General features: G+C 45.9%; 96 protein-coding genes, 2 pseudogenes and 2 other annotated features (2 of these 100 cut by a window edge). Of the genes and pseudogenes, 9 read left to right on the top strand and 89 right to left on the bottom strand.

Features of this window, described 5'->3' with window-relative positions; all coding sequences use genetic code 11:
- From rplU to L6439_RS06935, 4 genes are all read right to left on the bottom strand, one after another.
- Positions 1 to 29, bottom strand: partial view of a 50S ribosomal protein L21 gene (rplU, locus tag L6439_RS06950; protein ID WP_168182034.1) — the start only. The gene continues 283 nt to the left of window position 1, outside the view; 29 of the gene's 312 nt are visible here — the first part of the coding sequence; its start codon is at positions 27 to 29; its stop codon lies beyond the left edge, outside the window.
- Positions 30 to 42: 13 nt separating this feature from the next.
- Positions 43 to 128 (bottom strand) — a sequence feature (ribosomal protein L21 leader region).
- A 73-nt stretch (positions 129 to 201) separates the two neighbouring features.
- On the bottom strand, positions 202 to 1,449 hold the full coding sequence (locus L6439_RS06945; RefSeq protein ID WP_168182037.1) for an Rne/Rng family ribonuclease: 1,248 nt from the start codon (positions 1,447 to 1,449) through the stop codon (positions 202 to 204).
- A 135-nt stretch (positions 1,450 to 1,584) separates the two neighbouring features.
- Positions 1,585 to 2,445, bottom strand: coding sequence for a M50 family metallopeptidase (locus tag L6439_RS06940; RefSeq protein ID WP_213468956.1), 861 nt, complete (start codon positions 2,443 to 2,445; stop codon positions 1,585 to 1,587).
- Positions 2,438 to 3,391, bottom strand: coding sequence for a M23 family metallopeptidase (locus tag L6439_RS06935; RefSeq protein WP_213468955.1), 954 nt, complete (start codon positions 3,389 to 3,391; stop codon positions 2,438 to 2,440). The genes L6439_RS06940 and L6439_RS06935 overlap by 8 nt, the downstream gene beginning before the upstream one ends.
- A 746-nt stretch (positions 3,392 to 4,137) precedes the next feature.
- Here L6439_RS06935 and L6439_RS06930 point away from each other — a divergent pair.
- Positions 4,138 to 5,055 carry a transposase gene (locus tag L6439_RS06930; RefSeq protein WP_213468954.1) on the top strand — a complete coding sequence of 306 codons (918 nt, stop codon included), beginning with the start codon at positions 4,138 to 4,140 and terminating at the stop codon, positions 5,053 to 5,055.
- Positions 5,056 to 5,856: 801 nt separating this feature from the next.
- Here L6439_RS06930 and L6439_RS06925 read toward each other — a convergent pair.
- From L6439_RS06925 to L6439_RS06840, 18 genes and pseudogenes are all read right to left on the bottom strand, one after another.
- Positions 5,857 to 7,008 carry an FtsW/RodA/SpoVE family cell cycle protein gene (locus tag L6439_RS06925; protein ID WP_168182044.1) on the bottom strand — a complete coding sequence of 384 codons (1,152 nt, stop codon included), beginning with the start codon at positions 7,006 to 7,008 and terminating at the stop codon, positions 5,857 to 5,859.
- 6 nt (positions 7,009 to 7,014) lie between these two features.
- Entirely contained in the window at positions 7,015 to 7,809 is a 795-nt protein-coding gene (gene minD, locus L6439_RS06920) for a septum site-determining protein MinD (protein ID WP_168182046.1), read from the bottom strand.
- Between the two features lie 7 nt (positions 7,810 to 7,816).
- Complete coding sequence (minC, locus tag L6439_RS06915; protein WP_168182047.1) at positions 7,817 to 8,473, bottom strand: septum site-determining protein MinC; 657 nt, start codon at positions 8,471 to 8,473, stop codon at positions 7,817 to 7,819.
- 218 nt (positions 8,474 to 8,691) lie between these two features.
- On the bottom strand, positions 8,692 to 9,213 hold the full coding sequence (gene mreD, locus L6439_RS06910; protein ID WP_168182049.1) for a rod shape-determining protein MreD: 522 nt from the start codon (positions 9,211 to 9,213) through the stop codon (positions 8,692 to 8,694).
- Positions 9,213 to 10,112 (bottom strand): rod shape-determining protein MreC, encoded by a 900-nt coding sequence (gene mreC / locus L6439_RS06905; protein WP_172878900.1) that lies wholly within the window; start codon positions 10,110 to 10,112, stop codon positions 9,213 to 9,215. Before mreC ends, mreD begins: the two co-directional genes overlap by 1 nt.
- A gap of 87 nt (positions 10,113 to 10,199) precedes the next feature.
- Positions 10,200 to 11,234 (bottom strand): rod shape-determining protein, encoded by a 1,035-nt coding sequence (locus L6439_RS06900; RefSeq protein ID WP_168182052.1) that lies wholly within the window; start codon positions 11,232 to 11,234, stop codon positions 10,200 to 10,202.
- A gap of 42 nt (positions 11,235 to 11,276) precedes the next feature.
- A complete protein-coding gene (radC, locus tag L6439_RS06895) occupies positions 11,277 to 11,963 on the bottom strand; it encodes a RadC family protein (RefSeq protein ID WP_168182054.1) in 687 nt (228 codons plus the stop codon).
- Positions 11,964 to 12,036: 73 nt separating this feature from the next.
- Positions 12,037 to 12,174: pseudogene (locus L6439_RS06890) on the bottom strand (Maf family protein); the annotation flags it as partial.
- A complete protein-coding gene (locus tag L6439_RS06885; RefSeq protein ID WP_213468953.1) occupies positions 12,132 to 13,967 on the bottom strand; it encodes a recombinase family protein in 1,836 nt (611 codons plus the stop codon). The gene L6439_RS06885 and the pseudogene L6439_RS06890, both read right to left, overlap by 43 nt.
- Before the next feature lie 39 nt (positions 13,968 to 14,006).
- Entirely contained in the window at positions 14,007 to 14,249 is a 243-nt protein-coding gene (locus tag L6439_RS06880; RefSeq protein WP_213468952.1) for a hypothetical protein, read from the bottom strand.
- Positions 14,250 to 14,549: 300 nt separating this feature from the next.
- The gene (locus L6439_RS06875; RefSeq protein WP_213468951.1) at positions 14,550 to 15,092 is read right to left on the bottom strand and encodes a hypothetical protein; all 543 of its coding nucleotides are present in this window, start codon (positions 15,090 to 15,092) and stop codon (positions 14,550 to 14,552) included.
- Positions 15,093 to 15,143: 51 nt separating this feature from the next.
- Positions 15,144 to 16,559: a DNA primase family protein gene (locus L6439_RS06870; RefSeq protein WP_213468950.1), complete on the bottom strand. Its 1,416-nt coding sequence runs from the start codon at positions 16,557 to 16,559 to the stop codon at positions 15,144 to 15,146.
- Between the two features lie 166 nt (positions 16,560 to 16,725).
- Positions 16,726 to 17,436 carry a hypothetical protein gene (locus L6439_RS06865; protein WP_213468949.1) on the bottom strand — a complete coding sequence of 237 codons (711 nt, stop codon included), beginning with the start codon at positions 17,434 to 17,436 and terminating at the stop codon, positions 16,726 to 16,728.
- A 1-nt stretch (position 17,437) separates the two neighbouring features.
- A complete protein-coding gene (locus tag L6439_RS06860; protein ID WP_213468948.1) occupies positions 17,438 to 18,769 on the bottom strand; it encodes a hypothetical protein in 1,332 nt (443 codons plus the stop codon).
- Positions 18,770 to 18,899: 130 nt separating this feature from the next.
- Entirely contained in the window at positions 18,900 to 19,505 is a 606-nt protein-coding gene (locus L6439_RS06855; protein WP_213468947.1) for a hypothetical protein, read from the bottom strand.
- 188 nt (positions 19,506 to 19,693) lie between these two features.
- Complete coding sequence (locus L6439_RS06850) at positions 19,694 to 21,082, bottom strand: stalk domain-containing protein (RefSeq protein ID WP_213468946.1); 1,389 nt, start codon at positions 21,080 to 21,082, stop codon at positions 19,694 to 19,696.
- A gap of 61 nt (positions 21,083 to 21,143) precedes the next feature.
- On the bottom strand, positions 21,144 to 21,674 hold the full coding sequence (locus L6439_RS06845) for a hypothetical protein (RefSeq protein ID WP_213468945.1): 531 nt from the start codon (positions 21,672 to 21,674) through the stop codon (positions 21,144 to 21,146).
- Positions 21,671 to 22,525, bottom strand: a complete 855-nt coding sequence (locus tag L6439_RS06840; protein WP_213468944.1) for an SHOCT domain-containing protein — start codon at positions 22,523 to 22,525, stop codon at positions 21,671 to 21,673. The genes L6439_RS06845 and L6439_RS06840 overlap by 4 nt, the downstream gene beginning before the upstream one ends.
- 207 nt (positions 22,526 to 22,732) lie before the next feature.
- Here L6439_RS06840 and L6439_RS06835 point away from each other — a divergent pair, with 207 nt between their 5' ends.
- The 3 genes from L6439_RS06835 to L6439_RS06825 all read left to right on the top strand — a co-directional run bounded on the left by L6439_RS06835 (position 22,733) and on the right by L6439_RS06825 (position 24,225).
- A complete protein-coding gene (locus L6439_RS06835) occupies positions 22,733 to 22,936 on the top strand; it encodes a helix-turn-helix domain-containing protein (protein WP_213468943.1) in 204 nt (67 codons plus the stop codon).
- A 167-nt stretch (positions 22,937 to 23,103) separates the two neighbouring features.
- Positions 23,104 to 23,790, top strand: coding sequence for a helix-turn-helix domain-containing protein (locus L6439_RS06830; RefSeq protein ID WP_237096772.1), 687 nt, complete (start codon positions 23,104 to 23,106; stop codon positions 23,788 to 23,790).
- A gap of 51 nt (positions 23,791 to 23,841) precedes the next feature.
- Positions 23,842 to 24,225 (top strand): hypothetical protein, encoded by a 384-nt coding sequence (locus L6439_RS06825; protein WP_213468941.1) that lies wholly within the window; start codon positions 23,842 to 23,844, stop codon positions 24,223 to 24,225.
- A 31-nt stretch (positions 24,226 to 24,256) separates the two neighbouring features.
- Here L6439_RS06825 and L6439_RS06820 read toward each other — a convergent pair whose 3' ends face one another.
- The 4 genes from L6439_RS06820 to L6439_RS06805 all read right to left on the bottom strand — a co-directional run bounded on the left by L6439_RS06820 (position 24,257) and on the right by L6439_RS06805 (position 30,485).
- Positions 24,257 to 25,471 carry a restriction endonuclease subunit S gene (locus L6439_RS06820; RefSeq protein ID WP_213468940.1) on the bottom strand — a complete coding sequence of 405 codons (1,215 nt, stop codon included), beginning with the start codon at positions 25,469 to 25,471 and terminating at the stop codon, positions 24,257 to 24,259.
- Positions 25,472 to 27,028 (bottom strand): type I restriction-modification system subunit M, encoded by a 1,557-nt coding sequence (locus tag L6439_RS06815; RefSeq protein WP_213468939.1) that lies wholly within the window; start codon positions 27,026 to 27,028, stop codon positions 25,472 to 25,474.
- Positions 27,025 to 27,621: a restriction endonuclease subunit S gene (locus tag L6439_RS06810; RefSeq protein ID WP_213468938.1), complete on the bottom strand. Its 597-nt coding sequence runs from the start codon at positions 27,619 to 27,621 to the stop codon at positions 27,025 to 27,027. Before L6439_RS06810 ends, L6439_RS06815 begins: the two co-directional genes overlap by 4 nt.
- Before the next feature lie 110 nt (positions 27,622 to 27,731).
- The gene (locus L6439_RS06805; protein WP_213468937.1) at positions 27,732 to 30,485 is read right to left on the bottom strand and encodes a type I restriction endonuclease subunit R; all 2,754 of its coding nucleotides are present in this window, start codon (positions 30,483 to 30,485) and stop codon (positions 27,732 to 27,734) included.
- A gap of 240 nt (positions 30,486 to 30,725) precedes the next feature.
- Between L6439_RS06805 and L6439_RS06800 the strand changes: the two genes are divergently transcribed.
- Positions 30,726 to 32,891, top strand: coding sequence for a hypothetical protein (locus tag L6439_RS06800; protein ID WP_213468936.1), 2,166 nt, complete (start codon positions 30,726 to 30,728; stop codon positions 32,889 to 32,891).
- Positions 32,892 to 33,044: 153 nt separating this feature from the next.
- Here L6439_RS06800 and L6439_RS06795 read toward each other — a convergent pair whose 3' ends face one another.
- Complete coding sequence (locus L6439_RS06795) at positions 33,045 to 33,869, bottom strand: hypothetical protein (RefSeq protein ID WP_213468935.1); 825 nt, start codon at positions 33,867 to 33,869, stop codon at positions 33,045 to 33,047.
- 230 nt (positions 33,870 to 34,099) lie between these two features.
- Between L6439_RS06795 and L6439_RS06790 the strand changes: the two genes are divergently transcribed.
- Positions 34,100 to 34,351 carry a single-stranded DNA-binding protein gene (locus L6439_RS06790; protein ID WP_205571027.1) on the top strand — a complete coding sequence of 84 codons (252 nt, stop codon included), beginning with the start codon at positions 34,100 to 34,102 and terminating at the stop codon, positions 34,349 to 34,351.
- 164 nt (positions 34,352 to 34,515) lie between these two features.
- Here the strand turns inward: L6439_RS06790 and L6439_RS06785 are convergent, their stop codons facing one another.
- From L6439_RS06785 to L6439_RS06560, 46 genes are all read right to left on the bottom strand, one after another.
- Positions 34,516 to 35,772 carry a hypothetical protein gene (locus L6439_RS06785; RefSeq protein ID WP_213468934.1) on the bottom strand — a complete coding sequence of 419 codons (1,257 nt, stop codon included), beginning with the start codon at positions 35,770 to 35,772 and terminating at the stop codon, positions 34,516 to 34,518.
- 70 nt (positions 35,773 to 35,842) lie between these two features.
- On the bottom strand, positions 35,843 to 37,201 hold the full coding sequence (locus L6439_RS06780) for an AbiJ-related protein (protein WP_213468933.1): 1,359 nt from the start codon (positions 37,199 to 37,201) through the stop codon (positions 35,843 to 35,845).
- Positions 37,202 to 37,400: 199 nt separating this feature from the next.
- Complete coding sequence (locus L6439_RS06775; RefSeq protein ID WP_213468932.1) at positions 37,401 to 37,907, bottom strand: hypothetical protein; 507 nt, start codon at positions 37,905 to 37,907, stop codon at positions 37,401 to 37,403.
- A 241-nt stretch (positions 37,908 to 38,148) separates the two neighbouring features.
- On the bottom strand, positions 38,149 to 38,553 hold the full coding sequence (locus L6439_RS06770; protein WP_213468931.1) for a recombinase family protein: 405 nt from the start codon (positions 38,551 to 38,553) through the stop codon (positions 38,149 to 38,151).
- Positions 38,554 to 38,642: 89 nt separating this feature from the next.
- Entirely contained in the window at positions 38,643 to 39,350 is a 708-nt protein-coding gene (locus L6439_RS06765; RefSeq protein WP_213468930.1) for a hypothetical protein, read from the bottom strand.
- 111 nt (positions 39,351 to 39,461) lie between these two features.
- The gene (locus tag L6439_RS06760; protein WP_213468929.1) at positions 39,462 to 40,391 is read right to left on the bottom strand and encodes a WG repeat-containing protein; all 930 of its coding nucleotides are present in this window, start codon (positions 40,389 to 40,391) and stop codon (positions 39,462 to 39,464) included.
- A gap of 215 nt (positions 40,392 to 40,606) precedes the next feature.
- A complete protein-coding gene (locus tag L6439_RS06755) occupies positions 40,607 to 40,744 on the bottom strand; it encodes a hypothetical protein (RefSeq protein WP_213468928.1) in 138 nt (45 codons plus the stop codon).
- 180 nt (positions 40,745 to 40,924) lie between these two features.
- Complete coding sequence (locus tag L6439_RS06750) at positions 40,925 to 41,401, bottom strand: hypothetical protein (protein WP_213468927.1); 477 nt, start codon at positions 41,399 to 41,401, stop codon at positions 40,925 to 40,927.
- 362 nt (positions 41,402 to 41,763) lie between these two features.
- Positions 41,764 to 42,090 (bottom strand): hypothetical protein, encoded by a 327-nt coding sequence (locus tag L6439_RS06745; RefSeq protein WP_213468926.1) that lies wholly within the window; start codon positions 42,088 to 42,090, stop codon positions 41,764 to 41,766.
- On the bottom strand, positions 42,065 to 43,495 hold the full coding sequence (locus L6439_RS06740; RefSeq protein ID WP_213468925.1) for a hypothetical protein: 1,431 nt from the start codon (positions 43,493 to 43,495) through the stop codon (positions 42,065 to 42,067). The genes L6439_RS06745 and L6439_RS06740 overlap by 26 nt, the downstream gene beginning before the upstream one ends.
- 21 nt (positions 43,496 to 43,516) lie before the next feature.
- A complete protein-coding gene (locus tag L6439_RS06735) occupies positions 43,517 to 44,425 on the bottom strand; it encodes a tyrosine-type recombinase/integrase (RefSeq protein ID WP_213468924.1) in 909 nt (302 codons plus the stop codon).
- 1,056 nt (positions 44,426 to 45,481) lie between these two features.
- On the bottom strand, positions 45,482 to 45,892 hold the full coding sequence (locus L6439_RS06730; RefSeq protein ID WP_213468923.1) for a hypothetical protein: 411 nt from the start codon (positions 45,890 to 45,892) through the stop codon (positions 45,482 to 45,484).
- A gap of 153 nt (positions 45,893 to 46,045) precedes the next feature.
- On the bottom strand, positions 46,046 to 46,258 hold the full coding sequence (locus L6439_RS06725; RefSeq protein WP_213468922.1) for a hypothetical protein: 213 nt from the start codon (positions 46,256 to 46,258) through the stop codon (positions 46,046 to 46,048).
- A 651-nt stretch (positions 46,259 to 46,909) separates the two neighbouring features.
- Positions 46,910 to 47,890, bottom strand: coding sequence for a phospholipase D family protein (locus L6439_RS06720; protein ID WP_213468921.1), 981 nt, complete (start codon positions 47,888 to 47,890; stop codon positions 46,910 to 46,912).
- 153 nt (positions 47,891 to 48,043) lie between these two features.
- Entirely contained in the window at positions 48,044 to 48,799 is a 756-nt protein-coding gene (locus L6439_RS06715; RefSeq protein WP_213468920.1) for a hypothetical protein, read from the bottom strand.
- An 85-nt stretch (positions 48,800 to 48,884) separates the two neighbouring features.
- Positions 48,885 to 49,661 (bottom strand): hypothetical protein, encoded by a 777-nt coding sequence (locus L6439_RS06710; protein ID WP_213468919.1) that lies wholly within the window; start codon positions 49,659 to 49,661, stop codon positions 48,885 to 48,887.
- Between the two features lie 26 nt (positions 49,662 to 49,687).
- A complete protein-coding gene (locus L6439_RS06705) occupies positions 49,688 to 50,314 on the bottom strand; it encodes a GNAT family N-acetyltransferase (RefSeq protein ID WP_213468918.1) in 627 nt (208 codons plus the stop codon).
- A gap of 295 nt (positions 50,315 to 50,609) precedes the next feature.
- Positions 50,610 to 51,530, bottom strand: coding sequence for a hypothetical protein (locus tag L6439_RS06700; protein ID WP_213468917.1), 921 nt, complete (start codon positions 51,528 to 51,530; stop codon positions 50,610 to 50,612).
- Positions 51,531 to 51,800: 270 nt separating this feature from the next.
- Positions 51,801 to 55,994 (bottom strand): InlB B-repeat-containing protein, encoded by a 4,194-nt coding sequence (locus tag L6439_RS06695; protein WP_213468916.1) that lies wholly within the window; start codon positions 55,992 to 55,994, stop codon positions 51,801 to 51,803.
- Between the two features lie 238 nt (positions 55,995 to 56,232).
- Complete coding sequence (locus L6439_RS06690) at positions 56,233 to 58,374, bottom strand: stalk domain-containing protein (protein WP_213468915.1); 2,142 nt, start codon at positions 58,372 to 58,374, stop codon at positions 56,233 to 56,235.
- A gap of 180 nt (positions 58,375 to 58,554) precedes the next feature.
- Positions 58,555 to 58,827: a hypothetical protein gene (locus L6439_RS06685; RefSeq protein ID WP_120463222.1), complete on the bottom strand. Its 273-nt coding sequence runs from the start codon at positions 58,825 to 58,827 to the stop codon at positions 58,555 to 58,557.
- A gap of 4 nt (positions 58,828 to 58,831) precedes the next feature.
- Positions 58,832 to 59,344, bottom strand: coding sequence for a gamma-glutamylcyclotransferase family protein (locus L6439_RS06680; protein ID WP_120463223.1), 513 nt, complete (start codon positions 59,342 to 59,344; stop codon positions 58,832 to 58,834).
- A gap of 110 nt (positions 59,345 to 59,454) precedes the next feature.
- Positions 59,455 to 60,426 carry an amidoligase family protein gene (locus tag L6439_RS06675; RefSeq protein WP_213468914.1) on the bottom strand — a complete coding sequence of 324 codons (972 nt, stop codon included), beginning with the start codon at positions 60,424 to 60,426 and terminating at the stop codon, positions 59,455 to 59,457.
- Between the two features lie 621 nt (positions 60,427 to 61,047).
- A complete protein-coding gene (locus L6439_RS06670) occupies positions 61,048 to 61,203 on the bottom strand; it encodes a hypothetical protein (protein WP_213468913.1) in 156 nt (51 codons plus the stop codon).
- A 142-nt stretch (positions 61,204 to 61,345) separates the two neighbouring features.
- Entirely contained in the window at positions 61,346 to 66,475 is a 5,130-nt protein-coding gene (locus tag L6439_RS06665) for a hypothetical protein (protein WP_213468912.1), read from the bottom strand.
- Between the two features lie 31 nt (positions 66,476 to 66,506).
- Complete coding sequence (locus L6439_RS06660) at positions 66,507 to 66,728, bottom strand: hypothetical protein (protein WP_213468911.1); 222 nt, start codon at positions 66,726 to 66,728, stop codon at positions 66,507 to 66,509.
- 234 nt (positions 66,729 to 66,962) lie between these two features.
- The gene (locus L6439_RS06655) at positions 66,963 to 67,808 is read right to left on the bottom strand and encodes a hypothetical protein (RefSeq protein ID WP_213468910.1); all 846 of its coding nucleotides are present in this window, start codon (positions 67,806 to 67,808) and stop codon (positions 66,963 to 66,965) included.
- 178 nt (positions 67,809 to 67,986) lie between these two features.
- On the bottom strand, positions 67,987 to 69,651 hold the full coding sequence (locus L6439_RS06650) for a GLUG motif-containing protein (RefSeq protein WP_213468909.1): 1,665 nt from the start codon (positions 69,649 to 69,651) through the stop codon (positions 67,987 to 67,989).
- Between the two features lie 19 nt (positions 69,652 to 69,670).
- The gene (locus tag L6439_RS06645; protein ID WP_213468908.1) at positions 69,671 to 70,261 is read right to left on the bottom strand and encodes a hypothetical protein; all 591 of its coding nucleotides are present in this window, start codon (positions 70,259 to 70,261) and stop codon (positions 69,671 to 69,673) included.
- Positions 70,262 to 70,347: 86 nt separating this feature from the next.
- Complete coding sequence (locus L6439_RS06640) at positions 70,348 to 70,917, bottom strand: hypothetical protein (protein WP_213468907.1); 570 nt, start codon at positions 70,915 to 70,917, stop codon at positions 70,348 to 70,350.
- A 563-nt stretch (positions 70,918 to 71,480) separates the two neighbouring features.
- Positions 71,481 to 72,170 (bottom strand): hypothetical protein, encoded by a 690-nt coding sequence (locus L6439_RS06635; RefSeq protein ID WP_213468906.1) that lies wholly within the window; start codon positions 72,168 to 72,170, stop codon positions 71,481 to 71,483.
- 4 nt (positions 72,171 to 72,174) lie between these two features.
- The gene (locus L6439_RS06630; RefSeq protein ID WP_213468905.1) at positions 72,175 to 73,005 is read right to left on the bottom strand and encodes a hypothetical protein; all 831 of its coding nucleotides are present in this window, start codon (positions 73,003 to 73,005) and stop codon (positions 72,175 to 72,177) included.
- Positions 73,002 to 73,448, bottom strand: coding sequence for a hypothetical protein (locus tag L6439_RS06625; protein ID WP_213468904.1), 447 nt, complete (start codon positions 73,446 to 73,448; stop codon positions 73,002 to 73,004). The genes L6439_RS06630 and L6439_RS06625 overlap by 4 nt, the downstream gene beginning before the upstream one ends.
- Positions 73,449 to 74,522: 1,074 nt before the next feature.
- Complete coding sequence (locus tag L6439_RS06620; RefSeq protein ID WP_213468903.1) at positions 74,523 to 75,212, bottom strand: HNH endonuclease; 690 nt, start codon at positions 75,210 to 75,212, stop codon at positions 74,523 to 74,525.
- Positions 75,213 to 75,245: 33 nt separating this feature from the next.
- Positions 75,246 to 75,911, bottom strand: a complete 666-nt coding sequence (locus L6439_RS06615; RefSeq protein WP_213468902.1) for a hypothetical protein — start codon at positions 75,909 to 75,911, stop codon at positions 75,246 to 75,248.
- 22 nt (positions 75,912 to 75,933) lie between these two features.
- Positions 75,934 to 76,461 carry a hypothetical protein gene (locus tag L6439_RS06610; RefSeq protein WP_213468901.1) on the bottom strand — a complete coding sequence of 176 codons (528 nt, stop codon included), beginning with the start codon at positions 76,459 to 76,461 and terminating at the stop codon, positions 75,934 to 75,936.
- A 15-nt stretch (positions 76,462 to 76,476) separates the two neighbouring features.
- The gene (locus L6439_RS06605) at positions 76,477 to 76,698 is read right to left on the bottom strand and encodes a DUF5348 domain-containing protein (RefSeq protein ID WP_213468900.1); all 222 of its coding nucleotides are present in this window, start codon (positions 76,696 to 76,698) and stop codon (positions 76,477 to 76,479) included.
- A gap of 60 nt (positions 76,699 to 76,758) precedes the next feature.
- Complete coding sequence (locus L6439_RS06600) at positions 76,759 to 76,941, bottom strand: hypothetical protein (RefSeq protein WP_213468899.1); 183 nt, start codon at positions 76,939 to 76,941, stop codon at positions 76,759 to 76,761.
- An 899-nt stretch (positions 76,942 to 77,840) separates the two neighbouring features.
- Positions 77,841 to 78,737: a DNA adenine methylase gene (locus L6439_RS06595; RefSeq protein ID WP_213468898.1), complete on the bottom strand. Its 897-nt coding sequence runs from the start codon at positions 78,735 to 78,737 to the stop codon at positions 77,841 to 77,843.
- Complete coding sequence (locus L6439_RS06590; protein ID WP_213468897.1) at positions 78,737 to 79,504, bottom strand: hypothetical protein; 768 nt, start codon at positions 79,502 to 79,504, stop codon at positions 78,737 to 78,739. Before L6439_RS06590 ends, L6439_RS06595 begins: the two co-directional genes overlap by 1 nt.
- 310 nt (positions 79,505 to 79,814) lie before the next feature.
- Positions 79,815 to 80,129 (bottom strand): hypothetical protein, encoded by a 315-nt coding sequence (locus L6439_RS06585; protein ID WP_213468896.1) that lies wholly within the window; start codon positions 80,127 to 80,129, stop codon positions 79,815 to 79,817.
- A gap of 125 nt (positions 80,130 to 80,254) precedes the next feature.
- A complete protein-coding gene (locus tag L6439_RS06580; protein WP_213468895.1) occupies positions 80,255 to 85,267 on the bottom strand; it encodes a hypothetical protein in 5,013 nt (1,670 codons plus the stop codon).
- A gap of 178 nt (positions 85,268 to 85,445) precedes the next feature.
- Entirely contained in the window at positions 85,446 to 87,038 is a 1,593-nt protein-coding gene (locus L6439_RS06575) for a copper amine oxidase N-terminal domain-containing protein (protein WP_213468894.1), read from the bottom strand.
- A 169-nt stretch (positions 87,039 to 87,207) separates the two neighbouring features.
- Positions 87,208 to 90,660 (bottom strand): hypothetical protein, encoded by a 3,453-nt coding sequence (locus L6439_RS06570; protein ID WP_213468893.1) that lies wholly within the window; start codon positions 90,658 to 90,660, stop codon positions 87,208 to 87,210.
- Positions 90,661 to 90,897: 237 nt separating this feature from the next.
- Entirely contained in the window at positions 90,898 to 91,338 is a 441-nt protein-coding gene (locus L6439_RS06565; protein ID WP_213468892.1) for a hypothetical protein, read from the bottom strand.
- A 185-nt stretch (positions 91,339 to 91,523) separates the two neighbouring features.
- Positions 91,524 to 92,315 (bottom strand): Maf family protein, encoded by a 792-nt coding sequence (locus L6439_RS06560; protein WP_420540586.1) that lies wholly within the window; start codon positions 92,313 to 92,315, stop codon positions 91,524 to 91,526.
- A 328-nt stretch (positions 92,316 to 92,643) separates the two neighbouring features.
- Between L6439_RS06560 and L6439_RS06555 the strand changes: the two genes are divergently transcribed.
- The gene (locus L6439_RS06555) at positions 92,644 to 93,594 is read left to right on the top strand and encodes an aldo/keto reductase family protein (protein WP_168182055.1); all 951 of its coding nucleotides are present in this window, start codon (positions 92,644 to 92,646) and stop codon (positions 93,592 to 93,594) included.
- Between the two features lie 129 nt (positions 93,595 to 93,723).
- Here the strand turns inward: L6439_RS06555 and L6439_RS06550 are convergent.
- From L6439_RS06550 to L6439_RS06530, 5 genes and pseudogenes are all read right to left on the bottom strand, one after another.
- A pseudogene (locus L6439_RS06550) lies at positions 93,724 to 93,921 on the bottom strand (transposase); the annotation flags it as partial.
- 842 nt (positions 93,922 to 94,763) lie between these two features.
- Positions 94,764 to 96,095 (bottom strand): SPOR domain-containing protein, encoded by a 1,332-nt coding sequence (locus tag L6439_RS06545; RefSeq protein WP_213468890.1) that lies wholly within the window; start codon positions 96,093 to 96,095, stop codon positions 94,764 to 94,766.
- Positions 96,096 to 96,457: 362 nt separating this feature from the next.
- Positions 96,458 to 97,834 (bottom strand): UDP-N-acetylmuramate--L-alanine ligase, encoded by a 1,377-nt coding sequence (gene murC / locus L6439_RS06540; RefSeq protein ID WP_213468889.1) that lies wholly within the window; start codon positions 97,832 to 97,834, stop codon positions 96,458 to 96,460.
- A gap of 6 nt (positions 97,835 to 97,840) precedes the next feature.
- Positions 97,841 to 99,226 carry a bifunctional folylpolyglutamate synthase/dihydrofolate synthase gene (locus L6439_RS06535; protein WP_213468888.1) on the bottom strand — a complete coding sequence of 462 codons (1,386 nt, stop codon included), beginning with the start codon at positions 99,224 to 99,226 and terminating at the stop codon, positions 97,841 to 97,843.
- A gap of 91 nt (positions 99,227 to 99,317) precedes the next feature.
- A complete protein-coding gene (locus tag L6439_RS06530) occupies positions 99,318 to 101,987 on the bottom strand; it encodes a valine--tRNA ligase (protein ID WP_420540575.1) in 2,670 nt (889 codons plus the stop codon).
- Between the two features lie 35 nt (positions 101,988 to 102,022).
- Positions 102,023 to 102,306, bottom strand: a binding site (T-box leader).
- Between the two features lie 158 nt (positions 102,307 to 102,464).
- On the opposite strand from L6439_RS06530, the gene L6439_RS06525 reads away from it, so the two are divergent.
- The gene (locus L6439_RS06525; RefSeq protein ID WP_168182067.1) at positions 102,465 to 102,629 is read left to right on the top strand and encodes a hypothetical protein; all 165 of its coding nucleotides are present in this window, start codon (positions 102,465 to 102,467) and stop codon (positions 102,627 to 102,629) included.
- Between the two features lie 85 nt (positions 102,630 to 102,714).
- On the opposite strand, the gene L6439_RS06520 is transcribed toward L6439_RS06525, so the two are convergent.
- From L6439_RS06520 to hemL, 3 genes are all read right to left on the bottom strand, one after another.
- A complete protein-coding gene (locus tag L6439_RS06520) occupies positions 102,715 to 104,370 on the bottom strand; it encodes a LysM peptidoglycan-binding domain-containing protein (RefSeq protein ID WP_213468886.1) in 1,656 nt (551 codons plus the stop codon).
- Positions 104,371 to 104,513: 143 nt separating this feature from the next.
- Entirely contained in the window at positions 104,514 to 105,401 is an 888-nt protein-coding gene (locus tag L6439_RS06515) for an RluA family pseudouridine synthase (RefSeq protein ID WP_213468885.1), read from the bottom strand.
- A gap of 212 nt (positions 105,402 to 105,613) precedes the next feature.
- Positions 105,614 to 106,915: a glutamate-1-semialdehyde 2,1-aminomutase gene (gene hemL / locus L6439_RS06510; RefSeq protein WP_213468884.1), complete on the bottom strand. Its 1,302-nt coding sequence runs from the start codon at positions 106,913 to 106,915 to the stop codon at positions 105,614 to 105,616.
- An 81-nt stretch (positions 106,916 to 106,996) separates the two neighbouring features.
- Here hemL and L6439_RS06505 point away from each other — a divergent pair, with 81 nt between their 5' ends.
- Positions 106,997 to 107,674 carry a Crp/Fnr family transcriptional regulator gene (locus tag L6439_RS06505; RefSeq protein ID WP_168182074.1) on the top strand — a complete coding sequence of 226 codons (678 nt, stop codon included), beginning with the start codon at positions 106,997 to 106,999 and terminating at the stop codon, positions 107,672 to 107,674.
- Positions 107,675 to 107,760: 86 nt separating this feature from the next.
- Here L6439_RS06505 and hemB read toward each other — a convergent pair whose 3' ends face one another.
- From hemB to L6439_RS06465, 8 genes are all read right to left on the bottom strand, one after another.
- The gene (hemB, locus tag L6439_RS06500; protein WP_168182075.1) at positions 107,761 to 108,765 is read right to left on the bottom strand and encodes a porphobilinogen synthase; all 1,005 of its coding nucleotides are present in this window, start codon (positions 108,763 to 108,765) and stop codon (positions 107,761 to 107,763) included.
- Positions 108,766 to 108,873: 108 nt separating this feature from the next.
- A complete protein-coding gene (gene cobA, locus L6439_RS06495) occupies positions 108,874 to 110,439 on the bottom strand; it encodes a uroporphyrinogen-III C-methyltransferase (RefSeq protein ID WP_213468883.1) in 1,566 nt (521 codons plus the stop codon).
- Positions 110,440 to 110,454: 15 nt separating this feature from the next.
- Positions 110,455 to 111,375: a hydroxymethylbilane synthase gene (hemC, locus tag L6439_RS06490; RefSeq protein ID WP_213468882.1), complete on the bottom strand. Its 921-nt coding sequence runs from the start codon at positions 111,373 to 111,375 to the stop codon at positions 110,455 to 110,457.
- A gap of 60 nt (positions 111,376 to 111,435) precedes the next feature.
- Positions 111,436 to 112,212: a precorrin-2 dehydrogenase/sirohydrochlorin ferrochelatase family protein gene (locus tag L6439_RS06485; protein WP_213468881.1), complete on the bottom strand. Its 777-nt coding sequence runs from the start codon at positions 112,210 to 112,212 to the stop codon at positions 111,436 to 111,438.
- A gap of 15 nt (positions 112,213 to 112,227) precedes the next feature.
- Positions 112,228 to 113,043, bottom strand: a complete 816-nt coding sequence (locus tag L6439_RS06480; RefSeq protein ID WP_168182082.1) for a cytochrome C assembly family protein — start codon at positions 113,041 to 113,043, stop codon at positions 112,228 to 112,230.
- Positions 113,044 to 113,070: 27 nt separating this feature from the next.
- Complete coding sequence (gene hemA, locus L6439_RS06475) at positions 113,071 to 114,456, bottom strand: glutamyl-tRNA reductase (protein WP_213468880.1); 1,386 nt, start codon at positions 114,454 to 114,456, stop codon at positions 113,071 to 113,073.
- A 187-nt stretch (positions 114,457 to 114,643) separates the two neighbouring features.
- Positions 114,644 to 115,183 (bottom strand): S-adenosylmethionine decarboxylase, encoded by a 540-nt coding sequence (locus L6439_RS06470; RefSeq protein ID WP_168182086.1) that lies wholly within the window; start codon positions 115,181 to 115,183, stop codon positions 114,644 to 114,646.
- A gap of 133 nt (positions 115,184 to 115,316) precedes the next feature.
- Positions 115,317 to 115,343, bottom strand: the final stretch of a protein-coding gene (locus tag L6439_RS06465) for a hypothetical protein (RefSeq protein ID WP_237096771.1). It continues 1,335 nt past the right edge of the window; only the last 27 of its 1,362 coding nucleotides appear in the window; the start codon falls outside the window, past its right edge; it ends in the stop codon at positions 115,317 to 115,319.

Genomic DNA, 115,343 nt, shown 5'->3' with positions numbered 1-115,343 from the left:
TTGCCGCCAGTTTCGATAATTGCATACATTGTGTTGCACCTCCTCATGTCTCAGACTCGCCTGAATCAGGTGATGATGCTGCTTCCAGCCTCATGCTTGGAACCTGTCCGGAGCGGTTACAGCATGTGTAAGCAACTTCACTAGACACATACTTATAGATTGTAGCACAATTAATTACAAAATACAACCTTTCGGGTGTCATTAACGGCTGGGAATTTGTGCAGGCTCCCATCCGCTTCCCCCGCAAGAGGAACATGGCTGAAGGAACTGGTTCATCACCTGCTCCCGCACTTTTTTGCGGGTCAGCTCCAGCAGGCCAAGCTTCGTCCAGCCGACGACAAGACATTTCGTCCTGTCTTTCCTCATCATCGCCTCCAGCCGTTCGACCACGTGCTGCCGATGCTCTTCCGTATCCATGTCGATGAAATCGACAATGATGATGCCTCCGATATCCCGCAGACGGATGAGACGCGCGATTTCCTCCGCAGCTTCCATATTCGTAGTATACACGGTCTCTTCGAGATGGCTTGTCCCCGTATATTTCCCCGTGTTCACATCGACAACGGTTAAAGCTTCCGTCTGGTCCCATACCAAATAGCCGCCGCTTTCCAGCCAGGTTTTGCGCTGGAACGCCTTGTCCAGCTGTTCCTGGACATGATAGCGCCGGAACAACGGCTCCGCTTCCCTATACGTATGAATCCGGTTCTCCAAATCAGGGGCCACCGATCGAACGAACGTATGTAACCGCTCGGCTTGGCGGACGTTGTCAATCAGCAGTTGATCGACATCCCGCGAGAAGGCGTCCCGCACCAGCCGCTCCACCATGTTCAGATCATGGTGCAGCAAGGCAGGCGCTTCCGCTTGCGCCGAACGAAGCGTAATTCGCTCCCACAGCTCGCGAAGCGTCTCGATATCGCCTTGCAGCGTCTCTCGCGACTCTCCCTCCGCCACGGTGCGGATAATCATGCCTTCCTCGTTCTCGCGCAGCTCTTCGGCAAGCTGCTTCAGGCGGGTTCGTTCCGCTTCCTGCTCAATCTTCTTGGATACTCCGATATAATCGGCGTTAGGCATATAGACCGAATAGCGGCCTGGCAGCGAGTAATGGGTCGTCACACGGGCGCCCTTGCCTCCCAGCGCCTCCTTCATCACTTGGACAATAAGCTCCTGTCCAACACGAAGCAAGCTGGTTATCGGAGGCTTCTGCTTCGGCTGCTTCTCCAAATGCGGGTGCAAACAATCATCAACATACAGAAATGCGTTCTTCTTCTGACCGATGTCCACAAATGCAGCCTGCATTCCCGGAAGAACATTCACTACGCGGCCCTTGTAAAAGCTTCCGACCGACGTAGTTCCCGTAGCCTGTTCGACTGCATATTCGACGAGCCGACCATGTTCCAACAATGCCATTTGCGTGACTTGTTCCTCGCAGTGAACAATCATTTGTTTCATGGTATCACCTCTGTTACAGCGCGTCATCTTCCATTGTAACATGAAGCGGGAGGCACTGAACATACCAAACCGGTATGCTTTCCGATCAAAATAATAGAAAAACGGAGGCGGCAGCCGGTCCGATGCGCCAGCCGCTCACTTGCGCTGTCCCCCGGGCTCGTCAAAATAGGCATCAATCGCCCGCTGCTCGGGAATGATGTGCTTAATTGCGCCTTCCGGGTCCATGACATAAATAAAATGATACTCGTCCCGGCGAATCAAGCGCAGCAGCCCGGATAGCGGCCAGCCGTTCTCCGCCACGATCGGCCGGCCAAGACAGCCGCTCCGTTCCCATTTGCGAAGCCGGGCGGGACGGGACATCAGGAAGCGCAGAAAACGGTAAGGCACGTTCTTCCACTCCTCCCAATTGGACCACAAGAGGAAGATTCCCAGCACAAGCAGGTTCAGATTCACTTTTCCGCCCGTGAACACCGGAATGAGGCTGTACGCCGCAATCGCAGCGCTGACCGCCATGCTCACTCTGGCCCCGATAAGCAGCGTCTTGTAATAACTGAACCACAGCGATGCGGCCGCTTGCAGCATACGTCCGCCATCGAGGGGCAGCACCGGAAGCAGATTGAACAATCCGATGAACGCATTCGCCCGAATGAAATCGTCCGTCCAGGCGCTCCCCCACCACCCCCACTGCTCGAACAACAGGGCAAGTCCGATCATGATCCCGTTCTGGAGCGGTCCTGCGGCCATGACCAGCCACTCCTGCCAGGCCGGAGCCAGACTTCCGTCTTCCGTCTCCGCCACCCCGCCGAAGGGCAGCAGCTTCACTTCCGAGATCGTCCATCCGAACATGCGCGCCACAGTGACATGACCCATTTCATGCACAATCACGATAACGAACAGAGTCAGCAGCTCCAAAATATATCCCGTCACGGCCGCCATGGCCAACAGGAGGATAAACAAAGGATGCAGTGTATAAACGGTTCCTCCCCATTTAATCAAAAGCGATCACATCCGTCGGATCAATGTATTCCCCGTCCCGCAAGAGAGCGAAATAAAGCGCCGCCGCGCGATCTCCCTCCGGGCTCCCCAACGTGCCCACAGCCTCCCCCTCTTCCAGCCAATCGTTCACTTTCACTTCGCTGGCGGCGAGACCGCCGTATATGCTGACCACGCCCGAAGCATGCTGAACCGTAATCTGGATATCATCCTCAGCCCGGCGGTTTACTTCCGTTACCCTTCCCGTCGCCACGCTCACCACCTCGGCAGAACCCTCGGTTCCGGTCTCGGCAGCAATCCGGATCCCGTTGCGGTTCATATCGAACGGCTGCAGCACCGTCCCTTTGACGGGGGGATGCAGCGACAGTCCCCCTTGAACCGATGCCGTATCATTCCGCTTCCCTTGGAACAGCGGGATAAAAGAGGGCGAGCCGGAGAAGGTTCGTTCATACCAGGCCGCTATTGGGCGCATATCCATTTCCTCGGTCAAGCTCCGTCCGATCCATTGCCGCGCCGGCTCATTCCAATCCGCAGGGAAGCGGAAAATCGCGAACGCAGCCGCGAACAACAGGACGGACAGAACCATTCGCGTGCGAAAAGATCGCCAGAATCCGCCGTTTCGTTCCTGCTCCCATCCGTAGCGTTCATGCCATTGCCGCCGCGACGCCTTCCACATCCGTTCCGGATCGGTCGAATCGGCGAGAAGCTCCAGCTCGCTCAAGCGAAGCGAAGGATGAACCTCCAACTCGTCGCTCTCGGCGGGAATCTCGACCACCTTAGGTCCAGCCGTCTGGGCGGGTCGAGTACTCGGCGGCTCCTGCACCGGGTGATGGACGGGCAGTAAGGACGTTCCGGCATTATGCCGTCGTTCCTCCTCGGATGACCGCTGTTCCTGACTGATGATTTCCCGAATTCGTTCTTGCCGCCGACGGCGAATATCCTCGATCATGGCTCCCTCATCCCTTCCTTGATCTCCTCTTGCATGATATTTGCCTGGATACGTAATGTCCTCTGCTTTTACCGAAAATCAAGTCTTCACCCCTAATCAAACGAATCCTCTATTACCATGTGTATGACAAGCTCTCACCGGTTATGAACAAGCCCATCCTCTGCGGATTGTCCATGCTACTCCCCTTCATTGGAGTGCCGGCGAACACTTTACGCCTTTTTGTTCTTTGGGTTGGACGCAGACACTTGGCTGGCCTCATCTTTTTTAGGTTGTCTGCCGCCGGGCTTCTACACCTTTCGTGCCCGATTCCGTGCATACTCCGTGCATACATGGTGTTCCCGGTCTTTTGCACAGTCTCCCAAGCACTCAGGATTTGTCCTGTGATCCCCCATCGGCAAGCTTATGGTCAGTATCCCAAACGCTCAGGCGTGTCCTCTTCGAAGCACTCAGGGAGTCCTCTTCCAAGCTCTCAGGCTACTTGGTTCTATCCGCTAACCTTTATGTGAATATCCCAAGCATTCAGGACTTGCAGCAGCATCCCCAGTGACCTGCGGTAACACTCCCAAGGGCTCAGGCAAATGATGCCTTCAAATCTATCGCTTTCAATAATTAAATTGACAAATCCTCAATTGGGGAATTTATTTCAATTAAATCCCACCAAAATCGTTTACATGGAAACATATGTTTGGTAAAATTAAACAAGAACATGCGTTTGCATCATTTTAATTTAAGAGGAGGCTGCTGTCATGGATACCTGGAAGAACATTGGCACGTTAGAGGAGTTAATGGAGCATTTCCCTACAGAAGAATCTTGCGTTTCAGCCATATTTGCGTTGAAATGGCCTCACGGCTATCGTTGCCCGAAATGCCGGCATGTTCGCGCGTATTTTATCCGGACACGACGGCTGCCTCTGTATGAATGCCGCGACTGCGGGCATCAGACATCCTTGATCGCGGGCACGATCCTTGAGGGCAGCAGAACTTCCTTGCGGAAATGGATCGTTGCCATTTGGCTTGTCTCCAATCCAAAGGAAGGGATTAATGCGGTCAGACTTCGTTCGATTATCCATGTTACCTACAAGACGGCGTGGGCGATGCTCCATAAGATTCGTACCGCCATGAGCTGTGCCGATGAAGAGGAGCGGCTCGAACATCGTGTGCATGGCTTTATTGCCTTTAATGGCCCTCGTCTTTGTCCGAGTGTTGATCTCGCTCCGCGGGAGCAGCCGATTATTGTGGCGGCCTCGCTGGCTCCGAATGGGGCGGAACATCAGTATAAAATGAAGCAGGTTAACCGGCGTCACATGTCGGGCAAGCTGCTGCTTCCTTGCGGCCGCGACCGCTTTATCGCCGAACATGTCTCTGCTCCCGAATCCATGATATCCATAATCCGCCAGCGCTTTCGAGTCAAGCATAACAGTCCATTATATACAGTGTTCAGACAAGCACAACGATGGCTCTGCGAGACGTTTCGCGGGGTAAGCGGAAAGTATTTGCAGAATTATTTGGATGAATTTTGTTACCGTGAAAATGCCGTCGCTCGCCAAGCCGCTGGCTGGGGGTTCTTGGCCGCGGTATGCTGTGCCGATAACGGGGCCAGGCACCGGTACTTAACGAGATTCGCCGCCTCAAAATCTTACGCCCGTTCTCTTAGAGCTGCCTAAAAGAATCCAGGCAGAACCTGTACTTTTGCCGACTAGAATTAGCACGCACCATTCCCAGGCATTGAATGCAGACGTCCATTGCTTGGTAGAAAGTTTTCACTGAGTCATTAAGTCTCTCTCCGCTGCTCCTAACTTATCTCGCTCTTCGCCCATCATCTTTTTTAACCGATAGTTTACATCCCTATCATTCCTCGACCCATCATCCTGAATTAAGGGGATACTGCGTATGCTGAACCTCGGGGATAGCGAGCATAAGAATCCGAAAAGTCACCTACTCCCTTCGTTGCTCCTGATTCTTTGGGATAGTTCGCTTCATCTTAGGACATCTGTATGTACTTCGTGCTTAGAGGCATCTATATTTACTTCCTGTTTAGAGACATCTTTACTTCCTGCGCTATAGGGATACTGTTAATAAGGCAGCATGCAGTGCTGTGAAGGAACCTGAGCTTCAGGGAGACCATTCATAAAAAGCTTACGAACTTACTTCACTGCCTGAGTTTCGGGGATATCGTTCATAAGAGACAGAAAGGGACACTGTTCATACGAGACTAAAAGGGGCACTGTTCATACGAGACAGAAAGAGATACCGTTCATAAGAGACGGGCAAGGATATTGCCTATTAAGAGGCTGAACGGCAATTGGCCAGTAAGACCGAGGTTGTTCACCTTCTCCCGGGATCCGAACACTAGATGCTCCGTTCTCTTCTGCTCCTGATCAAAAAAGGCCTTACTGTCTACATCCTCCAAGCGGATGCAGACAGTAAAACCTCTCTTTTCCCACCTATTCTATCGACTTCAAGCTTCAATCTTCAATCTGATACTTCTCTTGATATATCCGTATGCTCATCACCAACCCGATGCAAAACATATTCAGCAACAAGGAAGTTCCGCCGTAGCTGATGAAGGGCAGCGTAATCCCCGTCACCGGCATCAGACCGATCATCATGCCGATATTTTCAAGAATCTGAAAGACGAACATGGATACGATGCCGATGATGATATAGGAGCCCCTCAAGTCAAAGCACTGGAAGGCGATGAGAATCATCCTGTATATCAGCAAGAAGTAGAGCAGCAGCAGGATCGATGAGCCTTGGAAGCCGAATTCCTCCCCGATGACGACGAAGATCGCGTCCGAGTACGTGTACGGAATGAAGCTTCTTCGCTTCAATTCCCCCTTCATATACCCGTCTCCGGACAACCCTCCGGAACCGATCGCGATCATGGCGTATTTGGATTGATGATTGGCATCCGACGATGCCAAGGACGGATTAATGAACGTATCGATGCGCGTGAACCAGTGCTGATGCTTGACGACATCGGTAAAAAACGCCTTGGTCTCTTCCCGGAATGTCGTGAAGGCGACATAGACCGACCCGGCCAGCAGAGAGACGGCCAGGAGACCAATCAGCACATGCCGCAGCTTAATCCCCCCGATCCAGAGCATGCCGATGAAAATCACAATATAGATGATGGCGTTGCCCAAATCCGGCTGGACAACGACGAGCGTGAACGGCACCAGCGTGACAAGCGCCACCGGCACCAAGTCTTTGGTGAACGTAAGCGGATCCCCGCCGCGCCGTCCCAGCAGCTGGGCCAAAGCGAAAATAAGCGCAATCTTGGCTATCTCCGCTGGCTGGAACGAGAACGCTCCAATATTGTACCAGCCGATTGCGCCGTTCAGATTGGAGCCGAAAAAGAAGATGCCGACGAGCAACAGGATCGTTACTCCCATCGTAATCGGCCATATTTTCAGCAGAATCCGGTAATCGAACAACGCGGTTGCGAACATGACGACAAAGCCGGCCGCAAAGAAAACAACCGTCTTCATCGCGGTATTGGCAAAGCTCGGATCTCCCCCGTGGGTCGCACTATAAATGACAAGCGGGCTGAAAACCGAAAACACAAGCAAAATTCCAACGATAACCCAATCGATCCGTTTTAGTTTGTTCAGCAATGCTCATCAACCCATCCCAAAAAACTTCTTCATCCGCGTCAGCACGCCCTTCTTCTGATCAAGCGGCATTAACGGGACCGTATCCCCCAGAATCCGCCGGGCGATATTGCGGTAAGCCACCGCGGCCCGGGAATCCGGGTTCATTACAGTCGGCTCCCCTGCATTCGCGGCCCGAATGACGAGCTCATCATCCGGCACGATTCCAAGAAGCTCGATATTCAGGACCTGCAAAATGTCGTCCAGATCGAGCATCTCTCCGCTCTTCACCATGCTGGAGCGGATCCGGTTCACGATCAGCTTCGGGGACCCGACATTCGCATTTTCCAACAAGCCGATAATGCGATCGGCATCGCGGACCGCCGCATTCTCCGGTGTCGTCACGACAATCGCGCGGTCCGCCCCGGCGATGGCGTTTTTGAAGCCCTGTTCGATGCCGGCAGGGCAATCGATAATAATATATTCATAATCCTTTTTCAATTCGAGAATAATATCCTTCACTTGCTCCGGCGAGACCGCATCCTTGTCTTTGGTCTGGGCGGCAGGCAGCATATACAATTCATCGAACCGCTTATCCTTGACAAGCGCTTGATTCAATCGGCAGCGGCCGTCGGCCACGTCGCAAATATCATAGATGATGCGATTTTCCAGCCCCATGACGACATCCAGGTTGCGCAAGCCGATATCGGTATCGACCATGCATACTTTTTTGCCGAGCAGAGCGAGCGCGGTCCCCAAATTCGCCGACGTCGTCGTCTTGCCGACGCCGCCTTTCCCCGAAGTGACGACGATAGCCTCTCCCATAGTTCCTCTACACTCCTTTGAACAAAGTAATGTCCTTGCGGACGCGATGAAGCTGCGAGATTTTGTCAATTTGCATCATGCCGTCATGGATATACGCAAATTCCATATGAGCCTGCGATACCCCCCATTCGTCCGGCGGGCGGCTGATGACATCCGCGATGCGCAGCTGCGTCGGCGCAAATAGCGAAGCGGCAATGACCGAGCCAGTCTCTCCGTCGACGCCGGCATGGGCTGTTCCCCGCAGGGCGCCGAATACGAATATGTCTCCGCTGCTAATGATCATTCCGCCCGGATTGACATCGCCAAGGAACAGCAGATGCCCGTCATGGCGGAGCACCTGCCCCGATCGGACCATTCCGGTCATCGAATGAACGCGGTACCCTTGCGCTTCCTTCTTGACATCGGCATCCGATTCCAGAGAACGGATGAGCAGATTCCCCCGCTGCCTCAAAATGTTGAGCATCTCTGTCTTTTGCTCATCGGCAGCGGTACGGGCTCCTAACTTGACATCGACATACACAAGCGGTCCGTCGAAAAAATGCGGTGTATGGTCAAGCTTGTCGCGCAACTCTTGCAACAAGTCTGTAAATTCGCACTGATCGTCAAGCAGGAACACGAGGCCGTCTTTCATGCCTTTAATCGTTACCAATGGCTTGGCCGTCATGAAATGTCCCTCCCCACGGTTATCTTTTTCGTGACGGATAAGAAAAGTTCCTGCAAAAAAGCCGTGAATCGTAAGAAAAACCTCTGTCGACGCCCCTCGAAGGGGAGCGATCGCCAATCGAGGCCGGGAACAAATTTCCTTTCCCGCCAGGCTACAGCCCCTGAAATGCGCAACAAAACAGCATCAGCCGCCTGGACGAAGTGCCCAAAGACGGCTGCTTAGTCTTGTTCATTTTCAGCGGTTCCCGACTGTAGATCGAACCATTTCCGCATCGGAACATAGATCGCAAGCGCAAACAGCAGCTGTACGAACAGACTCGGAATCAAATAGTCGAAAAGCGCAACTTCATACGTCATTTTGCTCAAATTAAACAGCGAATAGATAGCGAACAGTATCGTCTGGTACAAAAAGCTTCCCATGACCGCCGCCGCCATCATCGGTATGAGCGTGATGTTCCGTCCCGGAAAAAGAAGCCCCGCCAAATAGCCGAGCAGCCCCATGCTGAACGCATGCGGGCCAATCATATGCCCATAGTATACGATATCCTGCAAAAACCCGAACGCGAGTCCCATAATAAGCGCCGTATGACGATGCTGATAGACCCCGTGATAGAGCACTGCGATGAAGATGAACTGCGGAATAATGCGCCCCTGCCACATATCCGGAATGATGAGCGGAAGCAGCGTCCCCTCCAATATGAACAGCACGAACATAAAACCAATCATCCAATTCCGGTTCATCACTTATCCTCTTTCTTCGAGCCGTTCACTTCCGGATCGGGCGTGAAGACGATGAACAGCTCCCGCCAGTCGCGATAGGTGGCCGCCGGTTCGATGGTGGCGGTACGCGTCAGTCCAAGGTCTCCTTGCTGCAGGGAGACGACGGTGCCGATAATCAGCCCTCCCGGGAAGACCCCGCCGAAGCCGGAGGAAATAATCGTATCTCCCACCTTCACCTTGTCGTTCTCTTCTATCCGCGTCATCGTGAAGGTGCCGCTGCTGTGATCATACGATTCAATCATGCCGAAGGAATCGCTTTTGCCAAGCACGGTCGCCGAAATCGGGCGCGAATTCGGGTCCTTCTCATCCAGATTGGTCAGCAACTGAACGGTGGAGGAGAATTCGTACACGCGGCTGATCGTCCCCACTACGCCATCGACAGAGATGACAGGCATCCCTTGCCGGACGCCGTTGATCTCCCCAAGATTGAGATTCAGCGTCTGGTTGAACGGATCGGCTACGTTAATGGAGGATACTTGCGCAATCCGGTACTCATACGGCAGATTGAGCTGCTTCTGGCGCTCGGTGAACTTCAGCTCCTCCATCAGCCGCTCGTTCGTGGCCTGAACTTCGCTGTAATAAGCTTTGTCGCGTATGTAATGGGCCTCCACAATCTTAAGGCGCTCATTCTCTTCATGCAGTTCCTTCAAGGTCGCGATATCATGAAAAAAATTGGCTATATAGGACGCCGGCTTATACACCAGCTGCTGCACGAACGTTACCGTATCGTGCACGATTTTCTCCGGCCAAGACATCTTCAGCCGCCCGCCCAAGGTGAAGCCCATCAATGCGATAAACAAAATAAGTCCGAATAATAGAATGATTAACCGTTTGTTCCCCAACAGCTTAAACAGTCTCAACACCTTCTCATCGTAAAGCGGTACTCGTTCCTCCTCGAAATAGAGCCCGCGCCGAGGGAACGAACCAGCGCGGGGCCAATAGCTTGGTTATCGCTTGGAGCGAAGGCCGGAGCTTCCGCGTCCCTTGAACAAGTGAATATTGTCGAGCGCGCGCCCGGTGCCGATAGCGACGCAATCCAGCGGGTTCTCCGCCACGATGACCGGCATCCCGGTCTCGCGCGCCAGCAGCTTGTCGAGGTTGCGAAGCAGCGCTCCGCCGCCCGTGAGGACAATGCCCCGATCCATAATATCGGCTGCCAGCTCCGGCGGACATTTCTCCAGCGTCACCTTCACCGCCTCCACGATCGAGTTGATCGTATCCAGCAGCGCGTCGGTAATCTCATTCGAAGAAATAGAGAGCGTCTTAGGCAATCCGGTCAGCAGATCGCGTCCCCGGATCTCCATCGTCTCCACCTCGTCCAATTCCATCGCGGAGCCCAAATCCATCTTGAGCTGCTCCGCCGTGCGCTCCCCAATCATCATATTATATTGGCGCTTGATGTATTGAATGATCGCTTCATCCATCTCATCGCCGGCTACCCGGACGGAGCGGCAGGTAACAATCCCGCCAAGCGAGATGACGGCGACTTCCGTCGTACCGCCGCCGATATCGACAACCATGCTTCCCGTCGGCTCCCATACCGGCAGATCGGCCCCGATCGCTGCCGCGAACGGCTCCTCGATCGTGTAGGCGTCTCTGGCGCCCGCTTGCTTCGTCGCGTCTTCCACCGCGCGCTGCTCGACGGCCGTGATGCCCGACGGCACGCAGACCATCACATTCGGATGGCGCGGGAAGAGCGAACGCTGCTTCTGCGCTTGCCGGATGAAATATTTAATCATCGTGGAGGTCGTGTCGAAGTCGGCGATAACGCCGTCCTTCATTGGGCGGATAGCCCGAATATTGCCCGGCGTGCGGCCGATCATCTTCTTGGCGGCTTCACCGACCGCTTCGATCGTCTTCGTATCCGTACGGATAGCGACGACGGACGGCTCGCGTACGACGATTCCTTTGCCACGAATATATACCAATGTATTGGCTGTGCCCAAGTCAATTCCCAAGTCTTTTGTAAAGCCACCTAGCATGTTGTCAATCTCCTTTTTATAGCCTCAATCTCAATCATTATATTACATGAGTCCGCGTTCCTTCAAACTCACATATTGATTATCTCCGATGACCAAATGGTCCAGCAGGTCAATGCCGACAATCTCGCCCGCCTCGACGAGCCGCCTGGTGATGGACGCGTCTTCCGGGCTCGGCGTCGGATCGCCGCTCGGATGATTATGTGCGCAAATGATGGAAGCCGCGCCGTATTTCAAGGCGGCGCGATACACTTCGCGCGGATGAACGAGAGAGGCGTCTAATATGCCGATCGTAATCGTTTGTTGAGCAATAATCCGGTTTTTCGTATTCAAGAAAAGACAAACAAAATGCTCCTGCTGATAGTAACGCATCGATTCCATCAGCCATCCCGCAGCATCCTGCGGCCGCCGGATCGTAATCGCGTCACCGCTGCGTGATCGCGCCATCCGCCTGCCCAGCTCCAAGCCGGCCTTGAGCTGAATCGCCTTCGCCAAGCCGACTCCGCGAGTCTGCGTCAGCTCAGTCACCGACAGATCGGGCAGGTAACGTAAATGACCTGCCCGGTTCAAAATGCGCTGCGCCAGGACGACGGCCGATTCGTCCTTCGTCCCTGTCCGCAGCAAAATCGCCAACAATTCCGCATGGCTTAACGCTTCCGCCCCGTAATGCAGCATGCGCTCTCTCGGGCGCTCGCCATGGGGCAGATCGCGAAGAAGCGGGTGATGTTCCATGTCGCACAACCTCCTGAATATTGGATTGCGGCATTCCTGTCCCAAGCTTCTTGCCTGCCGGACTCCCGGCGTTCTATGGCACTCTGATTCCGAATGGCTCAAGCATTTCGGTCAGGAGCGATAACGGAAGACCTACTACATTGAAATAACAACCTTCGATTCGCTCGACTAGCGTGGCTCCGACGCCTTGTATGCCGTAGGAGCCAGCCTTGTAGTGCACGATGGTTCTTTTAAGCCGACAGTATCATTGACGAGTTCCCCGCCATAAAAGTTTGACGCCAAAGTAGAAACTAATGTTTTGATTACCGCCCCCGCTTTATAAGTAACGGTGGCTTTATAGCCGCCACCGTTACCATCAGGGTCATGATCCCCACCTTCGTACTGTAGCAATTTCTCAATATTGGCTTTCAAGTAAATTGTAGGTTCTCCGTCTTCGTTGACAATTATTTTATCAACTAACAAACTAAGATCCTTACGATCAAACATCTCTTTTCCAATAAGTTCATCAAGAACACTCAAAGCAGTAACTGAACCTTCCTGAAACCTTGAAGATTGCTTTTTAATTTCAGTTAAATCATCAATCTGCCTTTGAATATCTTTGATTAGCACACGCTTCTCCGCTTCAATTTCTGCATATGCTTCTGAGATAATTTCCTCATCTTCGGGGCTTCGAGCAACTTCATTTATCCTCTGCTTCATTGTTACTTTCAGTTCATCAGAAAGTTGCTTTAGACTTGAATTTAGCCTCTGGAGGGACTTATCTAGATTGTCGGTTCTCTTCACCTGATCTTTCAATTTACCATCAAAACCACTAATTGCATCGCTCAGTTTTTCTCTGAGGACAACAAGATGGGCTTTTATTGCAAGCAGCAATGTTCGATCTAAGATGTAATGTGTTGTACAAGCTATTTTACCTACTCTTCTATATGTCCCGCATATGTAGGACTTATGTTTACCTTCCTTATTAAGTGCAACAAAACCGCGTCCGCAATCGGCACAAACAAGAAAGCCAGTGAATAGGTTTACATGCTTATGTCCCGAACCTCTATAATGCATGGTGAGACGTTTTTCAGCGATCTCCTGTGCAAGTTCGAAATCCTCCACACTTACCAGAGGTTCGTGATTATTTGCAAACACATAGTGCTGAGACGGATCGACCCTCAGAATTTTCCCATTGATCTCAGCAAGCTTATATTTACCTTGTCGAAGTACTCCAATGTAAAAGTCATTTCTTACGATTCTTTGAACCATTCGCTGAACCCAAACATGCGTAACATCTTTTTTGTAAACTTTACCTTCAGCTTCTTTGTTTCTTTGGATGACCATTGATGGAGTAGGTACTTCGTTTTCAGTCAGATAAATACAAATTTTTCTGTAGCCGTCACCTTGTAAATACATTTCGAATATCTTCTTAACTACCCAAGCAGTCTCTTCATCAATAATTACTTTCTCTCGGTCAAGCGGATCTCTCTTGTAGCCGTAAGGAACTGCTGACAAATACTTGCCATCAATCATTTTTGTCTTGTTGTTATCTTTTATTTTGGTACTTATATCTTTGACATACCTCTCATTATACCACGTTTTAATTCCAAGTATCGAGTCATCATCAACAAATGAGTCGTAGCTATCACTTATTAGAATTACTCGAACACCTAGCCTTTTCATATCTTCGAGAAACAGCAATGTATAAGCATTATGCCGCCCGATTCGTGATATATCCTTTACCAAAAGTACTACTTGATACCCATTTTCAATTGCAAAATTAATATCTCCTAACATCCGATTAAAATCAGGTCTGTTGAATGAATATCCGCTGTAATTATCATCTTCGTACAAGTTCTTTTCAGGAATTTCTTTTCCAAATACCTCTTTTGCATGATTCGCAATAATCTTCTTTTGGGCAATAATTGTAGCATAGTTCTTTCTATCTTCATCGCGGCTAATACGCGTATAACCAATCAACAAACACTTATCTCCAGAATTTACAACCTTAAAATTAGTCATATTTGATACCCCACTTCTTATATTTTCATTGGATTTGGGTCATTGTACCTTGGTATCGAAAACTGGTTCAACATTGTTTTTGAGTGCGTTTTGAAGCACTACTTTTTCAAGACCAACAAGGACATCATCAGTCCCAGAAACGAATGTGATCAGTTTATAGGACTTGAATTTTCTGGTCTTGAGATCTTCCTTGAGTTCCAAAAATTCCGCCGAATCCTTATCCTGCTCAGTCATCCAGACATACACCAACTTATTTGCATTATCCATCTTCACTTTAATCAAGATAATGCACCTCCAATGACCCGCAACATTGACATTTTGGAATACCAGACCTTGGAGAGGAAGGACTTTGACTTGATAGACTTACTAATGATTACAGACATGTTTAACACTCCGTTTGCACGATATTTGGAGCGGTAACTCCATGCCTGCTTGTTAAGGACTCTTGAAAAATGTTCGTAAGTTTAAGTCAACTCCAATAAGATAACTTGTGATTGCCTATAATTCGAATATGGCTCGAAAGAAAAAAAACCAGTTCCCTAACTATTTCTAGTCAAGGGACTGGGGGTTTTGATAATTACATTAATAGTTGAGTCCAATTGGTATTCCATTCACTATCAACGGACATACTTCTTCAAAATTCTGCTTCTTTATAATGCCATTTTCATCGTGGATTACTTCAAAAGCTAATACCCCATCTATTGCATGGACAACAGAGAACTCTACTAATTCAAAGTTAGATGTAGAAGTAAGGTAAGTTGATATTATATCCCAGTTTGGTTTGCGAAAAATTTGACGTTCAAAAATTTGATAAACAATAAAACCCGCATCCTCAAGTTTTGTAATGGTTTCTAAATCAAAGCTAGAAAGATTCATTGTGAGGTCAGGAAAATACCCACAGATATCAGATTTTAGAATCTTACCCTCTCGAAAATTTTCAATTATCTTCTCATCATAACCGTTAATCTTCATAAGTCCTTTTGCAAGTTCAATCCCATAATTAATCTCATTAGTGCAAGGTTTTGAAGCAATGAGATTTTTGAATTCCAGTAATACTTTATCCGTCACTTCCGATTTCCTGCTTTTTTCCGTACCGAACCGATCAAATAGCAATTCTCTCATCATACTTACTCCTCCATTTTCATAGCGACATTGTAGAGACATATAGATCGGGAATTAATAATTAATCCCAAGCCCCTCGACATAATAATCACCATTGATTTTCTTCTCGCGAACTTTAATGCCTTGCTCGATGAGAACTCTGCTGAACATCTCCCAAAACTTTGTGGAGCCTATGGACTTTACATTGTCCAAGCCATTATTATCTGCCCATCTTGAAAAATCTCGCTTAAAGTCTGATCTTAAGGTCTGTTCACCTCCAGCCCAAAATACCCGCGCTTTGAAATACTCGGGGAGCGGGTTTTGACTGACCTTATAATCCTCTAATGCTTTTTCACACACTTTACTTTCGGTCAAATTAAAGTTGTTATCGATTAAACGAGCCAAGCCTTTCATTGCAAAATTCAGTATGCCTGGTAATTCTGTCAGCAGCTTATCGAGAAGTGACTTGTCCATGTAGCTTACCCCCTCAATAGGGGCTTCGCCTGCTCTCAACTCCCGATAGATTTTGTTGAATGGTATGATTTGAAGTCTTCTAAAATACCCGTTCGTTAAATCGTTGGAATCCATCATACTGTTCAGCAGAACAATCGTCTTAGCGAATAATCGTGTGTTGAAAGAAGCTTTGAATTTCTGCTCGACGTTTACTGCATCTCCACCAGTTAAGATTTTGAAGTTCTGAGTGTTGAATTTCCGATCAAATTCATTCTCAGTCGAAACATTCACCAGTTTTTCCGGCAAGTTTTGCATACCAAAACGACCACCGAGATCTTTCAACGAGACATTTGATACATTTTCTATTCCGATTAAGTAACGAATGATTTCTGATAGTACACTCTTACCATTTGATCCTGATCCAATAAAGAAGAACGCCTTTTGAATCTTTATGTCCGGTATGAAGCAGTAACCCATTATTTCCTGAACAAGCTTAATACGTTCCTCGTCACCTTCAAAGATGTCGAATAGGAATTCTTCAAACTTCGGACACGATGCAGTTTTGTTGTACTCAATCGGTATTTGTATGGTGGATAGAAACCTCGGATCATGATCAACAAAATCCATCGTGTAAAGATTCAACATTCCGTTGGCTAGATTTATAAATCCCTTATCGGGATTCATAGCATCAACATATGGTATTTCTCTTATCAACGCTTTGTAATACTCGCTCTCCCATTTCGGAAGCCAACCAGTAGAATGGGCTTCAAGTACGATGCCTCGGCAAATCGTCAATAAAATATTACGATTCATTTCAATGTAATACCCCTTATTACAATAAGAATAAATCTGCCCATTAAGTTGAACTAAGTGCATTCGGCTTAATACATATGAAACGAAAATATTTACGTTCATTTCTAAATCTTTCTTTCCATAAGTTATTCCCCGTTCCTTAAGAGCCAGCCGCTCATCGAGCTGTTCTACAATTGGTGAAAGACAGGATTTCATGACTTCAAGAGTTTGATATGATGCTGCCATTTTTAAGCACACCTTTCTCGGTTTGATTATCTATCTCTCCGAGACTCTTGAGCACTTTCCTAATTTTCGTCTCAACTCCTACATAATAAAAAAAAATGACCCCTATTATTTAGGATTAATAAAACAGTGTAGAACACCAAAGGTATTCTACACTGTAGTCAGGTTTTTATTTGGATGTTAAATGCAATTCCCTCATGCTTTGTGCTATCCGCTTCTTGCCTTCTTCTCTCTTTTTTAGTAGATGCTCCAGTAATGGACCATACTTATCTGCGTACTTCGGTATTACCTTCCATTCACCTTGAACTTTCTTGTCGATTGGGATGATCTTTTCAGTAATTGGAACAACATCTTCTCTATAACCTGATTTGTTCTTGGGCTTATTTCTCTTAAATTGAATCGATGGTGTGGGTAACTTGGCGTCTCCTTTTTCAAATGCTTTCAAATATAAGGAAACATAGCCACCTCTAGGATCATCATTAGCTTCAAAAAAACCAGCGTACTCATCCCTTAACATCAAGAACATAAACTCGTAATACGTAAGATCAAACTCTTCTTCCTTTTTTATACTCCGACTTCCAATTTGATTCATTGTTATTTCCGTGTGTTTGTCTAAAAGAACATCTATGACAGGAACCTCAATGTCAATATCAGAATAAAGAGAGATACCAACCTTAAAAGGACATGATTTAGACTTCCTATCCTCATTTATGAGGTTACGCTTCGACTTAAATGATTGAAATCCGAGTAAAGCAACAAAATGTAGAGTATGAGACAAGGAACATAAATTCTCTCGTTGACTCTTTGGCATATCAGCTATTATCTGTTCACCGATTTCAATAAATTTTGAATTATATTTTGTTTTCTTACCAGCACCCATTTTACCCCTCCTTCCGACCTAATAATCTAATCGAGTATCCTGGCTTTCTATTTTTTGAATAATAATACTTCTCTAGGAACCTATCTTTGTTATACTCCACATTGTAATCTTCGAACACATGATAGACCGTATCAATTGTTGAGAAGAAGGCTAGTTTGTCTCCTTCATTTGTGGGAATGAACTGATGGCTTCCATCTGTTTCAAATAATTGTTGAAGAAAATTATTTTCATTGTATGTATACCGCTCTACACCAAAATCATTTAGATTGAATTTTACTGTCTTTCCAAAAAAGTAAGTCTCTTGATCGTATCTCATAATTTTATCATCTCGATGACTTATAAGAGTTCGATTCCCTTTTTCCCTTACATACGTAGGTATCTTTTGGGCTACACGCAGTTCTTCGGGAATTGAATTTATGGCATCAATTTCAATTTCCTCTGTCAATCTCGTCTTGACTCTTGGATAGTATGTTAATGAGATAGAGTTTTCATCAAACCTTTCAATTACTGCAGGGTAGCACTCAGAAAGTTTACCCGGATTGGACTCCGTTGCACCTATACGTTCATACAGCAGTACGACATCACCTATCTCGAATTCGCTTGTAAGATATTGAAACTTTTCTGCTTTATTGTAGAATCGGTTCATCCATCCCCGCTGTCTGAATTGCATAACGAAAGCTATCCAATCAAATTGATGCTCTTTAATTTCGGATGGACCATCTGCGGCTTCATTATAGAATTTATCAAGTTGTATTTTATCTGTGCTCGATTCTTCCAGATACCTTATCTCGACTAATCCATCGAGCAAACTATTTCCGAATCGCATAAGGATGTAAAGATCCACATATTCGAAACCATCAGGATAAACTGCCCCATGATCAATTATTAATTTCGGAATAGGTTTGTTGACCTTAGCACTTCTTACCATGATATAAGCAATTAAGCTGATGTATCCTGCAGATTTTTTACTTGAAGCATTCAAGGCTTGATTAGCCATAATATCTGATTGCAGTTCAAACACTACTTCATCATCGGTATCTTTCTTAAAGTAGACTCCCTCAACCGATTTTGTAAAGAAGTTCCTATCGGAGTAAGGTTTCAATGTCCCGATTGGTTTGAACCCCACATCAAGCCCGTTTGTTATCACGAAACTGAAGTGTTCACCGATGAGCAATTCCTCTGATATTGTTACATCGGACAAAACCAATTTCTTTTTCAGCATGGATTGGGCATACTTGTCGAGTTCATAGGCAAGCAGAAGCTCCGAACCTGTATAAATAGTGGTTACTTTCTTGTCTAATGGTAATAAGTCATTTAATCCTATAACGTCCATTTGCAACTCTCCTTTCACACGAAGCAATCATTGGTAGTATTCTCTATATTTTAACCCATTGATCTTTTTGGCTCAATTATAGAAAAACCACCTTCCAATCGGATAGGTGGTTACGACCTGTTTCCAATCTTTACTTAATGAATACGACATACACCTTGTCTGTCGTTAGCGGTTTACTATCTTCATAAATTTCGACCTTCTCCTTAAGATCAGCCTGCAAATTCTTTATTAAGTGCTGCGCGGCGGATAAAGTATGGTCGCCAAAATCATAGATCACTAAAAATTTAAACGCTGCCGCGGGATCAATCGATTTTACTTTTGATTTCCCTTCAAGTAGCCCCCTAATATCTTTTACGATTCCGTTTCTTTGGGCTGAACCAAATTTGTAACCATTATTAATCGGCTTGTTACATTTGATCTCGGCAATAATATTGACCTCTCCAGTAACGATGAGATCGTATCCATTATCATTCGGTCTGGTTTTAAGTACTTGTTGCAAGTAAACTTGATAATTCTCCTTCACATAAGGGAAGCGATCACTAACCCAGTCAATGAAACGGATGGTCGTTTTGTATGTAATAATGTTATGAATATCCTTCAACGTAGTCTTTATATCTTCGAAATCTTCAACTGACATCCGTGAATAGTAATCTTCATTGGAGCCGGTTATTTTATTAGCTATGAACTGATTTAATCGTTCTTTCAACTCGGCTTCTCTATCGTAAGGTAGGCTCATCTTTTACCCCCTGCTAGGAAAATGGTATGTTTATCCACTAATTGTATCTCGAATGGCTCCTTTGGCTCAACAAAAGAAATTAATGCGACTGAAATCCGCTTCCCTCGATGCCCCTAATACAACAAATGTAAAATAAAAAGATGGTGCCTGTTAAAGACACCATCCGAAATGGAACCCCTAGTGATCAATTACTCTTCATCTTTATAATCAATCTTCGTATCGATTCCAACTGTATTTGTTTTGCTATCCCACGTTACGCCAATATTGAACGCTTTTGCGATGTCGCGGAACTTGAAGTAGTTATTACCATCAATTGTGTAGGCAACCAAGTTTACTTCCTTACCATCGATATATAGCGTGGAAGAAGTAGGCTTGGCTTCTTTTGTTGCTGGCTTAGCAGATACTTTAAGCTCTCCGCCCGCTGGAGTGTATGCTTTACCGGAAAGAAGGCTAATTGCATTCTTTGCTCCATCCCACTTCACTTCAAATTGTTTCTCGGTGCCATTTACAACTGAAGCGATGTCGCGAAGTTTAAAGAAGTTGTTGTTATTGATGTTATAGGCTTCAAAGGATACTTCTTTACCGTTGACAATAACCTTGGATGCTGTTGGCTTGGCAGACACAGGTTTGCTCGACTGATTTGTATCGGAATCAATCACTTGGTATCGATTGAACCCTTCATACATAAAGGTAATGTTCTTAAACGAGTCGATCACATTACGATCTTTATCATAAACCTCAATCGACGCAACCAAAACATCGTCTGTAACAACAGATTCAAATGTAATACTAGGCATATATACGGAAACCTTACCGTCTTTAAATTCCTCGTCTACATATTTCATTTGACCACCAAAATAGCTGTCGACACTCACATAAACTGAATGAGCCTTTGGGTTTGTAGTTACTAGATCGAACAAGAATACATTAGAGTCCTTCTCAAATTTCGGGGTCTTTAAGGTGATCGCAGAGACTTCAAAACCACCGATCTCGTCGTCATTTCCCTTAACTTTCTGCAACTTCAAAGAACTGCTTGGGAATTTAATCTTATACCCCGAATTTTCATTAAGAACATTTACTGTCGACATACCTTGTTCGGCTTCACTGTTACCGGATTCGGAGTTAGTCTTAGGATCATTACTTGCAGTTCCTTCGCCTACAATCTGCACCACGAATTCGGCAACCGTATCAGGTGAAAACTCGCTGCCGAAGCGCACGTTCACCCCATAATAGCCCTTCTTGCTGAGACTTACGGTATTCCCTTTTACAGCGATATCTTCGGAAGCTTCTCCCATAATGAAGGACTCACCATCAAGCTTCGCGTCAGGCAGGAAACTGATACTCGGATGCGGGTCTTTTCCGGTAATAGTAAGCGTTACTGGTTTGTCAGATACAAAAACCGTATCTCCAACCCCTGATCCTTCATCAATAAACTGCTTTTTATCAGTTACGTTTGAGATTGAAACATAACCTCCTTGCTTCGTCTCAACTTTCGCTCCACTCTCAGCCATAGCCGTTAGTGAAGTAAACAGGGAAATAACCAAAGACAAGACCAACATCATAGATATCTTCTTCATTTTCCATCACTCCATTTTCATTGTTGTATGCTTATCATGAGCAATTGCTCTAAAAGCCAAGTTATTGTACTGTTCTCTTCGCCTGATACATCGATTGGATAAATAACTGGATATCTGATTTTTCAAAATGGCGTTCGCTAATACAAATCCTCTTCCCTATAAAGGCGATTTCGAACAGCTTGTACCTCTTACACAGGTAAAGAACCAAGGCGATGACAAAGGTTCCTGCCATTATTGAGCCATATAGCTTAATTTGGCTAAATTGCACACCAAATTTCTTCATTCCTCTAGAGATCTGCATCAGGATCGTGATTAATACCCCGACCGTTACAAGATAGTAGAGATTACGTCTCGATCTCTTACGTATATAGCCAGCACCAATGAAATCTTGAAGCGGTATCGATTCGGGTTCGAATATTTTTCTGGAAGTGTCGCCATTTTCATACCGATAATGCTCACCGAAAAAGTGGATGTACTCATTGGTAAGAACTACTACAGGCTTTTGACCCTTGTTCCCGATGTTACCTTTACCTAATACCGCTCTGATCTCCTCGCCATTGCTCAAGCTTAATCCTTTAACGACAGTACTCATTTGTTGCCATTAGATAGGAGATTCTTTTTTGCTTCGTCAAACTCTTCTTGGGTGATAAGCTTCTGCTGCAATAGTTCGGAGTATTTCTTTATCTCGTCAGCAATTCCAAGTTTGGAGATAGTTTCAGTGGGCGCTTGTGGCGCGGCTGCCGCTGCAACCTGAGAAGGTGCTAATTCAACAACATGGTCTTTAGCTCTTCTGAGTTGCTTCTGAAAGTCATCGATCTCCGCTTTATCATACAAATTGATGTTGAACGCAATCATACCCCCTGCGAAGGATATCTCGAACAAATTTTTACGTTTCAATATGTACGCAGTTAATGTGATTGAGAAGCTTAATACTGAAGCGATCAATACAATTGTCAAAATGTTCATAACCGTTGCCTGATCGCTACTTCCCAAACTACTTAGAACACCGATAAGAATGATTGTTAAAACTAATGAAGATAAAGAAGTAATTAACAGTGATGTCGGATTAACCCTGGTGTAGCCTGTTCCAGTCACATCCTTCAGATCAACCATTCGCTCTTCAAATGACTTTTTCAATTTACCAGCTTCTTTGTAGTAACACTTTCCTTTGAAGTAAACCCGCTTGTTACTAATGACGGAAAATCCACTGGCAAGCGAACCCCCTGATAGGAAGTTGATGATGTAGCCATTACCGATTGAAGCAATGTACCTCTCAGTTGGTTCTGCAAATACCTCCCTGAATTTCTTCATTACTTCATCAGATAAAATTGCACCTCGCCCCAACTTCCCCTCAACTGAGACTTTAAAGAATGCAATTAGCGGTGGAACAATAATCACAAGTAAAAAGAATGTGATGATTAATTGTGGTGCTGAACTCGACAAGTGCATCTTCTCCTTTGGTTAGATTTTATTTAACACTGTCTCACTGCCCCTTCTAGACAAGTCCTCATTATTCCTTACCAGAGTAGGCATTTCGACATATATTGATAAGTATAATATAGGAACTATACTTCGCCAACTATAATTAGTTATCAAAGATTCGCGTATTCCCTAACATAAAGGAAACGAATGCAAGGGGCTGTTTCCTTTATGAAATTGAAAGAAGCTAGGGAAAAGAAAAAGCTTAGCCAAGAGAGCGTCAGCCGCGCTGTTAATATATCCTTGAAGCATTATCAGAACATTGAACACGGTCTGACCACTCCGACTGTCAATATTGCATTGCATATCTGTGAAGTGCTGAAGGTTGACCCACGAAAAATAGATGAGTGGAAAGATAGACGACCGCCTGTTTAAAACGGATACCTCTTAGATCATGATAATTAGAACCTACTCCCTAGTCAGTTGACTTTAAGTCACATCGAAACACAACCTCGACAAAATTATCCATCATATCTATAACTTTTGACCTACTATCCCGATATACTTATTAAGAAGAATATGGGAAGGAGGTCTTTTTGTTTGTGGACATACGGAATGAATTTGGGCAAAGAGTCCGTGAATTGAGGGCAAGAAGCGGCATGTCTCAGGAATCGCTTGCATATCGCGCGGGGGTTGATCGTACATATTTAAGTGGTGTCGAACGAGGAGAACGCAATGTGAGCCTTGTTAATATCGAAAAGATCGCCGCGGCGCTTTCTGTATCGGTTGAATACATGTTCTCGAGCGAACGTTTCTCGTCAACCCCCGCATATCAGCCCAATGACTTCACGATACCATTCACAGAGCGGTTTAAGTATCAACTTGATGCTGACAGAAGGGTACTCGCCTTTCAGGTTTATGGGCTACTTACAGGAGATAATGTTGATTTTATGTCCAAGACACTTATGGCGATTTGTAGTGCATTCGGCAAAGGTGAACTGAACGTATTCGTTGATCACAGGGAAATGAAAGCTTCCGACGGTGAACCGGTTGTTTACTCGCCTGCCGTATCTGAGCGGGCGATTGCTTTTCAAAGGAACTTGCTTTTGTATAGCAGTAAAGCTGTGGTCCTCTGTAATTCTGAATTTCAAGTGCATCAATTAAATCGAATTACTCAAGAAAGCGGTATTCCTACAGTCCCTCTTTTCGGTCGGGATAAAGACATGATAGGGAAAGCATACGAGCTGCTCGACATTAACGGGAATGACTTGATACAAGCTAAAGCTTAAAGCCGCCACATAAGATGGCGGCTTTAGAATTTCACAGGATGCATGTGTATAATGATCATAAAACAGGGAGATGTTGAATTGGCTCAGATTTATGATTTTCTTTCTCGTCAACCACTCAGTAAACTCAAGCAACACAACAATGAGCAAAGTGATAAGATTATCGAACAACACGGCAAATACATCGGAGTACTTACCAAACAAAGAACAGAGTCGCTACGGCAAATAATTGATTTACTGGAACTTAAGAAGAATCAGATTGAACAGTTGATGTCTGAGTTTGAGGAATTGCAGTCTGGATACGATGAGATGGTCATTGAAGCAGTTAACTTTCTGGAAGCAAAGAAGAATGGAGTGGATTTCGATCCGGAAACATGGGATTTCTATGTAGATGTTAAGGGGCACTGCTGGGTGGTGAAAAATAGTTCAAAGGTCTAGTCTCCTGTTATGGAATCTAGACCTTTGGTAATCAAACAAACATTTCTTGTAGGAAACCTTTCTTTCTCTCATTTTGTGACAAAAGCTTCTTCTTCTCATGAATGATCTTCTTGTCAAAAAGAGATAAGAACGATGCAATCTTCAATTGTTCTTTATAATCGGGTAACCACACTGTTAGTTTTTTTAAGCTTTCACTATATAAATGTACAACTGATGCTCCTTGAGCTAACTTCGCTAGTTCTTTTCTTTTTATTGAATTTATTTGATAACTTAAGAAAGCACCACTCACACCTTTATATGGGGTGAACACATTCAGGTCTCCACCAAGTAAAACATTTTCAACCAATAATGCACTAGCTTGTGCAATATCAATAGCAGATTCCCCTGAGGATGGTATAAGTACATCATTAGCGTTTCCATACACCTTATTGTCTGAAACTTTCGTTTTGCTATATACTTCATCAATTATTGAAGTATATCTTGTATATAATTCTCCATATAATATACATGCTTCCCCTGTTTCGCTTATATCTGACTTTGATAACGTGCCACCTTTTCTAAACTGCCCAAGTTCTCCAAGTGTTTTCTGTTCCCATTTAGGAAAATCCTGTCCATTCGCATCTTTGAACCGGATCTCCTGAGAAAAAATCTTTTGTATTATGCCTTTCTTGAACAACTCCAGCTGTTCGATCTTCTCCTGCTGCTTCTCGATTTTCTGGTCGAAGAGGATGAGAAAAGAAGATACCTTTTCTTGTTCTTGTAAGGAAGGGAGATGAACTTCCATATTCAAAAAATCAGAGTCTTTAATACTTACACGATCATGTCTTGCTCCACTATCACCATTTAAATAAATGTGTCGATACCAGTTACTTGTCTTAAAAAAGTATGAAAGGAAAGTTTTCGAGATCTCCTCAACTCTAAAACAAAGATATAATGGAGATACAACCCCTGGTTCAGGATATTTATAAATATTGACTGGTCCATACGGTGATTCCTTAGAGATTCTAGGGTTATACACGAAATCTCCATCATCGATTACATAGTAGTTATCAATATTGTCTGCATTAGCAATATCTTTATCGAAATATTCCCGCTGTGAGACAAGACCATATTGAGACGAGTTCGAGATAACGTTTTTTATTTCAAAATTAGTGTTCTTTTTAGTAATCTTCGCTGCAAAATCGTTAAGGGAGTACTTTTTCCAGTCACCTTTGAACTCCTTAAACCTCATCACAGGTCTATTCATTCACAACTCCCCCAACTCATTCAGATACTTTGCAAGCTCAGAATCAATTTTATTAATCTCATCATCAATTTCCTTAAGTCGAGCTTGAACTGCTTGGATATCAATCGCTTCTTCTTCCTCAAAAGTATCCACATAACGAGGAATGTTCAGGTTAAAGTCATTCGATCTGACTTCGTCTAGGCTAGCGGCATATGAATACTTCTCAACAGACTTTCGAGTCGTATAGGTTTCAACGATCTTCTCAACATCTTCATCACGAAGACGATTTTGGTTTTTCCCTTTCTCGAAATCGTTGGAAGCATCGATAAACAGAATGTTATCATTCGCTTCTCGACACTTTTTGAAGACTAGGATACAGGTTGGGATCGTTGTCCCAAAAAAGATGTTTGCTGGCAACCCGATCACTGCATCCAAGTAATTCTTTTCTTCGATCAAGTACTTCCGAATAACCCCTTCTGCCGCACCGCGGAACAATACCCCATGAGGAAGGACAACTGCCATCGTTCCGTTATCATCAAGGTGATGAATCATATGTTGCACAAAAGCAAAATCGGCTTTGGATGTAGGAGCCAGTTTACCATAAGCGCTAAAGCGCTCATCATCGAGAAATTTATTATCTGAACTCCATTTTGCCGAGTACGGAGGATTCGCTACTACTGCTTCGAAACGCATATCAATGTGTCGCGGCTCCTCCAAGCTATCGGCATTCTGGATATCGAAATTATGGTAAGACACATCATGCAAGAGCATGTTCATACGAGCTAAGTTATACGTAGTTGAGGTTTTCTCTTGCCCGTAAAACTTTCGAACTTTTGCTTCCTTTGCAACTCTTAAGAGCAACGACCCCGAACCACAAGTCGGATCATATACATTTCTCAAGTCCTTTTTACCAAGTGTTACTATTTTGGCAATGATTTTGGAAACTTGTGGTGGAGTATAGAACTCGCCAGCCTTCTTACCCGCGTTAGCTGCAAACTGTCCGATCAAATACTCATAAGCGTCGCCCAAAACGTCAATGTCCACATCATCATGTAAGAAGGGGATATCATTAATATTGACCATGACCTTAGCGATCAGCTTAGAACGAGACTTTACATCACGCCCTAGTTTGGAGGAATTCAAATCCATGTCATCAAATAAATTTTGGAAGTCATCCTGACTCGTCGCTCCTAGGGTTGATTCTGTTACTGCGGTGACCGCTTTATGTAGCATTTCAATATCGAATTTGCCTTGCTCTCCTTTACCAATCTCCTCAATCATGCTTGAAAACAGGTAGTCTGGTTCAATGACATAGCCAATTTCCTGAATGAGCTGATCTTTTAAGGCGTCTCGATATGCTTGATCCTTCCAAGCATCTCTGTAAGAAATATTGTCTTCCTGAAGAAGGCTATTAACCCGATCTTCCGTTTTGTCTGACAAATAACGGTAAAAGATCAATCCCAGGATATAGTTTTTAAACTCGTAAGCTTCAAGTTGACCCCGAAGATCATTCGCCATGTCCCAAAGCTTTTTATGTAATTCGCCTTGCTGATAACGCTGTAACTCAGTCGTTGTCATCTGTTTACCTCCTCCTTTAGATACCCCATTAGTATTTGTTTGATAAATTGCTGTTCCCATACGATTCTCTCCTGAAGTAGACGATTTTTTCGATGTAATAATCTGTGGACGCTACCAATCTTCACTTGCTCGTCCATAGGTGGCAAAATAATTTCCAATGTCCTAAGCATTTGAATCGACAAAGCTGCTATACTGGAACCTTGCGTAGCGATCTTCAATTGTTTGCGACAGTCTGGATGATCATTTATAAACCACTCCAGATAGTCAGGATGTAATTCACTTGTAGGCTCGATTATGGCAAAGTTAGAAGGAATCAACTTTCCGACATGCTCCTGCTGCAATGCTACTGCTCGTTGACCAGTCAAACTAATTAAGACCAACCCCTCTTTAGCAAGCGGTATAGACCCTAAACGATCCTGATCTACATGAACATCTTGCTGATTTTCTACCGATGATGTGGGATCAGGACTTAACCACTCGTTCATTTCTTTCATCGTGTAGACCGGAAGCTTTACTGCCTCCAATGAAGGTGTTGTCTGGATACGGGATAAAAATGCCCCTTGCACCACCGATGCACATTGTTCTAAATTCAAACCAGCCCTCCCCTTTTGCTATTTATTAAAATAGCATTAAACCAACAGTTTCAATATAATAAAAAACAGCAGAAAAGGCAAGTCCTTTTCTGCTATTTTTATAAATAGCATTACGAAAATCGTTTGGTATGCTCAGTTATAAACTCAATAATCCGTTGAATCATTGCTCTCTTTTGAAGGAATGGTAACTTAACAGCATCACTTATCTCTTGTTGGTTAACAAGCCCACCGTACTCATATTCCTGCACAAAGCTTTGGATAACTTCAGGCGATAACCCCACTTCACCTGCGAATGCCTTGATTTCCTTCATACGTTCTTCTTGTTCGAAAGCATTGTAGTTATCGTCTACCGAATCTGCATTGGTTAATGTCGGTACTACTTTCCGCAAGAAGTCCTTCAGCAAATTGGCTTTTAGTCTGAGCTGCTCATTGTCAGCCCGATCGATCTCATCAACAATATCTTTTACTGACTTGTCTCGTTGCTCCTGATTATCGAAATCAATGTTTCGGATCAAATTCATAATGTAACTAACATTAATCCGATCGGTATGCATCAACTCGATTAGGAAGTCAACATTCGCCAAGATCGATTCTTTACCCCCGCCGCGCTTAACTTCATCATAGATACGGAGATACTTGCTCTTGTAGTCCTGGTACTCCTGTTCAGAAATACCCAATCGAGACGGGTCGAATTCAAACTCGGTAAAAGTTTGGAGACGAGTCAGATATTTGGTAAGCTCACGGAAGCTAACCACAAACTCCTGTTTTTCTTCCTCTCGCTCCAAGGCATCCACTTCCGCTGGCGTAGTGGCAAGAGTTTTTACTTTCACCAGAGCTGCCCTAAACATTTGAAGGTACTCTTCATAACTCTTCATCAGGACATCATCGACACTGTCCGTTTTCGAGAATAACTTAATTGCCTCGTCCGTATCTTCCTTTAGATTGCGGAAGCACACAATATTCCCATAAGGTTTGGTCGCTTTCTCTGTCCGATTGGTGCGGGAGAAGGCTTGAATCAAATTATGATATTTCAAGAAGCGATCCATGTAGAGGATATTCAAGGTCTTGCTATCGAATCCTGTCAAAAAGATGTTGACTACTAGCAAGATATCGATCTGAGCAGTCTTGACTTTCCGAGAAACATCGGCGAAATACCCTTGGTACTTATCTGTTGAAAAGTTGGTACCAAACATGGCATTGTAATCCTTAATGATACGTTCAAGGCTGTCCCGAGAATGCTCGTCTTGTCCATCACCTTCACTGTCCTCATTCTGACCATAAGTGAAAATGCCGGCAATCTTCAAGTTATGTGACATGGACTTGAAGGTGTCGTAGTACTTAATCAGCATCGGGATGCTGTCCACAGTGAATAGTCCTGTATACCCTTTACTGCGTGACTTCCGATCATGATGGTTTATGATGTTCTCAGCGATCAAACGGATTCGATCATCATGCATCCAGACTTCATCAGTCAGAATTCCTTTTACGCGAGTCTGATCCTTTTCGTTAATCGAAACATCAACCGTTTGGATGTAATCCACCGAAAACCCCAAGACATTGCCATCATGGATCGCATCTTTAATCAGATACGTATGTAGACATTTCTCAAAAATATCGGCGGTTACCCGACCGTCTTGGCTTTTGTTTTCTTCGAACAAAGGTGTTCCAGTAAAACCAAAGTACTGCGCCTCTTTAAAATGATTGTCTACAAGTCTTTTCATCTTACCAAACTGACTGCGATGACACTCATCAATAATGAAGACAACCCGCTCCTGTTGATACGGCTTCATGATCTCCTCATATCGAGGATTCTTTATAGCGTTCGCCATCTTTTGAATTGTAGTAACGATCAACGGCTTCGTTAAGTCCGAAATTTGTGCCACCAATTTTTCAGTATCGTCTGTCATGTCTACTGAATCCGGTTCAAATTTGTTAAACTCCGCCAAGGTCTGACTATCCAAATCCTTACGGTCAACAAGGAAGAATACCTTCTTGATATGCGGCTCATTCGCAAGGATTTGACTCGACTTAAATGAAGTTAATGTTTTACCACTACCAGTAGTGTGCCAGATATAACCGTTGTTTTTAGTTTCCAAAGCACGCTTAATAAGTGCCTCAACTGCATAGACCTGATACGGTCGCATGACCATTAACAGCTTCTCAGTCTCATTCAATACCATGTATCGGGCGATCATCTTAGCCATGCGGCACTTTTCTAGGAAGTTGGACGTGAAATCGCTTAGATTGGTGATACGATTATTTTCTGCATCCGACCAGAAAAAGGTGTGTGAAAACAAGATGTCACCATCGGAGTTTCCAAAATATTTCGTATCAACCCCATTGCTGACAACAAACATCTGCAGATAGCGATATAACCCCCTGAAGGAGTGTTTTCGATACCGTTGAATCTGATTGAACGCCTCTTTAAAATCTAAGCCGCGGCGCTTTAACTCAATTTGTACTACGGGTAATCCGTTAATGAAGATTGTTACATCATAACGGTTTTTATACGTCCCTTCCACTGTTGTCTGATTGGTGACCTGAAAAATGTTCTTACACCAGTCACGGATATTCATCAGCTCAAGATATACCTCTGTTCCGTCATCACGTTGGAACACCTGTTTATCCCTAAGAATTTTTGCGGAGTCAAAAATGCTTTTTCCATCAATCTGAGTTAGGAATCGGCTGAACTCTGCATCTGTTAACGGCTGACCATTTAATTTCTTCTCATTGAACTTATTCAGTTGCTGTTTAAAGTTTCCTAAAAGCGAATCGTAGTCATTTATTGTCACTCGTTCGTAGCCTTGACGAACAAGTTGCTCGATCAGATTTTTCTCAAGCTGGGCTTCCGACTGATAGGACAAATGTAAAACCTCCTTAGGTGTTCTTTACCCCACTCATACACAGGAGTCTTACAATATTCTACAATTCCCAGCCTATATCCTTCTAAAGCCCCAATTAATAATTTCTCTTTCAATGTATTGCTCTCGCTAAAGACACAGCAGGGTCTGATTAAATTCCTCCTTCTCGACATCCCTCATCACAATTCTGGAAATGTGATACAATAGTCTTAGTATTCAATGTTTCTTAGAGGGGGGGTTATTATGTCGGAAAAACACGCAGATAAATTACTTCATGTCCAGAACGGAGCAATACGTCACCTGTTATATTCAAAGGTAGACGAACAGGATTTAATCAATCGTTATCGTGTGGTTGTCAAACGTGAAGTTAAAAGAGAATTGAAAGTGGCTTTGGAGCGACTTGACAAGCAAAAGCTTGTTGAGATTGTGGCTATTTCGCCAGAGATAACAGAATCTGATATCGAAACTTGTTTTGAAGATAACAGATACAGCCGTAGACCAAATTTTCGGCTGTTTATGCTGCGTCCGCATAACCCTCAACTGAGTTCTTCCTCATTCATTGCAGATCAGAAGAATAATACTGGTGTGTCCAAAATGAATGAGTTGCTCAAGCCAATCACTTACCCCAATGACACCATATTTGGGCTACTTGCTATTGACCAAACCGTTGTCAATCACGAAACGGTAGAAATCGCGTTACAGTATCAGGAGAGATATAATTACATCAATCCTGAAACCGAACAGTCCGATTTTATTTACGAATTGAAGTTCGGCTTCTTATGGATCAACTTTGATCAAAGCTTTGTGAGCATTAGTATACCTACTGAGTCATTGGTTGGAACAATATCCAAAACTCTTGAAAGAGCCTTTGATTGCTTTGTTTCACCTGTAAACATCACCAAAAAGATTGTCAACAGTGTGTTTAGCAAAGAGTCAATGAAAAGAACCACTTTGAGCAATCCTGACCCCGAATCAGGTAAGCCAAGCAAAGTTACTTTGGCTGACAGTGATCTTGGTAATAAGGTTGGGCAACTTACTGAATTCGATGGGTACGACTCGCCAAGTTCAGTTTATCAAGAAGCAATCGACGAGGACGGAGACTTCTTCTCAACTCTTGGGGTCAACAATGACAAAGGCAAGATTTATCTTACCCGTCAGCTTAAAGCCTCTGAAATGAGACGTTGGGGGATTTGGCGAATCGGACAGATCATGAATTACATTAACTCCATACAGGAAAATGGCGAAATCGATGATAAGTTCGAATCATTTGGACTTGATGAAGATCCCGATCTTGTTGCCTTCACAACTACAAATGACGAGAAAAAAGTTATTTTGGAAGTCATTAAAGCAGTTGTCACCTGTAAGGTGAAAAAGATCGAGAGCTTTAAGCTCCACGACTTAAATGTTGATAAAATTGTAGGTTCACTGAAGAAGCATACCATTGCCCACTTCTATCCTTACTGCGATAGTTGCGACCATTATGCAGATATCACCTGTAATCACTGCGGAAACACCGACTTGTTAACGGTTTCTGTAAAAAGAGGACAGGCTCCAAAGGTCATATGTTCATTCTGTTACACTGAACTTCAACAGGATAACGTTCGCTGCTTAATGGATCACAAAGTCAGAATAGACTCCTGGTATGATGGAGTCGTAATTAATCCTAAATCAACTTTAGTCGAACTTACCGAAAAGATCATAAACAAGTATTTTCCGGATGAAGGATTTTCGCACGAAGAAGAATCCTTCTATCTTCAAAACAATGTCGTTCAATATTCATCTAGAGTCGCTTCGAAAGTCATGTTCAAAGTGAGAGAACTTCAACAATTTAAGCCCGTCTGGGATCGGAGAATTACCCCTAAACGCCGCGATGAACTTGCTGAAGTGTTGAGTTTACTTACAGAAAAATGTTCTAAACATAGTGTCGATGCCTGTCAAGCCTGTCAGCATGAAAAAAGCGTCCGCTGCATAATGAAACCTTTTGTAACGTTTACTGATCATAAATTACATCCGCATCATGGACAAGAATACGGTGATATCAGCTTTACCATCCAGATGCTTGGTATGGACGATGCCGTATTTGTAGGGATAGCCAAGAGTTATGAGAAGAAACCGATAAAACCAACAGACACGAAAGCTTATGAGATGCTTCAACAGTTTGTTTATAAATGTAAGGACACTACTGTCAATGTTTTAGGAATTGTGGTAGCAGGGGAACTTGAACAGGGTTTTGTAGCCGTGTTGCAGGATCTTGCCGGAAGGTACAAAAAGAAAGTCGTAATGTGGACTTACGAGGAATTGATGTTGGTGGTCGATTTTGCCATCAAGAAATATGATTTATCAATCGCTGAGGTTATTGAAGAACTAAAGGCAGACAAAGTCAAAAGAAAAAGGAAGCCTGCCAGTTAATATTTCGCAAAAATCAACCCTGTCAATTGGACTTCGACAGGGTTGATTATTTGCTATCAACTTAGGATTCATTTTGAAACAAATACTCCACAAGACGAATTTCTTGATACAAAATTCGACCGGTGGCGTTTTAATCCCTTCCTGAAACTAAACCTATAATGCTTCAGACGTAACCTTCTCTGGTTTTTTGCCACCCCTGAATGCAGAGTGACCCTCAAGCTTCGCCAACAATATTTTACGGGTCGTTTTATACTCATCTCCCACCATACCGAGTCGGATCAAGAAAAGTCTGAAGGTAAACTTATCGTTGTCGGTGTCCTTGCCTTTGGGTAATGTATATTTCAACTTCATCGCAGTCTGGTTCAACAGTCCGACAAGCTGTGTATAGGAATGTATCTCTTCAGGACTGCGTTCGGCTTGGAAAAACTTAAAGATGATCGTACTGCTGTCGAAACTGAAGGCTATGCCTGGGCAATATTGTTCACCAATTTCAGATATCACTGTCTTGAAACTTTCCAGTGTATCGACATTAGCTTCATTGATGGCTTTAGCAAAATCATCTTCGATAATATTCGATTCAATACCAAGTGATCTTTTTACAAGTACTTGTTTGCTGTAAAGCAAATTAACCAAATTTCTTAGGGATACCCCTGTATGACCTACCAGCGGTACGACCACTTCAAGTGGGGAGTTTGAGCTTGCCGCGGGCTCGGCTGGATCGCATGATTCAACTTGATCGACTGGTTCAACTGGATCATTTGGTTCGCGTGGTTCGTATTGCATCACAACAACCTGTTCCGTTAGTACGCTGTCGAGATCAACCTCCGTGCCTTTCGAAGTCGTGATCTTGCCCGCTCTGTCAATCGAGTAAATCCCCGCGGCTGTTTCAATCTGGTAAGCGAAACTCGGAACCCCCATGTACTTAGGAGTAACCCCAAAATGGTTGCTTAACGCCTTTATTATTTCTTTTCTGTCCATAACAACCTCCAATTAGAATTTACATTTTCAAAGAGATAGGCGTTACCGCCTTTCATTGAGGTTGTTGTAGTTCTAACTTGGACGGTGATTTAATGCAAGTAAATATTGAACATACCCCAAACAAATACGACTTGACGGATATGGAAAGCAGATGTACTATATAGCTAGTAGCTAGTAGCTAGTAGCTACTAGCTACTATGAATGATCCTGAACAGAAAGGAGAATGTCAAATGAGAATCGATAAAAACACTTCTCTGGAGGACTTGATGAACATTGCCAAAGCAACTGTTCCAAGTCTGGATCAAGGTGAGGAATTCCTTGTCAAAGACCTTTTTCGGGGCTTTGAGTGGAACCGGATCGCTAAGGGCAATCGTACTAAGCTTGGCTCCATGTTCTTAAACTACGCCGAGAACCATGCAAGTAACTCCCTTGAGATATTAGGGAAAACGCCGCAGAATCAGCAGATGTACAGAAAGCTGTAGTTAACTCGTCTCCTGAAAAGAACAGAAGTGATGTGTTCTTTCCACATCACTTCTGTTCTTTTCTTCCTTGCAGTATAAACTTTTAAATTTCCCTGCTTCTTTAGAACTGCACTATAATTTACCTAAGCAGAAAGATACGCTGCTGAATTTTAATGAAGCTCGTATTATAACAATCTGTCTGCAGTAAGAGCATCGAATTCTCTGCATGCGTCGATATACTGCTCCTTGAGTTCAGGTCTTGATGTAAATAAAACACGAATGGCATCCCTTAAATGCCAAGGGTGATGCTCTGACCAAAAAGCCGAATAAAGAGCAGTCACTACATCCTTATCAAATCCGAACTTTTCTAAGTACCAAATGACTGTTCTCTTTTTATGATGATTTGCCCAATCAAATAACGATATTGAGCCTTCCCTAAACGCATAAATTCTAAATAACTCGACGAAGTTATTTTCCAACAAATATTTCAGTTCCTCTTCCTCGGATAGTTCTGCGGGATCGAGAATCGCTTGACACTCGATAAGTCTCTTAACACATTCCTCAACTTGAGCCGCGGGAACTAATTGTTGTCGAAGTAGAGCAGTTACTACACGCGGATTAGTATCCTCACCTGGTGCATACCATAAAGATCGGATTAATTCAGGGTCATTCCTGCAAAACCGAACTATACTTGGTTCATATCTCAACACTGCTCTAAACAACTTCATGTTGGCTTTCATGAATTGAAGTAGTTGAACGACAAAGTTTTCTTGCAATCTGAACATCCGATGCCAGAACACTAGTTTCTGCTCATTATCATAAATTTCAATGGGATAACCACCGTATAAGGCTTCCTTCACTTCATCAAGAAATGATCTGTACTCCCGCTCCGGCATTGCTAATGGAATTTCTTGAAGAATCGGATCAGGATCGGCTTCAACTGGTGTTAAGCTTCTAGTGAAATGTACTTTTATTTTTGCTAGAACCGAGCTTTTACCCCCTTTGACCTTGAATTTCGGCAAGTTAGATTGGATGAAATACCAAAATGACTCTACATGTGGAGCCTTGATTAAGTTAGACTTTGCATGTGCGCAATCATTCCTGCGATTTCTCCAAAAAGCTAATTGTTGTCTTAAATCCTCAGTCAAAGGGAACAGTACAGGTCCTTCTGCTCTCTTTGTTATCTCAAACACTGCCGTATCCCATACTTCATCTTCTCCAAGATCTTGGATGTTTTGCCTCCAAAGTGAATCTGGATATTGATCTGGCTTAGATGAGTTCAGAACGCGATCCTTTAAGATTGTCTGAAAAGATAAGTACGACAGCAACAGACTGGCTCTATACGCAGATGCCTTATAGCAAACAATTGCCTCCTCGAGTAGATCCCGAGCATCAATTGATACGTTTTGACTTACTAACCAATCTTCAATCGGAAGACGCAATTTACCGCAACCCCTTCAATTTATTAATCGTTCGCAATTAGGCATCTGGATTATTTTCCTCTATCGTAAGTTACGAAGGCTTAACCCCATGCTTTTTGAACAGTCCTTCGAAGAACTCTTTAACGATCTTTACTCCCGCTTCCTCGTCCATCAATTCATACCCGCCGAATCGATAGACCTCATACCCGTTGAGTTTTAATTCTCTGTCGGCTTGAACCATCTCGGCGTACTTTTTGGGACTAGATATATCTTCATCAGAATAATGTTGCTTTCCATCTACTTCAAGGACGATACGCTGCTTGTTTGAAAACAGTAGGAGAAAGTCCATACGCTGTCTTGGTAAATACGCTTTTCCTGCTCGCTGTTTTATCGTGTAGGGATCATAATGTAAATAGACTTGAGGTATTAGTGCAGGAAAGTTCTTATCGAACAAATCCTTAAAACATTTAAAGTAACTCTTAAATAGCAGCTTCTCTGGTGGAGAAGCTAATGTTTGAAATAAACGCACATAGAGCTGTTTTTCCGTCTCTAAATTTGGCTCTGATACCCCATTCCTATCAGCCCACCACGATACTAGGTCAGCCCAATACAGACCTGTATTCGGAATAGTACGGTCGTAAACTAAACAGTTCTCTTCATGCTTTACAATTCTAATGTCGTTATTGATCGAGTCACTAATTACAATTTCAGGCTTCTGACCCACCGCGGCGAAGATCAGATTTTTCACATTGCCTTTTACCCCATCAAGCACTTTATCGATACGGTAGACTGGAAACCCTGAAATATTGTCCGCCAGATTAAACTTATATCCGTCATTTCCTAAATGCTTATTGATGAATTCAATATATTCGTCCTGCTCGTCCTGCTGTCGAACCAATGGATGGACGACCTGTTCCAAGAATTTAATAAACATTTCATCAGGCGCTATCATTAGTTCTAAGTACTTCTCATATAAGTAGACTTCATCCCAGTCTGAATTGTTGATCATATGTTGCCATATATCACCTGAAGCGGTCTTAAAGCGGGAATCAGTTGAAGGCATGCTGTCCAAATCCCATATCCGATTCAAGAAGTCGACCAATTCGTATTTACCTGGGATATTGTTTCTGGCATGTAGTTCATCCATGATATTTCGCCTTGTGATCTCACTGATTGTATAAAGTCCCGTAGGATTAAGTCGAAGAACCAACTTTGATAATGAGTTTGCCTTTGAGCCGTAGTCATTTATAATTCGCTTAGCTAAGTCCAAGAGGAATAATTGATCCTTACCTTTGAGCCTTTTTTGGACGTAAACCCTTCTACTGCTAAATGCCTCAGACTCATCTCCGCTTTCCAATCCATACTTATTGCAAACAGTCGGTATGTCGTATGCCTTTTCCTCAAGTAGTACCTGAACTATGGCATCAATGAGTTCGTTAATACTCGCCATCGAATACCCCCTTTTCAAATAAAAACGATCAAGGATTCCTATAGATACCCCATAAGAGCATTTCCCACTCGATATCGAGCGCCTCACCAATGTTGTATTCCAATGCGAAGAAACTGTGATCTTGCTTTTCGCAAAAGCTCTTAACATTAGAGTTACACAATTCCTTAATCCTCGCTGCGCTACCGAATTTATTAAAAGATTAATTAATACGCTTGATCTCCTTGCAATCCTTACTGAAAACACTGTACTTATTAGGGATTCTGCTCAAAGGATTTACACCAATCAAAATATTGTAACAGGGGATCTTCTCTGAATATATAGCCTGTTTATTGATATCCTGTAGTACACCATTTCTTACTCCTGAGTCCCCATAAAACACCTTTTCATAACCACTTTCACCATTCTTTTTCCCTCGTTCAGTACTAGCAATGAACCATGCATGTCGCGCCTTGAATTCAAATAATGCTACAGGATTTGTCTGTTTGTTACGGTATCGAATTATTGCCAAATCACGCCGCTTCTCCCACTCACGCTGGATAAAGTAATCGTTATCGTCTTTAAGGACATTTGCGAAAAGCAGATTGAACTTGTCTCTGATGTTCATTTCGGTTCGGGAGTTGCTGTAAAGGATAGCCAATTCATTTTGGAACCATGTTTGGTTTAAACTTCTTAGCAAATTTTCAATATAGTCTGGTGTAAATAACATTATTGAGCAGCACTCCTAATCCACAATCTCTTGAGAATCTATTCAGCATGACCTATTCTCACGATCTTTCTCTACGGCTGTCCCATGATGCCGGTTCTTTTACCCCATTCGCTGTAATATTTCGACAAATTATCTAATAAACCCTTCCCTTTATGGACGTGTTAAGATGGATCACCAAGAGCTAGGGGCGTCAAAGACGTAAACAAGCCGCCACATTAGTTGGCGGCTTGTCAGTCTTATATCATTTTGAGATCCCCTTACCCCGACTTCCCTTTCGCTTTAACCACTCTTGCCACCAGAAGCTATAATATAATTCGAACACTTTAGAATCATCATCTATTGAAAAGTCCAAGTGATCTAAAAATACGAAGTTGTACTGCATCGCTCCTATAAGTAGATGAAGTGTAAAATTGTCGCGAGACAATTTATACACTGTAGAAACAATTACTGTATCTCCTTTCTTGGCGGTGTTTAGGAGCTTATTGTAGCCCGGTCGATTTTTGCTTAAGCCGCTATATCCATCATCGATGAATACTTCATCAATGAGAATCCCTTTTTCATTGGCATACTTCATGCACTCTTTGACCTGGGCATTGATTGCTTCGGGAGACTGCTTTGCACTTCTAGCATAGATGTAGTTATTCATATTAATTCCTCCATTTGTTTAGGATTGTATGATCGAATGTTTTGGGCTGTTCTTTAGGGGCATCGAAAGAGGATACCCCTGAGATGGGATTAGGACTTGTTGTTGTATACCATGCTTCCGACAAGGCTTGCAAATGTCGATTCGATAGGGTGACCGAACAGTAAGCCCAAAAGGATCAGGTCGTAATCGCTATTTGTTTTCCCGCTTAAATACCCCTGAAGGCAGTCGAGAATCTTTTGCTCACTTAGTGCCCGGATTTTGCTTTGGACAAACTCATTCATGATGAAACCTTTTCGTTCTCCGTAGTGAGCTTCTTCCAACAACTCATATGATCTGATAAAGGCTTCTAAATCGAAGTGCTGCCCAAAAGTGTGATTACCAACGAATCCAAATGAAACTCCATACCTGATTTGTTGCGTCATTGCATATTCTAAAGCCATTCCTTCGAACCAGAACATAGCATCATCTGTTAGTGCTACATATCCAAATGGTTTTTGTCTATCTTCCACAGCTTCTTTAAGTTTGTCGATTCTAACCTGCTCATCTTTGTAGTACCAATCACAACTGAATGCTAAGTTGCGCCAACTATGCATTTTTGACTTGAACGGAATTTCGATCTTTGGGAATTTATAGCTTACAACTCGATGACCCCTGTTTAATTCCATAACCTCAAATGAGTTCTCATTCTCGTTTCTGTAAAAGCCAGTTAGTCCCCTGCCCTTGTTATCCCTGTACTCGCCAATGCCAGATTTCGCCGCGCTGCTGTAGCCCTCAAGCTTAACCAATTTCTTTTCCATACTATTTGCCTCCTAGTTATTATTTGCGTACACTCTCTAGCCTCGGACTCTTGAAAAATATGAAGAAATAAAATGAGATGATGCTCTTGAACACCATCTCCATTGAGGGTTTTACCTGACTTGTTGCTTCTTAGGAGATACTAAGAGGTCGGTATTTTCCCTCACCGACATCATTTCTTTGATCAAATCTACAACTCTCCCCAGTTTAGTACTGTGGAATGGAACAATAATCTCGCCACTTTGGGTGACTGCACCCCAACTGTCATCTTTCTTAAAAACAATTGCACCTTCAACATAAAACTCGAGGACTTCATCGAATTCGAATGGAATTACCGTAGTACCGTCTTGATTGATCGTCCCCCACTTGCCCTCCTTCTTGACTACTACCGTCCCTTCAATAAAACCTTCATAACCGGGAATATAAGATTCAAACACTTCATCGAACTCGAAAGGTATTACCGTCCGACCAGTGGTATCAATGAACCCCCACCTATCATTGCAACCTTTAACTGCGGCTAACCCCTCGGAGAAATAATTGGCTTCTTGATACTGTAATGGGATCGCTTCATTACCATACTGGTCGATGTAACCCAAGAGCTTAGGACAATAAGGGTTATAATGTAAGATAGAACGCTCAGAACCGTTGAAAGGGTCGTCAAGGAAATCAATTGGATCATCTTCTTCCTCATTTTCATGATACGTGTCTAGATAGTCCACCACGGGTTGAGTGTACTTACCAACGATAGCTCTCCCATCAGAGAATGATCCCACAAGATTGTATCCCCTCGAGAAAGGAACTACTTCTTTCCCTTGTTGATCTAAATATGCGTAGACACCGTTCTGATTCTCGACCCTAATCAAACCGTGATCAACCATTTCCAAATTGAGATACTCGCAAGGTATTATTAAATTGTCTTCCTTATCCACTAAGCCATACAGACCATTGCAAGCCAGCCCTTCGTCATTATCGTTGTTTACAACGATTCCCAATCCACCGATGCGATCAACTACTTCTCCGAACTTGGACTCTCGTTTTTCCATGCCATTCTTCCTCCTTGATATTTGTCATTAAAATTTGTTTCTACTCTTATGTCTACGACTCTTGAGCCAACTCCGTAAGTTGTTTTCAACTCACCCAATCAAAGAAGCAGTATGCAAAAAAAAAAAATCACACCTCGGTGAAGTGTGATTACCGTTGAGTCCGTCTATCTAGTCGAGGATGGTGGGATGGAGGGAGATCGGAGAAGTCGTATAGATTATCCTCGGATCTTACCTGTTCTGGATTGCTGTTCTTTCTCTGCTTGATCTTTGTTTGATTCTTTACAGTCGTTGTCTTGTTTATATGTTTTGTTTCTGCCATCATATGCTAAAATTCTTTTCAACTGTAGAATCATTTAAAAATTCTCCAATTAGCGATGAACTATTTCTTAAACTGCTTCGTTACTCATCAATAAGGCAGAAATTTTTGCTACTGAGGTATTAAAAGTCCATTATAGAATCGCCTGGTTACTGATAGGTTCGATTTTCATCAAAAACTCCTAATTTCGTCTCGCAAACAACACATGATACTAAACCTAGCTGATCGCTCTTCTCAATTGCAGTCCAAGCTCCATTGGCACTGGAATGTTCAAAGTCGATAGACTCTCTAAAGCGAATTCTCCCTGTCGTTTTCTTAGGTAATGTCGAATTTTAATAGCGTCCTGTTTAACTGAAGGAATAGTTGGAACTAAGGGTTGTCCTAATGGAGACACCGCAGTATAGTACTTTAGAATTTCATCCAATACGTCAAAGATCATTATCCAGTTGATCTTTACATTCTCTTTAGTCAAATCAAGAACTTCCTTAAAGTCCTTTTTTGTACTCACACAATTATGAAGCATGATACAAAGATACCTGCTGTCCTCATAGAATTTTTGGAACTTTTCCTGATTGTTCAATAGATTCACATCGGGGCGGAACTCACTGTAGTTACCAACAAACGTTCCAGAATGACATCTTTGTTGCTTATCAATAAATAGAGCAATGAGTAAACCATCGGGTCTTCCTATCATTTCCGAGAACCCCTTCCTATAGATATTTCTTCTCAAACGAGAAAATCGGGCAACCATTACAAGTAAAGATTTGCATTATCGTATTCGGCTCAACTACATGTTTACAACACACCTTACCGCATAGTCGCATGAGATTCTGTAACCTTATAAAGTCCCATCCATCCATAAACCTTTTTATGTCATTATCCGTTTTGATTGATAAGACTCTTTCCTTTAATGCAGAAATATCATATGGCTTGATTTCATCATTACTAATTCCAATTTCAAGCAATGACTCCAGCTTAGAAATTACGCTCATGCACTCATCTTTGAACTCCTTTACACTTCGTTCAACCATAGTAACCTTCTCCCTTATTACGGTTTCATTTTCCTTCGTACTGCAGAACGTTGATATCAACAACCCCAAATTCATAAAAACTATCCGAATCAATATCCCCACAATGAAGAAGTACTCGGTACCGACCAGTTCTTGCATCTTCACGAAGCCGGTTCCGTTCAGCTTCGCTGCCATATCTTTCAATGTAGGAATCAATAATGACGATACTGTGCTGATTAGCGAAAGAATGAATTTGGTGGAGCTGGGCGGTGATAACTCGTTCGGCTTCCTCTCGATCCGTGTTTACTACCGATATATAGACCGCCGCGGCGATTACTTCATTGCTTTTATGGAGTTGTCCCAATAAATCCATCCTTGATCACATCCCCTGCCACTGATAAGCCATCTAACATCTTGGTTGCTTCATTATACTTAGCGCGAACGTCGAGCTGCTCGACCAACACTTCATTTGCTCCAATGGTGTCCATAGTCTTCTTACCTATTCCAGCTTCAAGATGATCGTTCCAGCATTCGATCATTGGGCGCGTGTATGTCACATCAGAAATATGCTCCTTCAACCCCTCGAAATGGAATTGAGCATACTCGACAGAATTTTGGGTCAGGTATTTAATGAAGGAAAGGTAGATGATGTCAACAACTCGACAGAATGTAATCCCTATTAATTTTTGTAGTATCATCAGGCTCTTAGGGATGCTTTCCTTATTTACCTCCAGCCTATATTCATCCTCGGATTTCAATATGTGTTTGAACACTATCTCGCGAAACCTCTCTACGTTTTGAACATTACCTTCATCAACACCGTTATCCCTCATTACTTTAATGATGCATTCAAAATCAATCCGCCGCACTACTTTGATAAATTCTGGACTCATATTTAGCAGAAGACGAATACCCCGACAGAAATTCTCAAACGACAGATATTGCGCCCACTCAGCCTTACTGACGATTGAAGCCCCCATAAATATTTGTTGCCCTTTGTCGATTAAGTCGAATTCCCATTTGATAACCGAATTGCTAGCTGGCATATACTTCTCAATTGCGGCAAAATCGTTTTGGGCATCAATCTGCTGAAGTCGCTCAGCACGCTTTACAGCTACTATTTCATTTTTCAACTTTTCGAAATACTGCTGGAGGACACCTGAATCCATACTGTAGAATTGTGGTCGAAGCGAAGTCCCCGACCACCAATCATCTATATGCGGTTCGATGAAATGTTTAATCTGGATACCTTCTTCCTTAATTGCGCCCAGTAATAATTCAGTTGGCTTTTTTGTCCTTTCAAAAAGATGCCACAGGTTTTCCACCTTGCATGGACAGTAAGAAATATGTCGTAGTCTAGGAAAGCGAGTATCGTAACTCGTATTTCCATCGACCAGATCTTTGAGGAAAGTGTCGTAGGAGAGCATCCTCTCGGGATAACCTTCAGTACAAAACACGATTTCCTCAAGCGAAGATAGAACACGCCCCGAGATAATCGAAGAAAGGATCGACTTATATTTCTGTGGTTCCGAAGCTAATAATTCCATGTCCTTCTTACATACTGTTCTTAAATCAACACGTTCAATTAGAGTACGCGAACGCTGGCTTGTTACAAAATGCTGAAAAACTGCCCAATCGAACCCAATGATAAGACGACGGAAATTGTTCGGTGACCATTCATGGATGATCGGCTTAGGCTCATTGGGGGAGAGCCTTTTCCTCTCGATAGTCGCTACGCCTTTATTGATGAACTTTTCAAGTTCCCTAAAACGATACATTGCCTTACCCCCTTAATCTAGCTATCCTTCCTCAATCTCTTCAACAACGCTTCGTAATTCTTGTATTGAAGGTTCTACATATCTTCTTGTCGTCTTGATGTCGGTATGTCCCATCAAAGATGCCGCATACTCAATCCCTCTTATTTCTGTAATTCGTTTACCAAAAGTATGTCGAAGCTGATGAACTGTAAATTCAATCTGTGTTAACTCGGATAACTTTTCGATCATGTGCTGGATAGCTCTAGTCGACATATGAGCGCTCCGTTGAGAATAAAACAAATACCCCGACCTGCCGTCATGGAACGATAGCCACTGCTTAATGTTCTCACTTGTCTTATGATGAAACGGAACTTGCCGATATTTCCCGCCTTTACCGCTTCTTACGATGATTAAGCCAGATTGGAGAATAACATCGGTTATCAACAAGTCGGAAACCTCCTCGACCCGCAACCCGCAATTGACTAAGATTGCAACAACCGCTTTATATAGAGCCTTTCTTTTATCACTGGTACGCTCCAACCTTTCTATGGCGTGGAATATTCGTTTTACTTCTTCCGGTCGGAGCCAGCGTGTCTCATTCTGCCGCGCAATCGGAATCAATTTAATCGCACTGATCGGTTCTGATCTAAACTTAATACCCTCAATCTTTGCAAATAGAAATAGCGACTTGAGCGCAGTCAAGTAATGGTTAATTGTTATAGGAGATAAGTGCTTTCCCGATCTTAGGTCGATCCTGGATTCAAGGAAGGACTTGAAGTCCCGAATTATGGTTTGTGAGACATCTTCAATTTCAGTGACTTCACCCCAAGAAGAATTCAACCATTGAATAAATCGTCTATAGCACATACCATAACCCTTAACGGTATTTTCGGATTTTTCTTCTATTGAAAGATGCTGCAGATAACGAACGACCAAGACATCGATTTTCACAGGCTTTCACCCCCTTGAAGCGTCTTATACGACGAGTTTAGAAAAGGTAATGTACGACGAATTAATAGGATTTTTGAGCCGAAACAGCAACCGATTTTTACGAACTCGTCACATAATGGGTATTGTATGACGAGTTGTGCAGTCCCCCTTTTTGCTCGGAATTAATCATACGGGCGACACATGAATGGAACCATTAGCGCGGCAGACGATTAAAAGAAGGAAATGTGTTCTTTTAAGACGATCCTGATAACTATTGGCACGACCTTGGGAACGAAGAACGAATCGCTTCTTCTTATATAGAAGAAAGACACTTTGGGGAGCTATACCCCTGAAGGGAAATCCTTGGGATTAGGCGACCAAAAAGCAATAGCGTATCCGTTACTTCTATATAGTTAATCTAGATACCGATGCTAAATTTGGACTTGCCCTCGAACATTCCAGCAACTATTTTTACGAGCTATAAAAGAAAGGCAGTATAAAACTCGATGAACGAGTCCTATACTGCCTTTTTCCAACCCATATGATATTTAACACTGATTCTTTTCAAATTCCTCGATTAACTCAAGTAATGAAAGTTCAATATCATCGAGATCGCTTCGCTTAAGTGTGCGAACCGCATGGTTCACATCAATATCCATCAATATATTTTTCTCGTTTATTATCCTTAGACACGTCTCTCGGTACGGTTCCCACCGAAGCCCGTAGAACAAAGCTACTCTTCGCTTCAAGTCCACTGCGATCATCCTTTGCATCGATTCATACAATAGAAATTTGTTTGGTAATATAGCATGATTCGCTGATTATTACCAACATAAAAAGCCGACAGCGCCCAAACCGAAATTTTAATCGCGTTCCTTCTATTGTAATGTAATCGAAGCCGAACCCGAACGAATAACAATAGCAAAAAGCGATAAGCCTTACCCCCAAATAGAATTAAACGCCTTGTAATCGATTTAATTGCGATACCAAAGCCACCCGTACAAGAAAATCGATTTGTGAGCCTCGTAGGGAAGACTTACAATTTTTAATAATAATTTCTACAAGGCTACGTCGAGATCAGGAACTTTGAGCCAAGAAGCCTTTCCAATTATTATGGAAGTGACTCAGCGCACTTTGGACACCCCGAATCGTTTTCGCTCTATTGATATTTTCAATCGTCCTCTCACCTACAAAGACTCGCATCTTATTATCGACTTCAGTTAGGGCACTTCTTAATTGTTCTTCTGAAATGTTTAGCTGAGCCGCTGCAGCTTTAAGGTTACGCTTGTTTGAAATATAGCTTTTTACGCAAAGCTGATATTGACTAGACAAGCGACTTGTAAACTCATTAACCATAAAGAACGCAATAAATCTTAAGGCATTGAACTTTTCCGTAATAAGTGGTCTCAACATCGGATCAGTCTCACTTGAACTCATCAAATCCGAGTAGCGAATATAATTACTCTCAAGTCTCGATAAGAACTTCATTCGATCAAATCCTTTCTTCGGATATATTGTGATTGTAGATCGAACCCCAAATGACGCAACAAAAGGGCATCGACTACTTATATAAGATTGATGTCGTAGCAACTGCCAAATTTGGATAAATATCATGATTGAAAATACACTTACTAGAACAATTTAAGCAGAATAACGAAACCGATTTAATACTTTATTGAAGCCCCTCATGGCTTTACGAATATCCCAAACAGTCCTAGCCCCGTTGATTTTATCAAGTGTGCTTTTACCGATAACCACCATCATCTGTAAATCAACATTGGTTAGAATCTGCCTCAAAGTGTGTTCTTGCAAGTTAAGATCGAGTGCCGATTCAAGAATACTGAATTTGTTCATTTGGAAAATCTCCACGCACCTCTGATTATGAATTGTAGTGTTATCTAAGAAATCTCCGTACAGGAATATGATAATCTGTCGAAGGGCATTGTGCTTCTCACTGAGGATCATCTTCGTTCGTCGATTGATACCTTTTGAATGTAATAATCGCTTGTAATGCTTATAGCTCTTTTCTACGCCCATGAGGAACTTCATGGTTATCATCCTTCCTTACTCCAAGATTTGGAGGACAGTAATGTCCTGTATTTATAGGCTTGATGATTTAGTAACTGCTAAATCAGAATCATCTCCGAGAATAAGAAAAAGCAGTACAGAGCTCGACATGCGAATTCTGTACTGCTTTTCCAACTACTTTACCTACAGTTACTACACTCGATTAAGGTTAGCTTTTCCTTGTAGCTAATATCGTAAATGTCTAGGGCTTCCTCTTTCGACCGAAACAGCTTCCAGTTTCCTGTCCCCTGCTGTTTCTTCCATCCAAGCTCGGTTCTTTGCTTCATTTCCGTGACATACTGACATAAATCATGGTCAAGGTGCACGGTGTACGTTTTGAATGGAAAGTCGATATTTGCCCAGGCTTTCATCTACTCACCTTCTTTGATTTTACACTTCCTTCGATTAATTCTATGGCATGCTTAGCAAATGCATCGGTCAGTTGTATTCTGTCTGACCCACGTTGCAATGCTCTAAGTGTACTTCCGCCAACATGGTTACAGGATAAACATGGTCATACGATGCTACGACACTGGATGTCGTATTATCAAATGTTACCCACGACTCACTGTAATCTGGACATAAATTCTTTGCTTCTAACTCCCATGACCATCTGCTTGTGCTATCCCAAATGTAAGGATTGCTGATCACCTCAAAATAACCTAAGAGCTTCGTTGTGCCAACCCCATAACATATTAAGATGTCTCCGATTCGGACAGGATTAGGTCTTCGAGCAAAATGCATCTTTTCAATATCGCTGTTCAGTTTCCTTGTTGTTGCGAACGGTCGGTCGGAGTAGCCTACTGGTTTTATGAAGTACCGAACATCTAATTTAAGTTCTATTGTTTTCTTCTTAAAGAGATGACCCACTTCAAGATCAATCTTTGTTTTCTGCTGAGCTGTTACATTTTTAGTATAGTTGTCAATCTTTTCGATGATGCCTTGAAGCTCCTCGTGAGTAAGAGCGTGGCTGCTTACATTGCCGATATCGGTAATAACCTTCTTCAACGATTCTTGATCCTCAATTAGTACGCCCCACTCATGATTTTTGTTTAGACCACTATCTGTAAAGTTTGCAGAAGTGATGATACCCCTCACAGGAATTCCATTCTTTCGTGCTATATAAATTTTCCCATGTAACTTATTGTCTACATGAACTCGAAAAGCAACGGAATGGGTAACACAATTAAAAAGAAATGAATGCAAAGAATCTACCTTTTTTAGCAGGTCAGGATCATTGTCCTTTAAAGTAGTTACTAGTACAACTCGCTTCACCTCTGAAGAAGCGATAATCTCATCAAAGAAAACATCAAATGATTCCATCAGAAACGGACTGACAATATGTAGCTCGTCCGTTCCATCTACAAGCCGCTTTAGCTCATCAAAATGTCTGGAATCAATGTTATTCAGAATCCTCATGTATCCTCTTCCTTTATGTTTGATTGTTCTAACCTACCTATGTATATGCCGGGAATCTTTACATTATGACTGTGTTAATCTTGCTCTAAAAATTGATGCCTGATAATAAATAAGCAATATAGATCCCATTAAAGAGTTCTATACTGCCTTTTATTATCCCTTGTCTTCCGAAGATTCCTTCTGAGGTTTGATTTTGAATAATCCATGAAAGATCTGAGCGCTTTTCGTAATGTACTCTTCTAACTTTATCAAAAGCGTTTCCTTGAATTTCGTATCATCTTCTTCTGCAAGCCAGTCAAACCGAAGATCAAAGTGATGATGCACATTCGCGTAATCGTAAAATGCTTTTATAGAAAGGTTATTATACTTAGGCACATCGGCAAGAGTTATACGATTACTTACTGACAAGTTCTTTTGGTAGTCTGCTTTACCTTTATGAAACTTATCTTTCAGATTCGAAGGAAGCTCATCGAAATGGTCATTCATCTTCTTGAGAACATGCTTTTTACTTTCTTCCTTACTTTTATTGAAACTTACCCCTAACTGAGCATAATCATCCCTGTATCTCGAATCAATATCGTAATCCTCAGACATGAAATGTACCTGCATCGCTCGGACATAATCCAATCCAAATTTCTCTATGTTGTACAGGTTAACAAAATCTTCGAGCAATGGTTTCAAGTAATATCTTTTAATTGAATATAAGTCCGATTCAGCTTGCAAGAGAGCATTTAGAATATGGGAAGTACTTTTTAAAACCCCATCATATAACGCGCGGCTAAAGGACAATCTCTTACATTTCATATTCTGTTTGCTGTCTATTTTCTGCTGTATTAACTTTGAATTCACTTCATTTATTACTATTAGTTCACTTACAACTTGCAATAACCGATTCGCTTCATCACTCACAGCTATCACCCTCCACAACAATCCTAACATGATTTGGATTAAGCTTCTACTCCGTTCATAGTTATTGAGAGGGAGGGAAAATAACCTAGAAGAACTCCTTTTCAATTAACTCAGTTACTTCGTTAAACGGAATTACCCATAAGAATCCTGCTTCCTTATTTCCATTTGCCAAAATACCGAGAAGTCTGAACGGATTCGCAATATCATCACGCCTGTAAGAATATGCAAAGGAGCCGCTCATTCCATTGAAAGCGGGCAATTTATGACCGTGTTGACCAAATTCGTTTATTCCATCCGTACTCGCCAATAGCACAATCCTTTTAGATGCATCATCGACCCGTTCAATATAAGTTGTATAAGGAGTCGTTTCCATTTCGACAATGAAATTTTCATGGTTTATATTCGTTTCTTCACCAGTAATACCGTGTAGAAAAACAACATTTGAGATTTTGTCAAAATAACCAAGTGGATCTTCATCAATTAATGTATGGTCTAAAAAACATTTTCTATTTTCTTGTTCCATTAACCTAGCCGATTGGGGATCTATCTCGATTACTGCAATATCGCTGTCTTTATCATCCACATGCTTAATAAGCGTAAGATTCTTCGTTTCAGTTCCATACTGATAGGGGATTACAACATCCGTCAGCCTTTTTTCTTCCGACACTAAACTTAATACATGACTTGCAGTAACCAAAAAATATCTGTCTTTGTATTTAAGAAAGCCCGCTGATCCTAAAGAACCAAGTTCGAATCCTGGAACACCAGTCTTATTGAATACGCGAGTGAGAATCGGTCCCGACCATTCCTTAAACTCTACTGTTTTCTGCAATAGCTCAGCATGCTCTATTATCTCATCCATCCTGTAGTGCTCCTTCTCGTTATAGCTTAATTAATCTCGCCATTTACAAGCTCGTTATTTACCCAAAGAATGGTACCTCGCTTATTCTCATGATCGAGTTGGCAGTCGAAACCGTGTTTTCTGTAGAAATGTTCCGATCTGTCTATGTGATCCCAATCTACAGAGGAAATCCATCCTGTAATAACTTTGATTTGCATTTCATGGACAATCTTCATTAGCCCTTCCATCATGATCGAGCCGTAACCTCTGTTAACCCGTTCTCCTTCAATCTTTATATCCGCGATATCCATATGTTTGTTCTCAACATGTACGTGGACGTTCGAGTCTGGAGCTTTTACCCCATCTTTGGATATGACCTTCACCTTAATATGAATGTTTACATCATCCATACCGTCACCATACATTAAGCGGTAGATCATGACACTTTCCCCGAATCGGTTCTGGGCTACATGGATGACCTTATGTCCATCCTTTTCTAAATCAGTCGTGTGCCACCTGACTTCATACTCAATATCGCCTTTTTTCTTCAACGGGAGCGGTTTGTATTCCCTCTTCAACACAGGGAACGGATCACTGTCTCCAAACAAATCATTAAATATATCAGCAAGCTGCTTTGAGCTATTCTCATCAAGGGGGTCATTTTTCTTCGTCATTTAATCACTCTTTTCTGAATTGCTTTTCATTGATCCTCTAAAAGTAAATATTCTCCACTTCCAGTTCGAACCCCTTCTTTAATTCGACTAGATTCTACATACGAAAGAAGGGATAAGCGACTTTCAGCTTAGTTTTTATAAAACAACCTTCGGAATTTTATAAAGTTGTGTTCGGTATGTGTAACTTACTTGCATCTTTTATAAATCCCAGTCAGTAGAATGTAAAAGAAACGCCCCAAACCCTTTCCCAAATCTAGAGCTTGGGGTGGAGGGATGGGGTGGAATTTATTCTATGCTATGATTTACTGCTTTTTACCTCATTGACAAACTCTAAGATGTCTTTGTATATAGCGATTATCAACTCTTTGACTGTAGTGTAAGACTGCATTGGAATTTCGGTTACTGGTATACTCGGATCAACATAATGTACATAAAAAACTGACACTATTGAGATAAGCACGATACTAACCAATATAATCTTTATTGCTGTTACGATCTTACTGATTATCTCCTTGACCCCATTATGCAAAAACCGATATAAACGGTTTACCGGTTTAGTGCCTTGAGTATGAGTCGCTGTTATCTTGTTTGCATCGATAGGTCTCTGAACTTCAACAATTTTCTCTATGACAGGAATGCTCTTAGCTTGATACTCATCTACAAACTGTTCATTAGGAAACATTATCGTGTCGACATCGGCTTCGATATAAAGCGAGTCTTGTGCTGGAGTAACAGACTTGGGTTCAAGTACTGTTGGATCAATTTGAATAGTATCCATAGCTTTTCGTGCTTCAGCGAAAAGCTTAGCGCTCTTCTCGACAATATTATTAGGTTCAGGCTGACTGGATTCTGAATCTATTGATTCGTCAGAATGAATAATCAGTCCGGATGAGGTTTCCTCCGGCTTTGCCGCGGGAGTGTCAGGTGCATCGGTCTGATGTTCGGAAGTATCGCTTTCCAAAGTCGGTACAGCATCATCGACTTCGGCTGCTTCGGCTAAAGCGGCTTCCTCAGTTAGGGAAGCCATGTCAGGCATCGGCTGGTCAAAATTATGGCTCGGATCGATACTTACCCCGATGCCAGCATTGATCTCGCTTTCGTCAATGGAGAAGAATGAGAAGTGCAGGTCGTCAATTGTATTGGATTGTGGAGTTTGCGTTTCGTCCTTTGTCTTGGTTAAGGTGCTTTTTTCATTCCAAGTGAGCTTCATTTTCATCACCCTTTCCTCTTGTTGTTAATAAGATTTATCCCCTCACAGCTCATGAAACCGTTACTGGTTGAGAACGAGCTATAAAAATGTTGCTTAGATAAATTTGAAAACCCGATTAACAAGCTAATTATCACTGCTTTGTGTTTAACGAACATAAGAACATCGGTCGGACGATGTTAACTCAAAAATTCTCGAAAACCTTCGCGCGGCGGGATAAATACCCCTGAACAGAAGAAAACACCTCGCGCTTAACGAGGTGTTTCTGTATTATTGTACTTAATTTTCTGGAGAAAACACGATGAAGTTTAGATCGTCTGCCAACTCGACTTGCGTAATGGTGTCGCCATATTTAATGTACAAATCAATATTTCTGAAACTATTTGGCTTTCGGAAAACCACTTTGAATGCACTTGCAGCATAACCAGTAAGATCAATGACAGTTTCAGGCTTCGCCTTCACCCTAATCTTTTTGATCAGTAGATTAGCTCCGTTGTAAATAACTACATTCCTTCTTCTGAAGTACGCCAGAAGAATAATGATTAGCGGGGGAGTCGCCACTATCGGAATGATAGGGAACTTCTTGTCAGGCGCTACCGGTTCTGGTTGTTCAATGGCTTCAATAACGAAGTCAACCCGTTGAGTACTCATTGACTCTTTTAATTCGATTGACCGTTTTACTTCTTCTGCTACTTGCACCGATTCAACCGTAACCGAATCTGAGTCTCTGTAGTCTTTGTACGCAACCACGTTTATTCTCGAAATTTCTTTGTCGGTAAATGGATTCTTCAATATAACAGTATGCTTCCCAAGTTCGACATCCTCGAAGCGGTACTCGCCGTTTTCGTTGGTAAAAGTAATTCGTGGATGAGAATGAAGTTCGACTTTAACCCCCTGCATAGGAATACCGTTCGCATCCTTCACAACCCCATATACAACACCGAACTGTTGGTTCGGCTCAGCTTCTTTCAGATACCTGAAGGTAACTGTTAAAGATTCACCATTCTCGCTGATAAATACCGTTTGCTTATCCGATCCGATCAAGGAGTAGCCAGCGATAATGGGAGCTTTGACCTCATTCAAACCAAAGTGCAATGTATCGATTTCCTCAGTTTGGAGAAGCTCCTCGGACTCATGATCTACAGCTTCAACGAGCAAAGTATCCATTTTCTTTTCAACCACTGGAGCAGGCACATTTGTTACTTGGCTTGCCCCTCTCTCTTGTTCAAGATCCCGTTCCTTATCATTCGATTTTGTTTCAGGCTCAGGCTGTGGCTCTACCTTTGGCAATTCCGGCTTCGGTTCTGGTGTCGGTTCAGGTTTCGGCACTGGCTTTGGTTCTGGTGTCGGTTCAGGTTTCGGCACTGGCTTTGGTTCGGGCTTCGGCTCTGGTTTAAGTTCTGGCTTCGGTTCTGGCGTCGGCTTTGGTGTTGGCTCTGGTTTTGGCTCAGGCTTCGGTTCTGGCTTCGGTTCTGGCGTTGGTTTTGGTTCTGGATCAGGGCTAGGTGTCGGCTCGGGACTTGGCTTCGGCTCTGGTTCAGGTGTCGGGATGACAACTTCCTTCCTATAAAAGTAGGTCATCTTTCCGAATGGCTCGGCTGCTGTTAGTACGACATTTTTAACAGCTTCTCCAATTAGCTTATATACCCCGATAAACGCATCAGCTCTATATGAATGATCACCTAACGGCAAATCCGACAGAATTACATCTTCTTTGAGCTTACTGTTCGTTTCCCAATCAACAAATTCAACCGTTATACCACCTTTTGGCTCAGGCGATGGAACGACTGGTTCAAAATAGGCTTGGACGATCTTGTCCTCATCCATCTTAAACAAAAGCGACTCCTTAACTACTTCCTGACCATCCATCACCCATTTAGTGAATTTATGCCCCTTAACAGGATTCATTGATACGGATATTTCATTACCTTCCTTAAACTGTCCGACTGAGCCGCGCACATCTTGGAACACTTCTTTTGTTTCTTCATTCACGACATTGACCTGACCTTCACCCACTACTTCAACGATCAACTTGAATTCCTTTGGCGGTGATGCAACGGGGATGAAGTGCGCTATTGCGATAACATTGCGATCCATATACAAGTTGATACTCTGATCGTCTGACTCAAGCCCATTTACGACCCATTTCTCGAATTTATATCCCGGCGAGGGAATAGCCATCAGGCTGACCGATTCAAACTCAGGATAATTCGTCGTACTCCCTGCTGGATACGGAGTAACTGTTCCCATTCCAACTTGATTAACTGTTAGCGTATACCGTGTAGGCTGTGGTTGGTTTTGCTTGAAGCGAGCTATTGCTGTTTTGTCGCTATCCATTTTCAAACTTACCCCATAACCAAACGGGTCAAAGTAATCTTCGCCATCAATCACCCATTTTTCAAGTTCATATCCTGGTACTGTATTCCGAGCAGAAATGGAAACCCATTCTCCGTCATCGTATTCGTAAGTGCCAGTTGCAGGAAAGGTTGTGCCTTGCCCTTCCATACCGACTGTTAACTTATACTTCACTGATGAAGATGACGATTGATAATAGAAAACGATGACATTGTCCTTGCTTCCGAAGGTGTTGAAAGTGAGCGGGTAAATGCCGTGAGATACCCCCTCGCTATAAATATTGACCTCTGTAGTGCCTTTACCGACAATGTTGAATTCGCCCGCTTTATCGGTAGTGGTCAATATCCCTTCATCCGCGATTGAACTAGTCATATCATCTGGCAGTCCTACATTAGAGATCGATAATCCATTCCTTGAATTAACCAAATGACGCTCTGTACCGATTTTGGACGTGAAAATATGGTCTTTGTTTAGAACATACCTACCTGAATCGCCAATGAGGGAATAACCTTCAAAATTCTTGGCTTTGTACGTGATTGAAGCATTCAAGTCTAATGTCTTATCGTCTGTCGAATATTCCTCAAATGCCAGTAGCTCATCTGTTCCATTGACACGATGCTCGACTCTTAACGTGTCAGCACCTTTAACGAATCGATAATTGTATTGCGGAGTGCTGGCACGGTCATCACCCCTCGATAGACCAGATAACTCTAACCAATCATTGTAGAACTGTTTCCCAGCTGCCTGATCGTCAATATAAAGATAGTTGTAGTCGAACAGCAACTGAGGTTTTGCTACTTTTTCGAAAAGTTTGAACAGCTTCGATAAAGTGGGAATGTTACTATTGGTTAAGAAATTGTAACTGAAATCAACCTTATTTGCATTTAGTGTATCAAGCTTGCTTACATTGTTTAGCCCCTCGATGTTCGAGAGCCGGTTATGGCTGAAATCAAGTACACTTTTCGTAGTCACCGCTGTTTGTGGTTCGATCAACCTTCTTAATCTACTCAAGCCATCAAGATTGGTTAAATTGTTATTGGACACATCCAAGTGACTGAGCCTTTCAAGACCACTTAGTCCATCAATGTTCTCCAACTGATTATTACTGAGATCTAGAAAATTTACCCCATTCAGGAAGCTCAGGGGATCTACTTCGCGGAGTTGATTGCCGCTAAATTGAAACTCCGCATTGTCCGAGAACTTAGGGTCGCTGAGGATACTGTCTTTGAATATCTGCAGACCCTCTAAGCTTGTGATTCCTTTGAAATCATCGGAGCCGAATGAGAAGTGTCCTTTGTTTTGATAGAACCTTTGCATCCGCATCTCAACGTCACGCTTATTGATCGTATCGTTGATCGTCCCGTTCCAGACTGGTGTTGTCCATAGTCCCCAAAGCTCACCCATCCAGTGAGCGAAATAATTGGCTAACTCACTACTTGGGAACAGCTCGCTCACGACAACATCCTCACCTCGATGGAAGCGAGACAGTGCATCTTGTGATCCATAGTCTGTTTCAGTAGTCCAAGGCTCATCAATACTCAAAAAATTGATGTTTCGTTTACGTGCAAAGCTTTCTGCGGTCGAATTGTTATGTCCGATAATTGTAGCTTGGTATGGGATCACAATGTCCCAATCAGACAAACCATTCTTGTCGCCTATTATCGTATTTGGATTCTTAAATGTGACGCTTCTAATCCCATAGCTGTATGCAAACGCATTTACCTCAACTAGCTCAACACTTTCAGGGATAACTACGCTCGTTATACTTTGATTTCCCAGAAATGCTGCTCCGAAAATCCTTGAAACGGGTCTCCCTTCGATTGTCTCTGGGACGACTACATCTCCGCCTGGTCCGATATACTCTCGGATATAGGCATAAGGTTCATTCATCCATTCCGGATTTAACTCGTAAATGAACTGACTCGGATCGGAAGCGTATACTGCATTCGTGACACTGGTTTCGTCGTAAACGGCATCTGTTACGCTCACTTCATTTCCGTAGTCGGTGTCGCTTGGTTGATCATCAGCAAGAGCGCTCATTGGAAATAGCCCGATAAGCAGAGCGATCACCAAGAGAACTGAGATGATCCTTTTTCTTTCCTGTTTACTGTTTGCCACATCCTTCATCTCCTTACTTGTGCTTATTCTTTTTCTCTTGGTCTTATAAATTTGCTCTTGCTGACTGTCTTGAAAATCATCTAATCTCCACAACATTTTGAAATTTTTCTAGTAACTAATTCCCATTCAAATCGTGCTTCGATCAGCATAAAAAAAGCAGTGACCCCTAACTGGGAGATCACTGCACACATAAAGAAAAGAGCCAGATGCTCAATGCATCTGACCCCAATATCGAGAATTATTCTGATTTAATGATTGCAATAAAATTTGTTTGATCCCAACTTACTTCGGCTCCAATAGATTCACTAGCAAATCTTAAAGGTACATAGGTTGATGAGTTATTAATAAACGGTGCTGTCGAAAGTGTAATCGCCTTGCCATTGACATACGCAGTCTTACTGCCGATTGTAAGCTTAACAGTAGTACTTCCTCGAACAATAGTCACTTCTTGCTTATCATTATTCCATTTCACATCGGAGTTGAGCTTTTCGAACACTCCGCGAAGTGGTATGAAGGTGCTGCCGCTAACGATCTTCGCGGGAGGACTCAAACTTACCAAATCTCCATTAATTGTTACACCGACATTGTCCTTGTTAAAGTTACCCGTGATTGCAGAAGTTGAACCGCTCGGTGGTGGGTTAACATCTCCACCTCCAGTAGGAGGGGGAGTTACGTTCCCATTAGAGCCGCTTGCTACAGTTGTGAAAGACCAAGTCTTGTTGAGAGTTTTGCCTGCATACTCGTCCTCATACAACGGCTTGTAATTGACAGATACCGTGTAAGTTTCACTGTTTTTCAAAGGTTGCTTAGTGTAGAAGAACCAATAACCCATGTACCATTCAGAGAAGAAAGGTACACTAGCGCCCTTACTATCTTTGATAGTTGCATCAATATTTTTAGTGTCTAGTACATGGGGCGGATAGAACGAGATAACATAGCCCGATCTTTCAATACCAAACTTTCTTAGCGGGTTAGGGTCTTCATCTGCTCCGACAAACGTTGTAGGTACATTCTTTTGACCATTGTAAGGGTACATCGAAATATCCGTTGTATCCGAACTACGGGTTTTTGATACCATTGCGAATTTCTTTCCCTCAAGTCCCACGCCTACTTCCGATGCGTAAGGATCTAGGAACGGTGTTCTGTGGTACGCCGTATTGACTAGGGTATCAATTGCTGCCTTTACAGTGGAGTTATTAACTGTAAGAACTTCAACTAATCCTTGAGCCAATTGAGAATCCCCACCTACCGCAAGTACTCTGTCCTTGGGCGTTACACCAGTGAAGCCCTTCTTACCCTCAATTTCATCATGGTCATAGGGATTACCAGCATTGAGGTATTTCGCATGGTTTTCAGCCGCTTTCGTAAGGAATGGGTTCAGCTTTACTTCGCTGAGTCCTGCATCCTTGCGGATTTTGTTGATGTAATCTAAGGCTTCTTTTGCTTCTTTTGAGTAACCATCATTTGAATTCGATACTTTATTATCAGAACCACTTTTAGATGAGCTTCCTGCAGTTGTGAAAGACCAAGTTTTGTTGAGTGTTTTTCCTTCATACTCTTCCTCATAGAGAGGTTTATAGTTTACTGACACCGTATATTTTTCGCCATTTTTTAGCGGTTCTTTCGTGTAAAAGAACCAATAACCCATATACCACTCAGAAAAGAACGGTACATTGTTTCCCTTGCTGTCCTTTATAGTTGCGTCGATATTCTTTGAGTCGAGTACATGCGGAGGATAGATTGAAATCACATACCCCGATTTGCTAATACCGAACTTACTCAACGGGTTTGGATTTTCAGCTCCAGTAAACGTTGTTGGTACATTTTTCTGCCCGTCATATGGATAGACAGAAATCTTAGTCGAATTTCCAAAAGATGAGTCCAGCATAACGAAATTCTTACCAACCATGCCAATACCAATCTCAGTAGCGAATGGGTTGAGGAATGGAACCCTATGGTACGCCGTATCGACCATAAGATCGATAGAGCCTTCTACAGTTGTCTCCGAATACGAAATAACCTCACTAGCACCTTTTGCTATATTTGAACCGCCAACAGCAAGAACCCTATCTTTCGGTCCTTCACCAGTAAAGCCTTTCTTGCCCTTTACCTCATCGTGACCTGTTTCTCCATTCGCGTCTAAGTATTTAGCATGGTTCTCTGCGGCTTTTGTAAGGTAAGGATTAAGCTTAACCTCATCCAGACCCGCTTCCTTTCGGATCTTATTCACGTGTACCAGAGCATCTTTAGCTTCTTTGGAATAATTGAAGTCCGCAGAAGTAATTTGAACTGGTTTTTCAGACTGCGCCGCGAGTGCGCCTTGACCCCCTAAAATAATTGAGAATGCAAGTATTACTGCTGTTAACTTTTTCGTTTTCATATTGACCTCCGATCTACAGGATTCGCTAAACTTTAAAAGAAGGAACTGTGTATCTGTCCCTTATTCCCACTCCATTCCATTTAGAAGGCATCATCTTCATTATATAAAGAACCAGAATAATAGTCTGTTGTATTTAAGTCACATCGATCCTACAATTTCAAACTCTCGCTACTTACGTGATTAATACTCATGCGGAAGCATGAATGTATAATACTTCATCTTCCCCTCATCGCCGTATACTGCCCAAACTACTTCTGAAAATAACTTCTTGTTGTCGATAGTGAGTAAATGACCGTCATTCCCATTCGTAACTACCGTTTTCTTCCCAACAGTCTTAAAAGACAGAAACTCTTCTTTGCCATAAAAGTGCTTGATGATTAATGAAATAACCAGTTGCCAATCCCTACAGCCAATCTCTCGAACCCCATGAGTCATTACTATTTGTAGGCTCAAACACTTACCTCCTCCGTCTAGCTGTTCTATAACCTTCATAATAATCCGTGTCCCTATAATCGCTTTTAATAGCTGCAACAGAAAGGGGGCGAACATCAATGTTGTTCTGTTGGTAGCCTTCAAGAATAGTCTCATAGTATATCCGAGTAGGCGCCGATATTGGTCTTGATTCGGCATTCATGATATAAACCATCGCTCCTAGTTCAATTGGAAGATCACTTTCATTAAACACGTCATTTTTTACACTAATCGATTCTAACTTTATCTTAATGATCTCTTTTCTGTAGAGTCCAACTGAAACGCCTTCATAATGATCTAAAGCGATTTCATCCCTTTCGGAGATCATCCACAACACAACAGGTACAAATAGTCCGATATGTTTAGAGATGGTGGCTACGCGTTTAAACACTAGCTCATGATCTTCAATACACCCAATCCCGATGATATACGCATCAGGACAACGCATCTTCATTTGCTTAATGTGCATATTGCTCCCGTAAGCTACATAAGGCTTCATACTCGGTACCTCCAATATCAATAGTTAGTTGGTAAGTTTACCTTGGATTACGATTGGTTGTACAGTGTTCAATAACGGTCAGGATCGCCCAAGAATACCCCGAATGGGGCTTACTGCGCTTCGACATCTGACAAGCCCCGAGCGTCATCATTCGTTGGCGGCTCCCTCCATGCAGAATTACCTTCAAGGTACTTAAGTAGGTGATGACGCATGGTTTTGAACTCATCACCAATACCACCAAGTCTGAGAAGCCATACACGAAATGAATACTTCTCATTCCCGTTGTCAGGCACTGTTACCCGACTGGTTGCTTTCTTTTGGTTAAGGGCTTGAGCCGCGATGAGCAAACTCAACTGGATACTTGCTTTCACTTTGCCGGCATGCAAAGTTCCATTGAATAAACGGAACTCCACTGTATTTAGTCTGCCGCTTAATAACTGGTGCAAATTCAATATCCGGTACCTGGAGTCGTTATATCGATCGTTTCGACGGAAGGGTAAAGCATTGAATCCGTGATACCAAACTTCTGCAAACTCCCCCATCGTCTTCGGCTTCTTTTTATTCAGCTTCTTTATAAACTCATCTGAAAGATCCAAGCAGTATCTGCGCCGATCCTGTCTGCAATCCAATGCCTTGGTCAGCAAAGATTGTTTTGCGTAGATAATATTACAAAGAGTTCTCAAGTTATTTGGGGAGAATCTCTCAGCTCCTACATGTACATGTAATCCGCAACTCTTGTTTACTAATGCGCCGCTTTCCTTCAATTCACGAATTAATCTCTGCAACAAGGGAATATCAGAATACCCTAAAACAGGGGATACAAGTTCACACTGATAATCATCCGATACGATTATTATTTCGGAGTTCTCTTGTCGTACCGCCTGAATGGATGCATCCTTAACGACTTTCCATATCCGTCCGGATCTATCCTTGATTTCATAAGTATCATGACCCCATCCACCAATTTGTGTTGGTCTGCCTGTATCGAAGAAATCCGCAACAACATGAGCTGCCACTGAACGTTTTATCCCTGTAAATTCTAATTCAAAACCGAATGATAAACTTGTGTATTCAACATGCACTCCCTGAGCCTCCTAACCAACCATAATTAACTGGTTAGTTATGTAACTTTTCTCAGGTTTGAAGTTACTTTTTGACGCACTTTTCATAGGTTTTTTGAAAAAATGTTGAGCCTAATTTATCTAAAATCAAAAATAAAGATCACCTTAGTGGCTCTTCGCTATACTGCATGGATAAAGATACGTTTATTAGGTTGATAGAGCGATTTGACATGGAGCCTCTGCGGGCATGAGTACTCGCGAAAGCCGCGAAGCATAAGGACTTCGCGATGCTAACCAGCTTATCATGCCCGCCACTCCATATAAAATCGCAATCTATTTAACCCACCTCGAGTAGCGAAGAGGCACCTTAGTGAAAGGTGATCACTTTGAAAGCTATAGTAAAACCCATGCCCCCAATGCCCTTAAACGAACATCAACGGGAAATGCTGACGAATTTCTGTATCACATTGATTACAAACTATAAAGTTCTTCTCTCCAGTGCCGATGAATTTAGCCTGAATCTGATAATTTACATCAGGCATCACGTTTTCAGGTAAGAAGCTGCCGTGGCAAACTCCACATGATCCGTGTAGTATCATGTAGCATTCCACGCAAAGTGATCCAAGATCATGAGTCATGTGATTAAACAGTACTTCCGCCTTGCGGGAACAGAATGAGCAACACTTCATAAGAATCATCCTCCAATTGGTTTTTGAAACGCAAAAAACCGCAGACTACGCCCATTAAAAGGCTTGTCTGCGGTGCTTCCGCTTCCAAAGAATATTTTGTTAATTCCAATATACCCCATCTGCACACAAAGGACAAGATATACCGTTTCATCGAGTTGAACGATCTAAAATCATCTTTAACTTCGGGAGCGAATATAAAGAGTCACCATAAATCCCTTAGCTGGCTGTTTTTACTACTTCTCGAATTTCTTTTACTGAGTTTGTTTTGGCTTTTCAACCTTGCCAACAGAATCCTTAACTTGCTTCCCTTCTTCCTTCCTATCAGTACTCCCTGCTCTTCGGGATGACAGATCATCAATATAAGTCTCAAACTTACGATCCTTCTCATTAGGTAGTACGGCATTATTCAATTGTCCATCTCTGCCTTTCATCGAAGGGAAACTCTTTTCATTACCATCTAAATGACTCAGGTTAGGCTGACCGTGGTTATACATCATTCCTTTTCCGAATCTTGATCTCAAACCTGAAGGCTTATTACCACTATTCAATTCACCATTATCTGCATTCTCACCTTTTGTACCGATCGCATGACTTAGAGCTCCATCAAATGTCCTGCTCATCGATGAATGCATGTATTGTTTGAATGCAGTCATTGCACCTACTGCAAGCCCTACAGTTGCAAAAACAGTTGAAATCACATGCGACTTCAATGATGAGATGAGTAACTTCGCAATTTTCCAAAGGATGAAGACGTACAAGACGTCAACAGCCACCATTAATAACATGACTATCGAAGGATCGCTAACTCCGAGTGATGGCGTTCTTCCTCCAACATAACCCGTTAACCCTTCACCCATAAATAGTGAGATCACAAATGCAAATCCAACACTCGCTGCTAAGAAGATCAGAGATGGTATAAATAGATTCTTACTAAGTGTTCTTATCAATCTCTCAGGCGGAACCAGCACACTTGATAAGCAGATCGCAAGAGTTAAAAACAGAAGCAACAGCAACACGAATAACTTTGCAACTGGCACAACGATGACAGCCATCAAATCACACAGAATTAAAAGTAATCCTGAGAATATCGACGTCTTTTCAAGAACCCGTGCGTACAGGTCTTGATCGTCCATTAGAGCTTCGCCAGTAGAATTCATCAGGATCAGCCTCATGAAAGCATCGTAATTAAAGTTCTTTAGCTCAAAATTTTGCGGGTACAACGTACTACTTTCTCCAAGTAGCCTATTTTCAGAGAACTCGCGATTAAAGTTGAAGGTCGCCATCATTGCTGCTGCCGTAATAAGAACCTCATTGTCGAAATCATGATAATTCGTCAAATACAATAAGTCTTTATATGTTGAGTTTAATGTGGACTGAATACGCCGCTCCACATCAGTAAGCTGAGAGTAATTATACCCCTTCGCATGCATATCTGCCTCAGAAAAGATCATCGGTCTACCGGCATCATCATATGCACCTGGGTTAGCCGTATCAGCAACGTACACTTTCTTATTGGCAATCGGAACTTGCTTTCCCATTACGTCGAGGGAATAAATCTGGTCGACCCAAGGTGAGTATAGCTTCCAAACAGCTTTTAAGTCTTCTTTACGCTTTGCCTCTTCATTAAATTTTGCCTTCATCGCAGGATCGGAAGGCTCTATTGCGTTTTTGAAGTTAAAGGTATCGACACTCTTCCCGTTCGTAGCCGTCCACCTGTATACGTAGTCATTTCCTTGATACAAATAAGGAATCACGTAAGTAAATAACCCCTCAAGATCGAGGAAATCCCTCATTGAATTATTTACCTTCAGGTCATCACTCGGCGCTCTGAAAACTTCTTTAGAAAGCAATGCTGCTTTGAAATCTCCATTCACATTCGAATATCTACTCTGCAATGCATTGTAGAAGTAATAAAACGGACTTTCAGTTGATAACAGGAAAGCTTCGGAATGCTCATCTGTCGCGGCACGTAATCCTGCATTGGAGTTGATATCATTTCGGAAAATGGCTTTTGAAACATCGGAACTATTCAAAGCCCAATACCTATAGCTCTCCTCCATTTCAGAATTATCGGTGACTGATAGTGTTGCACTTGATTTTATTAACTGATCTTGTTGATCTGAATATTGAACTTTCTTATTGTCGTCCAATAAAGACTTAAATCTGTACTCAGGGAAAACGAAGGATGACTCTTTAGCGTTTAATAATTTGTTGGCAGCCTCATTTCTTGATACTGCTTTTTCTGAAATTTTGGAGTACGAATTTTTGGCTGCTGTAGCTATAGCGTTATATGGTCTATATAAGTAGGTGACCAGTGGATCATTGAAAACATATTCCTCTTGGTTAATAAAACTGCTGAATAACCATCTAAAAATATTCAGATTTTCATTTAACGTTTGAGTTATTTTCCCTTTGTTAAACATATCATCGAAAACATCATCTTTCTTAGGCGACATCCATTTAACCCGAACTCCAACATCTGAGGAATATGCCTCCCTTGCTAACTCCATGTTTTGAGCAATAATATAGTTTTTCTCATCATCCATAAGCTTTACATTACGCATAGAAGACAGTGCTTGCTGATGCTGAGTAATTGCCCAATAATTAAACCTTCCAGAGTATAGCTTATCTCCTGCTGTATTTGATAAATTTACTACACTTGAGATGAAGAACTGAGGAATTATCAGTACGAAAGCCATTACGATGAAGATTAATACCCCTTCTCTAATAGAACGCACATGTGTTATGACCATTATTATCACGATCATCGCAACAAATAAGATCAGTAACAAGTATATTGACATGTAATCGTCCAGTAACCAAGAAGTTATAGGTAACTCCGTTAAACTAGGCGTATTGATGTAACCAACAATTGAAGCATATGATTCGTTTCCGCCTGCGCTCACACTTAAAATATTTCCAATCCACGAACCGGTAATGCTCCTATGGGTGGATATAATCCAACTGTCTTGTGCAGATTTGATCAGCTTATCTCTATACTGATTTGGACCGTCCGAGAGAAGACCATAAATCTTCTTAACGATATCTGTTTGCATTTCCTGCATTGTCTTCTCTTCGGAAGCCACAACCCCCGATCCTCCGATAATTGTAACGAGGTCTAATCCTCCACTCATCGTATTCAATATAATTGTTGGTAATAAGTCATTCTCAAAACGTTTGCTATCCCATTTTTCCTCACCAGTTTTACTGTCTTTACTCTTTTCTATGCCGAGCAGTTGCACCATGTAACCCCAATAGATACCTGGGTAGTTATTGACATCATTCATGATTGCAGTTCGAGTAGTATATTTACCAAGAACGCCGTCAACTTCGGTTCCAGCGTACATGTTGCTCTTTAATTTCTTGGTAAAGGTACTATTCATTCCAAATACTCGATACACCATAGAATTATAGAACAGGGTAGAAATTGCATTTTGTCCGTTTTTCCCGACAACCTTCTTACTCGATCCTTTGACAGTATCATGCCCAACGATTTTGCCGCCATTTCCTGCCTGAAAAAGACCAGCACCATTAAATTCAAAGTAAGAATAATCATCAAATCCGTTATATTGTTTAAAGAAAGCACTCTTTCTTATCGCAATTGAAATATACCCCAGAAAAGAATCATATTCTGTTAAACCAAAGCTAGTTGGAGATATAAGTTTTGGTTGGTACCAGTTTGATCGTACTAGATTATCCTCGACGAGTGTCGATGAGGGCAACAAATTATATACGAAATTATTACTGTCGAATTTCAATAGCTTTAGCGCAGTGTTAATTGTATCAGGATCATCGGTACCAAAATCCCCTGAATCCAAAAAGCTCTTTAACGCTTTAAACTCAGCAGAAGTTGGACTTACTGTTTTATTGGTCGTATTATCTTGAAGCCATTTCACTAAAAAATCTACTTCATCCTGTTCGTCACCTGAACTCTTGCTATCATAGTAATAATGAAGAAAGGCGTTGAAAGGTGACGAGAAGTAAGAGCCTTGATAAAACTGATATTGACCCGATACTTCTTTGGCGAACATCTTCTGCCTCATCAACAAAGCATCGTCATCGGTTTTCCAATCACCTTCACCGCCGCTGGCTCCAGTCGGTACGTTGAAATAGTACATATCGTCTGCTAACTCATCCAATGAAAAAACACTGCCACCGAATAAGTATTTTGACAAAGTATCCTTCTGATCACTGTTGAGTGCTTCTTCATCTACAAAGTATTTCTGTCCATTGGTGAATTTACTTGCATCAATAGTCAGAAAGATAAACGAGTTGTTATTTGAAATTGTACTCGATTCAGCTTGAATAAATTTCTGAACATCCTGATACGGATTAGAGATAACCTTATCACTGTTCATGATCAATGTGTCTGAGTCACCTAAACTTCTAAATGCTGAACCTCCTGATAGCTTTGTCATACTGGAATGCGATTGAATACCAAAGATACTCAGCATATTATTTCTGTTCATCGTGATTTCTTCCTTTGACCCATTTGTAAAATAATCCTTGATATTATAGTAAGGGGTCATGAAAGGCTTTCCGTCTAGAATGTTTTCCGTAATATTAACTATACCGCCCATAACAAAAACGTTTGCAACTGGAAACTTACCCCCATTAGCAGTTTTAGAAAAGACTACTGGATTTAATGCTGCAGGAAGAATCAGTACATACTCTTCTATCGCGACATTATCGTAAGCCCCCCAAATGTTACCTAATCCATCGATATACATGGCGGTTAAAGCCCTAAGTCCTTTCTCCTTATCCAAAATCAACTCTGGCGAATAAGAGAACAGTACTTGGATAGCTGCGTGTGTTGCTTTATCATTCAAGTCCATTACAACATTGTCGCCTGAACCATTCTTCGCATATATTTTTCGATTCGTGTCTACTCCTGCCAGTTTGTTATAAAAATCTTCTCCTGACATTGGAAGTGACCCATCTTGAGGAACGGACTTAAACAAACCGAAGGATGACTTTGAGGATTGAAATACTTCCATGATCGCATTGTATAATTTACTGTTTACGTTGATGATCTGCTTATAGTTATCAGGTGAACCAAAGAACTTATTGCTCACTATCCTTGGAATGGTGTCTTGCTTGTCTGCCGAATCATCGACCATATCACTTAATTTTGTCTTCCCTGGAACAAAGAAATTTGATAAAAATACCCCGTACACCATCAATTCATCTCTGGAAACCCTGTCTACAGCAAGCTCCGTTCTGTCTTTTCTGAAGAAGTCAATCATCGAACGTGCCATAGCATTTGGGGAGTCAGCTGAAGGACTACCGACTGCAGAAGCCGAGTTTAGTGGTGTAGATGCTATTAGAAGAAATACGGCGATAAGCGCTGCTACAAATCGATTTATCCGCTTAGGTTGCAACCTTTCCACCTCCATCCATTTCCCTTTATTTTTATTTTGATTTTGAAGCTCGCTCCTCAGCCCAGTGCTGAACTCGATCCAACCATGCAGTTATTTTCTCTAAGCGATTTAGCCACTTTTCGGCTCGGATCATCTTTTTCTGAAACTTTAAAAACTCCTTGTCATCGAATTCTTCTGAATGCGTATCCGCTTCGACACCTTCACCATGATCAATAACGAACCCATTGACCTGACTGCTCTCAATACCCCTCATTCCCGTCATCTCCTTTTCAGACAATCGTTTTATTTATGTGCTACTTCTGTAATCCTTCTGCAAAATCAGATGTCGAAGTTGTGTTAATCTCAAGGGTCAAAGATAAGTATTTCCGGGTTTTATGTGTTACAGGGTGATAAATGAACCACTGGAGGATTCTTAACTCGACGATTTCGATATTGCTGCTGCTTAGGCAAAAGAAAAATCCCCTCATGTCATGAGAGGATTAATGTGTTATACAACTCCGCTTACTAAACTCAGGAGCCATGCTATAAGTCCGCCAAGCTCTCCGCCGATAAGATAGAGCAGACAGAGCGAAAGGATAATGTAGGTCAGAACCCTTCGTTTAAAGTAAAGCATGTACGCATTTTTATAACTGCCTGTTGACTTTAATGAAGCTTCAACTTCCCTGACAGTAGAAATAGCATCATTGCTAATTCCGAATGGCTTCTTTCGCTCTTTATTATCTGCCTTCAAATCCATTGATTCTCTTGCTACAGGTAGTCCGATGTAAAACAAATCAGCAATCGATGTTGCAATCAGATATATTGTAAGTAAGATCGCCCCTATGCCGAAAACTACTCTAATATAAGGCAAGATCGGGTTGATCCATATCATTGCAGTATACATATCTGCTGAAGCACTCTCCGTAATCAAAGGGATCAATATCATTGAAACTTCATTATTCAGAGCAGACATTGAACCCAATATTACTTGTTGTGTTTGATCCGAGACTGCCGATCCCTGAAGCACCTCAACGAATTCCCTTAGCACTCTTTTCCGCGATTTTTCAGTTGCATCCTGAAAATTGGTATTGTTGAATTTTACCGTTCCGCTCGTACCATCGTAGACCAGAAGCCGAGAATCAGGATGGTCTCCTGTGTTAGCCTCAAAATCAAGGTTAAGACGGCTTCCTGCATTCCCTAATTTGCTCCAAACGTCTTGCATATGCTTCTTATCTCCTGAAGGAATCTCGATAGATTTTATATCTGCATCTGCCGCGGCGACTACTCCAGAAGAACTTAAGCAGATGAATACGGCACAGATAATTAGAAATGAGACTCTTACCTTTAATTTCACTGTATCAACCCCCTGCGGTTTGAACATCGGAACGTGATCTGTACGATCATGTCACTAGTAGCTTATAGTTGTTGTATGGTTTATCTGGTAACAACTCTTGAAATGAAAATGCTATCTGCAAATGGCAATAAAAAAAAATCCCCTCTGGAATTGAGGGGAGCTAACGACTTACTCAATATTAACTTGCTAGTCCAACCCGAGCATACATTGTATAGTCAAGTACTTTTGATTGTTTAAACGCCATACCGTGTTTCCCATCCAAAGCAAATACCTTTGTACCTTGCTGATCGATCCTCACTGTATCAACCACTGAACTCGGTGCTTCTGCAGTTTCTGCTGGCGACCAGTAGGTCTTGCCATCAGTTTTAATTCCAAGAGCAATTTCAGTTTCGGATTTTGAAGTAGGAAGCTTACCCCAATCTGTATACTTATCAGCGTCGACAACCTTAGCTGTCGTTCCTTCTTTGGACTTGAACCCTAAGAATGCGATCTCTATAGGCGAATTTGTCTGATTCTCTATATTGAATGGAGCACTGATAAACGGATCAGTTTCTGAATTAGTCTTGATTGCGAAGCTCAGTGTAGTAGGAACGGTTACCACAATTATCGATGCTGATACGCTTCCAGTAATATCAATATCTCGACCTGATTCAGGTTCTGAATTACCTTCATCCCCACCGCTTCCCATCAATGAAAATGTAGGGAAGCCGTTATTGGTGTTACTCGCTATTAACCATTCAGCCTCTAATGCACCTCGGTTACTATTTAACAATAGTGCAAAATCGGATGATTTCATTTCAACAACTGTCTTTGCAGTTGTCACAACATTGTCGCTACCGACCCCAAGCTTAGGATTTTGAGGAACGTTACTCTCTTTTATGTCGCTGTCTGAGTTCCAGTAGGATGACGTGATCCTTCCATACCCAGGAGTATTAAATCCAGAAAATCCGCCGATTTCACCTTCTCCCGAAAGATTTCCTGCAGCATAAGAGTTAGAAATAAATCCGCCATTTGCTCCTACAAAACCGCCCACTCTGATTCTTCCTGTTACATTTCCAGTCGCATAGGAGTTCCGAATGTCTGAATAATTATATCCCGTCATACCACCGACATTTTCGCTGCCTGATACACTTCCTGTTGCAAATGAATTATAAATTTGACCCCCGCTATTATATCCAACCAAGCCTCCAATAAAACTGTTCCCTGTGACAGTAGCTGTTGAATACGAATCATAAATTCTACCATTATTATCACCGATTAAACCGCCAATTCTGTCAACACCTGACACAATCCCAGTTACGTATGCATTTCTCACTTCTCCAAGAGTACGCCCGACTAGACCTCCTACGTTATCCTTCCCTGAGATGTTCGCATTTTCAATACCCACATTTTTAACAGTAGCTAGGGTACTCAATACCCCGAATAAGCCAACATAATCAGATGAAGACTTATTGATCGTTAAGTTACTAATCTTGTGATTCTTACCATCAAATGTCCCAGAAAACATTTTCGATTGGGTACCGATTGGGGTAGGCTCCCAACCTGATGCATCAATATTCTGAGATAACTCCAAAAACTCATTAGCGAATGAATTACCTGAGTTAACTTGACTAGCGACCCATTCCAAATGAGTTACTGAACTAATCGCATATGGGTCACCTTCTGATCCCGAACCTGAAGGAACCACTGGAGCTGCGTGAGACTTCATCGGTGTAAACGATGTAATTACCATGAAACTGAACATTGACATAACGAGAAGCTTTGCAATGGACTTCATTCTCTTCACCATCCAATTCAAATTTTCAATCAAAGTAAAATGTGACGGGATATAAACTCCCGCCACGATTCGTTAACTCCATATTTTAGTTTTCAGTCAGTGCAACTCTCGTATAGAGCTTGTAATTCAAAGTCTTAGCCGAACCCCATGCGTTACCGTGTTTCGCATCTACCATAATGTCCTCTGTGCTGTTCGGTTCGAGCTTGATTGTTCCGGCTACAGTTGATGGTGTGACTCCATCACTTTCGGCAGGCGACCAAATAGTTGTCCCATTTGATACCCCCTTAATACCGAGGGCGATTTGCGATTCTGTAGCTGCTTTACCTAAGCCCTGCCATTCCTGATCAATATGCATCGATTGATCTACAACCTTAACAGATGTACCTGGCTCAGAAATAATACCCAGAATCTGAAAATCAATTGGAGCATAAGTGCCATTAGTTACCGTTGCAGGAACGGATGTGAAAGGAGCCGGTGAGTTCGGATCGATGGCGAATGCTAAAGCTGTTGGTGTTGTTACCACAATAATAGTAGAATCGGCGGTACCTGATACGTCAATCGTAGATCCGTTCTCGGGATCGATCGTTTGGTCTGCCGCCGAAGCAACAGCTGAACTTAACGGCATCGTCATCAACATTGCACTAACTGTGAACTTCTTGAGCATTGATTTCATCATTGATTCTGCCTCCTGTATTTGTTTTAGGTTCACTTCTAACTTTTTGCTCTTGATTATTCAAGAGGTATCGAACCAAATTGGCATTCCTAGACCCCCTTAGATTTATTAACTGCTTGAATCGCAACCTCAACTACACCAATGATATTGTCCTGATAAACCTCGTTATACCGGACGATCAGCTTGTTTACGTCCTCAGATAGCACCTTGGAAAGCTCTGCACTTTGGATGTATTGCTTTGGTTTTAATAATGGGGAAGTGTAGATGACTTCTCCCGCGTCTACAATTTCGAAGTAGCAGTCCACTGAGTTCTTTTCAGGATTGGCAACCATCAGATTCAGTACATTGCTTCCAGTTTCAAAAGTGGCTTCCGCATTAACTGCAGTAGTAAAAAGTGAAGCATCTTGTTTCTTCTTTAAATACTCTCTAATTTGCTCGTCCGACATATTCGGAAGGTCGCCATCAAGTACTTCACCTACACCTGGTCTTGCAATAGGATCATTGCGTTCCACTGGAGCTACGGGATCAGAAGAACAACTCCGAATAATCATCAATAAAATCGCTATGAGAACAACAACTCCAACGATTAAACTGATCCTCGTTTTCTTCTTTGATTTACTTTGATCTTGATCAGAATTCTGTTCCTTATCATTGCTCACCTTGATCATCCCTTTCATATCTGTATTTGGTTCCCTCCATCATCCTTTGTGTTTCAAGAGCAATCATCAATTACTATTGCAACTATAGATGAAGTGTTCTTTTAGAAACTTCCTTAAAAGATCCCATATGCAGTAAGGAGGGATCTGCATATGGGCAAGGAAAAAGGATGATGAAGGGTTGGAAGTTGACTGTCGAACTAGTAACCAGCCCGCCAATTAACTCCCACTTACAATAAAATTGATCAGCTATCCGCTCCTGAAATTCATTGGAACTCGAAAGTGATTTTCTTATTTTCCATAAAAGAAAAAGTGCATCATACCCCGAAGGGAGATGCACTTGAAGATTTAGCAACTAATGTGTGTTATTGAGTGGGATCAGTTTCATGCTATTGAAACATACTCGCCAGAAGTAAACACAATACAAGAGTGTCGCTTCATTATTATTTGCGGAGTAATCTTCTACTCTTAAATGGATGGATATTCTCGGCACTAAGCAGAAGAACGATCATATAATGAACGCCCTAAAATATATAACTCCGAATAATTACCCTTAGTCAGCTTCATTAAAAAACAAATCTTGACATGTGTTGTTCATGTTCGATGTTCTCTACCTTCATACCACTGAGTATAGCTCGGAAGAAATCAACCGGATCATAAAACAAAGTGGTCATTACTTTACAGGATCTTGTTTTTGCAACTGGAGGAAGCATTTGTTTCACTTCAGCAAAAGCGAGTTCCCATTTATCCGGCTTTACGACCGCTATGAGCAAGCGATTAAAGGGATTTCCACTCTGGAGACAGTATCTTGCTATTGAGGTAATTGATCGTAGCTTGTCTCCTGAAGTGCTATCAGGGGATAGATAAATTGCATATATCCCGATACCTCCAAGGAAGTGTTCTCCTGAAAAGAACTTGAATTCACGCGAACAATCGCAAGTTCCTGGGGAACGGTACGAAGTGTCGAAATATAAGCAGTTTACAGCCGATACCGTACTGATTACCGTGCTATCCGAATAAGCGAATTGATCGACCGTTGACTTCCTCTCCACTATTTCTGCAAAGCTCTCATCAATATATGGACGAAAGGCTGTTATTGAAACAGAATATGCAAGCCTTACCCAGTTCTCATCTCGATATGGAGCTGCCGCTAACTCACTCATTTCATCATATTTCAATTGTTCAAGGTTGGTTTTGAGGAAATGAACAGAAGTATCAGCAGGTAATTTGTATAGCGGAATAGCCTTTAAGTGCATATTCTCACCCCTCCTTAGAAGCCAACTCAAGCCCTGAACCGGCATCATGGAATATGTGTTGTCTCCGTACCTCATCGAGTGCTTTCTCGACTTGATACTTGTTACTTATGGGTTCACCATTGTCCGTCGTACTGAATTCTCCATTAAATAACTTCAAGATAGCTTGGCGTTCAATGGCTACTTTCTCACGGCTATGATGCCCATTCTCAAAATACGACTGAAGAACCTTATCATCGCCTGCTTCCTCAATCAATTTCTTAGAATTATCCGAAATCAGATAGAGAATATGTGCCAATTTCTCCTGATCACACTCTTCAATCGTGTTTTTCATTCCATGTTCTGTTAGAACATTTAAAAAACGAATCTCAGAACTACACTCCTCTAGGGAACTGAACATTCGATACTTGGGTTCGGGCAAATACTTTGCAGCTTCCAGCAAGAAAAACCCCTTTGCTGATTCGTTTAATATCCCTGACCTGAAAATTCTTAATGCCTCCGATACCTTATTTTGAAGTATCATATCGATGGTCTCTTTACCGACAAGTGACTCCAACTGCCGCGAAACCCGTGATACCATAACATCAATTGAATTACGAGATGTTCCGAAGTGGGTCGCTGTTTCCTGATAATCATATTTGGATCGAAGGAAGAAGGAGAATTTTTCCTTTACACTCGGTCTTTTAATGTAATTCATCTGCTTTACAAAGTTCACGATCTCCATCAGAGCATCCAATTTACTTTGTTGGATTTGCGTTGTATGTGAGAAGGGGTCGCTCTCTGGCAGTTTATTTTTAACTGTAATAATTGCATTCTCCAGCTTCTTTGGGAAGATCACATAAACACGCCCTTTCTCTCCTTGGCATTTTGTATAAATTGATTCATTATTGCTACTAACTGCTCTACGGATGTAGCGGAAACTATTGAAGCAATAGTCTGATCACCCACCAAAACTCTGAGTTTATTATCAAAGTAAATGATCTTGGATCGTAATGAGTCAGTCGTTATGCCGTACTTCGCTGCCTGTTTTGAAGAATTTCTGCCTGTGCTTTTGTTTATCCACATCTCGTACCTTAGTTTTGACTTCTCACTTAGATTGCTGAGTTCTCCTAATGATAAAATAATAGTTTGAATGGTCTTATACTTCTGAAACTCTAACTCCCTGTCTGCATCATTGAACTCCTTCGACTTTAGATTTTTCTCGATTGTCGAAACAGCTTCAGTTATCTGCCACCACAACATTTTCTTTGGCTGATCCATTCGATCAAATCCTTTCTTCATGTAATACTTTCGCCTGGTATTCGGCTAAATTGGCGTGAAACGACATAATAAAAGCATCTTTCGTTAATTCCATACCGACTTACTTAAATTAGCCGCATATCGGGCTGACGTAAGTCCTCTGATTTTCTTTTGAAATGAAAAACCCTAGAGCCAGAGAGGAAAATCAGGGCTAAACTGAAAGCACAATCTGAATTTAAGTCAGTTTTGAGAAAGTGAGCTTGTAAGTACTGTAATTTTGCTTCATTTTCAATTCCTGAATGCGATCCTATTTCGTGAGTAAACCGAAATTATCTCAAGATTATTTTTGTTGCTGCACATTGGTTCGGATTAAATCAAATTATGTCAGGAAAGAGTAGAGGGATATTAATTCAACTGACGAGAAATCAACAGTTTTCCGAAGGGTTGGGAGGAATATGGTTCTAAAAGGTCATGATTCAACTCTGGATTATATTTTTATTTCGACCTATCTAATAAACGGATCAGATAGAGACACACTAAAGCCTCGATTAAGAACATAATTTAGGGAACGAGTAGTCTAAACAAATCTTAGAACTGGTATTTGATGTGACAGCATAATAAAAAGACCCAGCTCTTCATATGCGTTTCTGACTCAGTTTTTGAACTGCTCATATCTTTTATAAAATTGTGTTCGGCTGGGTATATCGGCTCGACACTATATAAGGCTTCTGTTCGTTCCTTCTGAATCCACTTCGCCTTGTATAAAATTTCTGTTCGCTGTTCTAATTCCACTTCGCTTATTTATTCAATTTCTGTTCGGTTGGATAACCAAACTTCACTGTTTATGAAAAGTGGATTCGCTCTTCTAAATTAACTCAGTTATTTTCTCAGGAATTCATTTCAAATATCCCGTTCTTAAGCTACTCTTAAAAATCAAAGTTTTAATTAGAACCACGATAAAACCTTCGCGGCGGTGCATGTTAGTCCAGAATTTCCGATAAAGTTCGGTCAATACCCCTGAGAGGATAAAAATAGCGAGATCTCTGGATACGAGTCTCGCTACACTATAGACCATTTTCTTAACATTTAACTACTTCTCCTAATCATTCGTATATCTTAACCACACTGCTCATCTTCCGATTCGCCTAAACACCATTCAGCAAATACAATTTCTCCGTTACGAACTACTAACATTGGACGTTCTCTTAGATATTTTTCGTAATGTGTTTTATTATACGATCTAGTTCCGATCTCTAAGTTATCCAGTCGGCAGTTAGTTGGGTCACCATCAATATGATTAATATCAAATATCCGACCTTTTTGCCCCAGTGCATTGATTGCCATTTCCGATCCGAAACACATTAGAATGACCAATTGATGTATTCTGGGAATAAAATGTCCCCTCTTCCTAGTACCAAGTTTTATGCATTTGTATTTGTTGTTCCCTCCTGCTTTAGAATAGCCATTCAATAAAAAGCTTCTGTCAGTGGGATAAAAAACCCCATCTTTATAAACAACAAGAGATTTCTCTTTCTTAGCAAGTATCAATTTATTTTCCTCATATGTTGCTGAGTAGAGTCGATTGTTGAACCAATATGCTTCCCCGCTCTCCGGATGTACAAGAATTGTATAGTTTTCATATGTTGTCTGGGCAACTCCTGGAAAAACTTCAATTGCTCGGTTATATGCATATACCATCTTTTTCTGGCTCGGTTCCCACGAATGTCTAATTTTGATTTTCCTGCCGAGACATAAACCAGTTGATTTATAAGTTATGCTTCCATTCTCCATGTTAGTTATGATCACTTTTAACCCCTCCTCAACTATGAGTTAATCACATCAAGACAATCCAACAGCATCAGCTGCCTTTTTATTTGTAATGATATACCCTACTAAATCCCTCAGACTGTGTTCTTCCAAGTAGATGATGACTTTCTGAATCATGCTTGGGTTGGTAAACGACTTGAAACACTCTTTATCTTGCGATACAAGCGGCAGTCTGCTAAAATCGTTGAATTCTTCAATCAATCTTCCAAGATAATCAATATCTTTTGATCTTCCTGTTCTTAAAGCAATTTCTATAACCAATCGCAACCACTTCTTCTTATGGTTATAGATCTCGATTTCCACCAAATCAAACACAGCCTTTATTACTTCATAATCTGTATCCAGTGATTCGAGCCATCTATCGTTATCGGAAAAGTCCTTTACTTTAAAAACTGCTTCCGATACCCCGCCTTTACGACCGGCTTCAATTTCATCAACCGTCAGAATCGGAACCTCCTTGCTGCTAATAGCCATTTTTGTATTTTTCTCAACCACATATCCAAATGCGCCTACTTTTATGGGTTGATCCAAATACCCATCAACCGTTTTAACAAAACCTTCGCTTATCCCTAAACTTTCAAAGCGACTGTAATGGGCAACAGGCTTCTTCTTAGATACTACCGATGCTCCAGCATCCCCAATCTGCTCTTCTGTCGGATTCACACTAAAAGTTATCACCTCCAACTCTCTCCTTTCCAAATTAAACCCTTAGTTCAAAAACTTTTTTCAGCTCACGAAATTTATCATAGTTGACGGATAATTTCTTGGCTGCTTCTAAGCCGTTAAATTCCTTATTTCGATATCCCGTATAGACTTCAAGGAAATTTGAAGGATAAGGTTGAACAGGTCTTCCTTGGCGACTTTGTCGTTCCCGCTGTATTTTCTCTTTTTCCTTTATAAACGTTTCTACAAATGAGAGCATCTCGAAACCTTCATCCGAAAGTACACCAGAACTGACTGAGTTCAAAGGTGCTATCTCAGCACCAATATCACGCAAAGTCACCATTAATGAACGTAATTCCGCTACGGTATCTGCCAGTTCACTCAACTTCCGAACAATAACTTTGTCGCCATCCATTAGGTTATCGAACATTACTCCAAGCGAATTACCTAGAGTAACGCCGTATTCGTCAGCCAAATCAATAAATACCTTATCTGCTTGGGCTTGCTGCTCGAACTCTTCGATCTCCTGTTTTCTTTGACAACGGATATAGGCAAGACGTGCCATATTTTTACCCCTCTCTTATACATTAACCATGTACTTAGTTCCTTTTCTTAAATTGAAGTTGATACCTTGAATGACTACATACCATTCATGGTCTAGTTCAAGCCGACATGGAACTTGATCACCACAAATGTAAAGCTCAAAACCTTCACCGCAATGCATCCAGCATTTTTTATCATTGAGAATCACATACCACCGATCTGCATCAGCATCATATTGCATAGGAACTTTGTCTGCCATGAAGTTCACTCCTCTCGTTTCATCGTGTTCTTTTACAGGCTTCACGTTAACTGTTGCAAATTACAAGATTAAAAGCACGGCTAAGATCCCAATTACTGCCGCTTCAATGATTAGTGCATATCCGGCAATGTTTCGATGAGTAATCGGCACTTCTCTATTAAAACCAATCTTCACAAGTTCCAAATTCAGAAGTACAAATGGCAGAAACAAAACAACCCCCAAAACCATCAAAACTGTAAACATCTTCATCATCCTCCCTAATTCCTCTTTTTATTTACTTAAATTTACTTTTTAGTAAATTTAATACTTTTAATTTGTTGTGAGTATAGCGTAGATTTAACGGGTAATCAAGTCATTTTTACCGATTTTTCAAAGAGTTTTTTACCGCCCAAAAGCCCGAAAACCCTTGGTACGACTGGAAAAACGAGAACCCCTACAGAGCGGCAGGGCGACAACCGAGCAGGACGCGCTGAATGCCCCTGTAAGCGACCGAAAGGGCAAAACTAAGGGTAACAGACCTGCCAAGGGAGAGGGCGGCTATAAGAGCCGATTTTGACCGCCGAGCAAAATCCGCCGCTGTAGGGAACATGGCGACCGCTATTGGAATAGACTTACATTCGGAGAAAGTTGGGAGTTACGGAAAAACAGGATCATAGAATATCGATCCGATATGTTGATTAAATCGGAATTTCATCGCCTTCTTCAATCGAACAAAGAATCCCCTCGAAATCCCTTCTTCGTCGTTCTTACTGACAGCTTTCGACACGACTTGCTAGAAACCCGCGCCAGATAAGGGGTGAAGTGTGTTTTAACATATATCTCGCGGTAGTTCGTAAAGTTCTCTGCTCAAAAAAGTGTGTTTATAGAAGGTGTTTGCGACAACATGCTGTCAGTTACAGCTCTCGTAATTCAAAAATTACGCCCAATTTGTTCCTTTAGGCATAGAGAAAAACACTCTCAGCGCAGATTGCCTGGTCGAGAGTGTGGTCGAGAGTGTGGTCGAGAGTGTTTTTCTGATCGTTACTGTATAAGACTGTCGTTATTGCCGTTCTCAAGGGTTATTAAGCCAAATCAAGATAATTCAACAGAATCAGCATATTTCGAGTTATACAGGTTGGAGGGATGGAGGGAGTTCAATCCTTCTACTCGGCATTATGTGTCCATTCAAGAACCCATTCAGGAATTTTGATGTTACTCCAAATATATTCGGCAATCATTTTACCTGTCCCTGAACTCGGGACGTGAACCATTCCAACGAAATACCTGTAAAATCCATTCTGCTCAAGTCGACTATAAACATCATTTTTATACCCACTTACAATAATTTTGTTCTTACATTCAGGTGACGTTATGTTGTCGATCATTAATTCATGATCCTCTTTAGTGAACGGATGGACATAACCATTTGTAGCTTTTGTTTTCTTCCGATTACCCATCTTCCCCTCAACAGCTTCTGTGGTCAGATATGGGGGATCTAGCCACACAAGAAGGTCTTCCCGATGCTTATACTTATGGAACTGTTCTTTATAATCTCCGCAGTAAATCTGAACGTCACCAATGATTTCATCGAAACCTACCAACTTGTCCAGACTAGAAAGAATTAGTTTGGTTCCTACGTTTGCTTTGCAGAAATTCTGCCTATTTGTTGCCCTGCTATGCATGGTAACGATATACGTCAAAGCGCCTGAGATAATTTCATCGGTTTGCTCATCCAGCCTTATTTCACAAGCTGTTGTAAAGCGCTTCTCAGTATCAACATAATCCGCCAGCTCCCAAATTGAATCGATTATTTGATCAGTCTTGTATGGGTCTTGCAAGCATTTGAAAAACGCGACAACCCCTCGATCGATCTCATTAGCCAGTTTGAACTTAATCTGGTCACAATCAAGGTGGAGGAAAAGCCGATTACCACCCATGAAATAATCGGCTGCTCCTGTCAAACCATATTCTTCAATGCAATACTGGAATATCTCAACCATTCGATCAATGATCTGCGATTTTCCGCCAAGGGTCGGGAACGGATCTGGTCTAGTTGCCATTACGCTAGTTCCCCCTTGAATAAAGATGGGTCAATACGAATCATGAAGAATTTTACTTCAACCCCTTTTGACAAGGTGCGTTCAAATGTGAATGCCTCCGACTTCTTTTTCTTTTTGCCTGAATTCGGAATCAGAACCCCAAGAGTATGCAAAGCATCAAGAATTTGATTGTACTCATTGTCATTCCTGACACTGAACAGACTCCTAAAGTCTTCGCGCAAAAACGCAATTGTCAGAACGCCTTCTTTGTCGACAGGGTACTCTACATCAAGGATTGCTCCTTCATGTTCCTCCGAATTAAAGGTGTTGCTGATCTTTGAAGGGAACTTCTCCTGGTTTTCCTGAAAGTGCCGATAAACAAGTCGATAATGCTGCAGGGCATTCAATGACCCCAAATCAAATGGAACATACACATCGATACAGTCCATCAATTTCTGCTTCTTTTCCATGATCATTCCGTCAGCAACATCGACAAAGTGCTTAATGTAACTGCGCTTGATGAGAGCAATTGAACCAAGGCTCTTAATAACCAGATCCGTCTGCTTGATATCCCGCAAGTCTTCGAGTAGATAATAGAACTTCTGACCGTCCAGTTTACAAGTAACTTCCACCACGTTCTTTTCACGACCGGATGCTGACTGCCACCCATAAAATACATCGACGCCCCAAATGAAATCGGCTTCCTTGGCGGCACTCCCTTTGAACTCTTCAATCTTTTCATCAATGCTCTGAACCCCAATTGAAACCGACGAATCTTTCTCATTCATACCGCTTACCTCCAAGTGATTGAATTTTAATCACTTAGAAGCTGTTGACTCTTGAATCATGTGTTGAAGTTAAGTTATGTAAGCCCCTTGTCGTCCCAACTCCATACAAATGCTTGTAAATAATAGTTGTGCGAATCCCATTCAAAGGTTGGAGGGATGGCGGGGAATCAAAGGAACCTTATCCTGCTTGAAACGATTAGTAATAACCTTCTACAGGAACCCCATTAAAATCGAACTAAACAATCGAACGCTTATAAAATAATCGTCCCATAAAAAGAAGGTGCCGATTTTCTCGACACCCTCCACAAAGTTAAAATAGGTTTTCGGATAGCTTCTTGTACTTCTCCACGATCATGTAGACTTCCTGATGTGGACTGTACATCTCCACATGGAGCCGGTCGAATACTTCCCTGATTTCGTAAATTGCCACTTCTACTGGCATGTTCTTCGTAGAAAAGAATTCCTCGATTTCAACAAACATCTGTTCAATCAGCTCCAGCACTGGCTCATCAAAATCCCAAGGCTTCGGATCACTGAAGAACCCTTCATCCTTTTTAACCGTGGGAACGACTGGAACCGCCCACTTGAATCTGGCATACAACGACAACTCGGATAATTTAGCCATAACATCACCTCATTTCAAGAATGGTAGAAAATAAATGTATCTACTATAACTTGAAACGTTGGTGAATTGAACCCCAAATATAAAGAAGGTGCCGATTTCTCGACACCTCCTATTAAGGTGGAGCTTTATTGAACTGTACTGAATGTGTCCATTACAGATGTGTTCCCGACTATGAAGTCAATCGACCGTTTACCGCCAAAGTCGCCCTTGGAACTGTCGAACACCATGCCGACATGACCAACTTTGTAGATCAGCTTCGTATGTCCAGTGAAGCCCTTGCTGAAAAATTGATTCTTGTCGCCAGATACCTCAAGCCCTGGAATCTCCATCGGTATTTTGTCGACATACATATGGCTCGGCAATTCGAAGGTTGTTGTATAGACACGAACAACCAGAGTAGTCGTATCTTCTGCATACCATCCAGAGCCAACTTTCAAATCATTCGAGCCCCTCACTGCATTACCGAGAGTCGCTACGGCTTGCTCAGTAAGCTTATCACCACTGCCGCTCTCGAAGGAATTGAAGATGTTATCGTTACCGAGAATATGCATCCGAGTGAGAGCGTCCTTCAATTCTTGCGGGAGGCTGTCCAAGTTTCGATTGCCATCAACCCCGACCAATTTGCCGCCGCGCACTTCCAAAGTATGTTCCTTGATAGCCTTACTCGACTCAATGACTGTCAGCTTGGCAGATTGACCGCCATACTCCTTATTGTCGATGACCAGTTTACCATTCGCATCGAATGTTACTTGCCACTTACCAGTTGCTTCGTCCTTAGCTGCATACTCGCTCAAGTATGTTTCATTAATGGCATCCGTACTATAAGCCGAGGATGGATTCCAAGCGTTCTTAAGGGCAGAAGAACCGATGTCGAGAGCAAAGGTCTTCAACTCCAATTCGCCCTTCACTTCAAAGTTCGTGGTTATCGCTGACCCCTTATAGATGACCTGCTTACCTCCAGCGTTCAGATTCTTCGCTAAGTCTTTGGCATTCGCATCAGTCGCTGTACTTGCGCCGACTACCTCTGGCTTGACCTCAACATTAACGAATTGCGCTAGATTGTAGCTCACAGGGCGAATTTCTCTCAGCTTATCGCCCGCGGCGAAGGCAACACTTGTGTTTCCTGACGCATCATCATAGGCGTATAGAACCTCTGGGTTCACTTTAAAGGTTTCTTTGCCTTGATTAGCTTGCCAGAACATACCGTTAGCTGAATCGGAAGCATCGGCAATCGCTTTTGGAGCCGAGCTATCTTTCGGAATGTAACGGTTAAAGCGGATGCTTGTTTCATAGTCTGCCGTCAGATACGACGGTGTTGCCGACCCCGACCAAGTATATGGAACATAATAACCACCATACTGCGTTGAAACCCAATTGTATCTCGTCTCGCTGTACGTATAGGAGGAATAAGGGCTTTTTACCCCATATTTAAAATCATGTGACTTCGATACAACTGGCTTATTCTCAGTTACCCCTGTACTTGCAGAAGCGATCCTTCCATCGAACAAACTGAAATTGTTCAACCATGAAGCCAACTTGATGTTGGCTACCGAACTGTTGTCTCGAACAGCTAACAGATCGCCAGCTAAATTGAACGATGCTGCAGGGTTATATACCGAGATGTTCTTAGTTGGTGTATCATTAAACAGTTTCGCTCGGCTTAATGCCCAAGGTGTACTGCTCAAGTCCGGATCGACTAAGCTGAACAATGTGTTTCCAGAAGGACTAAGTTTAGGGTTCGTGAACGTGCTGATCGGTAAAGACAAATTGAACTTCGCTTTGTTGATGCCTTTATCTGAGATGTTATCCCAAAACATCGAAAGTCTCCACTGCGGAACATCATAGTTCGAAGTGATTGGCTCAATTGAATCTTCCTTGGCTTTAACATATAAAGTGAGTTGAGCGTTGGAGTAAGCATCCGAACCTTCATATTTGTTCTCGACAGTAGAAGAAGCTAACGAAGTCGTTCCGCCTAAATACTTATGCAGATCAAGTGGAAGCGGAGTGTCCCATCCAAGCTCGATTTCCCAAAGGTCTGATCCAGACGTCGGAATGGAAACTATCCCCTCTTCTCCAGTTGCTCCTTTCGTAAGCTGACGCTTATTGAGATTTTCTTTGTCCTTCATATCAATTAGTTCAAATTTAGCTCTTTCGTCTGGAAGAATGTCATATGTCTTGCCGCTATGTTCTACAGACATACCCCCTGCGATGAATACATCACTTGCTGACTTCAAATCGCTTAAATACTTCTGGCTTTCTTCTGACCATCCATTGACTGGAACCGTGAACGAATCCTTTGTTGGGTTACCGTTTTTGTCGACTACCGTTACGTTCAACTCAGCTGTAATTGCAGGCTTCTTCGCCGCTTCCCCATCTCCGTAGCCCCAAGGTTGATAACCCCAACCACCGAATCCATTGACCGAAGCGTCCGATGTCATCGGGATTGCCGAACTTACTGGTTTCAACGTTCTGGCGTAGAAGTCTCGGGCATACGTTCTGAACGTATTCGGAAGGTTGCCGTTCTCCTTGTATGGAGATTGGGAACCTTGCTCGGCAGACGTAGCTCCACCTTTCGAGACAGCTTCAAATTCTCGATTTGCTGTTAACCCCTGCAGAACGGAATCCGTCGGACGAGCTTTTTGTCTAGTCCAGAGATACCAATCTGTCGCATCATGCATCGAAATGAAGGCATAGTCACGATCATATGCACTGCGACTATCCTTGACCGAGATGCCGACAACTGTTTGGGCGAAGAAGATCAGTTCTTTCTTGTCGAACTTGTCACGCATCATTTGTTCGAATGCGATGTAGTCCTCGCCTTTCAAGATGCCATTGGTCTTGATTAGATTCAGATACCCCGAGAACATCAGACTGCCAATGACCTGGGCATCGAACTGCTCTCCTGCATCTTGGCTACCGTGACGGAGAATGTAGGCTTCGATCATCCCTTTCAGGGAATCGCCAATCACCTTCACGTTACCTTCACCGGAAAGAGAACGATTCGAGTCGCTTGGAGCGATATTGTATAGCGTATCGGCAATGATTTGCTCGAAGTAGTTGATATTGCTCGATTTGGCTATGGCTTTGTCGGCGTAATCCAAAGTACGCTTCATCAACTCGGCATGGCTCTGACCTTTAGGGCTATCTGGATAGAGTGGGTTGTTTCCGTAAAGAGTCGATACTCCAGTTCCTCGCTCAAAGGTGATTAAGCCTGAGCCAGCTTTACGGAATAAGTTGTCCGAAGTCTTGCTCGGAGCCATGTAGAACAATAGGTCTTCATAATTGAACTTGAACGGATCTTCGAGATCAGCCTTCTTCGAATCAGGATTCAGAACCCCTTTACCATCCGATTTGACCTTGTTCGGGATGAAACCAAACTGCAAAACGGCGATCCGCTCGGAGGTTTGGAACGTTCCTGCCGCAGTTGATGAATTAGCACCGCCCGATGCAGGTGGAGTACCTCCCACGTTTGCATCCGAAGAAGCTGCGTGAACCCCTGAAGGAGCAAAAAGCGGAGCTACCAATGCAACCGCCAGCATAATACTCAATGCCGAAATCTTAGGTGACGAATTTTTACGCTTTCTGTTGTAGAGAACAAAACATCCTGCCGTTACAGTCAATGACAAAATAAAACCAATTACCAAATAGACTAGGTCATCCCCTGTATGGGGTGTGCTTGCCGAACCGCCGAAAACGACTCCTGCACCTAAAACGACTCTAGTGATCGGGGAGTTGGCGTCGATGGCGACTGTCTCTACTTTACCTGTATCGTTATCCTTAATCATAAACGATTCTCCCGGCGTTACCGCGAATGAGATTGGATTAGTGCCTTTGTATTGCTTGTCCGCAACCTTCTCAACGTTGATGACGGAAAAGTTGAATGGTTTGCCGTCCTTACTGATTTCAAGGAAATGTTTCGGCTTAACGATGCCCCCGATGCCCCCTTTACCATCACTCAGGGTAACAAGGGCATCGGAATTGAGCTTGACCTCCGCATACTTGGATGTGATCGATGCCTTGTATTTGCCGTCTGCGATGCCTTCGATCTCCGTAGTGTCCAGATTCGCAGAGAAAGTACTGGATACCCCATTCGGATCGGAAAGAGCAATATCGAATTCTGACCATGCTTTACTCAGGTCTGTATTGGCATCGGTCGTGAAGTTTACCTTCATAGTGCCGCTGGTTACCTGATTTTCAAATATGATCGGGAAAGTCAGGACGCTCTTCTGCGTGTTGGCTATAACTGTAGAAGGAAGCTCGATTTCGGCTTTGCCATTTGAACCGTCCTTGGCGACCTTACCTTCCGATGAAACGAGGAATTTCCAAGTTAGCTTGTTGCTGTCGAGCCATACCATACCACTGTCATCTGACTTGGCGGTTAAGGTTCCCTTGCCCTCTAATAGCTTGATAATGATTGGTAGCTGCTTCAAGGGCGAGCCTGACTCGGATTGGAGCTGTAGTCCAATCTTTTTCGGGTTAGTCTTAAGGGAAGCCTCGATGGGGCTTAGCTTCGTAGCGGTCAGGTCTTGGAAAACCTTCTCGTCATTTACTCCTTCATAGTAAACGAAAGGCTCAATACCGAACTTGTAGTGAGTGTTTACCTTCACGCTGTAGCCATTAATATTAATCTCATCGATGATACCGTCAGCACTTCTTAGGATTAGTGCGAACTGGTCACCAAGCCTGTAGCCTGGGTGATTGAAGATCAGGCTGTACTTGCCGTTACTGAAGTTCTGGCTGTTACCTACTGCACTGCTAATCAATTTGTTTTCTGCTACATTCCAAAGTTCTAAGTTGAACTCGGGGATGTAGGAGCCTTGATCGGACTCGTAATAAACTACAACATGCAGACCGTCTGTTACTGTTCGGGCTGTGTTGTCGGAAGAGACTGTATTTATAGTCTCTTCGGGTTGTGCGGTCTCATTGGGTTGAGTGGTCTGACTGGTTAAATCATTGGGTTCATCTTTGGTCGGGATGGCTTCATTGACTGAATCGCCCCCTTCGGGCTGTGTGCCTCCTTCTGCTTCAATTTCGCTCTGGACAACTTCGTTAGGCTCAACTTCACTCGCAAAGGCTGATGCTGCGAATAGCGAAAGAAGCAGGGCGAGGACTAACATGCTGGAAACTATCCTTCTCATCCTTCATTTCCTCCCTTTTGCTGTTCTGGTTTTGCTCAACTGTTTTGGATGACAGTCTTTTGCTTGTATCTATAAGTTAGATGTCCCGCCAACTCTTGAAATTGGGCTTAGGTCTTGAAAAATCTTCACAAAATTAAAAAGACGATGCCGTGAATGACATCGCCTCATACTGATATTATTATTTACTTATCACTGATCCGAAGGTCGGCTGAGTATGAATACCTCGATCTGGATTCTCTTTCAGGAACTTTGAAATATCTGCACTAGTTCCTGCTTTAGTGAACGTGCCTGATACGATTGAATACCAGATTCCATCAATCTCAACATAAGGATCAGCATGATTTGGACTGGAGCCAATCATCGTGTTATAACCCATTGCGTCAAATACTGCAGAAAATACTTGGCTATCGGAATCACAATCTGTCATTCTTGGGGAACGTGCAAGAGCATCAAAAGCAGATCTTGGAGAACCGTCTTTAGGGTCTGGTACCCCTCGTAACAGGTCATAGGCTATTGAAGCTATTGTGTCAACCTTTACAATCTCCTCTTTACTGACTCCTGCCTTAACTAAATCACCAATTGAATTCTCTGCCGCATACAAACCACGGTTTCGGTCAGATCGATCAGACTTATCGCCTGTCCATCTGGCTCCATCGAGGTATTCATAATAGTACTTTTGATAAACGCCTCCAAAACCAGATTCGTCATAGCCTTTTACCGCATTCTCAACAATTTTCATGACTTGATCGTACTCACTCTGATTTCGACTGGCGTATGTGTGTTTGCCGTGCTTTACAGAAATACCGTCAACTGCCTGTTGCTTACCCGAATCAGATACTTTTGAACTTTCAATATAAGCTGTCATTGTTTTCGAGTCCCATTTAACTTCTCCCCCAAGGGCTTCGCTGACAAAACGAAGGGGAACCATTGTCGAGCCATTGATGGTCTCGCCTTTAGCGGCTAACTGGACTGCTTTCCCATTAACATAAGCTGTTGTTTGTCCAATAGTGAGTTTAATGGTCGTATTTCCTTTAGTTGCTGTAGCTGTTTGAGTTGGCTGATCCCATTTCACATCTGCTTTTAACGCTTCAAACACCCCTCTCAAGGGAACAAGAGTATTTCCATTCTTAACGATTGCTGACTGCGGGAAGTTTTGCTTCACACCATCGATAAAGACTGTTACCTCGTCCTTGGCAGCTGAAGCGATCTTTACCTCATTCTTTTGACCAACTGGCGCTAAATTAACATTATTTCGAGTAGACTTCATCCCAAGTATTTCCTGCATTCGATACAATCGTTCAGGAGCATCACTCTCACGAAGGGTAGGTAATCCATCAGCCCCATGAGCCGTAAACACACTTTCAGTTTCGGTAAGAGCAATTTTCAGATGGCTTCTCAATTCCTCATCGCCCTTGAAAATATTCCCGTCAAATAGCCTGTCCTCGATCAAGGTTAATTGATCCATGATCTTGGTCAATCTCTGTATCGTCCAGCCCTCTTCCTTAATCGCTTTAACCGCCATGTTGAGATTTGCTATTAATGTCGCCTCATCTTCGAAATTGACTTGGACTTGTTGCGCGGCGATGGTTGGAGGGATGGAGGGAGTCGATGCTGCATTAACCGAAACCCCTCCTGAAGCTATACTAGCAAGAAATGCTGCGCTTATTATCATACCTTTGATGACAAAGCTAAAAGACCGTTTTGGCTTACTATGTCTGGTGTATACGGTCGATGAATAAATCATGGTTTCCTCATTTGCATAGGGTGGCATTGGTCGTTCCTCCTTTACGCTTATTATTCCCTTGCATGTAATATAAATTAGCTTGGATAACTTGTCCTGAAATTAAATGAATTTTCAATAGCATAAATTAAACAATCATCCATAAGCTCATGTACCGAGTTGTTAAGTCAATTTTAATCAACAAAGTCAAGTTGCCAGTTCAGCGTCTAGTCCGCTTTGTCCCTTGGCGATATCTTGGGTCCCGAGTTTGCTGTTGCTGTTGCCATTGCCACTGACTTTGCCTTTGTTGTTGAATTGGCATTTTCCCTTGAAGATGTTTTGGCACTTGAGTTTGTTTATGTCCTTGGCGATTTCTTAGTTCCTGATAGGCTTTATAACCTGCCAGACCTGCGAAAACGATCCCCCAAGGACCGAGTAAAGTCGCTGCCAACGTTACCCCCTTAAAGGCTAGTGTCCAACCTACCGCACTTCCCATGACTCTTACCGGCTTTGAATCCCAAACACGTTCCATGTAGGAAGAAGATGCAACATTTACCCCAAGACCGAATGCATTTCTCAACTTTTCCGTTAACGTGAATCCGCCGCGACCACGATTGTCATACTCCCTAGCCGTCTCCTCATCTGCAATTAACTCTCCACCGATATACAGCTCACTGAGATGACGGAAATGATCGAATAGCTTGAACCATGACTTTCTCTGACTCCAACCAATTTCGCGTCTTACACGCCCTTCTGCAAGACGGGCATTATCGATTCGCAGACAAACTAAATTCTTGAACCTAAAGATGTTTTTGAAATGGAATAGCTCTACGACATTCCCCTTCTCAACTTGAACTCTTATTGCATAAGGCATGGATTTCAATACTTCTTGTGAGAACCTCGGTCTAAATGCAACATCGTTGATGATAAGACCATTACCAGTGACTTCAAAGCTTTCAATCCTTTTCAAATCTCCAACCATTTGCTTAATCTGCTTCATAAGCATATCTGACATCATTCTGAATGCAGTCATTGATGAAACAGGATTGAGATTATCTCGATTATCAACTTTGAATACTTCAAATGGATTTACCTCGGGATCAACCTGAGCTTCATAAATTGCTGAAAAAGCATTCTGTTCTCTTGGTGAAACGTATGGCTCTTGGATGACGTGATTTTGATATACAGGTCGAGCATTCTTCAATTGCAGGTGGTCATCGGGTAAGTCTCGTCTTTCGGTTAAGATCGTCCCACTAGAGGTTTTCTCGAGTAGGCGATTCTGCTCAACTACGTTGGTCGGGGTTGGGCTCTTTTTAATAGAATCGGCTTCGTAAACATTCAATGCATCATCAAGTACGTCCGATGCGTCATTGTTATTTCCGCTCAATATACGTTCGGTGTAATATTCAAATTCCTTTTGCGAAATAACCCCGAAATTACGAAGGGTTGCATACACAATGTTATTGGGCTTACCTAATGTAACTTCAAATGCATCAAAATAACCTTCAGCCAAAGCCAACCTTACGATTTTGTCCAATTCTTGCATGCCGCTGAGTGAAGAATTTAAGTCTCTGATTGCGTCCAGACGTTCATCCTTCGAAACAAATAAACTCTTAACCAAATCCGTTTTCCCTTTCGGTCCTGCGTAAAATACCCCTTGGCTTAGGATTGGATTCGGATTATCGAAGTTACCATGCTTCTTCTCATAGCCTTGAACCGCTTGATTCTGAGTGACCCCGAAATACTCATAGCGCTCGTCTGCCATCTTACCGAAGATATTGTAGTTATAATTGCTTCGCTCATCACTTGCGATTAGCGTCTTACTCGGATCTTGACCACCTAATAACCAGTGGAAGCCGCTTGTTCTGGTCAACCTTGCTAAAATTAATCCTTTGTAAACACTCTGCGGAATAGCAGGATCGCCTTTGATGCTTGCATACAAAGAATTCAGCTCATCGACCAAAAAGAAGATGCGCGGAAGCCTTGTGATTCCCTTGTAATTGTGATTGCCTTTATTAAACTCGATAATGTCAGAACAGCCTGTCTCCTTTAGAATGACCTGAATAGTTTGATAAACCACTCTGACAAAAAGGATACCCCCGATATAGGCATTGACCTTAAAAGGAATATTCTCGACTACTCTTTCCCCACGCTTAATATCGACCCACTTCAATTCAGCAGAGTTCAGGACTTCTCCATCAAAACCGTAAAACGGTACTCCTAAGCTGTTAAATACCTTCCTCCAAATCGGAACCCATTCTTCCTTTTGGTCGATGAGAACCACAGAGCCGTTTCCTTCAACCCCCTGCAGGGCAACTGATTGCACCAATAAACTGTCATACATTGCGGTTTTACCTGAACCGGCTCCTCCACCTACAATACCGCTCACATTGTATTTTCCTGTACAGTCAAATCGTTCGGCTTTCAAAGCTCCTGGCATGACACCGACAACGATCTTCTCACCTAAAGACAAATCGTCAAATGAAGTAAAGGCGTTCTGTTCGCCCTGACAAGCTCTAATGTAATCCCGCAATGACCAATTGGCGTTTCGGAATGCCAGTAAGTCCTTGGATAAAACCATCTCGATACAGTCATAGGCTGACGTAACTTTCCTCGTTGAGCCTAAGTTACAGACTCTCGGTTGTTTCATTAATGAACTGGAATAGACGGTTCCCGCTGAAGGATTCATGTTACTGAATAATAACGGGATAGCGTCCAATTCGCTGGACTTTCTCGAGAAATCAAAATTGGTGACTCCTACTGGTAACTTTATCAGAACAGTAAATGAAAGATCGTCTTCTTTGATGAATACTCGGAACATCAAATCTTCGTCCAGAGTGTACGTTGCTGCGTTCCAGATATCGACTCCTTTTGGATTAACACCTTTAGACTCCAAAAGGGATTGATTGACCATGTACACTTTATCCTTGAAGCCAAGACTACTAACTGGTGACTCCGAGTAGAACAGCTTGATTAAGCCAATCAGAGTGTCATGAATACCTGTTTTTCCTGCAACAGAAGTCTTATTATCCTTCGGGAAAAAACCCTTTGATGCAAGCTCTCTGATATAGGTTTGCTTGTCTTGTGTAGGTTTAGCTACTCTTTCAGAAACAACCGATGAGTTTCCTGTTCCAACAGTGTTCAAGACTTTCAATACCTCAAGCAAATCTGAAATGACTTCAAAATCACCCTTCTCTACGGAGCGGTGCTCTACTGCAACTGATCCTACAAAGTCGGTGATCGGAAAGACTTCGTTTTCAAAATAAACCGTAGTGTCACAAACTTGTTGGGTAACTCCTTGAAACTGCTTCGTATCGATTGACTTCGCCTTTACTTTATTCTCGATTGCGTTCCAAACAACTAATGACATTGCTACTGTAAGAAGCTCCAGTAAGTATGGGCGATTCTTTGATTGATCTACATTGTCCACCATCTTAACCAAAGTCGGATATAGCTCACATACCAACGCTTTAAACTTACCGTCTTCGTTGTTGAAAGAAAGGATTATATCGTCGGTCATTCCTTTCTTCGCTGCCAGTGGCAGTAATGTCCTTTCTATAAGATGGTGTCGCAATTGACTCGAACTAAGTCCAGTTAAAGCTGCAAAGTCCTGTGCCATTGCCGCTAGAGCGTTCAAACTTAGCTCGGTAGGCGAGGTATGTTCATAATTCATGTCCATAGGATACTCCTCGATCCATTCTGGTTGGCTCAACATTATCCCTCCGTCCTTTTGGTTTGCATTGTTTATAAATGTCACTACTTAATATGTTTTAGGTTTAATTTCAGATGTTGAAGTATCGAGGATTTTCAAGTACCTAAAAATTCTTTTTGAAGAAATACTCACTCGTAGTACGTTAGGTGCAAAAAATAAAGACAGCTTGAGAATTCAAAGCTGCCTTTATCTTGTATTTCAATTCCGACTTTTCGAGAAATCACCGTATCTCAATATTACTTCTTGCTTACTTTTGTAATGATCCATACCCCATATATCTCTACATATGTAGCCAAATCGACTTGAAGGTGAATACCCAATTTGCTCTGAAAATTCAAGTGTCTTTACAGTTCCGCTATTGATTGACTTACGCCTGACCATATTCATTAAAACGTCAGCGACACAAAGATCAGAAGGTTTTATTTCAGAGAGTTCATCGTCTCGAAAGATAATCTGCTTTTTGCCTATAAGTGAAACTCTCCCGCTCTGTTGTGCCCATTGAAATGTATCAATTATTTCTACATAAGGGTTGAACCAAATCAATAATCCTGTTTCGTTAGGAAAGAAAACAATCCCTTCTTCCTCCATATGTGTATAAAGGATTTCTCCTTGGCTCCAGTATCCCGTAATATTTGCCACAACCCTCATTCCTCCAAGTTACGTCTGGTTACCGTTTTTAATACATTAGCTTGAATGAGGTCGACTTGAAAAGAAAAACCTTAAATAAAAAAGGCAAAGCCCCACACATAGTGTGAAGCCTTGTCTTCGCTCGAGAAATACGAAAAAGGTGCTAAATATTTCGAGCACCTTCTGTCGGGTAAACTTTACTTTTCTTGAAATGGACTGATACCAAACTTCAGCAACATCTGGTACAACAGGTTTAAGGGAAGTCCCATAATACTGAAAAAATCACCCTCAATTTTTTCAATAAAAACAGCGCCCAACCCCTGTGCCCCGTAACTTCCTGCCTTATCGAGTGGCTCACCAGTTTTTACATAAGCTTCGATTTCCGCGTCACTCATAGGTCTAAACGTTACTTTACTGACAGTATGTCCCACAATTACCTCTGGCTGTCCGCTTGGCGACTGAGATAATACACGATACTGACCAATGTCTCCAAGGTGCATTGTGGTGTCGTACGCCCCGGCTTTGTCCATCGGCTCTCCCGTCGCGATATACCGGCGGATTCGCTCCGTGCTGCAGGGCTTCATATGTACGACCGTGGCCCGATGGCTCACGGCTGTCCGCCCGTCGGATACCTGGACGAGGGCGACGCCCGTATATACTTCATGAGATCGTCCCTGAAGCGCCGTCAGCGCCCGCTCCGCATCCGCTTCGTTCACCGGCTTGCCGAGCACCGCGCCGTCAAGCACGACGATCGTATCCGAACCGACGACGATGCCGTCCTTCCCTTCGCTGCGCCGCACGCGGGCCACAGCGTCGGCCTTGCGCAAAGCCAATTGTTCGACGATGCGATCAGGCGGCCATCCGGGAGGCACCGTCTCGTCCGCATCACTGGGTTGGACCGAATAAGGAAGGCCCAGAGCGCGAATCAATTCCTGCCTGCGAGGGGAGGATGAAGCCAAAATCAATTCCGGTTGTCGTTGTGTCTGCATTGCCATGTTCATCCGCTCCTCGCCATTTTTTGACACCATTTTTATTATACGCGGAAGTTGACTTTGAAACAAACGCTTTCCTATTCCATTTGGCGCAAAAAATGGCGGGAGTTTGTGGAAATGTTCCAGAAGCGCGCCGGGGCGGTGCAGAGGCCTGCTTTATCCTTATGTTAGACGTGCGGGGCGCCCCAAAGTTACGGAGGAAAATGTTGAGATAAACGCCAAGCGTTCGCATACTTCGGCTTTCCAAACGCATATGACTTCTTTTACAATGGAATAAGGTCTATCTAAGCATGATCATCATAACGGAGTCTAGGAGGTTGGAAGCATGCAGTATCGCAGATTGGGAGCAAGCGGGCTGAAAGTAAGCGAGATCAGTCTCGGAAGCTGGCTCACCTACGGAGGATACGTCGAACGCCAAAACGCGGTTCAGGCGATACAGAGCGCCTATGAACTGGGCGTGAACTTTTTCGATACCGCCAATGTATACGAGCGCGGCGAGGCGGAGAAGGTCGTCGGCGAGACGCTGAAGGCCTATCCGCGCGAATCCTATGTGCTCGCTACGAAAGTATTCGGCCCCATGGGAGACGGCCCCAATGATCGCGGGCTGTCCCGCAAGCACGTTACGGAGCAATGCCACGCAAGCTTGAAGCGGCTCGGGCATGATTATATCGATTTGTATTACTGCCACCGCTTCGACGATCAGACGCCGATGGAAGAAACGCTGCGCGCTCTGGACGATCTCCTGCGCCAAGGCAAAATTTTGTACGTCGGTGTCAGCATGTGGACGGCGGCGCAGATGGCGGAGGCTCTGGCCATTGCCGATCGCTATTTGCTGGACCGAATCGTCGTCAACCAGCCCGTCTACAATCTGTTCGACCGTCATATCGAGAAAGAAATTATTCCGTTCGGGGAACGGAACGGAATTGGACAAGTCGTCTACTCCCCGTTGGCCCAAGGCTTGCTGACCGGAAAATACAGCTCCGCCTCGGCATTCCCGGAAGACAGCCGCGCCTCCAAGCTGGAAGGGATGCGCAAAGGAATTACGCCAGAGCGGATCGATCAGGTCCGGAAGCTCGCAGAGCTGGCCGGGGAGCTGAATATCACGGTCGGGCAGCTGGCCATCGCCTGGATACTTCGCCAGAGCAACGTATCCAGCGCCCTCGTCGGAGCCAGCCGGCCGGAGCAAGTGAAGGAAAATGTCATGGCTTCCGGCACCGCGCTGACCCAGGACGTGCTGACGCGCATCGAGGAAATTATGGCTCCTCCCGTCAACTGATCTTTTGACGAGCTCGCTGTAGAGAAAAAGAAGCCGGCTGATGCCGGCTTTCAGATTGAAGACAAACTCCCGCTTAAGACTGCAGTCGCGGGAGTTCTTTACGTTTTTTATCCATCCGATCTTTCAGAGCCAGGTCGCCATTTTTTTGAGGTTCATCGCAGCAAAAACAAGCATCGCTTTGCAGTAGACGCTCTCTTTACCCGCGTAAAAGGTCGTTCACCGAATATCATGCTGCTCCTTTAAATCGGCAAGCCCCCGCTCTATTGTTTCTTTTCGCTGCGCATATATCCGTTTCTTTTCTTCTGTATGGCGAAGGTGACCCGCCTCGAGAATATCATCATCCGCTGCACCAAGCGATTGGCTGCGCTGCAAACGCTGATTGAGTATCCTCAGCTCGCTGGATGGATTGAACGCAAAATAGGTAACCAATGACTTTTTTTCACCTGCTTCATCAAAGAGGCAGAAGCTGCGTAAATCCCGCCACTCTAGTCACCTGCTCTACCAATGCTGCAGTACTTCCCGTCGCTATAGTCACCTGTTCCGCCAATGCTGCAGTCTCTCCCGTTGCTCTAGTCACCTACCCCACCAATGCTGCAAAAATGCAGCAATTTCATTGAGACGGGGCTGCGAAAATAAGATTGCTGCAAAAATACAGCAATTACCCTACGGCTAGGCATAAATAGCAATCAAAATGGCCAAATAATGTAATTTTGCAGGATTTTCTCGGATTTTAGCCTCTTGAGGTTAAAAATGCTGCGCCTGTGCAGCATTTTCATACGGGGATAGCTTGCTTCATGCCCGGACGATCAAGCTTCAGGCGCAGACCATCTAGTTTCATGCGTGGACCATCAGTTTCATGCGTTGACCATCTAGCTTCATGCGCGGAACATCAGCTTCATGCGCGGACCATCTAGTTTCATGCACAGACCATCTAGTTTCATGCGTGGACCATCTAGCTTCATGCGCGGAACATCAGCTTCATGCGCGGACCATCTAGTTTCATGCACAGACCAGCTTGCCCTAACCTAACCTGTCCTGCCTCCCCCGGCCCCCGCCCTTCCTAAGAAAAAAAGACTGTCGACAGGTCTTTCTCGACAGTCTGGAAGCCGGCTGATGCCGGCTTTTTGCTTTGGTAAGCCTCTACTTTTGTTCTGCCGCACGCCCCGAGGCTACGCCTTCATCGTCTCCAGCCAGGAGCGTTCCGCAGACAAATACTGCATCACCGCTTGCTGAATGCTCCACAGATGCGAGGTGGACGGCTGTTTGTTATACTCATTGACGGCGCTAATCGCCGTGTTCATCGCCTGCACCAGCTTCGTCCAGGCATCGCCGGATTGCTTCGGCTGGCCCTTCTGCACCTTGCTCATGCGCTGGGTCCACTGCAGATGCTGCTCCCGCAGCCGCTCGGTATCTTCCGCGGCGAAGGCCGCGGCTTCGGTTCCCTCCAGATGGGCAACCGATTGCGCCATGAGCCAGCCGATGACCTTGTCGCTGTCTGCGATGAACTGCTCCACATCGGCGGCGTTCCCCTGGAAGGCAAGCTTCGTCAAGGCTGGCCGGCTCATCTCCCGGACATAGAGATCGATCTGCCGGTTCTTCAGCAGTTGGCTCAAGCTCATTGCATCCTCGCGCGCGGAAGCGATAGCCGCATAGACGCGATACTGATCCCCCTGCTCCTCCATCGCCGCCATTCCCTTATCCCGCAGATCGCCTATCGCTGTCTTGGCTCCCTCCGGTTTGTCGAAGACGCCATATTGAAGCATATAGAACGTTTTCTCCGGAATGTTCACGTCAGTGACATAGACGCCAGCCGCTTGCCAAGCCGCTTCCGACTTCTCCCCGTTGCCGGCCGCCGGCTGTGCGGCGGCCGGAATGGCGGCTTGGTCCGCAGGCGGCTTGTCCGCAGCGGTCTGAGCCTTCTTCCCGCCGTCCGTCACCTTCGCCGCTTGCGAGGACAGATCCGGCAGTCCCGCCGTCGGATCCGGAAGTTGCACTTCCCCCTTGAACAGGGAGAGAGCGATGAAGCCGAACACCGCTCCGGTCGCCAGCGCCCCGGCCACGGAAGCGAGCACCTTCCACAGAGACGGCTTGCGGGTGCGGGTATGCACCCCGCTCCATGTCCATTCCCCTTGCTCGCTCATCGATTCGCCCGCTGGATCGGCGATAGAGACCGGAAGGGGATAGCGCTGAGATGACTCCTGGTCCGATTCCCGGATGAAGGTCTCGATTCTTCGTAGTTCGTCCTCCTCTGCGCCGGCCGGGCTTGGACGGTCATCTGCCTCTGCCGAATGCGGACGCCCGTGCGCTTCCGGTTCATCTTCGCTTCCCGGACCGTCCAGCAGCGTCCCTGCCTCTTCGGCAATCTTATCTATCGCGTTGGCCGTCTGCTCGAGGTTCCCCTGCTCCCGGTCATCCCGCTCGTTCCGCTCGTTCCGCTCCCGGCCGGATGCCGTTCCGGATTCGCCGAACCGGAATGTCATTTTGCTGTGCGAACGATTCATTTTGCTACACCTCACCTTGTCCTCTTCTTTACTATGAAATCTATGATAGATTACAAGGCCTTAGAACCTTCCCTGTCTATGAAAATGAAAAAAGGCATATCGCATGCTAGATTCGCCGGGATTCCGCCTTCGGCCAAACCATGCGAGAGCATAGCAGCGAAGGGAGCGGCAGTGAACCTTAAGCAATGTATTGACATCTCTCCGGCACGCCGCGGGTGCGCAGCATCGAATGGGACAGAGACGCATCGCCTGCTGAAGACAGAGATGCTACCGACGCCGCCGGACGCACGAATCATCTGGGCATATCCCCGCAACAAAAAAGGAGGCCATTCCGCCGGAATGGTCTCCTTCTGTCTTTTCAGCTAGATCCGTTCTTTCACAGCCGCACTCAATGCATATGCGGTCTTCCATATATCGCCCGCGCCCATCGTCAGCACCAGATCCCCCGGACGCACAAGCGCCTTCAGCCGCTCCAGCGCGTCGTCCTTGTTCGCGATATATTGAGCCTGCCCATTGCTGTTCTCCCGGATACGGTTCACGAGCGCGGCAGCTGTAACGCCTTCTATCGGCTTCTCTCCTGCCGGCGAATAAATATCGGTCACAATCAGTTCATCCGCCTCCCTGAAGGCGCGGCTGAATTGCTCGAACAGGAAATAGGTCCGCGAATACCGCTGCGGCTGAAAGACAGCCACGAGCCGGCGTCCGGTCGCCTTGGCCGCCGCCAGGGTCGCTTCAATCTCCGTCGGATGATGAGCATAATCATCGATGACCAGAATGCCGCCCTCTTCCCCAATAACTTGAAAGCGGCGCTTCGCGCCGATAAATTCGGTAATGGCACCAGCAGCACTCTCGAAGGAGATTCCCGCCTGCATCGCCACGATCAGCGTTGCCATCGCGTTCAGCACATTGTGCCGGCCCGGTATGGACAGACGGACGCTGCCCAGCGTCTCGCCGCAATGGCGCATCCGGAAAGTCATGCCGCGACCCGCGGCGTAGATCTCGTCCGCCGTATAGTCGGCAGCCTCGTCGATGCCGTAGGTGACCACCCCTTGCCCAAGCTGCGCCGCCATGCTGCGCAGGATCGGATCATCGGCGCACAGCACCGCGATCCCATCCGGATTGCGCTGGGACAGGAACTGAACATACGCCGCCTTGAGCCGTTCGAAATCCCCCTCATAATTCTCCAAATGATCGGCTTCGATATTCGTAATGACGGGGATGTAAGGATGGTAAGCAAGGAACGAGCCATCGCTCTCGTCGGCTTCCGCTACGACGAATTCGCCGCTGCCCGCCCGGGCGTTCGTCCCCAGGTTCGTCACTTCTCCCCCGATAATATAAGTCGGATCGGCCCCGCAGCGCTCCAGCACGAACGCAATCATCGACGATGTCGTCGTCTTGCCGTGCGCCCCGGCGACCGCCACGCCCTTCTTCGCATTCAGCAGCTTCGCCAGCATTTGGGAGCGGTGCAGGACGGGAATCCCCCGGCGCTCCGCCGCGATGCGCTCCACATTGTCGACCGGGCAAGCCGTAGAATATACGGCCATGTCGGCATCGTCAACATACTCGGGATCATGCCCGATATGTACTCTCGCTCCTTGCGCCTGCAGCTTCTCCGTCGCCTCGGATGCGGCCACGTCGGACCCGGAGACGGCGTACCCCATTTGCAGCATGACGCGGGCGATGGCGCTCATCCCATAGCCCCCGATGCCGATAAAATGAATATGTTCCGTCGTCTTCACACGAACTCACCAACCTTTTTCCGATTCGGTCCGATGCAAGACGTACGAGCGAACGTCCGCAATCAGATATAATGTGCCGGTGACCACCGCCAGATCGCCTGGTTCGGTCATCGCCTTGAGCCGTTCTAGGGACTCGCGCCAGTTCGGCTCTACTGCAATCTGTGGGCGGCGCGAGGCTGTTGCCAGCAATTCTTCTGCAATATGACTCAAGTTCTCCGCACTCATCTTCTTGCGGAAATCAGGTTCCGTAAAAATGAGAGTATCCGCTAAAGGAAGTATATGACGAAGCACGTCATGATGATTCTTGGTGGACAGCATCCCCATCATCACATGGAGCCGCTTGTACCGGTACGTGTCCCGCAGCGCCTGAGCCAGCGTCTCGGCCCCTTCCGGATTATGGGCTCCGTCCAGCAGGATGCGGGGTTGCTCGCTTACCATTTCCAGTCTTCCCGGCCAGGCCGCGCTGCGGAGGCCCGCCCGGAGCTCCTCGTCATCCACCCGGAAGGCCATATATTGTCTCAGCACCTCGAGGGTCATGAGCGCCGCGGCGGCATTCTTCATCTGATGCGCGCCGTTCAGCGTAATCGTCAAGTTCCCCAGTTCCCGGAACGGTCCATGGAAATGGAAGGTCTGCTCATTCTCCACGGAATGGAGCGCCTCGTAGCGGAACTGTTCGCCCATCAAGTATAGCGTGGAGCGCCGTTCCGCAGCCGTACGGCGGATGACTTCGATCGCCTCCGGCTGCTCCACCGTGCTGACAATCGGGACGCCGGGCTTGATGATGCCGGCTTTCTCCGACGCCACCTGTTCGATCGTGTCGCCCAAAATATCCATATGATCATGCCCGATATTCGTAATAACCGAGACGATAGGCGTCACGATATTGGTAACGTCCAGCCGGCCGCCCAATCCGGTCTCCAGGACGACAACGTCGGGGAACGCCACCTTCGCATAGTAGCAAATGGCCAGCACCGTCGAGACCTCGAACATCGTCGGGGAGCCGAGCGGCGTCGCCGCGATCTCGTCCACCAGAGGCTTCAATTCATTCGCCAGGCGGAGCAGCGTCTCCTCCGGAATATCTTCATTATTATATTTGAAGCGGTTCGTAAATTTCTCAATGTACGGCGAAGTGAAGGTGCCGACATCGTAACCGTTGGCCATCAGCACGCTGGTCAGCAGCGCGCAGGTAGAGCCTTTGCCGTTCGTTCCGGCCACATGGATGAACTTCAGGCGGCGATGCGGATGGCCGAGCTTCTCCATCATGAGTTCAACCCGCTCCAATCCGGGACGGATGCCAAAAGGAATCAAAGAATTAATCCAGTCAATAGCAGCTTCCGCCGTCGCGAAGGCATCCGTGGCAGCAGACAGGTTCGTTCGTTGGTTGTCCGACATAAGCAATTCATCCTTACCTATGAACTCATCGACGGCCGAACCGTCATGGAGACGGATCCCCGACGGTTCGGCCGTTCAATGGCAATCTCGATTACACTTCTCTCAATTCCGCAATGCGCGCCATCACCTTGTCGCGCTTGCCGCTGTAATCCTGCAGCTTCGCGCGCTCCTCCGCCACGACCTTCTCCGGCGCCTTCGCCATGAAGCCCTCGTTGGCCAGCTTTTTCTCGACGCGCTCCACTTCCTTGTTCAGATGCTCGACTTCTTTCTCCAGCCGCGCGATCTCTTGATCGATGTCGATAAGGCCCGCCAGCGGCAGATACAGCTCGGCTCCCGTCACGACGGCCGTCATCGCCTTGCCTGGGGCGGCCGCATTCAATTCGACGGACAGCTTGGACGTGCCGCAGAAGCGTTCCACGTACTCGAGATTATCATGAATGTTCCGGTCATATTCCGCATTCGCGGGCTTGACGAGCAGTTCGATTTTTTTGCTCATCGGAACGTTCACTTCCGCCCGAATATTCCGCACTGCCCGGATCATATCCATAAGGAGCGACATCTCGCGCACGGCATCCGGCGCTTCGAAAGCGGCGTCGTATTCCGGCCAGGCCGCCAGCGTAATCGTCTCGCCCTCATGCGGCAGATGCTGCCATATCTCCTCGGAGATGAACGGCATGAACGGATGAATCATGCGCAGCGTCCGATCAAGAACGTAGGCCAGCACCGATTGCGTCGTCTTCTTGGCCGCCGCATCGCCGTTATATAGGCTCAGCTTGGCGAATTCGATATACCAGTCGCACAGATCATCCCAGATGAAGTTGTACAGGACGCGGCCGGTCTCCCCGAATTCATACGCATCCATCAGACGCGTAATATCGCGTGCCGTCTCATTCAGGCGGTGGAGAATCCAGCGATCCGCGGTGCCCAGCTTGCCGGACAGATCAATGTCTTCGTATGTGAAGCCTTCCAGGTTCATCAAGGCGAAGCGGGAAGCGTTCCAGATCTTGTTCGCGAAATTGCGCGCCTGCTCCACCCGTTCCCAACGGAAACGCAGATCCTGTCCCGGCGTGCTGCTCGTCGAGATCATGAAGCGCATCGCATCGGCGCCATATTTCTCGATGACTTCCAGCGGATCGACGCCGTTGCCAAGCGACTTCGACATTTTGCGTCCGTCGGCATCCCGCACCAAGCCGTGCATGAGCACATCCTTGAACGGAATCTCGCCCGTGAACTCAAGCGCGGTAAAGATCATGCGGGCCACCCAGAAATAAATGATGTCATAGCCCGTCACCAGCACGCTGGTCGGATAGTACCGCTTCAGATCGTCTGTCTGCTCCGGCCAGCCTAGCGTAGAGAACGGCCACAAGGCCGAGCTGAACCAGGTATCCAGCACATCATCGTCCTGTCTCAGCTTCGCGCTGCCGCAGGAGGAACAGGAAGCGGCATCTTCGAGCGCGACGGTCATATGTCCGCAGTCCTCGCAGTACCATGCCGGAATGCGGTGTCCCCACCAGAGCTGGCGGGAAATGCACCAATCGCGCACATTTTCGATCCACTGGAGATATGTCTTCTCGAAGCGATCCGGAACGAAGCGGACGCCTTGTCCGTTCTTCTGCGCCTCGATAGCGGCCTCGGCCAGGGGCTTCATCTTGACGAACCACTGCGTCGACAAATACGGCTCGACGACCGCGCCCGTCCGCTCGCTGTGCCCGACCTGATGGACATGGTCTTCAATCTTGATGAGCACGCCCTGCGCTTCCAGATCCTTGACAATCTGCTTGCGGCACTCCGCGCGATCCAGTCCTTGGTAAGAGCCTGCCGCCTCATTCATCGTGCCGCTCTCATCCATGACATTAATCTGAGGCAGATCATGACGGAGACCCATCTCGAAGTCGTTCGGGTCATGCGCGGGCGTAATCTTCACGGCGCCGCTGCCGAATTCCTTGTCGACGTAGTCGTCGGCGATAATCGGGATCTCGCGGCCGGCTATCGGCAGCACCAGCATCTTGCCGATCATATGCTTGTAACGCTCGTCCTCCGGATGAACGGCTACCGCGGTGTCGCCGAGCATCGTCTCCGGACGGGTCGTCGCGACCGTAATCGAGCCGCTGCCGTCCTTAAGCGGATACTTCAAATGATAAAGGTGGCCCTGTACTTCCTTATATTCAACCTCGATATCGGACAGCGCCGTGCGGGCTGCCGGATCCCAGTTAATAATGTACTTGCCGCGGTAAATGAGCCCTTTCTCGTACAGCTTCACGAATACTTCCCGGACCGCGCGGGACAGCCCTTCATCGAGCGTGAAGCGCTCGCGGGAATAGTCGAGCGAGAAGCCCATCTTCGCCCATTGCTCGCGAATCGTCTTGGCATAGGCGCCTTTCCACTCCCAGACGCGCTCCAGGAATTTCTCCCGGCCCAGATCATAGCGGGTGAGACCTTCTTCCCGCAGCTTCTGCTCCACCTTCGTCTGCGTCGCGATCCCTGCATGGTCGGAACCGGGCAGCCAGAGGGCATCATAGCCCTGCATCCGCTTGGAGCGGATAATGATATCCTGCAGCGTAAAATCGAGCGCGTGCCCGATATGCAGCATCCCGGTTACGTTCGGCGGCGGGATCACAATCGTGTAAGGTTCGGCATCCGGCCGGCGGCCGGCTTTGAAATATTCGCCCTCCTGCCAATAGGCGTACCATTTCTGTTCCGCCGCCTTCGGATCATACGTGGTCGGCATGGACAATTGTTCCTGACTCTCTGACATAAGCATTCCCTCCGTTATGACAAATAAAAAAACCTTCCGCCGCAAAGGACGAAAGGTTCAACTTCCGTGGTACCACCTTTAATTCCGCCAAGCGTCTCATGATGCGCATGAACGCGGCGGCACTCCACTGCATGTAACGGTTGCGGCCGTCCCCTTCTAGCGCGCGGCGGCACATGTCGAGCACCGGGCTCATACACTACCGTGACGCGTTCAAACGGGCAACTCCCAGGTGACTTCAGCGGGACGCTCCTGCAGGCGTTACACCTCATCGCTCTGCTCTCTGTAAGGGGCCTTGACGCTTACTCTTCCTGTTCGACGTCTTTGCTCCGCGGCATCAGCGACAAGCGCTGACAACCACATGTTTACGATATATTTTACCTTCGCTCTCCACACGAGTCAATAGACGGCTTCAAATCGTTCTTCGTATTAGTCATATCCCGATTTTCCACTTTCATAACATGTACTATAGGAGGTGGTCCTCATATGGAACGTTGGTGGTGGCGTATTCGCTATTCGGTAAAAGGAGTCATTTTTCCCCTCATCTGCCTGCAGTTTGTCCGGACGCTGCTTCTGCCCACCGGGCTCGATGTCTTTTTGCTGTTCGCGCTGTTCCTCGTGTATCTCGGGTTTTTGCTCGATGTATACTGAGTTCGCGGCAGGCCTTCCCAGCATGCGCATACCACATACAAGACCCGTCCGCGAGATTCGCCGGACGGGTCTATTGTGTCCCGGTTCAGGAGGTGACCGGAATATAAAGCACCTGGCCTTCCGTCACGTTCTGGTCGGGCAGGCGGTTATACAGCACGATTTCATTCGTATTCATCTGATAACGATCCGCGATCGTATCCAGCGTCTCTTCGCGCTGGACGATGCACATGCGGACTTTTTTGAAGCTGTGCTCATCGTTCACCCGCTGCAGGAACAGGGACTGCCACTTCATATCGTCGCCGGTCGTCACCTTGGCCGCTTCCAGCGCCGCTTCTTCTTCGGCCTGCTTCGTCTCGGCTTCCCGCTGCTCCCGCTCCTTCTTCTGGCGGCTTGATTCGAGCAGCGAGCTGAAGCCGACTCCGCCCGCGGTCGGCGCGTCTGCCGGCTTGGAGCTGTTGATCGCGATCTTCATCTCGGGCTTTGCGTCCGCAGCGTTTGCGGCTGCGGCGGCCTCCCCGGCCGGCTCGGCCTCCGCTTCCTCGCGCGGATTCGCCTCCGCCGCCGTCTGCTCTTCGGATACGTCCGCCTCTGCGGCGGAAGCTTCGGAGACTATGGCTTCGCCGGCGGAGGCGGCGGCGGAGGCCGCCGCTGCAGGCGCTTCGGCTGGCTTCTCCTCAGCCCGGGGCTCGGTCTGCGCCTCGAGTGCAGGCTCCGGCGCTGACGCAGGCTTCGCCTCCGGCTCGGGCTCCGGAACGGATGCGGATGCTGCCGAGCCCTGCGGCTCCGGCAGATTCCACTTCGCCGCCTCCTCACCGGTGCGGCCGGCAGGCGCTTCGGCCGGCTTCTCCTCCGCTTCCGGTTCAGCGGCCTCCTTCTCGTCGAGCGAACGATACTCCGGCTCGCCCTTCGGTCCGCTGTCCGCGCCGGCTTCCTCTCCGGCGGCCTCCCCGGTTGCCTCCGCTTCAGCCACGGCCTTCGGCACCACAGGCGGCAAATCCGTTACGCTTGGAAAGGCCCATGGCGCATGATCCCAGGTCAGCTGGGTCCGGCCGGGATCCTGATCCGGCTCGGCCTCTTCCGTTTCGGCTTTCGCCTCCGCCTTCTTCGCTTCTCCGATCTGATCAATATAATCGGAGTAGGTCTTCTCACGCAAAGGCTCAGCCGCCGGTTCGGAGACAGCTTGCCCTTCTTCTTCGCGCTGCTCGGCGCCGTCGGCCAAGGAGCGGATGCGAGCCACGGCATCAAGCGCCTCCGGACTCGGCGCCGCTTTTTCCCCGTAGTCCCGAAGCCACTCCGGTTCATCCTCCCCGCGCTCCTCCTCCGTCTGATGGACGACCGTGAATTGCTCCGGCTCCCAGCTCGACGGTTCCGCCGGTTCCATCGCGATGCCCTTGAGCGACAAGATGCCCGTAATGTTAAGAGATCGGGCAGATAACAGATCGACATCGAAATGCTCAATGTCGACGGAAATATCCTCCAAACTACGAATCCGGTTGAGCGGCAGCGTAATCTCCACCGGAATCCAATGCTCCAGCGACTGGCTGACCCGGCCTTCGTCGTCTCCCTCATAGACGCCCGCCAGCAGCAGGCTGCCCCGAACCGTCACTTGATCTCCGGCCGGGATCACCTGAATGTGGGGCGTCAGTTCAACCTCTTCCAATTGGACGATACCGACACAGTCGTCGGATAAATGAACCCGTTCATAAATATCAAATCTTAAGCCATATGCTTCCTCATACACGGACTGCTCCTCCTCCCGCAGTACTTCTGATCTCCGCCGTGATCGCGAATCTTCCCTGGACCCGGATGCATGTCTTCTTGGCCGGCGCGACATCAGACTCGGTTCACTACTTCATGTATATGGACGGAAAAGGAGGAGCATGACTATATTTTTTGGCGCAGACGGGCCATGTCTCCGGGCCATGGCGCCTGAATCTCCAGCCATTCGCCAGACAGCGGATGGCGGAAGGTCAGCGCTTCCCCATGGAGCGCCTGCCGCCCGAACAGCCGGCCATCCCCGCCGTACAGCGTGTCTCCGGCAAGCGGGTGGCCGATATGGCTCATATGGACGCGAATCTGATGCGTCCTCCCGGTCTCCAGACGGAGCTTGACCAGCGACAGATCCCGTCCCGCCTGCTCGACCGCGTAATGGGTTACGGCAGGCGAGCCGGTCGGGCTCACCCGGCGGCGCGACGGATGATGCCGATCCTTGCCGATCGGCGCATCGATCGTCCCCGCGCTCATGCGGGGGCACCCCTGGACGATGGCCGCATAGCTGCGGCGAATCGCCTTGCTGCGCATGTCGGCATCCAAGACCGCATGCGGCAGCGCATGCTTTGCGATCAGGACCGGACCTGTCGTATCCGTATCCAGACGGTGAATATGGCGGACGCGCAGCGATTGGCCCGTCCATGCGTAATGGCATGCGATCGCATGCGCGAGACTGTCCCGCTTTTTCTCCTGCTCTGCCGTAGTCGCATGCACCGCCATCCCCGCAGGCTTGTAAGCGACCAGCACGGCATCGTCTTCATATAGAATCTCGGCGGGTTCATCCGCCGGCTCTGTCGTCATCGCTTCCTCCGGGAACAGATGCAGCCGCAGCCGATCTCCGGCGGTGCGGATTTTATCCTCCGCCAGCATCTGGCGCAGCATATTCGGCGGCATGCGAAGCGTCTCCAGCAGCCACGCGCGCAACGCGTCCTCCGACGCCAGAATGCGGCGCTCCGGCATGAACTCCGCCCATTCGCCCCGCCGCCTCCATCCGATCGCCATCTTCAATGACCTCCTTTTCACTCAATTCGCGGACTTCCCGCGCTTGCCGTTCGTTATACTGTACTGTCTGCTGTACTGTCCGCTGTACTGTCCGCTGTACTGTCCGCTGTACTATCCCCTATAACCGGCCAGCCACGGAGCCGCCGTGCTTCCTCTTCATAAAAAACCGGCCGCCGTGTCAACTTCGGCTGACACCAGGGCCGGGTATGCTCCTACAGACGTTTTAACGCTTCATAATGCGCCTCGATCGTCGCAGCCAGATCTTGATCGGTATGCGCCGTCGATACGAACATGCCTTCGAACTGGGACGGCGCGATGTTGACGCCCCGATCAAGCAGCTCCGCAAAGTAGCGGCGGAAGCGCTCGAGATCGGACGTGCGCGCCGAATCGAAGTTGGTCACCGGTTGCTCGGTGAAGAACGGGCAGACCATCGAGCCAACCCGGTTGATCGTGCAGGCGATGCCGGTATCCCGCGCATTGCGCAGGAAGCCTTCCTCGAGCTTGGCCGCCTTGCGCTCCAGCTCCTCGTACACTTCCGGCGTCAGCAGCGACAGCGTCGTATAGCCGGCCGCCATCGCCAGCGGGTTGCCGCTCAGCGTGCCCGCCTGATAAATCGGCCCGCTCGGCGCCACCTGCTCCATATATTCCCGCTTGCCGCCATATGCGCCGACCGGCAAGCCTCCGCCGATGACCTTGCCGAAGCAGGTCAGATCCGGCGTAACGCCGAAGCGGCCTTGCGCGCAGTGATAGCCAACGCGGAAGCCGGTCATGACTTCATCGAAGATGAGCAGGCTGCCGTATTGCTCCGTCAATGCGCGAAGCCCTTCCAGGAAGCCTGGCTGCGGCGGCACGACGCCCATATTGCCCGCGACCGGCTCGACAATGACGCATGCCAGCTCCTCGCCGAAGCGTTCGAAGGCGAGCTTGACCCCTTCCAGGTCGTTGTACGGCACCGTAATCGTATTGCTGGCCACGCCTTCCGGGACGCCCGGACTGTCAGGGAGGCCCAACGTCGCCACGCCGGAGCCCGCCTTAATGAGCAAGCTGTCCGCATGGCCGTGATAGGAGCCTTCGAATTTTAATATTTTGCTTCGCTTCGTAATGCCGCGGGCGAGGCGAAGCGCGCTCATCGTCGCTTCCGTGCCGGAATTGACCATGCGGACGATATCGACGGAAGGCACCCGCTCCACCACCGTCTTGGCCATCATTGTCTCCAGCTCGGTCGGAGCGCCGAAGCTCGTCCCCTTGGCCGCCGTCTCCTGAATCGCCTGCACGACCTGCGGATGGGCGTGCCCGACGATAAGCGGTCCCCAGGAGCAGACATAGTCGATAAATTCGTTCCCGTCGATATCAAAAATCCGGGAGCCGCAGCCGCGCTCTACGTAGACCGGAGTCAGGCCGACCGATTTGAAGGCCCGGACCGGACTGTTCACGCCGCCAGGTATGTACTGCTTGGCTTCCTCAAAAGCGGCGCGGGAACGGGCATCGCGGCGCGCAGATAAATTTTCCGTCATGGGTATCGCTCCTCCTATATTTATTCCTCAGATGTATGATACACTAGTACAAAATGCTTACGGACAAAAGAGGGAGTAGACATGATAGAGTTACTGAAAAGGGTTCCGTTATTCACCGATCTCAGCGATGAACAGCTCGATATCGTCGCTTCCATCACCTCTCGCCGCGAATATCACCCGCATACGACGCTCTTCCAGCAAGGCGAGCCGGGCGATACCTTCTGTATCGTCATGCGGGGGACGGTCAAAATCTATACGTCCAGCCGGCAAGGCCTGCAAAAGACGCTCGCCGTCTTCCAGGCGGGAGACAGCTTCGGCGAGCTGGCCCTCATCGACGGCAAACCGCGCTCCGCGACGGCCGAGACGCTGGAAGAGACCGTACTGCTCACCGTCAATTCCGAGAGCTTCCATCTGATGATGCGTGCGCACTACGACATCGCCAAGCAGATTATGATTCAGCTCTGCAGCCGTCTGCGCTCGACGAACGGCCATGTCTCGGAGCTGACATTCCTTGACGCGCCGAGCCGGGTCGTCAAGAACATTGTCCGCATCGCCCAGCATGAAGGGAAGCGGCAGGGCGACAAAATCCACATTCCCCACGCGTTCGATCCGGACGCGATGGCTGGATTGGCCGGCGTGCACCGCACCGTGCTGGAACAGGTGATCCGCGATTTGGAACAGCAGCGCATCTTGTCGCTGGGCCATTCGCAATACACGATCGACGTGTCCAAGCTGTTCCAGAGCCCGTATATCAACTGACGCCCTATTCAATAATTCATACCCCCGGATGGCCGCCCAAGGCGGACCGTCCGGGGGTTATTCTCGTGCCGGAAGAACCCGGCGCCTTACTCCGCATCCTTCAGCCAGCGGGCCGCGTCCTTCGCATGGTAAGTAATGATTGTGTCCGCTCCCGCTCTTTTCAAGCCGACCAGCAGTTCCATCGTCACGGCTTTCTCATCGATCCAGCCCATGCGGGCAGCCGCCTTGACCATGGAATATTCGCCGCTGACGTTATACGCGACGACCGGCAGATCGAATTGTTCCTTCAGCGTGCGGATAATATCCATATAGGCCATCGCCGGCTTCACCATCAGCATGTCCGCCCCTTCGGCGACATCCGCTTCCGCTTCGCGCAGCGCTTCGCGCGCATTGGCCGGATCCATCTGGTATGTCTTGCGGTCGCCGAACTGCGGCGCGGAATGAGCCGCATCCCGGAACGGGCCGTAGAAGGCGGAGGCGTATTTGACCGAATAGGACATGATCGGAACCGATTCGAAGCCCGCCTCGTCCAAGCCGGCCCGAATGGCGTGCACGAAGCCGTCCATCATATTGGAAGGCGCGATGATGTCGGCGCCCGCCGCGGCTTGGGATACCGCCGTGCGCACGAGATAAGCAAGCGACTCGTCATTGTCGACGATCCCGGTCTTCACGCCGTTCGCCTCATGCACATGAATCATGCCGCAATGGCCATGGTCCGTATATTGGCACAGGCAGGTATCCGCGATCACGAGCAGCTCCGGATGGCGGGCCTTGATCTGGCGCGTCGCCCGCTGCACGATTCCATCCTCTTCAAAAGCGGAGGTGCCTGCCGCATCCTTCGTCTCCGGCACGCCGAAGAGCACGATCGCCGGAATGCCCAGCGCCGCGATCTCATCGATTTCGGCATCGAGCAGATCGAGCGAGAAATGATATACGCCCGGCATCGATGCAATCTCTTCCTTAATTCCCGTGCCGAAGGTTACAAATACGGGCATGATGAGATCATGAGTGGTAATCACCGTCTCCCTCACCATATTGCGAATGGCTGCCGTCCCCCGCAGGCGGCGGAGCCGTGTTGTCGGATATGCCATACTGTTTGCCTCCTTGCAAAAATATCGAGGTTCTTTGAAAAAAAACCGCCCTTCGAGCTCAAGCAACTTTCCTGCTGCAGCGGCCAAGCGGCCTTTTTGAACTCGCCCTTATACTGTCTTCTTCTCCTTGTCCAGCTCCAACATGGCCTCCATCAGCCCATCGATCGTCGAGGAAGCCGCGGTCGCGTCGACATGCAGCCCGGCTTCCCGGGCCGTCCGCGCCGTAATCTCTCCGATGCAGGCGATCTGCGCGCCGCGCAGGGCCTGTGCGGGATCGTCCATCCCCATCCGGCGCAGTGCCGCCAGCAGGTTCGTCACGGTCGAGGAACTGGTGAACGTCACGATATGAATCATCTGCTGCTCCAGCATCTCGACCAGCTCCGGGTCGTCCTCCTCCGGCAGCACCGTCTCGTACAGATCAACCTCGTCCGCATGCAGCCCATGCGCTTCCATCGTCTTCCTCAGCCAGGGCCGGGACAAGTCTCCGCGGGCGAGCAGCGCCCGCTGTCCGGCTGCGGCGTGAGGACGCAGCGCTTCCCAGACGCCCTCCTGGCTGAACTGGGCGGCCGCGATATCCGGCTGGATTCCGTATTCCCCCAGCGCCTCCGTCGTCTTCGGCCCGACCGAGACGATGCGCACATGGGCCCACTGGCGGATATCCGCCCCATGCTCCCGCAGGTGGCGGAACCAGAAGCGGACGCCGTTGACGCTCGTCAGCACGAGCCAGTCATAAGCGTCCGGCCGGGTGAGCGCCTGGCTTAGCGCTTCGCGCGAGGCCGGCGATTCCGGCATGCGGAGCTCGATAACCGGATACTCATACGCCTCCCCGCCGGCATCCTCAATCCGGCGCGTCAGCTCGCTCGCCTGATCCCGGGCGCGCGTCACCAGCACGCGCCGGCCGAACAGCGGGCGGCGCTCCGCCCATTGCAGGCGCTCCCGCTCCAGCACGACCTCGCCGACGACGATGACGGCCGGCGAAGCGAAGCCCGCCCGTTCCGCCTCATCGGCAATCGTGGCCAGCGTGCCGGTGATCGTCGCCTGCTCCGCCCGCGTTCCCCAGCGGACGAGCGCCACCGGCGTATCCGGAGCCCGCCCGTGGGCCATCAGCCGCTCCGCGATATAGCGCAGCTTCGCCACGCCCATCAGAAAGAGCAGCGTCCCGGTCGCTTGCGTCAGCTTGTCCCATTCGATCATCTCGTCCAGCTTGTCCGGACTCTCGTGGCCGGTCACGACGCAGAAGGACGATGCGCGGTTCCGGTGGGTCACCGGAATGCCGGCATACGCCGGGGCCGCCACGGCGGAGGTTACGCCCGGGACAATCTCATAGCGGATCCCATGCTCCGCCAGCAAGGCCGCCTCCTCGCCCACGCGTCCGAAGACGCAGGGGTCACCGCCCTTCAGACGGGTCACCGTATGCCCCTCCAAGGCCAACTCGACGAGCAGCCGGTTAATGTCTTCCTGCTTCATCGCATGGCGATCCGGCAGCTTCCCTACATAGATTTTGCGGGCCCCGCGCTTGGCGTACTGCATCAGACGCGGACCTGCCAAGCGGTCATAGACGACGACATCCGCCTCCTGCAGACAGCGCAGGCCTTTTACCGTAATCAATCCGGCATCTCCGGGCCCGGCGCCGACCAAATAGACGACGCCCTTCGGGCGGGGGTGCTGCTCCATCCGATATCTCCCCTTTTAAGGCAGCATCCGGTCCGCGCCTCGATCGAGCAGCCGCTGAGCGGCCGCAACACCGAGCGATTCGGGATGTTCCCCTTCCATCGTTTCTCTCAATATCGTACCATCCTCGGCGGAACCGACCAATCCGGTCAGCCGTACCGTACCTCCGGCCCCGACCAGCACCGCATGCGCGCCGATCGGCACCTGGCAGCCGCCGTTGAGCCGGCCGAGAAAAGCCCGCTCCGCCTGCACCGTGCGGGCGGTATCCGCATCATGGTAGCACTCGAGCAGCTTGCGCAAGTCTTCATCCTCCTCGCGGCATTCGATGCCGAGGGCGCCTTGCCCCACCGCGGGCACGCACTCCTCCTCGGATAAATAGGAGGTGATGCGATCCTGCCATCCCATGCGGTGAAGCCCCGCGGCCGCCAGCACGATGGCATCCAGCCCCTCCGTCTCCAGCTTGCGCAGACGAGTGTCGATATTGCCGCGCAGCGGTACAATCTTCAAGTCGGGCCGCAGCGCCTGGAGCTGACAGGAGCGCCGCAGACTGCTCGTGCCGACCGTGGCCCCCTGCGGCAAATCGCTCAAAGAGCTTCCCGTCTTCATGATTAAGCCATCGCGCGGATCCTCCCGCTTCGGAATGGCCCCGATCATCAGCCCCTCCTGAAGCTGCCACGGCATGTCCTTCATGCTGTGGACCGCCATATCTATCTCGCGGTCTGCCAGGGCCTGCTCGATCTCCTTGACGAACAATCCCTTGCCGCCGACCTTCGACAGCGTCACGTCCAGGATGCGGTCCCCTTTGGTCACGATTTTTCGAATCTCGAACCGGTAGGGCAAGCCATGCCGTGCGCAGATCGCTTCCAGCGCGGAGATGACATGGCCGGTCTGGGTAAGCGCCAACGCGCTCTGCCGGGTTCCAACGATAATTGTTCGCATATGAATCCTCCTTATTGCCTGCCTGTTCAGCATGCTATTGCCGTTCCGCTGCTTGCTGCCCTACCCGCGGGGCACCTTGCCGCCCGCCTCCGCTCCCGCGCCAGGCGGGCCTTCGATGACAAGCGTTCCATTCGTGCCAGGCTGCTCCTCCCGGCCGGGCACCGCAGCCATGCCAGACGGGCTCAGGGCACCCGGACAACGGCGTTCTAGCCACTCGTGCCAAGCGGGAGCTTCCTTGCCCAGCTCATAGGCCTGCCAGCAGTCGCCGGCATACCGGCGCAGCAGCTCATGACGGCGCTCCGGCGCCTCGATGCGGGCTCTTGCAGCACGGCGGGCGGAAGAGAGACGGGCTGCCAGATCGGCCAGCCCGTCATCCACCTGCCCGGCCAGCTTCGCCGTAAGCCGGCGGGTCAACGTCGGGCTGGCACCGCCCGCGTAGACCGCCACCTGAACCATCCCTTTCCGCGCGGAACCGGGATTGGCGAAGTCGCTGCCCTCCGGATCATGGGCCATATTGATTAACGCCCCGGCCCGGCGGGCATCCTCCGCCACCCGTTCATTCACGGACGGGCGATCCGTGGCCGCGAATACGAGCAGGGCTCCCTCCACGTCGGCTGACTCGTATTCGCGTTCCCGGCAACCAATCCGCCCCTCATGCGCCAAGCGCCCAAGCTCCGGCGTCAACCTCGGGCTGACTACCGTGACTTCGGCGCCGCTGGCCAGCAATGAGGTTACTTTGCGCGCGGCCACGGACCCGCCTCCGATGACGACGCACCGGCGCCCGGCGAGTCGAAGCATCAGCGGATACAGCGGACAGGGATCGGCCGTATGCTCCATGTTCTCCACTCCCATCTAGCGATGAAATGCCGATAAGGAATTCAAGCTGAAATTCAGCACCATAAACGCATAACATCCTACATTCCACAATGCGAGCCGTAACCCTGTCAGCACGGCCCGGGTTCTCACCCAAAAATAAGAAAAATAAAGAGCAAGGGCGATTAAAGTGAACCAAATCTTGAAATCGGTCAAAAGCTCGATCCGGTTGCCCAACAGCACCACGCCGATCGCGACCGCCAGAGAGAGCAGGAAGAACGGAATCCCGATGATGACGGCGAAATAAGACATTCGCTCCATCCGCTCCAGGCTGGGCAAGCGCCGCACGGCTTCCGACCATTGCCTTCTCTTCAGACGGTGATGCAAAAAGACGTACATCCCCGAAAAGATCGCCCCTACGGTCAAGGCCGCAAAGCCGCAGGCGGCCAGCGTGATATGAAAGACAAGCAGATTGTGCATCATCTCCCACTCCGCCATGACGGAGGAGGATGTCGGATCATTCAGCATATTGATAATGAGCAGCGCAAACCCAACCAGATTGACAAAAAATACGACATACTCAATCGAAAAAAAACGGTTGATCGCCAAGGACGCCGTGACGAGCAGCCAAGAGAACAGAAACATAAACTCAAAGCTGCTGATAATCGGGACATCCTGGTGACGGATAATGCGCACGACGAGAAAAATCGTCTGCAGCACCCATACAAAAACAAGAAGCCCTGTGCCCATCCGCTTCGCTCTCCGATTCCTCCCAACGGTATCGGAAAAATAAAACAGAAGGCTCAGGGCATATGTGTAAATAATCGCATCGTAAATCCAGCTATTCGTCAACATATGAACCTGCCGCCTCCTGAACGCCGTCTACCAAGTAACCGCGGCCCATGACAGAACCGGCTTGGTCCGTTCCGGCTCTTCATCGCGCCGGGAGGAGACCGCAGCGGATTCCCGCTTCGTTCCCTTGTCCGGCTCGGAAGCAGCCATCGTCTCTTCCAGAGCGAACAGTTGGGTAAACAGCTGAAGCGCCTCATCCCCGTTCGTCTCCGCAGCAAGCTCCTTGATCTGCAGGATCGGATCATGCATCATCTGGTTCAGCATGCTCTTCGTGAGGCGGCGAATCAGCTTCACCTCCCGCTCGGACATGTCCGGAAGCTTGTTGAACAGGCTCTCCAGCGTATCCTGATGGATACGCTCCGCCTTCGTCTGCAGGGCGCGGATGACCGGCGTAACGCCAAGCATCTTCAGCCATTGGCGGTATTCATCGAGCTCTTTCGCGATCATCGCTTCAATCTTGGCGGCTTCCTTGCGGCGCTGCTCCAGATTGCTCTCCACGATGCCTTCGAGATCGTCGATGTCATACAGGAACACATTGGATACGCTGCCAATCTCGGGATCAAGATCCCGCGGCACGGCGATGTCAATCAGGAAAAGCGGGCGCGATTTGCGCAGCTTCATCACCCGTTCGACATCCTGCGCAGTCATAATATACTGCTGAGCTCCGGTCGAGCTGATCACAATATCCGCTTCGCGCAGGAATGCCCCGGCATCCTCCAGGGTCCCGGCCCGGCCGTGGAACTGTTCGGCCAGCTCCCGGGCGCGCGAGAACGTGCGGTTCACGACCATGACCTCGGCTGCGCCGTTCGAATAGAGATGCTTCACCGTCAGCTCGCTCATCTTGCCCGCTCCGAGAATCAGCACCTTCTTGCCCTGGAAAGAGCCGAAGATTCGCTTGCCCAGCTCGACCGCGGCGTAGCTGACCGACACCGCATTGTCATTGATGTTCGTCTCGGCATGGGCACGCTTGGCCATCGTAATCGCCTGCTTGAACAGCGTATTGAACCAGGTGCCGGTCGTTCCTTCCTGCTGCGCGAACAAAAAGGCCGAACGAATCTGTCCCAGGATCTGCGTCTCGCCGATAACCATCGAATCGAGACCCGAGGTGACCCGGAACAAATGCTCTACCGCCCGATCATCTTCATATATATATAAGTAAGGCGTGAATTGCTGCCTTGGAATTCCGAACCATTGCTCCATGAAGCTGCGGATGAAATAACCGCACATATGCAGACGATCGACGACAACGTACATTTCCGTGCGGTTGCATGTCGACACAATCACGCATTCCATGACGCTCTTCGTATTCCGCAGTTGCCGGATAGCCTCTTGCCAATCCTTCTCCTGCAGCGCGAACTTCTCCCGTATCTCCACAGGCGCCGTACGATAATTCATGCCGACGACCACGATGTGCATTGCTCATTCACCTGCTTTTGATAAATTTTGAATATTATCAATTGATAATCATTATAACATAGTTGAACATGCCCGTCGGAGCGTAATTTGAAGATATTATGAAATGCATGTCAAAATTAGTCTGTACTTGCCGTGCGAACCTTATACTATCATTCCTTGCGATGGTTGTCACGCAAATGATTGATTGCTATTCGGGATGAAAGTACCGCTCCAGCGTCTCGGCAAGGCGCTGATCGGCCGCTTGCAGCGCTTCGTTCTTCGAGCCGATAATCTTGCCTGACGAAGAGAACAGTCCGGCATAGCTGTCCGATAGCTGAGCCGAGATGGCCGCCGCCTGTTCGAGAACCTCACGCTCCAGATCGGTCAATTGACGATCGCCGCTAATCTGCAGGACCGTGATGAATTCAACGAACCGGCTCAGTCCGGGAAGCGTAGCCAGCCGCTCATCTCCTGCGGCCCGGACGAGACGATCATGCGTATAGCCGGCCGAATAAGCGACGAGCTTCACCTTGTTCAGCGGAGCGGTCGACTCGTATCGCTTCGCCTCCTGCATCGTTCCTTGCCACAGGCTAATCTGGAACTGGGCAACCTCATACAGCATCGAGAGCGGATCGGATGAAGTGTGGGAAGACTTCAACATTCCGTACAGCTGCATGGCAGGCCACAATACAAGCAAAAACAGTAATACGGCCAAGACGGGGCCGGTCCGAAATTGGCGTGGTCTCATCGAATTCTCCTATCCATAGTGGTTTACTATAATCGTATGGGGAGGAAGAAGGACAAATAACCATGGATAGGGACATCCATGGTTATTTGTTGGATTCGATGACGGGGGCGAGCGCAATGCGGCCCGGCGAATGTCAGCGCACCAGCTCTTCCAGGAACGG

This window comes from Paenibacillus dendritiformis (genome assembly GCF_021654795.1).
Taxonomy (GTDB): Bacteria; Bacillota; Bacilli; order Paenibacillales; family Paenibacillaceae; genus Paenibacillus_B.
The sequence above is the reverse complement of the archived record's forward strand: the minus strand, read 5'-3'. Positions and strand labels throughout refer to the sequence as shown.

What these genes read in the sequence shown, in the direction of transcription:
- L6439_RS06945 (WP_168182037.1), bottom strand. Translation starts at nt 1,449, where the DNA reads ATGAAACAAATGATTGTTCACTGCGAGGAACAAGTCACGCAAATGGCA.
- L6439_RS06935 (WP_213468955.1), bottom strand. Translation starts at nt 3,391, where the DNA reads ATGATCGAGGATATTCGCCGTCGGCGGCAAGAACGAATTCGGGAAATC.
- L6439_RS06930 (WP_213468954.1), top strand. Translation starts at nt 4,138, where the DNA reads ATGGATACCTGGAAGAACATTGGCACGTTAGAGGAGTTAATGGAGCAT.
- minD (WP_168182046.1), bottom strand. Translation starts at nt 7,809, where the DNA reads ATGGGAGAGGCTATCGTCGTCACTTCGGGGAAAGGCGGCGTCGGCAAG.
- minC (WP_168182047.1), bottom strand. Translation starts at nt 8,473, where the DNA reads ATGACGGCCAAGCCATTGGTAACGATTAAAGGCATGAAAGACGGCCTC.
- mreD (WP_168182049.1), bottom strand. Translation starts at nt 9,213, where the DNA reads ATGAACCGGAATTGGATGATTGGTTTTATGTTCGTGCTGTTCATATTG.
- L6439_RS06900 (WP_168182052.1), bottom strand. Translation starts at nt 11,234, where the DNA reads ATGCTAGGTGGCTTTACAAAAGACTTGGGAATTGACTTGGGCACAGCC.
- radC (WP_168182054.1), bottom strand. Translation starts at nt 11,963, where the DNA reads ATGGAACATCACCCGCTTCTTCGCGATCTGCCCCATGGCGAGCGCCCG.
- L6439_RS06885 (WP_213468953.1), bottom strand. Translation starts at nt 13,967, where the DNA reads ATGACTAATTTTAAGGTTGTAAATTCTGGAGATAAGTGTTTGTTGATT.
- L6439_RS06875 (WP_213468951.1), bottom strand. Translation starts at nt 15,092, where the DNA reads ATGATGAGAGAATTGCTATTTGATCGGTTCGGTACGGAAAAAAGCAGG.
- L6439_RS06870 (WP_213468950.1), bottom strand. Translation starts at nt 16,559, where the DNA reads ATGGCAGCATCATATCAAACTCTTGAAGTCATGAAATCCTGTCTTTCA.
- L6439_RS06865 (WP_213468949.1), bottom strand. Translation starts at nt 17,436, where the DNA reads ATGGGTGCTGGTAAGAAAACAAAATATAATTCAAAATTTATTGAAATC.
- L6439_RS06860 (WP_213468948.1), bottom strand. Translation starts at nt 18,769, where the DNA reads ATGGACGTTATAGGATTAAATGACTTATTACCATTAGACAAGAAAGTA.
- L6439_RS06855 (WP_213468947.1), bottom strand. Translation starts at nt 19,505, where the DNA reads ATGAGCCTACCTTACGATAGAGAAGCCGAGTTGAAAGAACGATTAAAT.
- L6439_RS06850 (WP_213468946.1), bottom strand. Translation starts at nt 21,082, where the DNA reads ATGAAGAAGATATCTATGATGTTGGTCTTGTCTTTGGTTATTTCCCTG.
- L6439_RS06845 (WP_213468945.1), bottom strand. Translation starts at nt 21,674, where the DNA reads ATGAGTACTGTCGTTAAAGGATTAAGCTTGAGCAATGGCGAGGAGATC.
- L6439_RS06835 (WP_213468943.1), top strand. Translation starts at nt 22,733, where the DNA reads ATGAAATTGAAAGAAGCTAGGGAAAAGAAAAAGCTTAGCCAAGAGAGC.
- L6439_RS06825 (WP_213468941.1), top strand. Translation starts at nt 23,842, where the DNA reads ATGATCATAAAACAGGGAGATGTTGAATTGGCTCAGATTTATGATTTT.
- L6439_RS06820 (WP_213468940.1), bottom strand. Translation starts at nt 25,471, where the DNA reads ATGAATAGACCTGTGATGAGGTTTAAGGAGTTCAAAGGTGACTGGAAA.
- L6439_RS06815 (WP_213468939.1), bottom strand. Translation starts at nt 27,028, where the DNA reads ATGACAACGACTGAGTTACAGCGTTATCAGCAAGGCGAATTACATAAA.
- L6439_RS06800 (WP_213468936.1), top strand. Translation starts at nt 30,726, where the DNA reads ATGTCGGAAAAACACGCAGATAAATTACTTCATGTCCAGAACGGAGCA.
- L6439_RS06795 (WP_213468935.1), bottom strand. Translation starts at nt 33,869, where the DNA reads ATGGACAGAAAAGAAATAATAAAGGCGTTAAGCAACCATTTTGGGGTT.
- L6439_RS06790 (WP_205571027.1), top strand. Translation starts at nt 34,100, where the DNA reads ATGAGAATCGATAAAAACACTTCTCTGGAGGACTTGATGAACATTGCC.
- L6439_RS06780 (WP_213468933.1), bottom strand. Translation starts at nt 37,201, where the DNA reads ATGGCGAGTATTAACGAACTCATTGATGCCATAGTTCAGGTACTACTT.
- L6439_RS06775 (WP_213468932.1), bottom strand. Translation starts at nt 37,907, where the DNA reads ATGTTATTTACACCAGACTATATTGAAAATTTGCTAAGAAGTTTAAAC.
- L6439_RS06770 (WP_213468931.1), bottom strand. Translation starts at nt 38,553, where the DNA reads ATGAATAACTACATCTATGCTAGAAGTGCAAAGCAGTCTCCCGAAGCA.
- L6439_RS06765 (WP_213468930.1), bottom strand. Translation starts at nt 39,350, where the DNA reads ATGGAAAAGAAATTGGTTAAGCTTGAGGGCTACAGCAGCGCGGCGAAA.
- L6439_RS06760 (WP_213468929.1), bottom strand. Translation starts at nt 40,391, where the DNA reads ATGGAAAAACGAGAGTCCAAGTTCGGAGAAGTAGTTGATCGCATCGGT.
- L6439_RS06755 (WP_213468928.1), bottom strand. Translation starts at nt 40,744, where the DNA reads ATGATTCTACAGTTGAAAAGAATTTTAGCATATGATGGCAGAAACAAA.
- L6439_RS06750 (WP_213468927.1), bottom strand. Translation starts at nt 41,401, where the DNA reads ATGATAGGAAGACCCGATGGTTTACTCATTGCTCTATTTATTGATAAG.
- L6439_RS06745 (WP_213468926.1), bottom strand. Translation starts at nt 42,090, where the DNA reads ATGGATTTATTGGGACAACTCCATAAAAGCAATGAAGTAATCGCCGCG.
- L6439_RS06740 (WP_213468925.1), bottom strand. Translation starts at nt 43,495, where the DNA reads ATGTATCGTTTTAGGGAACTTGAAAAGTTCATCAATAAAGGCGTAGCG.
- L6439_RS06730 (WP_213468923.1), bottom strand. Translation starts at nt 45,892, where the DNA reads ATGAAGTTCTTATCGAGACTTGAGAGTAATTATATTCGCTACTCGGAT.
- L6439_RS06725 (WP_213468922.1), bottom strand. Translation starts at nt 46,258, where the DNA reads ATGAACAAATTCAGTATTCTTGAATCGGCACTCGATCTTAACTTGCAA.
- L6439_RS06720 (WP_213468921.1), bottom strand. Translation starts at nt 47,890, where the DNA reads ATGAGGATTCTGAATAACATTGATTCCAGACATTTTGATGAGCTAAAG.
- L6439_RS06710 (WP_213468919.1), bottom strand. Translation starts at nt 49,661, where the DNA reads ATGGATGAGATAATAGAGCATGCTGAGCTATTGCAGAAAACAGTAGAG.
- L6439_RS06705 (WP_213468918.1), bottom strand. Translation starts at nt 50,314, where the DNA reads ATGACGAAGAAAAATGACCCCCTTGATGAGAATAGCTCAAAGCAGCTT.
- L6439_RS06700 (WP_213468917.1), bottom strand. Translation starts at nt 51,530, where the DNA reads ATGAAAATGAAGCTCACTTGGAATGAAAAAAGCACCTTAACCAAGACA.
- L6439_RS06690 (WP_213468915.1), bottom strand. Translation starts at nt 58,374, where the DNA reads ATGAAAACGAAAAAGTTAACAGCAGTAATACTTGCATTCTCAATTATT.
- L6439_RS06680 (WP_120463223.1), bottom strand. Translation starts at nt 59,344, where the DNA reads ATGAAGCCTTATGTAGCTTACGGGAGCAATATGCACATTAAGCAAATG.
- L6439_RS06660 (WP_213468911.1), bottom strand. Translation starts at nt 66,728, where the DNA reads ATGAGGGGTATTGAGAGCAGTCAGGTCAATGGGTTCGTTATTGATCAT.
- L6439_RS06645 (WP_213468908.1), bottom strand. Translation starts at nt 70,261, where the DNA reads ATGATGAAATCAATGCTCAAGAAGTTCACAGTTAGTGCAATGTTGATG.
- L6439_RS06635 (WP_213468906.1), bottom strand. Translation starts at nt 72,170, where the DNA reads ATGCACTTAAAGGCTATTCCGCTATACAAATTACCTGCTGATACTTCT.
- L6439_RS06625 (WP_213468904.1), bottom strand. Translation starts at nt 73,448, where the DNA reads ATGAAGAAAGGATTTGATCGAATGGATCAGCCAAAGAAAATGTTGTGG.
- L6439_RS06610 (WP_213468901.1), bottom strand. Translation starts at nt 76,461, where the DNA reads ATGGCACGTCTTGCCTATATCCGTTGTCAAAGAAAACAGGAGATCGAA.
- L6439_RS06605 (WP_213468900.1), bottom strand. Translation starts at nt 76,698, where the DNA reads ATGGCAGACAAAGTTCCTATGCAATATGATGCTGATGCAGATCGGTGG.
- L6439_RS06600 (WP_213468899.1), bottom strand. Translation starts at nt 76,941, where the DNA reads ATGTTTACAGTTTTGATGGTTTTGGGGGTTGTTTTGTTTCTGCCATTT.
- L6439_RS06595 (WP_213468898.1), bottom strand. Translation starts at nt 78,737, where the DNA reads ATGGCAACTAGACCAGATCCGTTCCCGACCCTTGGCGGAAAATCGCAG.
- L6439_RS06590 (WP_213468897.1), bottom strand. Translation starts at nt 79,504, where the DNA reads ATGAATGAGAAAGATTCGTCGGTTTCAATTGGGGTTCAGAGCATTGAT.
- L6439_RS06585 (WP_213468896.1), bottom strand. Translation starts at nt 80,129, where the DNA reads ATGGCTAAATTATCCGAGTTGTCGTTGTATGCCAGATTCAAGTGGGCG.
- L6439_RS06580 (WP_213468895.1), bottom strand. Translation starts at nt 85,267, where the DNA reads ATGAGAAGGATAGTTTCCAGCATGTTAGTCCTCGCCCTGCTTCTTTCG.
- L6439_RS06575 (WP_213468894.1), bottom strand. Translation starts at nt 87,038, where the DNA reads ATGCCACCCTATGCAAATGAGGAAACCATGATTTATTCATCGACCGTA.
- L6439_RS06570 (WP_213468893.1), bottom strand. Translation starts at nt 90,660, where the DNA reads ATGAATTATGAACATACCTCGCCTACCGAGCTAAGTTTGAACGCTCTA.
- L6439_RS06560 (WP_420540586.1), bottom strand. Translation starts at nt 92,315, where the DNA reads ATGCAGACACAACGACAACCGGAATTGATTTTGGCTTCATCCTCCCCT.
- L6439_RS06555 (WP_168182055.1), top strand. Translation starts at nt 92,644, where the DNA reads ATGCAGTATCGCAGATTGGGAGCAAGCGGGCTGAAAGTAAGCGAGATC.
- L6439_RS06545 (WP_213468890.1), bottom strand. Translation starts at nt 96,095, where the DNA reads ATGAATCGTTCGCACAGCAAAATGACATTCCGGTTCGGCGAATCCGGA.
- L6439_RS06535 (WP_213468888.1), bottom strand. Translation starts at nt 99,226, where the DNA reads ATGTCGGACAACCAACGAACGAACCTGTCTGCTGCCACGGATGCCTTC.
- L6439_RS06530 (WP_420540575.1), bottom strand. Translation starts at nt 101,987, where the DNA reads ATGCTTATGTCAGAGAGTCAGGAACAATTGTCCATGCCGACCACGTAT.
- L6439_RS06525 (WP_168182067.1), top strand. Translation starts at nt 102,465, where the DNA reads ATGGAACGTTGGTGGTGGCGTATTCGCTATTCGGTAAAAGGAGTCATT.
- L6439_RS06515 (WP_213468885.1), bottom strand. Translation starts at nt 105,401, where the DNA reads ATGGCGATCGGATGGAGGCGGCGGGGCGAATGGGCGGAGTTCATGCCG.
- hemL (WP_213468884.1), bottom strand. Translation starts at nt 106,915, where the DNA reads ATGACGGAAAATTTATCTGCGCGCCGCGATGCCCGTTCCCGCGCCGCT.
- L6439_RS06505 (WP_168182074.1), top strand. Translation starts at nt 106,997, where the DNA reads ATGATAGAGTTACTGAAAAGGGTTCCGTTATTCACCGATCTCAGCGAT.
- hemB (WP_168182075.1), bottom strand. Translation starts at nt 108,765, where the DNA reads ATGGCATATCCGACAACACGGCTCCGCCGCCTGCGGGGGACGGCAGCC.
- cobA (WP_213468883.1), bottom strand. Translation starts at nt 110,439, where the DNA reads ATGGAGCAGCACCCCCGCCCGAAGGGCGTCGTCTATTTGGTCGGCGCC.
- hemC (WP_213468882.1), bottom strand. Translation starts at nt 111,375, where the DNA reads ATGCGAACAATTATCGTTGGAACCCGGCAGAGCGCGTTGGCGCTTACC.
- L6439_RS06485 (WP_213468881.1), bottom strand. Translation starts at nt 112,212, where the DNA reads ATGGAGCATACGGCCGATCCCTGTCCGCTGTATCCGCTGATGCTTCGA.
- L6439_RS06480 (WP_168182082.1), bottom strand. Translation starts at nt 113,043, where the DNA reads ATGTTGACGAATAGCTGGATTTACGATGCGATTATTTACACATATGCC.
- hemA (WP_213468880.1), bottom strand. Translation starts at nt 114,456, where the DNA reads ATGCACATCGTGGTCGTCGGCATGAATTATCGTACGGCGCCTGTGGAG.
- L6439_RS06470 (WP_168182086.1), bottom strand. Translation starts at nt 115,183, where the DNA reads ATGAGACCACGCCAATTTCGGACCGGCCCCGTCTTGGCCGTATTACTG.